The sequence below is a fragment of the Gilliamella sp. B2887 genome, assembly GCF_026537015.1.
GTDB lineage: Bacteria > Pseudomonadota > Gammaproteobacteria > Enterobacterales > Orbaceae > Gilliamella.
Genome location: NZ_JAFNMX010000009.1, coordinates 1 through 104,670 on the forward strand (window position 1 = coordinate 1; position 104,670 = coordinate 104,670).

At 35.0% G+C, this 104,670-nt stretch carries 104 protein-coding genes, 1 tRNA gene, 3 pseudogenes and 1 riboswitch; of the genes and pseudogenes, 50 read left to right on the forward strand and 58 right to left on the reverse strand.

Annotated features, from left to right (window positions below; all coding sequences use genetic code 11):
- The 20 genes from J3U13_RS07900 to J3U13_RS07985 all read left to right on the forward strand — a co-directional run.
- Nucleotides 1-460: pentapeptide repeat-containing protein (locus J3U13_RS07900; protein WP_267341285.1), on the forward strand; the 460-nt coding region annotated here is incomplete at its 5' end.
- A 195-nt stretch (nucleotides 461-655) separates the two neighbouring features.
- The gene (locus J3U13_RS07905) at nucleotides 656-1,270 is read left to right on the forward strand and encodes a DUF1071 domain-containing protein (RefSeq protein ID WP_267341286.1); all 615 of its coding nucleotides are present in this window, start codon (nucleotides 656-658) and stop codon (nucleotides 1,268-1,270) included.
- On the forward strand, nucleotides 1,251-1,862 hold the full coding sequence (locus J3U13_RS07910) for a lambda exonuclease family protein (RefSeq protein ID WP_267341288.1): 612 nt from the start codon (nucleotides 1,251-1,253) through the stop codon (nucleotides 1,860-1,862). The genes J3U13_RS07905 and J3U13_RS07910 overlap by 20 nt, the downstream gene beginning before the upstream one ends.
- 37 nt (nucleotides 1,863-1,899) lie before the next feature.
- A complete protein-coding gene (locus J3U13_RS07915; RefSeq protein ID WP_267341289.1) occupies nucleotides 1,900-2,463 on the forward strand; it encodes an Nmad5 family putative nucleotide modification protein in 564 nt (187 codons plus the stop codon).
- A 170-nt stretch (nucleotides 2,464-2,633) separates the two neighbouring features.
- Nucleotides 2,634-2,882, forward strand: coding sequence for a hypothetical protein (locus J3U13_RS07920; RefSeq protein ID WP_267341290.1), 249 nt, complete (start codon nucleotides 2,634-2,636; stop codon nucleotides 2,880-2,882).
- A 10-nt stretch (nucleotides 2,883-2,892) separates the two neighbouring features.
- On the forward strand, nucleotides 2,893-3,075 hold the full coding sequence (locus J3U13_RS07925; RefSeq protein ID WP_267341291.1) for a hypothetical protein: 183 nt from the start codon (nucleotides 2,893-2,895) through the stop codon (nucleotides 3,073-3,075).
- On the forward strand, nucleotides 3,068-3,457 hold the full coding sequence (locus J3U13_RS07930; RefSeq protein ID WP_267341292.1) for a hypothetical protein: 390 nt from the start codon (nucleotides 3,068-3,070) through the stop codon (nucleotides 3,455-3,457). The genes J3U13_RS07925 and J3U13_RS07930 overlap by 8 nt, the downstream gene beginning before the upstream one ends.
- A 3-nt stretch (nucleotides 3,458-3,460) precedes the next feature.
- On the forward strand, nucleotides 3,461-3,721 hold the full coding sequence (locus J3U13_RS07935) for a hypothetical protein (RefSeq protein WP_267341293.1): 261 nt from the start codon (nucleotides 3,461-3,463) through the stop codon (nucleotides 3,719-3,721).
- Between the two features lie 2 nt (nucleotides 3,722-3,723).
- Nucleotides 3,724-3,969, forward strand: coding sequence for a hypothetical protein (locus J3U13_RS07940; protein WP_267341294.1), 246 nt, complete (start codon nucleotides 3,724-3,726; stop codon nucleotides 3,967-3,969).
- Nucleotides 3,932-4,204, forward strand: coding sequence for a hypothetical protein (locus J3U13_RS07945; RefSeq protein WP_267341295.1), 273 nt, complete (start codon nucleotides 3,932-3,934; stop codon nucleotides 4,202-4,204). Before J3U13_RS07940 ends, J3U13_RS07945 begins: the two co-directional genes overlap by 38 nt.
- 286 nt (nucleotides 4,205-4,490) lie before the next feature.
- On the forward strand, nucleotides 4,491-4,715 hold the full coding sequence (locus J3U13_RS11530; protein ID WP_416380572.1) for an HNH endonuclease: 225 nt from the start codon (nucleotides 4,491-4,493) through the stop codon (nucleotides 4,713-4,715).
- On the forward strand, nucleotides 4,699-5,148 hold the full coding sequence (ssb, locus tag J3U13_RS07950) for a single-stranded DNA-binding protein (protein ID WP_267341296.1): 450 nt from the start codon (nucleotides 4,699-4,701) through the stop codon (nucleotides 5,146-5,148). The genes J3U13_RS11530 and ssb overlap by 17 nt, the downstream gene beginning before the upstream one ends.
- Nucleotides 5,149-5,633: 485 nt before the next feature.
- Nucleotides 5,634-6,407 (forward strand): BRO family protein, encoded by a 774-nt coding sequence (locus J3U13_RS07955; protein WP_267341297.1) that lies wholly within the window; start codon nucleotides 5,634-5,636, stop codon nucleotides 6,405-6,407.
- 140 nt (nucleotides 6,408-6,547) lie between these two features.
- Nucleotides 6,548-6,802, forward strand: a complete 255-nt coding sequence (locus tag J3U13_RS07960) for a Lar family restriction alleviation protein (RefSeq protein ID WP_267341298.1) — start codon at nucleotides 6,548-6,550, stop codon at nucleotides 6,800-6,802.
- Nucleotides 6,803-7,018, forward strand: coding sequence for a hypothetical protein (locus J3U13_RS07965; RefSeq protein WP_267341299.1), 216 nt, complete (start codon nucleotides 6,803-6,805; stop codon nucleotides 7,016-7,018).
- 273 nt (nucleotides 7,019-7,291) lie between these two features.
- The gene (locus J3U13_RS11535; RefSeq protein WP_416380656.1) at nucleotides 7,292-7,528 is read left to right on the forward strand and encodes a DUF3850 domain-containing protein; all 237 of its coding nucleotides are present in this window, start codon (nucleotides 7,292-7,294) and stop codon (nucleotides 7,526-7,528) included.
- A gap of 32 nt (nucleotides 7,529-7,560) precedes the next feature.
- Nucleotides 7,561-7,920: a hypothetical protein gene (locus J3U13_RS07970; RefSeq protein ID WP_267341300.1), complete on the forward strand. Its 360-nt coding sequence runs from the start codon at nucleotides 7,561-7,563 to the stop codon at nucleotides 7,918-7,920.
- Between the two features lie 9 nt (nucleotides 7,921-7,929).
- Nucleotides 7,930-8,166: a hypothetical protein gene (locus J3U13_RS07975; protein ID WP_267341301.1), complete on the forward strand. Its 237-nt coding sequence runs from the start codon at nucleotides 7,930-7,932 to the stop codon at nucleotides 8,164-8,166.
- A gap of 8 nt (nucleotides 8,167-8,174) precedes the next feature.
- The gene (locus J3U13_RS07980) at nucleotides 8,175-8,537 is read left to right on the forward strand and encodes a hypothetical protein (RefSeq protein ID WP_267341302.1); all 363 of its coding nucleotides are present in this window, start codon (nucleotides 8,175-8,177) and stop codon (nucleotides 8,535-8,537) included.
- 45 nt (nucleotides 8,538-8,582) lie between these two features.
- Nucleotides 8,583-9,200 (forward strand): MT-A70 family methyltransferase, encoded by a 618-nt coding sequence (locus J3U13_RS07985; protein WP_267341303.1) that lies wholly within the window; start codon nucleotides 8,583-8,585, stop codon nucleotides 9,198-9,200.
- Nucleotides 9,201-9,406: 206 nt separating this feature from the next.
- Here the strand turns inward: J3U13_RS07985 and J3U13_RS07990 are convergent, their stop codons facing one another.
- From J3U13_RS07990 to bamE, 5 genes are all read right to left on the reverse strand, one after another.
- Complete coding sequence (locus J3U13_RS07990) at nucleotides 9,407-10,582, reverse strand: tyrosine-type recombinase/integrase (RefSeq protein ID WP_416380238.1); 1,176 nt, start codon at nucleotides 10,580-10,582, stop codon at nucleotides 9,407-9,409.
- 153 nt (nucleotides 10,583-10,735) lie between these two features.
- Nucleotides 10,736-10,812, reverse strand: a tRNA-Arg gene (locus J3U13_RS07995).
- A 297-nt stretch (nucleotides 10,813-11,109) separates the two neighbouring features.
- Complete coding sequence (gene rep / locus J3U13_RS08000; RefSeq protein WP_267341305.1) at nucleotides 11,110-13,125, reverse strand: DNA helicase Rep; 2,016 nt, start codon at nucleotides 13,123-13,125, stop codon at nucleotides 11,110-11,112.
- Nucleotides 13,126-13,209: 84 nt separating this feature from the next.
- Nucleotides 13,210-14,136: a tRNA dihydrouridine(20/20a) synthase DusA gene (gene dusA / locus J3U13_RS08005; RefSeq protein ID WP_416380237.1), complete on the reverse strand. Its 927-nt coding sequence runs from the start codon at nucleotides 14,134-14,136 to the stop codon at nucleotides 13,210-13,212.
- 635 nt (nucleotides 14,137-14,771) lie between these two features.
- On the reverse strand, nucleotides 14,772-15,194 hold the full coding sequence (gene bamE, locus J3U13_RS08010; RefSeq protein WP_267341307.1) for an outer membrane protein assembly factor BamE: 423 nt from the start codon (nucleotides 15,192-15,194) through the stop codon (nucleotides 14,772-14,774).
- Nucleotides 15,195-15,406: 212 nt separating this feature from the next.
- On the opposite strand from bamE, the gene J3U13_RS08015 reads away from it, so the two are divergent.
- The 7 genes from J3U13_RS08015 to J3U13_RS08045 all read left to right on the forward strand — a co-directional run bounded on the left by J3U13_RS08015 (nucleotide 15,407) and on the right by J3U13_RS08045 (nucleotide 24,686).
- Nucleotides 15,407-16,018 (forward strand): FKBP-type peptidyl-prolyl cis-trans isomerase, encoded by a 612-nt coding sequence (locus J3U13_RS08015; protein ID WP_267341308.1) that lies wholly within the window; start codon nucleotides 15,407-15,409, stop codon nucleotides 16,016-16,018.
- Between the two features lie 507 nt (nucleotides 16,019-16,525).
- On the forward strand, nucleotides 16,526-17,347 hold the full coding sequence (gene dapB / locus J3U13_RS08020; protein ID WP_267341309.1) for a 4-hydroxy-tetrahydrodipicolinate reductase: 822 nt from the start codon (nucleotides 16,526-16,528) through the stop codon (nucleotides 17,345-17,347).
- Nucleotides 17,348-17,356: 9 nt separating this feature from the next.
- Nucleotides 17,357-17,845 (forward strand): tRNA adenosine(34) deaminase TadA, encoded by a 489-nt coding sequence (gene tadA / locus J3U13_RS08025; protein ID WP_267341311.1) that lies wholly within the window; start codon nucleotides 17,357-17,359, stop codon nucleotides 17,843-17,845.
- A 136-nt stretch (nucleotides 17,846-17,981) separates the two neighbouring features.
- Nucleotides 17,982-18,521, forward strand: coding sequence for a hypoxanthine phosphoribosyltransferase (gene hpt, locus J3U13_RS08030; protein ID WP_267341313.1), 540 nt, complete (start codon nucleotides 17,982-17,984; stop codon nucleotides 18,519-18,521).
- A gap of 51 nt (nucleotides 18,522-18,572) precedes the next feature.
- Nucleotides 18,573-19,025, forward strand: a complete 453-nt coding sequence (locus tag J3U13_RS08035) for a hypothetical protein (protein WP_267341314.1) — start codon at nucleotides 18,573-18,575, stop codon at nucleotides 19,023-19,025.
- A gap of 170 nt (nucleotides 19,026-19,195) precedes the next feature.
- The gene (locus tag J3U13_RS08040) at nucleotides 19,196-20,878 is read left to right on the forward strand and encodes an autotransporter assembly complex protein TamA (RefSeq protein WP_267341315.1); all 1,683 of its coding nucleotides are present in this window, start codon (nucleotides 19,196-19,198) and stop codon (nucleotides 20,876-20,878) included.
- A 1-nt stretch (nucleotide 20,879) separates the two neighbouring features.
- Nucleotides 20,880-24,686: a translocation/assembly module TamB domain-containing protein gene (locus J3U13_RS08045; protein ID WP_267341316.1), complete on the forward strand. Its 3,807-nt coding sequence runs from the start codon at nucleotides 20,880-20,882 to the stop codon at nucleotides 24,684-24,686.
- Between the two features lie 314 nt (nucleotides 24,687-25,000).
- On the opposite strand, the gene mnmD is transcribed toward J3U13_RS08045, so the two are convergent.
- Entirely contained in the window at nucleotides 25,001-25,720 is a 720-nt protein-coding gene (gene mnmD / locus J3U13_RS08050) for a tRNA (5-methylaminomethyl-2-thiouridine)(34)-methyltransferase MnmD (protein WP_267341317.1), read from the reverse strand.
- Nucleotides 25,721-25,809: 89 nt separating this feature from the next.
- Between mnmD and J3U13_RS08055 the strand changes: the two genes are divergently transcribed.
- The 6 genes from J3U13_RS08055 (at nucleotide 25,810) to J3U13_RS08080 (ending at nucleotide 30,729) form a co-directional block, all read left to right on the forward strand.
- The gene (locus J3U13_RS08055; RefSeq protein WP_267341318.1) at nucleotides 25,810-26,541 is read left to right on the forward strand and encodes a 1-acylglycerol-3-phosphate O-acyltransferase; all 732 of its coding nucleotides are present in this window, start codon (nucleotides 25,810-25,812) and stop codon (nucleotides 26,539-26,541) included.
- A gap of 3 nt (nucleotides 26,542-26,544) precedes the next feature.
- On the forward strand, nucleotides 26,545-27,318 hold the full coding sequence (locus J3U13_RS08060) for a methyltransferase domain-containing protein (protein ID WP_267341319.1): 774 nt from the start codon (nucleotides 26,545-26,547) through the stop codon (nucleotides 27,316-27,318).
- A gap of 216 nt (nucleotides 27,319-27,534) precedes the next feature.
- Nucleotides 27,535-28,461, forward strand: a complete 927-nt coding sequence (rfaD, locus tag J3U13_RS08065; protein ID WP_267341320.1) for an ADP-glyceromanno-heptose 6-epimerase — start codon at nucleotides 27,535-27,537, stop codon at nucleotides 28,459-28,461.
- A 15-nt stretch (nucleotides 28,462-28,476) separates the two neighbouring features.
- On the forward strand, nucleotides 28,477-29,526 hold the full coding sequence (rfaF, locus tag J3U13_RS08070) for an ADP-heptose--LPS heptosyltransferase RfaF (RefSeq protein ID WP_267341321.1): 1,050 nt from the start codon (nucleotides 28,477-28,479) through the stop codon (nucleotides 29,524-29,526).
- Nucleotides 29,526-30,488: a lipopolysaccharide heptosyltransferase RfaC gene (gene rfaC, locus J3U13_RS08075; protein ID WP_416380591.1), complete on the forward strand. Its 963-nt coding sequence runs from the start codon at nucleotides 29,526-29,528 to the stop codon at nucleotides 30,486-30,488. Before rfaF ends, rfaC begins: the two co-directional genes overlap by 1 nt.
- Nucleotides 30,489-30,528: 40 nt before the next feature.
- Nucleotides 30,529-30,729 carry a YaeP family protein gene (locus tag J3U13_RS08080; RefSeq protein ID WP_267341324.1) on the forward strand — a complete coding sequence of 67 codons (201 nt, stop codon included), beginning with the start codon at nucleotides 30,529-30,531 and terminating at the stop codon, nucleotides 30,727-30,729.
- Here J3U13_RS08080 and J3U13_RS08085 read toward each other — a convergent pair.
- The 3 genes from J3U13_RS08085 to trmA all read right to left on the reverse strand — a co-directional run bounded on the left by J3U13_RS08085 (nucleotide 30,722) and on the right by trmA (nucleotide 34,260).
- On the reverse strand, nucleotides 30,722-32,125 hold the full coding sequence (locus J3U13_RS08085) for a heavy metal sensor histidine kinase (protein WP_267341326.1): 1,404 nt from the start codon (nucleotides 32,123-32,125) through the stop codon (nucleotides 30,722-30,724). The genes J3U13_RS08080 and J3U13_RS08085 overlap by 8 nt on opposite strands.
- Nucleotides 32,112-32,798 carry a heavy metal response regulator transcription factor gene (locus J3U13_RS08090; protein ID WP_267341327.1) on the reverse strand — a complete coding sequence of 229 codons (687 nt, stop codon included), beginning with the start codon at nucleotides 32,796-32,798 and terminating at the stop codon, nucleotides 32,112-32,114. The genes J3U13_RS08085 and J3U13_RS08090 overlap by 14 nt, the downstream gene beginning before the upstream one ends.
- Nucleotides 32,799-33,162: 364 nt before the next feature.
- Nucleotides 33,163-34,260: a tRNA (uridine(54)-C5)-methyltransferase TrmA gene (gene trmA / locus J3U13_RS08095; RefSeq protein ID WP_267341328.1), complete on the reverse strand. Its 1,098-nt coding sequence runs from the start codon at nucleotides 34,258-34,260 to the stop codon at nucleotides 33,163-33,165.
- A gap of 425 nt (nucleotides 34,261-34,685) precedes the next feature.
- Here trmA and srmB point away from each other — a divergent pair, with 425 nt between their 5' ends.
- Both srmB and J3U13_RS08105 read left to right on the forward strand, forming a co-directional pair.
- The gene (gene srmB, locus J3U13_RS08100; protein ID WP_267341330.1) at nucleotides 34,686-35,993 is read left to right on the forward strand and encodes an ATP-dependent RNA helicase SrmB; all 1,308 of its coding nucleotides are present in this window, start codon (nucleotides 34,686-34,688) and stop codon (nucleotides 35,991-35,993) included.
- A 121-nt stretch (nucleotides 35,994-36,114) separates the two neighbouring features.
- Nucleotides 36,115-36,717, forward strand: coding sequence for a peroxiredoxin C (locus J3U13_RS08105; protein WP_267341331.1), 603 nt, complete (start codon nucleotides 36,115-36,117; stop codon nucleotides 36,715-36,717).
- A 114-nt stretch (nucleotides 36,718-36,831) separates the two neighbouring features.
- Here the strand turns inward: J3U13_RS08105 and J3U13_RS08110 are convergent, their stop codons facing one another.
- The 8 genes and pseudogenes from J3U13_RS08110 to eco all read right to left on the reverse strand — a co-directional run bounded on the left by J3U13_RS08110 (nucleotide 36,832) and on the right by eco (nucleotide 45,028).
- On the reverse strand, nucleotides 36,832-37,146 hold the full coding sequence (locus J3U13_RS08110) for a DMT family transporter (protein ID WP_267341332.1): 315 nt from the start codon (nucleotides 37,144-37,146) through the stop codon (nucleotides 36,832-36,834).
- A gap of 23 nt (nucleotides 37,147-37,169) precedes the next feature.
- Complete coding sequence (locus J3U13_RS08115; protein WP_267341334.1) at nucleotides 37,170-37,493, reverse strand: DMT family transporter; 324 nt, start codon at nucleotides 37,491-37,493, stop codon at nucleotides 37,170-37,172.
- Between the two features lie 1,068 nt (nucleotides 37,494-38,561).
- A complete protein-coding gene (ribB, locus tag J3U13_RS08120) occupies nucleotides 38,562-39,206 on the reverse strand; it encodes a 3,4-dihydroxy-2-butanone-4-phosphate synthase (RefSeq protein ID WP_267341336.1) in 645 nt (214 codons plus the stop codon).
- A gap of 214 nt (nucleotides 39,207-39,420) precedes the next feature.
- Nucleotides 39,421-39,561: riboswitch (FMN riboswitch) on the reverse strand.
- Nucleotides 39,562-39,674: 113 nt separating this feature from the next.
- Nucleotides 39,675-40,433, reverse strand: coding sequence for an ABC transporter permease subunit (locus tag J3U13_RS08125; protein WP_416380592.1), 759 nt, complete (start codon nucleotides 40,431-40,433; stop codon nucleotides 39,675-39,677).
- Between the two features lie 243 nt (nucleotides 40,434-40,676).
- Nucleotides 40,677-41,561: pseudogene (gene potH / locus J3U13_RS08130) on the reverse strand (putrescine ABC transporter permease PotH); the annotation flags it as partial.
- Nucleotides 41,562-41,873: 312 nt separating this feature from the next.
- On the reverse strand, nucleotides 41,874-43,010 hold the full coding sequence (potG, locus tag J3U13_RS08135; protein ID WP_267341339.1) for a putrescine ABC transporter ATP-binding subunit PotG: 1,137 nt from the start codon (nucleotides 43,008-43,010) through the stop codon (nucleotides 41,874-41,876).
- Nucleotides 43,011-43,112: 102 nt separating this feature from the next.
- Nucleotides 43,113-44,222, reverse strand: a complete 1,110-nt coding sequence (locus tag J3U13_RS08140; RefSeq protein WP_267341341.1) for an extracellular solute-binding protein — start codon at nucleotides 44,220-44,222, stop codon at nucleotides 43,113-43,115.
- Between the two features lie 311 nt (nucleotides 44,223-44,533).
- A complete protein-coding gene (gene eco / locus J3U13_RS08145; RefSeq protein ID WP_267341342.1) occupies nucleotides 44,534-45,028 on the reverse strand; it encodes a serine protease inhibitor ecotin in 495 nt (164 codons plus the stop codon).
- A gap of 101 nt (nucleotides 45,029-45,129) precedes the next feature.
- Between eco and ydiK the strand changes: the two genes are divergently transcribed.
- The gene (gene ydiK / locus J3U13_RS08150) at nucleotides 45,130-46,182 is read left to right on the forward strand and encodes an AI-2E family transporter YdiK (protein ID WP_267341344.1); all 1,053 of its coding nucleotides are present in this window, start codon (nucleotides 45,130-45,132) and stop codon (nucleotides 46,180-46,182) included.
- A 141-nt stretch (nucleotides 46,183-46,323) separates the two neighbouring features.
- The gene (gene pssA, locus J3U13_RS08155; protein ID WP_267341346.1) at nucleotides 46,324-47,679 is read left to right on the forward strand and encodes a CDP-diacylglycerol--serine O-phosphatidyltransferase; all 1,356 of its coding nucleotides are present in this window, start codon (nucleotides 46,324-46,326) and stop codon (nucleotides 47,677-47,679) included.
- 342 nt (nucleotides 47,680-48,021) lie between these two features.
- Here pssA and J3U13_RS08160 read toward each other — a convergent pair whose 3' ends face one another.
- The 14 genes from J3U13_RS08160 to ilvI form a co-directional block, all read right to left on the reverse strand.
- Nucleotides 48,022-48,996, reverse strand: a complete 975-nt coding sequence (locus J3U13_RS08160) for a sugar-binding transcriptional regulator (protein ID WP_267341348.1) — start codon at nucleotides 48,994-48,996, stop codon at nucleotides 48,022-48,024.
- 23 nt (nucleotides 48,997-49,019) lie between these two features.
- Nucleotides 49,020-49,799 (reverse strand): triose-phosphate isomerase, encoded by a 780-nt coding sequence (locus J3U13_RS08165; protein WP_267341350.1) that lies wholly within the window; start codon nucleotides 49,797-49,799, stop codon nucleotides 49,020-49,022.
- A gap of 210 nt (nucleotides 49,800-50,009) precedes the next feature.
- A complete protein-coding gene (locus tag J3U13_RS08170) occupies nucleotides 50,010-51,122 on the reverse strand; it encodes a glycerol dehydrogenase (RefSeq protein WP_267341351.1) in 1,113 nt (370 codons plus the stop codon).
- Nucleotides 51,123-51,190: 68 nt separating this feature from the next.
- Nucleotides 51,191-51,847, reverse strand: a complete 657-nt coding sequence (gene dhaL, locus J3U13_RS08175) for a dihydroxyacetone kinase subunit DhaL (protein ID WP_267341352.1) — start codon at nucleotides 51,845-51,847, stop codon at nucleotides 51,191-51,193.
- A 17-nt stretch (nucleotides 51,848-51,864) separates the two neighbouring features.
- Nucleotides 51,865-52,863: a dihydroxyacetone kinase subunit DhaK gene (locus J3U13_RS08180; protein ID WP_267341353.1), complete on the reverse strand. Its 999-nt coding sequence runs from the start codon at nucleotides 52,861-52,863 to the stop codon at nucleotides 51,865-51,867.
- Nucleotides 52,864-52,907: 44 nt separating this feature from the next.
- Complete coding sequence (locus tag J3U13_RS08185) at nucleotides 52,908-53,252, reverse strand: Lin0368 family putative glycerol transporter subunit (RefSeq protein WP_267341355.1); 345 nt, start codon at nucleotides 53,250-53,252, stop codon at nucleotides 52,908-52,910.
- 13 nt (nucleotides 53,253-53,265) lie between these two features.
- A complete protein-coding gene (locus tag J3U13_RS08190; RefSeq protein WP_267341356.1) occupies nucleotides 53,266-53,748 on the reverse strand; it encodes a Lin0368 family putative glycerol transporter subunit in 483 nt (160 codons plus the stop codon).
- Nucleotides 53,749-53,763: 15 nt separating this feature from the next.
- Nucleotides 53,764-54,147: a dihydroxyacetone kinase phosphoryl donor subunit DhaM gene (gene dhaM / locus J3U13_RS08195; protein WP_267341357.1), complete on the reverse strand. Its 384-nt coding sequence runs from the start codon at nucleotides 54,145-54,147 to the stop codon at nucleotides 53,764-53,766.
- 306 nt (nucleotides 54,148-54,453) lie between these two features.
- Entirely contained in the window at nucleotides 54,454-55,365 is a 912-nt protein-coding gene (locus J3U13_RS08200) for a lysine exporter LysO family protein (RefSeq protein ID WP_267341358.1), read from the reverse strand.
- A 199-nt stretch (nucleotides 55,366-55,564) separates the two neighbouring features.
- A complete protein-coding gene (locus J3U13_RS08205; protein WP_267341359.1) occupies nucleotides 55,565-56,509 on the reverse strand; it encodes a VirK/YbjX family protein in 945 nt (314 codons plus the stop codon).
- 231 nt (nucleotides 56,510-56,740) lie between these two features.
- Nucleotides 56,741-58,042, reverse strand: a complete 1,302-nt coding sequence (gene eno / locus J3U13_RS08210; RefSeq protein WP_267341360.1) for a phosphopyruvate hydratase — start codon at nucleotides 58,040-58,042, stop codon at nucleotides 56,741-56,743.
- Between the two features lie 48 nt (nucleotides 58,043-58,090).
- Nucleotides 58,091-59,728 (reverse strand): glutamine hydrolyzing CTP synthase, encoded by a 1,638-nt coding sequence (gene pyrG, locus J3U13_RS08215; protein WP_267341362.1) that lies wholly within the window; start codon nucleotides 59,726-59,728, stop codon nucleotides 58,091-58,093.
- A 417-nt stretch (nucleotides 59,729-60,145) separates the two neighbouring features.
- Entirely contained in the window at nucleotides 60,146-60,640 is a 495-nt protein-coding gene (ilvN, locus tag J3U13_RS08220) for an acetolactate synthase small subunit (RefSeq protein WP_267341364.1), read from the reverse strand.
- On the reverse strand, nucleotides 60,640-62,358 hold the full coding sequence (gene ilvI, locus J3U13_RS08225; RefSeq protein WP_267341366.1) for an acetolactate synthase 3 large subunit: 1,719 nt from the start codon (nucleotides 62,356-62,358) through the stop codon (nucleotides 60,640-60,642). Before ilvI ends, ilvN begins: the two co-directional genes overlap by 1 nt.
- 285 nt (nucleotides 62,359-62,643) lie before the next feature.
- Here ilvI and ygfZ point away from each other — a divergent pair, with 285 nt between their 5' ends.
- Nucleotides 62,644-63,522 carry a tRNA-modifying protein YgfZ gene (ygfZ, locus tag J3U13_RS08230; protein ID WP_267341368.1) on the forward strand — a complete coding sequence of 293 codons (879 nt, stop codon included), beginning with the start codon at nucleotides 62,644-62,646 and terminating at the stop codon, nucleotides 63,520-63,522.
- Between the two features lie 116 nt (nucleotides 63,523-63,638).
- Here the strand turns inward: ygfZ and J3U13_RS08235 are convergent, their stop codons facing one another.
- The 5 genes and pseudogenes from J3U13_RS08235 to ppdD form a co-directional block, all read right to left on the reverse strand.
- On the reverse strand, nucleotides 63,639-64,790 hold the full coding sequence (locus tag J3U13_RS08235) for a M20 aminoacylase family protein (RefSeq protein WP_267341370.1): 1,152 nt from the start codon (nucleotides 64,788-64,790) through the stop codon (nucleotides 63,639-63,641).
- A 150-nt stretch (nucleotides 64,791-64,940) separates the two neighbouring features.
- Nucleotides 64,941-65,723 (reverse strand): prepilin peptidase, encoded by a 783-nt coding sequence (locus J3U13_RS08240; RefSeq protein WP_267341371.1) that lies wholly within the window; start codon nucleotides 65,721-65,723, stop codon nucleotides 64,941-64,943.
- A gap of 5 nt (nucleotides 65,724-65,728) precedes the next feature.
- A complete protein-coding gene (locus tag J3U13_RS08245; protein WP_267341372.1) occupies nucleotides 65,729-66,904 on the reverse strand; it encodes a type II secretion system F family protein in 1,176 nt (391 codons plus the stop codon).
- Complete coding sequence (locus J3U13_RS08250) at nucleotides 66,888-68,009, reverse strand: GspE/PulE family protein (protein WP_267341373.1); 1,122 nt, start codon at nucleotides 68,007-68,009, stop codon at nucleotides 66,888-66,890. The genes J3U13_RS08245 and J3U13_RS08250 overlap by 17 nt, the downstream gene beginning before the upstream one ends.
- Nucleotides 68,010-68,042: 33 nt before the next feature.
- Nucleotides 68,043-68,473, reverse strand: a pseudogene (ppdD, locus tag J3U13_RS08255) (prepilin peptidase-dependent pilin).
- Between the two features lie 203 nt (nucleotides 68,474-68,676).
- Here ppdD and ampD point away from each other — a divergent pair.
- Together ampD and J3U13_RS11545 are read left to right on the forward strand one after the other, a co-directional pair.
- Nucleotides 68,677-69,225, forward strand: a pseudogene (ampD, locus tag J3U13_RS11540) (1,6-anhydro-N-acetylmuramyl-L-alanine amidase AmpD); the annotation flags it as partial.
- Entirely contained in the window at nucleotides 69,205-69,540 is a 336-nt protein-coding gene (locus tag J3U13_RS11545; RefSeq protein WP_416380232.1) for a YqcC family protein, read from the forward strand. The pseudogene ampD and the gene J3U13_RS11545, both read left to right, overlap by 21 nt.
- A gap of 119 nt (nucleotides 69,541-69,659) precedes the next feature.
- Here J3U13_RS11545 and mltG read toward each other — a convergent pair whose 3' ends face one another.
- Nucleotides 69,660-70,670 (reverse strand): endolytic transglycosylase MltG, encoded by a 1,011-nt coding sequence (gene mltG / locus J3U13_RS08270; protein ID WP_416380231.1) that lies wholly within the window; start codon nucleotides 70,668-70,670, stop codon nucleotides 69,660-69,662.
- A 6-nt stretch (nucleotides 70,671-70,676) separates the two neighbouring features.
- Nucleotides 70,677-71,765: an alanine racemase gene (gene alr / locus J3U13_RS08275; RefSeq protein WP_267341379.1), complete on the reverse strand. Its 1,089-nt coding sequence runs from the start codon at nucleotides 71,763-71,765 to the stop codon at nucleotides 70,677-70,679.
- A 208-nt stretch (nucleotides 71,766-71,973) separates the two neighbouring features.
- Here alr and J3U13_RS08280 point away from each other — a divergent pair, with 208 nt between their 5' ends.
- On the forward strand, nucleotides 71,974-74,121 hold the full coding sequence (locus tag J3U13_RS08280; RefSeq protein ID WP_267341380.1) for a TonB-dependent receptor plug domain-containing protein: 2,148 nt from the start codon (nucleotides 71,974-71,976) through the stop codon (nucleotides 74,119-74,121).
- Between the two features lie 71 nt (nucleotides 74,122-74,192).
- On the opposite strand, the gene J3U13_RS08285 is transcribed toward J3U13_RS08280, so the two are convergent.
- Entirely contained in the window at nucleotides 74,193-74,531 is a 339-nt protein-coding gene (locus J3U13_RS08285; protein WP_267341382.1) for a nitrous oxide-stimulated promoter family protein, read from the reverse strand.
- Between the two features lie 72 nt (nucleotides 74,532-74,603).
- Here J3U13_RS08285 and J3U13_RS08290 point away from each other — a divergent pair, with 72 nt between their 5' ends.
- Nucleotides 74,604-75,434 (forward strand): shikimate 5-dehydrogenase, encoded by an 831-nt coding sequence (locus tag J3U13_RS08290; RefSeq protein WP_267341383.1) that lies wholly within the window; start codon nucleotides 74,604-74,606, stop codon nucleotides 75,432-75,434.
- 75 nt (nucleotides 75,435-75,509) lie between these two features.
- Here the strand turns inward: J3U13_RS08290 and ycaO are convergent, their stop codons facing one another.
- Nucleotides 75,510-77,276 carry a 30S ribosomal protein S12 methylthiotransferase accessory factor YcaO gene (gene ycaO, locus J3U13_RS08295; protein WP_267341385.1) on the reverse strand — a complete coding sequence of 589 codons (1,767 nt, stop codon included), beginning with the start codon at nucleotides 77,274-77,276 and terminating at the stop codon, nucleotides 75,510-75,512.
- Nucleotides 77,277-77,403: 127 nt separating this feature from the next.
- On the opposite strand from ycaO, the gene J3U13_RS08300 reads away from it, so the two are divergent.
- On the forward strand, nucleotides 77,404-77,763 hold the full coding sequence (locus J3U13_RS08300; protein WP_267341386.1) for a DUF4282 domain-containing protein: 360 nt from the start codon (nucleotides 77,404-77,406) through the stop codon (nucleotides 77,761-77,763).
- Between the two features lie 109 nt (nucleotides 77,764-77,872).
- Here J3U13_RS08300 and tsaD read toward each other — a convergent pair whose 3' ends face one another.
- From tsaD to coaE, 4 genes are read right to left on the reverse strand one after another with little or no spacing between them, the layout of a single operon-like run.
- Complete coding sequence (tsaD, locus tag J3U13_RS08305; protein WP_267341387.1) at nucleotides 77,873-78,898, reverse strand: tRNA (adenosine(37)-N6)-threonylcarbamoyltransferase complex transferase subunit TsaD; 1,026 nt, start codon at nucleotides 78,896-78,898, stop codon at nucleotides 77,873-77,875.
- The gene (gene yacG / locus J3U13_RS08310) at nucleotides 78,898-79,116 is read right to left on the reverse strand and encodes a DNA gyrase inhibitor YacG (RefSeq protein WP_267341388.1); all 219 of its coding nucleotides are present in this window, start codon (nucleotides 79,114-79,116) and stop codon (nucleotides 78,898-78,900) included. Before yacG ends, tsaD begins: the two co-directional genes overlap by 1 nt.
- A gap of 28 nt (nucleotides 79,117-79,144) precedes the next feature.
- The gene (gene zapD, locus J3U13_RS08315) at nucleotides 79,145-79,882 is read right to left on the reverse strand and encodes a cell division protein ZapD (protein WP_267341390.1); all 738 of its coding nucleotides are present in this window, start codon (nucleotides 79,880-79,882) and stop codon (nucleotides 79,145-79,147) included.
- 2 nt (nucleotides 79,883-79,884) lie between these two features.
- Nucleotides 79,885-80,493 carry a dephospho-CoA kinase gene (coaE, locus tag J3U13_RS08320; protein ID WP_267341392.1) on the reverse strand — a complete coding sequence of 203 codons (609 nt, stop codon included), beginning with the start codon at nucleotides 80,491-80,493 and terminating at the stop codon, nucleotides 79,885-79,887.
- Nucleotides 80,494-80,899: 406 nt separating this feature from the next.
- Here coaE and lexA point away from each other — a divergent pair, with 406 nt between their 5' ends.
- The gene (gene lexA / locus J3U13_RS08325; protein WP_267341393.1) at nucleotides 80,900-81,526 is read left to right on the forward strand and encodes a transcriptional repressor LexA; all 627 of its coding nucleotides are present in this window, start codon (nucleotides 80,900-80,902) and stop codon (nucleotides 81,524-81,526) included.
- Nucleotides 81,527-81,577: 51 nt separating this feature from the next.
- On the forward strand, nucleotides 81,578-81,949 hold the full coding sequence (locus J3U13_RS08330; RefSeq protein WP_267341395.1) for a hypothetical protein: 372 nt from the start codon (nucleotides 81,578-81,580) through the stop codon (nucleotides 81,947-81,949).
- 128 nt (nucleotides 81,950-82,077) lie between these two features.
- Here the strand turns inward: J3U13_RS08330 and hisM are convergent, their stop codons facing one another.
- The 3 genes from hisM to J3U13_RS08345 are packed head-to-tail and all read right to left on the reverse strand — an operon-like array spanning nucleotide 82,078 to nucleotide 84,271.
- Nucleotides 82,078-82,782: a histidine ABC transporter permease HisM gene (gene hisM / locus J3U13_RS08335; RefSeq protein WP_267341396.1), complete on the reverse strand. Its 705-nt coding sequence runs from the start codon at nucleotides 82,780-82,782 to the stop codon at nucleotides 82,078-82,080.
- Nucleotides 82,783-82,801: 19 nt separating this feature from the next.
- Nucleotides 82,802-83,485, reverse strand: coding sequence for an ABC transporter permease (locus J3U13_RS08340; protein ID WP_416380226.1), 684 nt, complete (start codon nucleotides 83,483-83,485; stop codon nucleotides 82,802-82,804).
- Nucleotides 83,486-84,271 (reverse strand): lysine/arginine/ornithine ABC transporter substrate-binding protein, encoded by a 786-nt coding sequence (locus tag J3U13_RS08345; protein WP_267341399.1) that lies wholly within the window; start codon nucleotides 84,269-84,271, stop codon nucleotides 83,486-83,488. It abuts the gene before it with no gap.
- A gap of 442 nt (nucleotides 84,272-84,713) precedes the next feature.
- On the opposite strand from J3U13_RS08345, the gene argS reads away from it, so the two are divergent.
- Complete coding sequence (gene argS, locus J3U13_RS08350; RefSeq protein WP_267341401.1) at nucleotides 84,714-86,447, forward strand: arginine--tRNA ligase; 1,734 nt, start codon at nucleotides 84,714-84,716, stop codon at nucleotides 86,445-86,447.
- A gap of 123 nt (nucleotides 86,448-86,570) precedes the next feature.
- Here argS and J3U13_RS08355 read toward each other — a convergent pair whose 3' ends face one another.
- Complete coding sequence (locus J3U13_RS08355; RefSeq protein WP_267341403.1) at nucleotides 86,571-86,864, reverse strand: putative quinol monooxygenase; 294 nt, start codon at nucleotides 86,862-86,864, stop codon at nucleotides 86,571-86,573.
- Between the two features lie 474 nt (nucleotides 86,865-87,338).
- Here J3U13_RS08355 and J3U13_RS08360 point away from each other — a divergent pair, with 474 nt between their 5' ends.
- The gene (locus J3U13_RS08360) at nucleotides 87,339-88,355 is read left to right on the forward strand and encodes an amidohydrolase family protein (protein WP_267341404.1); all 1,017 of its coding nucleotides are present in this window, start codon (nucleotides 87,339-87,341) and stop codon (nucleotides 88,353-88,355) included.
- Between the two features lie 639 nt (nucleotides 88,356-88,994).
- On the opposite strand, the gene rluB is transcribed toward J3U13_RS08360, so the two are convergent.
- The 3 genes from rluB to rnm all read right to left on the reverse strand — a co-directional run bounded on the left by rluB (nucleotide 88,995) and on the right by rnm (nucleotide 92,071).
- Nucleotides 88,995-89,885, reverse strand: coding sequence for a 23S rRNA pseudouridine(2605) synthase RluB (rluB, locus tag J3U13_RS08365; RefSeq protein ID WP_267341405.1), 891 nt, complete (start codon nucleotides 89,883-89,885; stop codon nucleotides 88,995-88,997).
- Nucleotides 89,886-90,571: 686 nt separating this feature from the next.
- The gene (locus J3U13_RS08370) at nucleotides 90,572-91,192 is read right to left on the reverse strand and encodes an L-threonylcarbamoyladenylate synthase (RefSeq protein WP_267341406.1); all 621 of its coding nucleotides are present in this window, start codon (nucleotides 91,190-91,192) and stop codon (nucleotides 90,572-90,574) included.
- Nucleotides 91,193-91,219: 27 nt separating this feature from the next.
- A complete protein-coding gene (gene rnm, locus J3U13_RS08375) occupies nucleotides 91,220-92,071 on the reverse strand; it encodes an RNase RNM (protein WP_267341408.1) in 852 nt (283 codons plus the stop codon).
- Nucleotides 92,072-92,142: 71 nt separating this feature from the next.
- On the opposite strand from rnm, the gene rraB reads away from it, so the two are divergent.
- On the forward strand, nucleotides 92,143-92,535 hold the full coding sequence (rraB, locus tag J3U13_RS08380; RefSeq protein WP_267341409.1) for a ribonuclease E inhibitor RraB: 393 nt from the start codon (nucleotides 92,143-92,145) through the stop codon (nucleotides 92,533-92,535).
- Nucleotides 92,536-92,660: 125 nt separating this feature from the next.
- Here the strand turns inward: rraB and J3U13_RS08385 are convergent, their stop codons facing one another.
- The 5 genes from J3U13_RS08385 to prfA form a co-directional block, all read right to left on the reverse strand.
- Complete coding sequence (locus J3U13_RS08385; protein ID WP_267341410.1) at nucleotides 92,661-95,339, reverse strand: beta-N-acetylhexosaminidase; 2,679 nt, start codon at nucleotides 95,337-95,339, stop codon at nucleotides 92,661-92,663.
- Nucleotides 95,340-95,348: 9 nt separating this feature from the next.
- The gene (locus J3U13_RS08390; RefSeq protein ID WP_267341411.1) at nucleotides 95,349-96,764 is read right to left on the reverse strand and encodes an OprD family outer membrane porin; all 1,416 of its coding nucleotides are present in this window, start codon (nucleotides 96,762-96,764) and stop codon (nucleotides 95,349-95,351) included.
- A 453-nt stretch (nucleotides 96,765-97,217) separates the two neighbouring features.
- Entirely contained in the window at nucleotides 97,218-98,072 is an 855-nt protein-coding gene (gene kdsA, locus J3U13_RS08395) for a 3-deoxy-8-phosphooctulonate synthase (protein WP_324123793.1), read from the reverse strand.
- A gap of 16 nt (nucleotides 98,073-98,088) precedes the next feature.
- Nucleotides 98,089-98,925 carry a peptide chain release factor N(5)-glutamine methyltransferase gene (gene prmC, locus J3U13_RS08400; protein WP_267341413.1) on the reverse strand — a complete coding sequence of 279 codons (837 nt, stop codon included), beginning with the start codon at nucleotides 98,923-98,925 and terminating at the stop codon, nucleotides 98,089-98,091.
- A complete protein-coding gene (gene prfA / locus J3U13_RS08405) occupies nucleotides 98,922-100,007 on the reverse strand; it encodes a peptide chain release factor 1 (protein ID WP_267341414.1) in 1,086 nt (361 codons plus the stop codon). Before prfA ends, prmC begins: the two co-directional genes overlap by 4 nt.
- 349 nt (nucleotides 100,008-100,356) lie before the next feature.
- Between prfA and J3U13_RS08410 the strand changes: the two genes are divergently transcribed.
- The gene (locus tag J3U13_RS08410) at nucleotides 100,357-101,541 is read left to right on the forward strand and encodes a carbohydrate porin (protein ID WP_267341415.1); all 1,185 of its coding nucleotides are present in this window, start codon (nucleotides 100,357-100,359) and stop codon (nucleotides 101,539-101,541) included.
- A gap of 170 nt (nucleotides 101,542-101,711) precedes the next feature.
- Nucleotides 101,712-102,899 carry a mannose-6-phosphate isomerase, class I gene (manA, locus tag J3U13_RS08415; protein ID WP_267341416.1) on the forward strand — a complete coding sequence of 396 codons (1,188 nt, stop codon included), beginning with the start codon at nucleotides 101,712-101,714 and terminating at the stop codon, nucleotides 102,897-102,899.
- Between the two features lie 396 nt (nucleotides 102,900-103,295).
- Here the strand turns inward: manA and J3U13_RS08420 are convergent, their stop codons facing one another.
- Nucleotides 103,296-104,180, reverse strand: coding sequence for a putative type VI secretion system effector (locus tag J3U13_RS08420; RefSeq protein WP_267341417.1), 885 nt, complete (start codon nucleotides 104,178-104,180; stop codon nucleotides 103,296-103,298).
- Nucleotides 104,181-104,207: 27 nt separating this feature from the next.
- On the reverse strand, nucleotides 104,208-104,670 hold a 463-nt coding region (locus tag J3U13_RS08425), incomplete at its 5' end, for a hypothetical protein (RefSeq protein WP_267341419.1).

Below are 104,670 nucleotides of genomic sequence, written 5' to 3' on the forward strand. Positions count from 1 at the left end.
GGACAGTGCTGATTTGCGCGGTGCTAATTTGCGCGATGCTAATTTGCGCAGTGCTAATTTGGACAGTGCTGATTTGCGCGGTGCTAATTTGCGCGATGCTAATTTGCGCAGTGCTAATTTGGACAGTGCTGATTTGCGCGGTGCTAATTTGCGCGATGCTAATTTGCGCAGTGCTAATTTGGACAGTGCTGATTTGCGCGGTGCTGATTTGAGCGGTGCTAATTTGCCTAAATCAATATTCATTATTTTAGATGAAACCTATTTCATATCAATAACAAATGGTGATTGCGTCCGCGTTGAAGACGAATGTCACCCAGCAAATAATTGGCGCAAATTTTCAAAAAAAGAAATTGCCCAAATGGATGGTAAAAAAGCTCTGCAATTTTACCCGCGATTACTTGATATCATTGATATTTATTGCGGTAAGGGCGAGCGTCCAGATTGGTTAAAAGAGGAATGAAAACAATGAACACAATACCCATAGATCATGTCGGCTGTAATGTTTATCAAATGGACCGATTTAGAAATGATTATAAATTAAATGAGGGCGAAAGAATTTACGCCCTTTTTTGTACATGTGTACTAACAATCGGCATGTTGTTTATGTTGATTCATTGGATGCTACAGATCGCAACTAATTAGAGAGAATATGAAAATGGCAGAATCATTTGAAAAGAAAATCTGGGACACCCTGTCCTCAATTAATGTTAACGACAAAATAGAGAAGAAAAACGGTCTTACATATTTGTCGTGGGCTTGGGCTTGGGGTGTATTAATGAAACACTATCCACAATCTACGTACACAATTAACCCTCCAACAACAGAGTTGGATGGCTCTATGACGGTAAGTGTCACTTTGACAATAAAAGAAGACAAGAACGAAGCAACTCGATTTATGTGGTTACCTGTTATGGACTTCAAAAATCACGCCATTAAAAATCCTAATTCAGTAGACATAAATAAGGCGACAATGCGGTGTTTGACCAAAGCTATATCAATGTTTGGGCTAGGTTTTTATATTTACGCTGGCGAGGATTTACCAGAAGAAGAAAAACAGGCGCAAAAAATTAATGAGGATGAGTTGAACAAAAAACGTGAATCATTAATAAAAGCGGTTGAACAATCCGCACAAAAGGGAGTTGATGCTATGGGTGAGTTTTGGAAATCATTATTAATTGAAGACCAAAAACTTATCGGAGCAGACGAAAAACGTCGTATCTATGACAACATAGCAAAAATGGCAGACGCAAATGGAACAGCGAACGAATGAATGGTTTACCGCGCGTCTAGGTAAAGTCACTGCTAGTCGGATTAGTGACGTAATGGCAAAACCTAAAAAAAACGGGCATTCTGCATCTCGTCAAAATTACATGGCTCAACTGATTTGTGAGCGATTAACTGAAACACCAGCCGAATCATTTACTAACACAGCCATGCAACGAGGTACGGAATTAGAACCAGTTGCAAGGGAAATGTACATACTAAACCAATTTGATGCAACAGTAAAAGAAGTAGGATTTATCCCCCACCCCTCAATCGGAAATGCTGGAGCTAGTCCCGACGGATTAGTAAATCACGACGGGTTAATCGAAATAAAATGCCCTAATACGTGGACACATTTAGAATTCATTCAATCACTGAAACCCAAACGAGAATACATATTACAAATGCAATGGCAAATGATTTGTACAGGTCGGAAATGGTGTGATTTTGTGAGTTATGACGATAGATTACCCGACAATTTAAGTTACAAATGTGTTCGAATTTATTATGACGAAAATTTAGCCCAAGAAATCGAAGCGGAAGTTATTAAATTTCTACAAGAACTTGATGAACGGATTAAGCAAATAGAAGCAGTTTAGCCGTCCAAGTGACGACTTTTATATAAGGAATGAAAAAATGACCAGATTAACAAAAAGAATTAAAGAGAAAATTTGTAGAAAAGCAATTGAGCAATCGCCAGCAAATAAAGAGCTGGCAGAGGTAAATAAAAATTTATTAAAATTGGCACTTGATGTTTATAACGATAATGCAACAAACAAAGAAATTGAGGAATTTCTCGAAATAAGAGAACGTATAGAAAAACTACCATTTGAAGGCGGATATTTTTATAAAAGAGACTATGTTAGGTGTAATTTTGGTGGTATGTATTGTCCGCTACTTGCCCCCAAAGATATTATTTTTTTTGAACTTAAAGAAGACCCAACTTATTCAGCAGGGCATGAATTTACAAAAAGATTTTTGCAGTTAGAGAGTGAAAAAGATTCATTAAAAAAACAAATACAGTGCTTGCAAGCTGAAATTATGGCTATCCTCAATAGCTGTACAACCCTCGAAAAATTACAAAGGGTTTGGACTGAGTCAGTTAATTTCCTAGACGGCATCGAGATTGATGCAATCAAAACCAATTTACCCGCCATTAAAATTGCAGACCTAAACGAAAAATTAGGTATTTCACAGTAAATAAAATAGCGTCTGATATATGCGCTGATAATTAGCTGTTAGCCATGACCCCTATTTCCTTGGGGGAGAGCGCACTAATTTGAAATATGCAAGTCTTTCTGAATTTCATATGACGGTAGTCACGCCGTTGGCGACAGAGTGACATTTTAATAACTGAGGGGGTTAATTCAATGAGTAAAAAGGTAGAATACTGGGAAGACAAGATTTATGACGTTGATTTACCCATTCCAAAATTCAATCAATTTGACCCAGTTTTATATGACGGAATCAGAACAGAGATCGCTGATAGCGCCAATTATTATGCGTTCAATGATGATGGTGTGATGTGTCCATGGTACTACGTACCCACCCTAATAGATGATTTTATTTGTATTAACCTGGTACCAGAAACTGATTTAACTGAATTCACAAATGATTAAGGAGGTTTAAATGGCTAAATTTATTGAGGTAACGCTCGAAGGCAAAAAAGGGTTGGTTAATGTTAATGCGTTTCATTCTGTTGAGGGTTACGGCGATCGCTCTCTCATTCGTTTAATTGACGATGAGTCAGCGTATTATGTTGACGAAACCTACGAGGAAATGAAAGAAAAATTGGAGGTGGTTAATGGATGAATTTCCTTGGCGTAATGCTAAAACAGAGCCACCAGACTATAATGACATTGCCATAGCAAAAATCAAATGCGTTGAGGGCTATCACTATTGTATAGATAGCAAATGTGAGGGCGGTGACTGGATGTGTTGCTGGGAGGGTGATGAGGTTATTAAGTGGTTTAGTTTATATGAAATGCCATTTGATATGTTTTTAACGAGAAAAATCGAACTGTACGACAAAACAGTATACAAAAATATAGATGATGCCAGAGTTGACGGCGCAATATCTGAGATTAGTGTTGAGGGTGTCACTAACGAAACAATGAAACTAATTATCAATACTGTTTCTGAGGTTTTCGGTAAGGGCAAAAACAGCATTGGAATACATATAGAAAGTGAGTAAATTATGATGATTGAAAAATATAATTTTAAATATTTTAGCTATAGCCCTAATGCGGGGCTTGAATTTCACGAAACAGAGAAACAAGCCAGAGAGAGGGCGGAGGAATCCATATCATTTTATGATAGTAAAAGTTGGGATGATCTCGTAGAAATGGTTTGCTATGGTGAAGTTAAAGAGGTTGCCACAAAAACAAACGTTCGCCCCGACCCGTCTGGTGAATATGAATATCTGTGTGATTATAAATTAAAGCTGATTGAGGAATAATTATGAAATATTTTAGTTATGACCACCACGGCAACGGTATTGAATATCACAATACCGAAGAAGAGGCAAAGGCATATGCTCAAGAATGTTTGGATTCATACACGCAAAATGACAACCATGATTTTATTGATATTTGTTGGGGTGAGATAAAAGAGAGCGTGCACTCAAATAATGATGATCTGGAATTGAAACCGATTAGGAGGTGCACGTATGGGGGATATGGGCGAGGTATTCCGAGAATGGAATGAATACAAAAAACTGGAAAAAATAAAACGTTACGATAAAAACATGATTATCGTTAAACAATGTGAATTTGAATATCGATTGGACCTGAATGGAACAGTGTTATTTAAAACCGAAAACGGTACAGTCTGTTTTTACCCATCTACAAATAAATTCATGTTAAAAAGCAAGGTACGTTATGGTGATGCAAAAAGCGTTTTGGGGTTTATTAGAAATATGAATAAAGGTAAGCGATTATAATTACACCTAAAGAATGGAAAAAACTGAAAGTTGGGGATGAGGTTTATTATGTTTATCAGGACGAAAAATGTGTTTTTACAGGTGAAGTAAAAAGCTGTAATCAAGCTGATTTTGAAGATGGTTATTGTAGCTTAAATGACGAAAACGTCTTTATCAACAAAATTGATGCTCTTAATGAGCTTAAAGGAATTATAAATGATGAAATAGACGAGCTTGAAAGCAAAATTCGTTCTATTGATGACCAAATTAAACAACTGGAGCAAGAAAATGGCAAATAGAGGTTTACATGAAGACAAATATCAAGAATTGTTTGTTGTGCGGAAATGTGTTTTTTCGTAGTAAAAAACTATCCCAGTCACAATGGGATAATCGAAAATTAATTAAAGGCGAACACGTTCACCACATCGATGGCAATAAACTAAATAACAATCCTAACAATCTAATTATTTTATCAGCATCAGAACACGCAAAAATTCATACAGGAGATAGACAAAATGGCAAGAGGCGTTAATCAGGTGATTTTAGTTGGTTACACAACTCAAGACCCTGAAATCAGATACACAAGTGACGGAAAAGCAATAGCAAATATTACAATTGCCACAAATAAAGAATGGAAAGATAAAAATACTGGTGAAAAGAAATCAAAAGCCGAATATCACAGAGTGGTTATTTTTGGGAAATTAGCCGAAATAACAGGTGAGTATGTAAAAAAGGGATTTTTATTATATGTTTCTGGTCAATTACAAACTCGAAAATGGCAAGACCAATCAGGACAAGATCGTTACACGACGGAAGTAGTAATTAATCCTATCGGTGGAACTTTACAAATTCTAGGTTCACGCAGTGATGATGCAAATCAGCAACAATCACAACAACCAATTAATCGCCCCATTCAGCAAAATGAGCCATCAACAGATTTTGATGATGATTCCATTCCGTTTTAATTTGACAATGATTTTATCGGGTTGTATAGTTGTAAATATTACAACTTTACGCGGACTTCCGCACCCGATAGCCTAGCGGTTTTTTTATGCCTGTTATTTAGGTATTTGATCATATATATGATCGGGTCGAGAAGACGAAATACAATACTCGCAAGGAGAATACGTCTCGCCGTCGTAAAGCGGTAGTTGAAGCCCGATCACCTACTAAATCTTTTTCATAATTACTATCTTTTAAAATGTTGACTTCAAATATCATATTGCGATATATTGACTCTTGAGGCTTAAGAACCTTGACAAGACGGATATATCGCCCCGTTAGTGTGATTTTTTTGTACCTAATTTTGACTAGACTATTTTTGACTATGGTCGAGAGGGCGACGAATACAACACCAGAAATGGGAATAAGTCCGGCCGTTCTTGTCGGTTTCTTAACCTCTTGACCTCCACACTCGTGGGTAACTTAAGAAATTACAAGAGGTACAAAAATGTCAAATTTATCAGTATTCAATTTTCATCATTCAAATGTTCGTATCCAATTATTAAATAATGAACCCTTATTTTGTCTTACCGATGTTATCAAAATTTTGAATATAAAAAATGCTCATGCTAGCCGTTTCAACTTTTCAGAAAAGGGTATACATAAAATGTACACCCCTACAAAAGGCGGTAATCAAGAATTATTGTTTGTTAACGAACCCAATTTATATCGTGTAATTTTTAGGAGTAATAAAAAAGAAGCTGTAGAATTCCAAAATTGGGTATTTGATGAAGTGTTACCAACAATTCGCAAAACTGGCTCATATTCGCTAACTATCAATTCAGAGCAACAACAGGCAATCAAGCAAGCCGTAAATGAACGTTCTTACCGAACAGGTGAACATTATCAAGCAATTTACACCAAGCTTTATGAACAATTTAAAATCCCTCGCTACCAAGATTTGCCTGCCTCTAAATTTGATGAGGCGATTAAGTGGTTAGGCGGTGTGCATTCTCGAAGCGGGTTATCTGACGAAGATTGGTATGATTTAGCATGGTTATATAAAGCCGCTGAAAGGATGCGATATCAAATAGAATTAATAGAGCCTGCATTGCGCATGATTGACTCAGGTTTTAGAGGCAATTTTCATTCTATGGCTCGTGAATACAAGCGAGTTTTATATAGTGCTAAAGTAATAATTGAACGGGAAACAGCACATATTCAGCCAAAAAATATTATCGATAAATGGAACAATGTTTTGCCAATAATTAGACATTGCTAAATATTTTTAAAGGGCATTAAGCCCTTTATCCCCCGAATCTGTTCATAACTCGTTTGATATCCACCCTATCTTATTAATTTAAAATCAATTCTCACGCTGATTATTTAGTGTGCGATTACTATTATCTAAAGGAAATGATTATGACTGAACAATTAAAACCCTGCCCGTTTTGCGGTGGCGAAGCTCGTATAGCAGTGTGTGATAGCGAGGGAAATTTGCATGATGAATCTTATGAGATTGATCCATGGTCTGGGCTTAGTTATGCCATAACACATAGTTTCATTGAAAATGAAAATTGTCCTATTTCACATTTTAATGATGTAACTCTCGGAGCAATGATTTATAACTCAAGAGAGGAGTTAATTAAAGCATGGAACACGCGTATAGGTGATTAAATGATTGAAAAAATTGAAGATAAAATAGAAGTTATCATAAATGACTTTGTGCATGATATCTCATTAAACGATATTGCGCTTTTAAGGCGGGAGGATGTTTACGGTGAATATTTAAATGAATACTTTGCAGAAATAGACAGAATAAATGAACTTGAACAAAAAACCATGCCAACAATATTTAACGCAATCAAAAAACAATCAAATCTCAAACATTGAAGCGATTATAAATAATCTTGGTCATGACATTATTCAGCCGGATTTAAGATTAATCCAACATGAAACCCAAACACAATATGATGAAGATATTAGCGAAATAAACAAACTATCAAATAAAGCATTTAATGCAATTATAGATTCAATGAGGCTGTTCCAGATGAACAACAGGGCATTTACAATGCTGTCGTTTGTTATAACTGCAACGCAAGAGGCAGTGAAAAAGATTCTGAAAAGAAAGCTATTTGGGCTTGGAACACGCGAATAACACACGAATTGAAAATATTACCAAAACATTTTAAGGCTGTGGAGGGTGGCGACAAAAAATCCGAAATACGTTTCAACGACCGCAATTATAGGGTTGGAGATATATTATCTCTGAGAGAGTGGGACGGTGATTACAGTGGCAGACATATCGAGGTTTGTGTTACCCACATTTTAGATGATGAAAAATATTTACAAAACGGTTATGTAATGCTGAGCATTGCACGAGTTGACTTGGATCTAACCTGAGCAATGAGCGATAGCGGCAACGGAGAACGAACGTGAACAGTAACACATTAAAAAAATATCAAACTCAGCTAAAAAAATTAAAATCCAAACAGGACGTTATAAGGGCAGAATTGGCGGACTGCCAGCAACGTTACAACCAGCTTAAAACAGAAATTTTAGAAACTCAAACGAAAATCAATGAACTTTCTAGCAGTAACAAGCTGATAGTTAGTGAACACGCAATTATCAGAGTATTAGAACGAATGTTTGAAATTAATCTAAGCGAAATTGGTCAACAAATAATTGATGAAGTTTTACCACTTTATACGAAACTTGGCGACGGAACTATACCGGTTAAATGTATTGGTTTGCGCGCGGTAATAAAAAATGGCGTAGTAGTAACAGTTAAATAAGGTGATTAAGTGAATAAATTGGTGATGATTACTCACATGGAAGGTCAAATTGAAATAGACGAAAGTGAACGAGAATGGTGCTTATTAACCACCGTTAATGGTGACCCATGTTCTTTATGTGGGCTAGGTTTTTGTTCTGATGGTGCAGGAGACACAAGTTACATCTTTAAATCAGTTAAGCGTGGTGGAGTTACCTGCAAGGAATGCTTAAAAATAATCAATGAAATTAAAAGTTATAAATACTGAGGTGATCAATGAAACCTCGTCAAATTAAGAAAAATAGCAAACATGCCATGAAGTTATTGCTCAAACTGTTTCCTAAATTATATCAAGAGTATCATTTTGAATATGATGATTGCTGGACGAACGCATATTTTACATTTGCGCCCACTGGGAGGCTTTATTTAGATTATGGAGAATGTGAGGATGTCGTATCAGCATCATTAGCACTGTTTGATGCAATTAGGTATTTTCATAAAAATTGGAATAGGCGAACTACTATACAGGTATCAGGTTGTTATGGAGAAATAGTAGAAATTCCAAAATTAAATGCGACATGGCAACAATTATTGACCGAATGCAGAAAACTAGCAAAAGCAGGGGTACGGTTTAAATGACTAAATATAGCAAACTATCTAATTTTGAAATAGAGCATTTAATTTATGAAAAAATATAATCTAATTTACGCCGATCCACCGTGGCAATATTCGAATCAATCAACACGAGCCGCCACAAAAAACCACTATCCTACCCTTAAAACTCAATCAATAAAAAAACTACCGATACCAAAAATAGCCAACGATAACTCAGTATTGGCAATGTGGTATACATCGGCGTTTGCCTTAGATGCTATTGAAATAGCGGAAGCGTGGGTATTTCGAGTGAAAAACATGAAACTATTCACGTGGGTGAAATTAAATAAAAACTATCATCAAAACATAACCAAACAACTAAAAAAACACGGTTGTATGAATTCTGAGGACGTTTTTAATTTAATTAACGATCAGCTGAGATTTGGATTAGGTAATTATACTCGTGCAAATAGTGAGGATTGTTTGATTGCTGTTAGAGGTAAAGGCATTCAACGAATTAATAAATCAGTTAGCCAGATAATTTTAGCCCCGATAGGGGCGCATAGCGCAAAACCTCAGGAGGCACGAGACCGAATAGTTCAATTATACGGAAATGTACCGAGGGTTGAATTGTTTGCCCGTCAGAACGTAAACGGTTGGGATGCGTGGGGCAATGAATGCATAAATGATATTGAATTAGGAGAATAATAATGACAAAAGATTACACAATTGAAGATCCCAGATATAGCAGAACTCAAGTATGCGCGTATGTGGGAGGGATAGATCAAACTACGTTAGATAAATGGATAGCTGCGGGAAAGTTTCCAAACCCTGATTTATATCTCGGCAGGCATCCTCGCTGGAAGCTATCCACTATCAACGCATATCTATCTCAAAAAGAAGAACAATACCAATCATGCGGTTAAACCATCTATATAATCCGCATACCACTGCATCATCTCACGCCTACCCTCCAAATATTGTGCGTGGTTATAAATACCTCGCACACTTCCTTCCTCATGATTTAATTGTTTCTCTATCCAATCACGATTAAAGCCATGCTCATTTAAAATACTCGAAAACTGATGCCTAAAGCCGTGCCCACTTGCACGGTTAGCAAATCCTAATCGCCGAATAACATGAAGGATTGCGCCATTCGACATCGGTTTTGATGGATGGTTCCTATTCGGAAAAACAAATTCACCATGTCCAGTTATTGGCTGTAAAAATTTTAATATGTCTATCGCCTGAGTAGCTAAAGGTATCAAATGTACCCTATCTTTTTTAACAACTTCTTCATCAATCGTTGCCAATTTCTGCTCAAAGTTAATATTTGACCATTTTAATGTAAGAAGTTCTATTGTACGCGGGACGGTATATATCAAAAGCATAGTTGCATACCGTGTTAATATATTGCCAGAGTACCCTTTAAGCGACTTTAAAAATTCCGACATTTCAGCATCGGTAGCTAAAAAAGGGAAATTTTTTGACTGAGTTTTAGCCATTGCACTTGATAGTTCAGCGGTTGGATTAACCTCCGCCCTACCCGTAATAATTGCATATCGGAATACTTCACCGCATCGCATTCGCGCTTTTTTTGCTATTTCTAAAGCACCACGATTTTCAATAGCTTTTAATACCGTTAACATCTCAAGTGGTTTGATTTTATTTATCGGTTCGTTACCGATAAATGGGTAAATATCGCGCTCAAATATACTAATAATTTCATTTGCATATTTTTTTGACCATGTCAATTTTTTAGATGAATGCCATTCGCTTGCAATTGATTTAAAAGTATTGTCACTTTCAACATTAGCTAATAAAGCACTTTTTTTGCGTTCAAAGCTTGGGTCTTTACCGTGAGCCAATAGTTGTCTAGCAAGTTCTTTTTCATTGCGAGCCTCGGACAAGCTAATATAAGGATATTTGCCAATCGTTAAGGTTTTCCTTTTACCGTTGAACTGATAATCGTACCGCCATGACTTAGTCCCTGATGGTGTAATATACAAATATAAGCTTTCAAAATCTGGCAACTTATAGGGCTTATCTTTGGGTTTTGCTGAATCAATGGCTTTTATAGTTAGCATAATTACGGTATTTTTTGTTGCGGTATTAAAATATACCGTAAATATACCGTTAATAGATTGTCGTTGTCAATCGTATACAATCGTATCTGGTCGTATTAAAAAACATTAAAATATCAGGCTAAATAAGGTTCTAATCGTATTGAGTCGTAGATGGAATGGCGTCCCCTACAGGATTCGAACCTGTGACCTACGGCTTAGAAGGCCGTTGCTCTATCCAGCTGAGCTAAGGAGACGCGGATTGGATTTACTAAATTAGCGTAGAGTATTATATAAAGCTTTTTTGATCCGTCAACGTTTTTTAGAGGTTTACTAAGTTAGATAGACAAAATATCATCAATTTAACCAGATAACCTTGTTAATAAAAAATTTTTTGATGTTAAATTTAATATTAACAATTAACAAAAAAGGGGATTTTTTATTTTTAGTCTTCAACCTATATCCCATTTCCTCAACTTTTTCACTTTAAATTTCAGTTATAACTGAGTGAAATAACTTTATTGCTTACTTATTTTATCCGATATGGAAGTCGCTTATTTCGCATTGGCTATTTGAGCTTTTAGCATTGCTAGTCGACTTTGAGCTTGTTGCATTTTCTGTTCAGGCGATAACGCGTTTGTCTGATTGTGCCAAGCTAAATCATCCTGGGGTAATTCTAATAAGAATCGACTTGGCTCAACATATACCGTTTCACCAAACTGTTTACGTTGGCGACTAAATGAAAATGTCAACTCACGCTGTGCTCGGGTTATACCAACATATGCAAGACGACGTTCTTCTTCGATATTATCTTCGTCGATACTCGTTTGATGCGGTAAGAGTCCTTCGGACATGCCAATCAGATAAACATAGGGAAATTCCAAACCTTTCGAAGCGTGTAATGTCATAAGCTGTACTTGATCCAGACCTTCTTCGGTTTCATTACGCTCTAGCATATCACGCAAAGTAAATCTTGCTACAGCTTGTTCTAAGGTCATACTTTCGTCAATATCATCACCTTGTAACATTTCATTTAACCAAGTAACTAATTGTTCAACGTTACGCATTCGCATCTGACCTGCTGTGGGCGATGCTGAGGTTTCATAGATCCAACTTTCGTAATGAATGCCATGTAATAGTTCATGGATGGTATCCATTGGATCTGTATGTGATTTTTCAATTAATGAATCAAACCAATGAATAAAAGTAAGCAACGTTTCCATCCGTTTACTCGAAAGTAGTTCCTTCAAGCCCATATCATGACTTGCTTGATATAAACTCACACCTCGATGATTTGCCCATTCACCCAGTTTTTGAATCGTTACCGGACCGATTTCCCGTTTTGGAGTATTAATAATACGGATAAAAGCATTATCATCATCTGGATTGGTCAATAAACGCAAATATGCCATAAGATCTTTAATTTCAATACGCGCAAAAAATGAAGTACCCCCTGAGATTCGATATGGAATGCGATATTGCATTAGCATTTTCTCTATTAAGCGAGATTGATGATTACCTCGATATAATATGGCATATTGACCATAATGGCTGTTGTTAGCAAAACGATGTCCAATCAGATCATTTACTACTTTTTCAGCTTCAGACTCTTCATTATCCGCAGATAGGACACGTAATGTTTCACCATAATGCAGTTCAGAAAAGAGCTTTTTTTCAAAAATGTGAGGATTATTTTCGATTAAAATATTGGCCACTTTTAATATACGACCAGATGAACGATAATTTTGTTCCAGTTTGATGACTTCTAAATTAGGAAAATCTTGGTTAAGTAAAACTAAATTTTGTGGACGGGCACCACGCCAGGAATAAATAGATTGATCATCATCCCCGACTACTGTAAATTTCGCTCTGTCACCAACCAGTAACTTAATAAATTCATATTGACTTGTGTTAGTATCTTGGTATTCATCTACCAACAAATAACGTATTCGATTTTGCCATTTTTCGCGGACTTCTTCGTTATTTTTTAATAATATAGTTGGTAATAAAATTAGATCATCAAAATCCAATATGCTACACGCTTTTAATTGTTTTTCGTAGAGTTGGTAGCAATGAGCAAAAAGCTTTTCTTTATTGGTTTGAGCCCGTGCCATAGCAATGGTTGAATCAACGATATCATTTTTCCAGTTTGATATAGTAGCGCGTAGTTGATTAATGAGATCTTTATCGCCTTCCAACCATTTCTGAGTCAATTCTTTCAGTAACGCCGTTTGATCGTGATCATCAAATAATGAAAAATTGGATTTGATTCCTAGATGTTGATATTCTTTCCGAACAATATCAAGTCCTAAAGTATGGAAGGTGGAGATTTTTAGTCCTCTTGCCTCTTGTTTATTGATTGACTGAGCGATACGTTCTTTCATTTCACGTGCAGCTTTATTGGTAAAAGTAACTGCAACAATATGTCTTGGTAAATACTCTTTAACCCGAATTAAATAGGCAATTTTATTAATAATAACCCGAGTTTTTCCAGATCCAGCACCAGCAAGAACAAGGCATGGACCTGAAACATATTCAACCGCTTTTTGTTGACTTAAATTTAAACGCACAGAATATAAACCATTAAGAAAATTGGCGGCTAGTATATAACGATACAGTAGCTGCGTGCAATTGTAACAAATTAGACATAAATTTTATTGAATAAAGGATAACGCTGTTTCTACAACCTCAATACCTGCACCTTTTTTATGAGCATTTTCGCTAAGGTAACGACGCCATTGTCTTGCCCCTTTACAACCATTAAAAATACCCAGTGTATGGCGCATAATATGATTTAGCTGGACACCTTGTATTAGTTGTTGTTCAAGGTAAGGATAAAGTGCCCGAATCGCTGTTTTAGGTTCGATGATTGGCAAATCAGATCCAAAAATCTGTGAGTCAATATGGGTGAGCAATAATGGATTTTGATACGCTTCTCGCCCAACCATGACGCCATCGACATGACTTAGATGTTGTTTAATTTCATCCAGAGTTTTTATGCCACCATTAATAGCAATAGTTAAGTTTGGGTAATCTTGCTTAAGCTGATACACACGATCATAATCAAGTGGTGGCACTTCACGATTTTCTTTAGGACTTAAGCCAGATAACCATGCTTTTCGAGCATGAACAATAAAAGTATTGGTATAAGGCATAACTGTATCAATAAATCTACGCAAAAAATCATAACTGTCAAAATCATCAATTCCAATTCGTGTTTTAACTGTAATGGGTATATCGATCTGATCTTGCATCTGCTCAACACAATCCGCTACTAAATCAGCTTTCCTCATTAAACATGCACCAAACATACCATTTTGCACACGATCTGATGGGCAACCCACATTTAAATTGATTTCGTCATATCCACGTTGTTGTGCCAATTTTGCGCATTGTGCAAGTGCTTTAGGATCGCTACCTCCTAATTGTAAACTAATTGGATGCTCTTCATAGTTGAAAGCCAAATAATCACCTTTACCAAATAATATTGCGCCCGTTGTGACCATTTCGGTATACAAAAGCGTTTGTTTGGTTAAAATTCGATGAAAATAACGACAGTGTTTATCAGTTAGATCCAGCATGGGTGCAACAGAGAAATGATTTAAATTGATTTTTTTTTGCAAACTTACCTCGACATAAAAAAAAAGTATTAACTTATTCTTTAATTTAGATCGAGATCCATAATATAAGGAATTAATAGAGATATCAATGAAACAAGCATTATTTCAATTAACACTGGAGAAAATTTAATAATAACAGATAAGATTTATTGCATCTATGCAACTGAGTTTTCGAGTTATTGTTATAATAAGTAATGGGCTTTCTTGTTTAGGTAGCATTAAATCTATTATCGGTATTCCAACAGTTATCGCTGGTGTAAAACGGTTAAAGCACAAAGTTCATTTAGTTTAGCCGTAAATCTGCAAAGAGATGGGGGATTTTGTTGCAACCATTACAACAATTCATGATGATTAAAAATTCTACTCAACCACTTTTATTTGTAAACATTTATTTTTAAATATTTTAAATGATACTTGTATTTATTGCTTCTTTTTCTCATTACTCCTATTAAATGCAGATTGCCAGTCACGACAGTTTATCTTCATCATGTTTCACTGTTTTAAACATAGAGAGTAAAAACCTCGAGATTTCACGAGGTTTCTCCTTAAAAATGCAATAAGAATGCGATCAAGATGGTAGATTAAATGGTTATTGATTATTGATTATTGAGACTATCGCCATCATCAGATTGTATTTCAACATGATCCGAGATTTCTTGTTTATTCATTTCTTCTAAAGATTTTGAACCTTCCAATGCTGAAACTTTAATGTCTGTCACTTTACCCATTTCATCAAAATAAATGGAATACGTTCTTTGACTAATATTTTCATGCTGTGGCTGTTGACGGAAAACATAATACCAAACATTATCACCGAAAATGGAAGTTAACATTGGTGCGCCCAAAATAAAGACAACTTGATCTTTTGTTTGACCAACTTTTAATAAATCAATTGCTTCTGGTGTCACATAATTACCTTGATTGATGTCAGGTCGATACACCCAATGTTCAACAACTGAACAACCAGTTAATAAAATACTAGTTAAAATTACAAACGAGGTAAATTTACGAAACGGCATCTACACTTAACCTATTTTTGAGAATTTAATGTTGCATATTATCGCTGATATTTTAGCTGAGTGCTAGCCAAATTAATAAATTCTTTCCCAATTGTGTAATAAAACAGTAATCCTACTTTGTTAATTTAAATTACTGCTTGACATTTATTTCCTTATCTACAAACTAATTAATCTATTTATAAATTCTATCCATTAACCATTAAAGGTAAAAAATGAAATTAGAAACAATCGATCAAAAAGCAAGTTATGCTATTGGATTACAAATTGGTCAACAATTAAAAGATTCAGGCCTAAATAATTTAGATCTCAATGCATTAAAATTTGCAATGGAAGATGTCTTAACAGGTAATCAACCTGCACTTCCACTACAAGAATTGCATGATGCACTGCGCCATGTACATGAACAAGCAACGAAAGAAAAAGCCAAACAAGCCGAAAAAATTGCGCAAGAAGGCAAGGATTTTCTTACCGAAAATCTAAAAAAAGATGGCATCAAATCGACCGAATCTGGTTTACAGTATGAAATCATTACTGTTGGTGAAGGTGCACTACCTAAAGCAACTGATCGTGTACAAGTTCATTATACTGGTCAATTAATTGATGGTACCGTGTTTGACAGTTCTGTTGAACGTGGTCAACCTGCTGAATTCCCTGTTAATGGCGTGATACCTGGTTGGGTTGAAGCTTTACAACTTATGCCTGAAGGTTCGAAATGGCGTTTGTATATTCCTCAAGAACTTGCATATGGGCCACAAGGTGCTGGCGCATCAATTCCACCCTACAGTACATTAATCTTTGATGTTGAATTATTGAAAGTTCTATAAATAATTATGGACGCAAAAGCGTCCATTCTCTTTTTAGTTATGATGTGTTTTTGGTAAAAAATAAGAAGTAAATTCCTCTAAAAACAAGAAAAATAGATGTTGCCGATTTAATAATACAAAGTGGAAGCATTAAGACTGCAAGTAACAACACAAATTAAGTACCATTTTGCTAACCAAATAATTTGCAATTGGCATAGCAATACCTGCAAAGCATACCAATAGCAATAATACCTTAAAAGAGACTGCGGTTAAAACTAAGAATGTTAGCCGTAGATTAAAAACATACACATACTTATTTTAAATCAATCGAAGAGCATTGTTAAAATGGATGCTGTAGCGACGATATTCCAACCCAAATACCATGAAAAATGCATAACAATTCTAAATATTTTATTTGTTACTCTTTTAATGCCCTCTCATTTAAGTTAAATACTGTGTATAAGTTATTTATTTTCCGCTATAATGCCAGCAACTATCGACAATAGACAAAAGTGTAAGGAAAGTTATATGTCTACAAACTTTATTCGTATTGCTGTCGCAGGTGCCGGTGGCAAAATGGGACGACAACTTATTCGGTCTGTTGCGCAAATCAGTGGCGTAACATTAGGCGCAGCATTTGAACGTGAAGGTTCATCTCTTATTGGCTCTGACGCGGGTGAACTTGCTGGAATTGGTGTTTGTGGAATTAGCGTATCTGACAAACTCGACCAAGCAAAAGATCAGTTTGACGTACTCATTGATTTTACTCGTCCCGAAGGCACATTAAATCATTTAGCTTTTTGTGTCGAAAATAAAAAAATGATGATCATTGGTACAACTGGTTTTGATGATGCTGGAAAACAAGCCATCGCTGATGCGGCTAAGAAAATCGGCATTGTTTTTGCTGCTAATTTTAGCGTAGGAGTCAATTTAGTACTTAAGTTGCTTGAGAAGGCAACTAAAATTATGGGTGATTATAGTGATATCGAGATCATCGAAGCACATCATCGCCATAAAGTTGATGCTCCCTCAGGTACAGCTTTAGCTATGGGTGAAGCGATTGCCGAGGCACTAAATTGTGATTTAAAAGATCGAGCAGTTTATTGTCGTGAAGGTCATACTGGTGAACGTCCTGAAGGCGCCATCGGCTTTGCTACTATTCGCGCTGGAGATATTGTTGGTGAGCATACTGCCATCTTTGCTGATATTGGTGAACGAGTTGAAATTAGCCATAAAGCATCCAGCCGGATGACCTTCGCCAATGGTGCTGTACGCGCAGCATTGTGGCTAGCCAAACAACCTATTGGTTTGTATGACATGCGTGATGTCCTTAATTTAAACAGTTTATAAATTTAGCATATGCGTGATGAAGTTTGGATGCAACATGCAATCATGTTAGCTAAAAGAGCTGAAGTAATTGGGGAAATTCCTGTCGGCGCAGTTATTATAGATGAAAATAATAACATTATTGGCGAAGGTTTCAATCAATCCATTTTAACACATAACCCGACTGCTCATGCCGAAATGATTGCATTGGCCAACGCAGGGGAGTATATAAAAAACTATCGTTTAATTAATGCTACTCTTTATGTCACATTGGAACCTTGTATCATGTGTGCTGGCGCCATTATTCACAGTCGTGTTAAACGTGTTGTTTATGGTGCAAGTGATTATAAAACTGGCGCTGCGGGTTCATTAATTGATGTTCTTGCCTATAAGGGGATAAATCACTATGCCGAGGTCACTGGAGGAGTTCTAGCAAATGAATGTGGTCATATTTTAAGTGAATTTTTCAAGAAACGACGTTTACAAAAAAAGGCACTTAAGAAATGTTGCCAAGAAGTTTGAGGTTAACCATACGTTTCAGTAAAAAAACAAGCAGTCTCTTATTTATTCAATAAAAAATTGCCTACTTATTCTTTTTAGGAAGGAAAATTGCTAAAATCTAGTTCGATTTTTTTAAACGTTATTTTGAGCAGAATTAATGAAAAAACACACATTAAAAATGATGATATCAGAGGATGATATCAAAAAACGCGTAGTTGAATTAAGTCAACAAATCAGTCAAGATTATAAAGATAGTCAAAACGAATTTGTTTTAGTTGGACTTTTACGAGGTTCATTCATATTTATGGCGGATTTGAGCCGAGCAATCACTGTTGGTCATGAAGTCGATTTTATGACGGCATCAAGTTATGGCAACGCAGTAATGAGTAATCGTGATGTCAAAATTTTAAAAGATTTGGATGAAGATATCCGTGATAAAGATGTATTGATTGTTGAAGATATTATTGATACAGGCAATACACTAAGTAAAGTGATGGCAATTTTAAAATTACGTCATCCCCGTAGCATTGAAATTTGTACATTACTTGACAAACCGTCCCGTCGAGAAGTAAATGTACCCGTAAAATATATCGGTTTTTCTATTCCAGATGAATTCGTAGTTGGCTATGGTATTGACTATGCTCAGCATTATCGCCACTTACCTTATATTGGTCATATAACATTACTTGAGACCTGATTAACGTTTTGTTTTAAAGATTTAACCATTATGGCACGTAAGGACGAATAAATGATCGAGTTAATAGATATTACAAATACAGTAAATTTGCAATTTGATATCGCCGGTTGTGAGTTCCCTGACAGCAAAGATAATTGGTATTTACTTAAAGTTTTCGTTCAACAAGGTAGTAATCGGTTTGAAAAAACCGATTCAGTTATAGAAATCGCTGATTTACACAAACTATACAATTGGTTCAATGATTTATCAAAAAATCGGTTACCCAGTGAAGCTCAGTTATGTTTTACTGAGCCCTACATTTCACTTGCATTTATCTCTTACAAAAATCAAGTTGTAACAATTTCAATTACACTCAATTATGAATTTGAACCGGATTTTTGTTTTGAATTCTCCGATGAATTACAAAATAGTTGGACAATGGTTTTTGAATTATCAAAATATAACTTAGTAACGATACTTGAAAATCTTAAACAATGGATTGTAAAGTCACCTCATCGAAAATGATATTCGAGGAGAATTAACTCTAATTTACAAAGCTTTTCATAGACGATAAAAGTGCAAATATGTTAAATTTATAGGTCATAACAAACCCATAATAGCTCCCTAAACAATTTCTAAAATAAACCATCGAGGTGTTTGTGTCACGATTTTCCCATTTATTATGTTTCGTTTTAATGATGACTACAGCATATTGTTATGCTGATATGCAGTTATCAATTAAAGGATTATCTGGGGAACTTGCTGATAATGTGGATGCTCGTGTTTCATTAATCGAACCAAATAAAATTAATAATTCACCCAATTTCAAACGTTATTTTGAAAGCGAAGTACAAAAAGCGCTTCGAGCTTTGGGATATTACTCACCTAGTTTTGAATATTTTGAACAAGATCCTAAAGTATTAACAGTCAAAATTTCACCTGGCGTACCCATATTAATTGGACAACTCAATATAAATATTACTGGTGAAGGTGAGCAAGATAAAGATTTTAATGAGTTGCTAACACATGATTTGCCTAAAAAAGGGAATATTTTAAATCATGGTAGCTACGAATCTTTTAAAAAAGCATTACTTAATTTATCTTTAGAAAAAGGATATTTTGATGCTAATATGTCTAAGCATCAGCTAGCAGTATCTAATTATGAACACCAAGCTTTTTGGAATATTGATTTTAATACAGGTCAACGTTACAAATTTGGTAAAGTTCATTTTCCAAATGTGAAAATTCGTAAAGACTATTTGGCTAATCTCGTGCCATTTAAAGAAGGTGAAAAATATACGGCTGAACAACTATCAATATTAAACAAACGCCTTAATTCAACCAATTGGTTTAATTCTGTTTTAGTTACGCCAGACTTTCCTCATTTAGGAGCGGATAAAACACTTCCCGTCGAAGTGACAACTTTGCCACGTAAAAGAAATAGTATGGATTTAGGATTAGGATACTCAACGGATAATGGCGTACATAGCAAAATTGGTTGGAGTAAGCCTTGGATTAATAGTCGAGGGCAAAGTTTCCAAAGCAATTTGTCTTTATCATCACCTGAAAAAACGATAACCATGAGTTATAAAATACCTTTAAAACAATCCCCATTAGAGCAATATTACACTATCCAAAGTGGTTATAAAAAAATTGACAATAATGATACCAATTCGCGTTCTTATACTTTTGGTGCATTACGCAATTGGGATCGCTTTGAAGGATGGCAAACAGCTTTGGGATTAAATATGTTACGGGATGATTTTACCCAAGGGGATTCAAGTTATAAAACCTTCTTATACTATCCTTCACTTAGCCTTTCCCGTATTCGTAGTGATGGGAATTTATTAGCTATGTGGGGCGACTCCCAACGTTATTCCGTTGAAGCTGCAGCAGAATCATTAGGATCAGATATCAATTTAGTTCGTTTTCAAGCTCAACAGACTTGGATCCGTTCATTAAAAGAATCTCATCGATTTATTGTTAGGGGGAATTTTGGGATAATTCAAGCCAGTAATTTTGATAGGGTACCGCCCTCTTTCCGATTTTTTGCTGGTGGTGATCGAAGTATTCGTGGTTACCGTTACCAATCAATTTCGCCAGAGGATAAAAAAGGTAAACTTAAAGGTGCTTCTAAACTCATCACAGGTTCGGCAGAATATCAATACAATTTATCAGGTCCATGGTGGGGTGCCGTATTTGTTGATAGTGGTGAAGCCATAGATAAAGTTGATAAAGCTAAATTTTATACGGGTAGTGGATTTGGTATCAGATGGTCATCGCCTGTCGGTCCGATAAAATTAGATCTGGCAACCCCATTAAACAAAAAAGATAAAGGCTCTATTCACCTATATATTGGTTTAGGAAGCGAATTATAAAATGTCTGAAAATGCTAATAATGAAGCAGTTGCTGAAAACTCAAAATCAATAGGAAAATGGAAAAAACGCAGTATTATCATACTGTCTATTTTCATTTTTTTAATTACATTTATCATTGTGATGATTTACACCAGTTTAGGTGTAAAACTGACCATGTTTGCATTAAATAACTATCTGCCAGAGCTGAAAATTCAACAAGTTAAGGGATCGTTTCATAATTTACAGATAAAAGGACTGTCATTAGATTTAACTGGGGTCCATGTAAGCGTTGAAGACGCATCTCTTGAATTATCAGGCTCATGTTTAATACAGACTAAAATCTGCCTAAAAAACTTTGATGCAAAAGGAATAAATGTTCAGATTGATACCAAACAATTTGAACCTTCAGAAAACGTTATTGCAGACACAACGGTCGAAGAACAACGTTTTATTATTAAAACACCATTACCGATTGATTTAAAATCTACTCAGCTTAGCAATGTTAAAGTAAACGTTGATGATATGCAATTTGGCATGTCAAGTTTTACGGGTAAAGCAATATGGGTTAATGAAAAAATTTACGTTTATCCTGCGATTGCTATGAATTTGAGCGCAATTTTTTCCGATAACACGTCACCTCAAGAACACAAAGTAGAAAATAATTTACCCATCAATGAACAGATTAATCAATTATTTAATGAACCATTGATTCGTTCCTTACCTCAAGTCAGCATTCCCTTAGATATCAATGTTAGTAGACTCAGTGGAGATGATTGGTTATTACATATAGGAGGGCAAGATTTTCATTTCAATCAAGTTACCATTCAAACTGACCTAGTTAACAATCATATCATGGTAAAACAAGTTGACACCAATATACAGTCGCCTTATATAAATGGACATGCATCTGTTACTGGTAAAATCATACTCGGTGATGATTGGCCACTGGTTGCCTCTGTTAAAGTGGACACGAAAGAAAACCACCTGGATGGACAATTTTCTGGAAAATTATTAGGTGAATTAACCGCTCATACCTCACTTAACGGATTAAATCAACTTAATATCGATAGTCATATTAATTTTGTCGAAAAATATTTACCTGTTATGACCAAATTAAATGGTAACCATATTCAATGGCCTTTGGAAGGAGCGGCTCAGTATCAACTTAATGATTTTAATCTTACTGTTGATGGCAATGTACAACAATATAATTTATCAGCAAAAGGGTCAGTAACGGGTGAAAATCTACCTACAACAACATTTGATATTGCCGGTAATGGTACCAATCAAGGGGCAATCTTCAACCGTGCAATCATTAAGTTACCACAAGGAGGGATTGCAGCATCGGGAAATGTGGATTGGCAAAATTCCCTAAAATGGAATACCAAGGTGAAGCTCAATCAAGTTGATCTCACTAAAGAGCTACCTCAATATCCTATAAAATTAAATGGTCAACTCAATACAACGGGTAAATTAGCCGATGACACTTGGCAATTCAATGTTACTGACCTAGATCTCAAAGGTAAAATCAAACAAGCCGATTTTTTGGCTAATGGTAATTTACAAGTTGATTCAAAACATAATGTAGCCGCTAATAATCTGGTGGTAATCTGGGATAAAAATCAGATTAATGTAAATGGTTCAACGGAAAAAGCTAGTTTGAACGCAACAATGAATCTCGCATCTCTATCGTTACTGGTTGATGAAATGCAAGGCTCAATTTTTGGTAACATCAAAATGGGAGGAACTCAACCCAATCCCGTCATCGAAACAAATTTGACTATAGATGCTTTAAACATGCCGAATATCTCAATAGCGAAAGCAACTTTATCAGGTAAAATTCATTATCAAGATCAATTAAGCTTACAATTAAGACTTATTGGAAACAATATTGGCGTTTCCAACCAAATATTTAAAAAAGCAAACATTGATCTGGTAGGTAATGAAAATCAGCATACTTTAAGCATCGATCTTGATGGTAATCCTGCATCATTAAAAACGTTATTAACGGGGAAAATAGACAAAGGCCATACTAAGTGGAGCGGCAATGTCTCTAATGCCTTGTTAAATTTAGGCAATAATAACTCTTGGTCACTCACTCAACCTTTAACATTAACTTATGATTTAACCCAGCAAATACCCACTATTGGTGCCCATTGTTGGCGCAATAGTTCATCAAGCATCTGCTTAGATAAGCCATTATCCCCTTCACCTAACACTCAGACAACAATAACGTTGAAAGACATTGATTTGGCTAGATTACCTATTCCTAATGAAGGAGAAACAAAACTTTCAGGTAGTATCAATGGAAGAGCAGAGATTAAATTTGGAAATAGCAGCAAAATACCTACTATTAAAGCCAATATTTACAGTAATAAAATTTTTGTTCAGCAAATGATAACAAATCAAGCATTACCCATTCCATTTGATTTATTCAATATCAATGCAGAATTTAATGAACAACAGGCTAAATTGGATTGGCGTTTTAGTTTGAAGCAATTAGGAAAAATTAATGGTGATATGATCATTACTGATCCAAACAATCAGAAAAAATTGAGTGGTCAATTAATAATTGATAATCTGGCTTTAGCAATCCTTAATCCATTATTAGATAAAAATGAATATACCAAAGGTGCAATCAATGGGGCGATTAAATTTTCCGGTTCATTAATGGATCCTTATCTAACAGGTAATATCAATCTTCGACAAAGTGAAATAAAATCCAATCAATTACCTATTGACATTAAATCAGCAACATTAGATATAAAATTGAATGGTAAGTCTTCAAGCTTACAAGGAGTTATGACGACTCATTCCGGTAATGTTAATATTAACGGTAATGCAAGTTGGCAAAATTTAGATAAATGGCAAGCTAATTTAACGGTCAATGGCGCAGCAATGCAGGTAACAGTTCCACCAATGATTGTTATGAGCATTGTTCCTGATATCAAAATTAACGCCACTCAAGATGAGCTCACTCTTTTAGGGAAAGTAAACATACCTAAAGGCAAGATTACCGTTGACTCACTTCCTGCATCAAGCGTCGATGTTTCACCTGATGAAGTGATGCTAGACCAAAATGGTAATCAAATAGAACCACAAAAGTTTGGTATGAAAATCAATAGTCATCTTGAAATTAACATTGGGGATGATGTTTCTGTTGATGCATTCGGTTTGAAAGCTAAACTAAAAGGACATTTAGTTGCCACTCAAACTAATAAAGGTCTAGACTTACATGGTGAAGTATTAATTCCAAACGGAAGATTTCATGCTTATGGTCAAGATTTAATTATTCGTAAAGGAGTCATTACTTTTTCAGGACCAAGCGATCGCGCTCTACTTGATGTTGAAGCAATTCGTAATCCTGATTCAATGGAAAAAAGTAATATTACTGCGGGAATTCGAGTGACTGGCTCATCGGAAGATCCAAAAATTGATATCTTCTCAGACCCGGCAATGTCGCAACAAGAAGCCCTATCTTACCTAATTCGTGGACAAGGTCTTGATAACTCAGATCAGAGTGAAAACGACATGATGACCGCATTATTAGTTGGAATTGGTACATCCAAAACAGGGCAATACATAGGTGATATTGGTAATATGTTTGGGATTAAAAATCTTACATTAGATACTCAAGGCGCTGGTGATAGTTCTAAAGTGGTCGTGAGTGGCTATATTTTACCCCATCTACAACTTAAATATGGAGTTGGTATATTCGATTCTTTAGCGACGTTTACTTTACGTTATAGGCTTATGCCAAGTCTTTATTTAGAAGCGACCTCAGGTTTGGCTCAAGCATTAGACGTAATTTATCAATTTGAGTTTTAGATACATTTATCAAAGTTAAGATAAACAACAAAATTATTGATATAGACAAAATTAAGTAGGTTTTTATCAATAGCAAAATAGCACAGTAACGCGTATTTAAACATTCATAAATTGTTAAATCCTATCTTAAGATGGGGTTTAACTTTATAACTTTTAAAAATGTCTGTCCCATTTTTCTATAAATGTGAGCATTTATCTTGACTACAAAATACGATTCACACTTCATTAACGTTCACTTTGGTTTCCTATCTAAAAAAATCAGATTATAAACGAGTCATATTAAAGAGTTAAATCAAGTAAATAAAGAAACATGATTATACGGGTTTCTTACCAATTAACATTTCACGCTTTATACCGAATCCTTTACGTTTAAATACACTAAATCCAGCATTCAGTAAGTTACGTCGTACAAATCCTGCTGCGGTAAACGTTGCAAATGTACCATTTGGTGCAGTTAGTGTAAAACATTCATTAAATAAAGATTCTGACCACATATCAGGATTTTTAGCTGGCGAAAAACCATCAAAAAACCAAGCATGAATCAATACATTTTGTTTTCTTAAAAAATCGGGGAAATTACTTATATCATCACAAAAAATGGTTAATGTGATATTCTCGAACTGGCAAAGGCTTTCACCTTTATTTAAACTGGTTTCCAGCAGTGATGCTAACGTTTGCAAACCTTCATCATTCATTAACACCTTATGATGTATCTGCAAAAGTTCTTCAGATGATAATGGAAATTTTTCAACACTAAAAAATTTAAGCTTTTTAAGAATATGATCGGGATGTTGCTTTCTAAAATGAAAAAATGTTTGCCATAAAATCAGAAAACTGAGACCTGAACCAAAACCTGTTTCGCCCACTATGAATATTTCTTGATCATGCTTTGAAAAACGTTGATATAAATCATTACCTTCAATAAACACGTAACGCGTTTCATCAATTGCCCCTTCCGTATTAAAATACACGTCATCAAAATGGGTTGAGATCGGGGTTTGATTTTCGTCCCAAACAATCGTAGGTTTAAACATAAACATCCTATAGGCGTTGTTAATTTTACAAACTGTATATTAGCGTTGATTACGTATATAATACGCTAAGTCAACTTATGAGGTAAATTATGGTTTTTCTTTTTCGCTTAATTTTTGTAATTATAACAGGAATGATAATTTGTGTTTTAGGGGTAATTTTTTGTTTATTTAATCCAAGAAATCCTAAAAATGTAGCAAAATTTGCCCATTTATTCAGTTCATTATTTCAACCTATATTTGGTATCACTGTCATTACACGGTCCAATTCTAACATTAGTAAAATGGGAAGTTGTGTTTATATTGCTAACCATCAAAATAATTATGATATGGTTGTTGCTGGCGGGATAGTACAACCGAAAACCGTTACCGTTGGCAAAAAAAGTTTAGCTTGGATTCCATTTTTTGGGCAACTCTATTACCTAACAGGTAACATACTCATTGATCGCAATAAAAGATCAAAAGCACACGATACCATTGAACAAGTCGTTAGAGAAATTCAAAATCGTGGTATTTCTATCTGGATGTTCCCTGAAGGTACGCGTAGTCGTGGTCGAGGACTGTTACCATTTAAAACTGGTGCATTTAAAGCAGCAATTGCAGCGGGTGTACCTATTGTGCCAATTTGTGTATCAGAGACGAATAATATTAAGTTAAATCGTTTCAATAATGGGTATAGGATTGTCGAAATGCTCGATCCAATTGAAACTAAACATCTCCATAAAAAAGATGCTAAAGCATTAATGGAAGAGTGCTATGCCCAAATGTCTAACAAAATAGCGCATATTAATGCTGAAGTACAACAACTGAATAATCAAAAGTAATTTATGAGTAAACAAGATCGTAACTTTGATGATATAAGTAACAAATTTGCACAAAATATCTATGGCACAACCAAAGGTCGAATTCGTGAAGCGGTAGTTTGGCAAGAACTTGAAAACATCTTAGCTCACTGGCCTTCACATAAACCATTAACTATCCTGGATGCTGGTGGTGGACAAGGTCAAATCGCATGTAGACTAGCTAAACTGGGTCACCATGTTACAATCTGTGACATTTCGAAACAAATGCTTGAGCTAGCAAAACAAAAAGCTGACGCAGAAAATATTAAAATCAATTGCCTTTGTTGTTCAATACAGCAACTTCATACTTTACTTGATGAACAGTTTGATATTGTTATTTGTCACGCAGTTTTAGAATGGATTGCCGAACCAATTGAATTAATCCAATCATTAAAAAAACATTTAAAGGTAAACGGTTATTTATCATTAATGTTTTATAACTATCATGGACTGCTATTTAAAACAATTACATTGGGAAATTTTGGTTATACGCAAGCTGGTCTTGCGAAACGTAAAAGAAAGACTCTTTCCCCTGATTTTCCAAGAGATCCTAAAGATGTCTATCATTGGATTACCCAGTTGAATTTTACTATTTTACAGAAAACAGGAATCCGTCTTTTCCATGACTATCTAGCTAATAAATCCAAGGCCGAAACACACTTTGAACAACTATTAGAACTGGAAAAACAATATTGTCGATCTGAACCTTATCTTAATTTAGCAAGATATATTTTAGTCACAGCAAAAAAGAATCCATAGATAATTTGATTCAATCTATCAAAAAGGTTATTTCCTATTTAATGCGTCATATCTTGATTATTTTATCAACTATTTAGACGATGAGTGCTTAAGCAATTATGAGATTTAAATAGGCGTTTTCAATGCATGATGGCGGTGAAAATAAATCATCACTCGAAAAATTTGTCGTAAATCGGTATGATAAGAAGATTCAATTTATTGGTTAAGGAATTAGATATGATCGTTGTAACTGGTGGTGCTGGTTTTATTGGTAGTAATATCGTTAAAGGGTTAAATGACCGCGGACATAAAAATATATTAGTGGTAGATGATTTAACCGACGGCACGAAGTTTACAAATTTAGCTGATTTAGATATCGCTGACTATATGGATAAAGACGAATTTATCTCATTAGTTGTAGCGGGTGAAAATATGGATATAGATGTTATTTTTCATCAAGGTGCTTGCTCATCCACCACGGAATGGGATGGCAAATTTATGATGGAAAATAACTATCAATATTCGAAAGACTTATTACATTTCTGTTTAGATTTTAATATTCCATTTTTATATGCCTCTTCTGCAGCTACTTATGGTGGTCGCAGTGATAACTTCATTGAAGATCGTGCTTATGAAAAACCATTGAATGTTTATGGCTATTCTAAATTTCAGTTTGACCAATATGTTAGACAAATCTTACCTAAAGCTAACTCACAAGTTTGTGGATTTCGTTATTTTAATGTATATGGACCACGTGAATCACATAAAGGTAGCATGGCGAGTGTTGCATTTCATTTAAATGAACAGATTAACAAAGGTGAAAAACCGAAATTATTTGAAGGAAGTGATAACTTCAAACGCGATTTTATTTATGTAAACGACGTCGTTGATGTCAATTTATGGTTTTGGGAAAATGAATTTTCAGGTATTTTTAACTGTGGAACCGGTCGAGCAGAATCATTCCAAACCGTTGCTGACGCTGTAGTGAATTATCATAAAAAAGGGGAAATAAATTATATTCCGTTTCCTGATAACCTCAAAGGACGGTACCAAAGCTTTACTCAGGCTGATCTAACTAAACTTAGAGAGACTGGATGTCCAATTCAATTTAAAACAGTGACGGAAGGTACGACTGAATATATGAAATGGCTGAATCAACAATAGTAAGGTATTGATAAGATGAAAACTCTCATTATTGGTCCTTCGTGGGTTGGTGATATGATGATGTCACAAAGCCTATACCGTACTTTAAAGCAGCTTGATCCGAATAACAAAATTGATGTTATGGCACCCACTTGGAGTCAAGCTTTATTAAATAAAATGCCAGAAGTCAACCAAGTGCTTGAGATGCCAATAGGTCATGGTGAGTTTGCTTTCGCTGAACGTCGTCAAATAGGTAAATCACTCCGTTCTAGCCATTATGATCAAGCTATTGTTTTGCCAAATTCATTTAAGTCTGCACTCATTCCATTTTATGCCAATATTCCCAAACGTACGGGCTGGAAAGGTGAACTACGTTATGGATTATTAAATGATATTCGCAATCTTAACAAATCAGCATTTCCATTGATGGTTGAGCGCTATGTTGCTCTTGCTTATCCAAAAAATCAAATACATTCAGCAAAAGATCTACCACAGCCACTATTGTGGCCAAAACTGAATATAGAACAATCTGAAGTTGATGAGGCATTAGTAACTTTTGCACTTCCACAAGATGAACCATTAATTGGCTTTTGCCCTGGTGCAGAATTTGGACCGGCTAAACGTTGGCCAGATTATCATTATGCTACTCTTGCTGATATGTTGATTAAACAAAATGCGAGAATTATAATTTTGGGTTCAGCCAAAGATCGAGAAGTTGGTGATCAGATTATTGCAAAAATGGTGTATGGTGATAAATGTATCAACTTAGCGGGTAAAACTCAGCTAGAACAGGCCGTCAGTTTAATTGCTGCATGTAAAGCGATTGTGACCAATGATACTGGATTAATGCATGTCGCGGCTGCATTGGATAAACCCTTAGTAGCATTATATGGTCCAAGTAGTCCAGAGTTTACTCCTCCATTATCAAATAAAGCTGAGGTTATTCGTTTAATCACAGGTTATCATCGTATACGTAAAGGCGATGCTGAACAAGGCTATCATCAAAGTTTGATTGACATTAAACCCAGTAATGTATTTGAGACTTTGATGAATCTTATTATGCGTACCAAAAAGAGTAAAGGATGATGCGAGTCTTAGTCGTTAAAACCTCATCAATGGGTGATGTTCTGCATACCCTACCCGCATTAACAGATGCGGCAAATAACCTATCGAATATTACTTTCGATTGGGTAGTTGAAGAAAATTTTTCTCAAATACCCAGTTGGCACTATGCCGTGAACAATGTGATACCCGTTGCTATTAGACGTTGGCGAAAAAGTTGGTTTGCCAAAAAAACTCGTCAGGAACGCCAGGCATTTATCCAAACCCTTAGACAACAAAAATACGATTGTATTATTGATGCACAAGGGCTCATTAAAAGCGCTTTTCTTATTACTCATAAAGCACGCGGCACAAAGCATGGTTTGGATCGTCAAAGTATTAAAGAGCCTATTGCCAGTTGGTTTTATGATGTGGAGCATTATATTCCCAAACAAATGCATGCTATTGAACGAGTTAGAATGTTATTTGCACAAAGCTTACAATACCAACTACCTGATTCAATGGGCGATTATGCGATTGCCCGCCATTTTTTGTCGTCTTTACCGAACGATAATCAGCAATATCTTGTTTTTTTACATGCCACAACACGAGATGAAAAACATTGGACAGAAGAAGAATGGAGAAAGTTAATTAAACTGACCGAATCTACAGGACTAAAGATAAAATTACCTTGGGGAGCTACGCACGAACAGCAAAGAGCTGTTCGTCTTGCACAAGGTTTTAAACATGTCGATGTGTTACCAAAACTATCACTGTCTGATGTTGCAGCGATTATTGCTGGAGCAAAAGCAGTTGTTTCAGTTGATACAGGATTAAGCCATTTAACTGCCGCATTAGATCGCCCAAATATTACTCTATTTGGTAAAACTGATCCAAAATTAATCGGTGGCTATGGCAAAAATCAATTTAGCATAATTTCACCGGAAAAGAACATGCACACCATTCAAGCCGAGCAAGTATACCAACAGTTGACTCAGCTTTTATAACAAGACATAAAGATTACAAAAAATAACAGGAAGCATTTTAATGAATAAATATTGTGAACTCATTCGTGAAAAATATGCCCAAATTGGTAGTAATGAACTAGGTTACATTGATGATGCCTTAGGGGCAGTAATGTTAGTTTTAAATGAAGTAGTGGATTGCGAGAATGTTCCTCAAGACCTTAAAAATAAAGCTGCCTATGCAGCAGCTAATTTATTGATTAGTGATTATGAGGTTAGATAACAGTTGGTAAAGTAATAATAAAACGAGTAGATATATCATCAGACTTAACGGAAATCGATCCCTTATGTGTCTGAATAATGGATTTAACAATTGCCAATCCTATTCCAGCACCTGAATTATCATTACCATTACGATGACGTGATTCATCTACTCGATAAAAACGATCAAAAAGATGAGGCAAATGCCGGCTATCAATTTTTTTACCTGGATTAGCAATGATGATTTTTACTCTTTTTTCAGAAGGTTGACTTAAAGTAATGTTAATCACCTCATTTTGAGGAGTATAACGAATTGCATTGGACAAGATATTACTTATCGCTCGACCTAACATAAGTTTATCGCCTTGAATATGTGAACAGCTGCCCTCTAAATTAAATGTAATATTTTTCTCATCAGTAAGCGGTTCAAAATAGTCACACATCATAGTAAGCATACTAACCAAATCAATATCAATAAGATTTGGCACTAGCTGTTGATTATCGGCTTGAGCTAAAAAAAGCATATCTGAGATCATTTGTGACATTTTTTCATACTCTTCCAAATTGGAGTACAAAATTTCTCGATACTCTTCGGTTGATCTAGCATTATTCAACACAATTTGTGTTTGAGTGGTGAGATTAGTAATCGGTGTTCGCATTTCATGAGCGATATCAGCCGTAAAATTACGTTGACGCTGAAACACATCCTCCATACGAGTAAGCATTTTATTGAATGCTCTTACTAAGCTAATATATTTAGTTGGTACTGAGGAAGTTGGTATTCGATAATTCAAACTTTTAAGATTGATTTTTTCTATCTTCCTAATGAGTCGGTTAATCGGTTTCTGGGTAAAATAAATTGAGATAAACGATCCAATTAATGCTAAAACACAAGAAATGGCAATAAGTAAACCTAAACCACTTCTTAATCGGCTAATAAATTCAAGTTGTAAATCGCGACCAACAGCCACAATAGTGGTGTATTGCTTTTTATTATCAAGTATAACTCTTGACGCCGCAACTCGATATGAGGATTTACTCATATTCGATACAGTTGTTGAGTGATCTGTAATAATCTTTTCCAAGCTAGCAGGTTTCAAAGCAACTGCTAGATTAGGACCACGGGTACGATAAAGAACTTTACCTGAATCATCAATGATATAAACAAACAAGTGATGATGCCCGGTTAATATCAACAATAAGTTTTGGAAAAGCTCATCATGATTATCTTTAGGTGAATAATAAATGAGTTCACGTTCTATTGAGGAGATAACTGAATTCAACTCTGATACATTTTGCTGAATAGAAAATTTTTCAAAAGAACTTTCAATAAGATAACTAAAACAATAAAGAAGCCCACAAGTAAGTAAGCAAACAATTAGTGGTAAACGAAAAGAAATAATTTTAGTCCGCTTCATCCAATACATCCAATTTATACCCCATTCCACGTACAGTATGAATTAATTTAGGTTCAAATCCAGCATCAATTTTATTGCGTAATCGTCTAATTGCTACATCAATGACATTGGTATCACTATCAAAATTCATATCCCAAACTTGTGATGCAATCAGTGATCTTGGTAATACTTCACCTGGATAACGTAAAAAATACTCTAATAACAGAAATTCTTTATTGGTTAAATCAATTCTTTTATCTGCTCGCGTTACGGTTCTTTTAGGTAAATCCATTACCAAATCCGCAATGCTTAATTGATAATTGTTGACTTGTGGAACATTGCGCCTAAGTAAAGATTTTACTCTTGCCAGTAATTCAGCAAAAGAAAACGGTTTAACTAAATAATCATCCCCACCTAAGTTTAACCCTTTGACTTTATCTTCAACACTCCCCATTGCTGTGAGAAAAATAATTTGTGTGTCTTTTCCTGCTTCACGTAATGATTGGACGATTTTCCAGCCAACTATATCTGGCAACATGACATCGAGAATAATTAAATCATAATCTTCTGTCATGGCTCTATGATAGCCATCTAGACCGTTATCAGTTAAGTCAACAATAAAACCTGATTCAATTAACCCCTGACGAAGATACTCACCTGTTTTATGTTCATCTTCAACAACTAACAATTTCATTTTGAGTATTTCCTTTGTTAATTTATTTGATTATCGAAAATGTATACTGCTGTAGTAGGATATCTGAAAAAGCCAAATGGCATCATGACATTTTAATGACTATATTGTAATTTTATGGTCATTAATTCGTTTGTTTAGTTTTGTTATAGTATTCAAACAATGATTCATGAGGCTAGACATTATTGTTTCATTGTTTTATTTCCTTTCATCCATTCCTTGCAATTTAATGCAGCCCTAGTTTATCTAGGGTTTTTTTTTATCAAAAGCGAGATTATCAACTTCTATTAACCAATGAATTAATAATTATTTTGGTATGAAGCGCAGTTATTTTAGCAAACTTAACCATTCTTGGGTATGCCTATATCTATTTTTTATGTAACACAACACCACTTTCAATATGATCGGTATACGGGAACTGGTCAAACATAGCAAAATGCTTAATACTATGAGTTTCTATCAATTGCTGTAAATTATTCCGTAAAGTAAGAGGATTACAAGATATATAAATAATCGTATTGTAACTTTTAAGCATATTCATTGTGTCATTGTCTAATCCAGCACGAGGCGGATCAACCAATACCGTTTGGCATTGATAATCATCAAGATTAATATCTTTCAATCGATTAAATTCACGTTCTTTTTTAATGGCACTGGTGAACTCAGAGGCGGATAAACGTGCAATAATTAAATTATCAATTTGATTTATCGCAATATTATATTGCGCTGAATATACTGATGCCTTTGCTATTTCTGTCGCTAACACTTTACGAAAGTTCTGAGCCAAAGCAATAGAAAAATTACCATTGCCACAATAAAATTCAAGTAGATCACCTGACAAATCTTTTGTCACTGAAATTGCCCATTCAAGCATTTTGATATTCACTGCGGCATTAGGTTGAGTAAAACTATTTTCTACTTGTCGATAAATAAAGGTTCTATCCAATACAGGTAAAGATTCATCAACATAATCGACATCAATGGCAATTTTTTGATTACTTGCTCTTCCAACGATATTAGCATTGATCCCCTGCACCGCAAGTTGTTGCTTAAGCTTATTTGCTTCATTAATCCAATCATCACCTAACTTTTTATGATACAGAAGCGTAATAAGTAATTGTCCACTCATTGTTGAAAAATAATCTATCTGAAACAATAAATGACGTAATAATTGATTATGCTTAAGCAGGGGTAAAATGGCTTTCATTGCCTGATTAATCAATTTTGTCGCAATTGGGAAATCATCTATTCGTGTGCGCTTTTTTGTCTTTTTGTCATACATAATATGGTAAATGTCTATACCATCATGCCAAATTCTAAATTCAGCACGCATACGATAATGACTGATAGGTGAACGATAAACCTGTAATTCTGGAAGAGAGAAATCGCTAAAAATTGTTTTTAAATGAGTTGTTTTATTTTTAAGTTGAAGATTATATTTATCGGTCGAAAAAATTTCAGTCATATTCAGTAGTGGATGATTTTGCAAATTGTTAAAAGAATTATTGTCTATGATAAAATAACAACACAATTGTTTTAACTCATTAAGTAAACCATAGTATCCATAAAGTAGACATTAAGTCTATCTGTTATTTTTACCTAATAATAGCCAAATTGTGCTTGGTATTTTAACTTAAAGATAAAGTGTAATATAAATAAAGCCAATGTTACAAGCATTGATAAAATTAATGAGTAAATCATTCGTAATTATTATACTTAAATGTATGCTTAACCTTAAACTTTTTTATACAGCATTGGATTATTTTTAAATGAGATATCGTAAAATTATTGAAATGAGTATGAATGTGAGTTACTCACTACGTTTTATTGATTGTAGTTATAACGATTGCCGTTATAATGTGTCACAAAATTTAAGATAGAATGATCAATATGACTGCAAAAACTTTTTCAGATTTAGAATTAGAAGAGATTTTAATTCAAAATCTTCAAACACAAAACATCCACACGCCAACAGTGATCCAAGCTCAAACGATTCCCGTCGCATTAGAGGGAAAAGATATTTTAGGTTCAGCACCAACAGGTACAGGTAAGACACTTGCATTTTTAATTCCGGCTGTCCAACATTTATTGGATTTTCCACGTCGTAAACCAGGACCTCCTCGTATTTTGATTTTAACACCTACTCGAGAGCTAGCTATGCAAATAGCTGAGCAAGCGAAACTCTTAACTCAATCCACTCATTTAAGCATTGCTACAATCACTGGGGGCGTTGCTTATATGAATCACGCTGAAGTATTCAGTAAAAATCAAGATATCGTGATTGCAACAACTGGACGCTTATTACAATACATTAAAGAAGAAGATTTTGACTGTCGAGCTGTTGAAATGCTCATTTTAGATGAAGCAGACCGCATGTTAGATATGGGGTTTTCACAAGATGTTGAAACCATATCTGCTGAAACTCGCTGGCGCAAACAAACTCTACTTTTTTCAGCTACCCTTGAAGGTAAAGGATTACATAGTTTTGCTAATCGAATATTAAACGAACCTATTGAGATTAATGCCGATCCTTCACGCAAAGAACGTAAAAAGATTTTACAGTTCTATTATCGATCGGATAATTTAGAACATAAAGAGGCTCTGCTCATTCATTTATTAAAACAAGAAGATTTCAAAAAAACGATCATTTTTGTACGTAAGCGTGAACGAGTGCATGAACTAGTTAGTGTATTACATCAAGCCGGTATCCATAGCTGTTATTTAGAAGGTGAAATGGTGCAAGCTAAACGTAACGAAGCTATTAAACGAATGAACAACAATACTGTTAATGTTCTGGTTGCTACTGATGTTGCTGCTCGTGGCATTGATATTGATGATGTTACCCATGTTATTAATTTTGATGCACCTAAAACAGCCGATGTTTATTTACATCGTATTGGTCGTACTGCGCGCGCCGGAAAAAAAGGAACCGCTATTATGCTGATCGAAGCTCACGACTACGAATTGTTACAAAAAATTGAGCGTTACATCAAAGAACCAATAAAATTACGAACTATTGATGAGTTACGTCCAAAAACAAAAACCCCAAAACCGGCGACTAAGAAAAAACCATCACAAAAAGCCAAATTGAAAAGTACAGCCAAAAAAGAAGATAACAAAAAGAAAAAGATCAAACTGCGCCATCGTGACACCAAAAATAAAGGTAAACCGAAGAAATTAATAAATACCACCGAATAATAATTTATTAGTTAATAGTTTAAACTTATGGTATCAATTGTTTATAACAACTTGGAGTGTAAGTTTAAATTGCTATAATGTTCAGCATATTAGATTGCATTAAATAGTTAGGAGAAGCATTATGACATTAGTCACTCGTAAAGCCCCAGATTTTACATCAGCAGCAGTGTTAGGTACAGGTGAAATCGTTGAAAATTTCAATTTAGCTAAACATATTAATGGTAAATATGCTGTTGTATTTTTTTGGCCAATGGATTTTACTTTTGTATGTCCATCAGAAATCATCGCTTTCGATCATCGTTTAGAAGAATTTAAAAAACGTGGCGTTGAGATCATTGGGGTTTCGATGGATTCACAATATGTGCACAATGCATGGCGTAATACTCCACAAGATAAAGGCGGTATTGGTGAAGTGAAATTCCCAATTGTTGCTGATATAAAACATTCAATTATGCAAGCTTATGGTGTTGAACATCCTGAAGCGGGTGTTGCTCTTCGCGCATCATTCTTCATTGATAAATCAGGTATTGTTCGTCATGAAACCATCAATGATCTACCAATTGGTCGTAATATTGATGAAATGATTCGCATTGTGGATGCTTTCCAATTCCATGAAGAACACGGAGAAGTTTGTCCTGCTCAATGGACTAAAGGTAAACAAGGTATGCAGGCTAATCCAAACGGTGTTGCTAGCTACCTAAAACAACATGGTAACGAGATTTAGTACACTATTTTCTTTTTTATTCATACATCCTTTTAGCTTACACTTTGCTGAACCGGAGTTTATCTCCGGTATTTTTTCTTTAAATAATTGCAGTGCATAACGCTTTTTTTTTGACTATAGCGTAACGTGTAATCCCACAATTCCGACAATAATAAAAGCAAGCCCAGATAAACGTTGAAGATTTTTCGGTTCATTAAAAATGAACATATTAGCTAACACCGCACCTGAAGTACCAAGTCCTACCCATACTGGATAAACTATACTTAAATCTAAATAATGAAGTGAAAAATAAAATAAAGTGAATGAAACAAAAAAACCACCCCAATAGAGCATTAATCGAAACAGGCTTTTTCGTTGCGAATAAAGCTTAAGACCAATAGCGCCTATTACTTCAAAAATTGCAGCTGTTAAAATAAATAACCATCCCATATTGTAACCCAAATTTCAGTTGATCAGCTATCTGCTCGTTTAAGTTGCACAACGCCAATAATAATTAGTGCAACAAAAAATATTTCAATAAGTTTAATTTCTTTACCAAACACTACCATATCAATAATTAATGAGCCAACTGCTCCGACACCAGAAAATATTGCATACACAGTACCAGTAGGGATAGTTTTGCATGCGTTCGTTAAAAACGTAAAATCAATAAAAATTATCAGTATAATAATAACCCAGTGCCACCATTGACTAGCAGTAGCGAAACCAAACACCCAACACAATTCAAAAAAGCAGGTCATTATCACAAATACCCACTCTTTATTCGCGCTAAACATAGTTACCCCGTTTTTGTTACTATCTATTTTTTATGCAATTTATATTAGATAAATTGCTAATTCTGCTATTTTGCCAATGAGAATCAACAAAACTAAAGATGGTTCGCAAACAAAGCATTTGCCACCAAGAGAACTTAAATATTATTTGCAAAGAAACAATTTGATTGAATGCTAATTAGAATTTTCAAAATTAGTATGAAATTGAAACCTCTATCGTCCCTAAAAAATTTTATTCTTATTTATCATACTTATAATATATTCTATACTGAAAAAGCTCAAAAATCAAGAATAAAATTGTTATTATTCAATGTTTCATATATTTATGACTCAAATTAGAGTATAAAACGAAAACAAAAAATAACATAAAAAGCTAGATTATTTCCATCATAATAATAAATTATGATAGTAACTTTGATGACTATTAAAACAATAAAAACTAAAATGAAAGTTTAGTAATGACAAAAACTATCCACTCAAACTCGTTATAAATCGTAGTGTTAATCCTATTAATGGTTATTCTACCCTTTACTGAATTTTTTAAAATTACAAAATTCCCTTCGTCTAACAAGGGTTCATTGAACTGATGATCTATGCCGACTATAGAATAAAGATTTTATTAAATAATATTGCCCAGAAAAATTTAAACTAGCATAAGAACTAAGTTGGTGAGTGAAACGATCAGTAGTTTTATACCTAAGATAATCATATTATTGTATCCATACTAAGTAACTGCCGATAACTATGACAATAGATCGATTTTTGATCTCATTATTCAATAAAATCAGAATATATTTTGGCATTATAAATAAATCATCACCGTCTTTTATTTTTCAATGCGACATTAAAGTCAGTTTTTTTGAAAATTAATTATTGGAATGGATGTTGATTGGCAAGCTGTTATAATGCGTTATTATAAATAATAGACGCTAACGTGACATAATTTATCTGAAAGGCTAACCGCTTGATGAAACATAAATTAGTGAATATATTAATGTTCAATGATACGTTTAATCATAGGATGTCCCTGCCGAATAGTTAATCCGACAGTTTACATCCATATGTGAGATGTTAGATATGAAAAGTATTACGATAAGTTACAATATCTTCGATTGTAACAACAGGTAAATGATGCTGTTTTGCAAATTCGACAACTTGTGGTGCTCTCGCCATCGAACCATCATCATTAGTCAACTCACAAATTACTGCAGCAGGTTTAAAACCAGCTAAAGAAACCAGATCAACTGATGCTTCAGTATGTCCTCGTCGATTCAATACACCGCCTTCTTTAGCAACTAATGGAAATACATGACCAGGATGATTTAAATCACTGGCTTTTGCATTATCAGCAACGGCAGCTTTTACAGTGGTTACCCTATCTGCGGCTGATACACCAGTGGTAACACCATTTGCAGCTTCAATAGTAATGGTAAAAGCGGTATGATTTTTACTGGTGTTATTGGCTACCATCATAGGCAATTCTAATTTGTCACAATAAGATTGCGGCATGCATAAACAAACAATACCACTACCATATCGAATAGTTAGCGCCATTTGTTGTGTGGTAATTGTTTGCGCCGCCCAAATGATATCGCCTTCGTTTTCACGATCTTCGTCATCTAAAACTAACACGCCAGATCCAGCTTTGATTGAAGCAATCGCTTTTCCTACTCGCTCGATTGGTGTTCCAAATTCATTTAAATTGAACTGATTCATGGTAGATACCTATCCTGTTTTATTAAGTTATTTATATTTATTCCTAATCAATTGATATATAACTAATTCAAACAGATATTTGTTGTAAACACTTGATGAAAATCCTTACCAAAATCAAAATTGAATTAGTTAAATTATAAATATATTCAATACCAGAATCAGGGCAAGTGCTTGACCATAGTGATTTTGCAAAAAAGCAAATATAGAAAAGATAAGCCACTCTCTTTCATCCAGACTTTAACTGTCGGCTTTGGAATTTCACCAAATCTGCTTGTCCTTAATAAAATTGATTTTTACTAAGCGCTCGTGGGCTATAACCACCGGTGGGGAATTGCACCCCGCCCTGAGAATTTTATCAGCGAACTGACTGCACACACTATAATATAAAACAAAAGAAAAAACACGGTTATTTTATTAAGTAAAAAAAATTGCCGCATGAAGCGGCAATGAGTGAAATCGATAATGTCATCAACTCATTCGAATTTCACGTAAATGTTGTTTTTCAACTTCTCTCATCCAAATCCATGAAATGAAACCAATAATACCAACAATTAATAAAATAATAGTCGCTAACGCATTAACTTGTGGATCGACACCTAAACGTACTTTAGAAAAAATCAATTTTGGTAATGTCATTGCACCTGGCCCTGTCACAAAATTAGCGATAACCACATCATCAAGTGATAAGGTAAATGCCAACAACCAACCAGAAACAAGTGCTGGAGCAATCATAGGTAAAGTAATGATGACAAATACTTTCAACGGATTTGCACCTAAATCTAATGCAGCCTCTTCAATTGACCTATCCAACTCTCGTAATCTGGCACTAATAACAACTGTCACATATGCAGTACAGAAGGTTGCATGGGCCATCAAAATAGTCATTGCACCTCGCTCTTTAGGCCAACCAATCACTTGTCCCATCCCAACAAATAACAGTAATAATGCCAAACCAGTGATTACATCAGGCATAACGAGGGGTGCAGTTGTCATAAAGGAAAATAAATGAGAACCGCGAAATTTTTTAAATCGAATAATGGCTAATGCAGCCAAGGTACCAAGTACAATTGCTAATGAAGCAGCGCCGGCAGCAATACTTAAGCTTAATCCTACGGCTTTAAGTAAAGCTTCATTATGAATTAATTCAAAATACCATTTGAACGAAAATCCGGCCCAAACCGTTACAAGTCTTGAACTGTTAAATGAATAAACGATTAAAATAATCATAGGGATATATAAAAAGGATAAAGACAATATAAGAATTAATCCTTTTAAACATCGACCTAATAGCGATATTGTTACAACTGCGGTTAAAATAAGGCTAAATACTAAACACCCCACATATAAGCTAACACTACCCAATAAAGCAAACCCTGACGCTGAAATTATCATCGACAGCACCAATGAACCTAAGAATGAGGAGATAAAAACAATCAATGCAGATCGCATAATTAATGGTAAATTGTTCATTTATTTATCTCCCATTTGTCGATTCTGAAATTTATTAAAGTAGTAAATAGGAATAATTAATATTAATAACATAACTGTTGCAACAGCAGAAGCTGCTGGCCAATCATGATTATTAAAGAATTCAGTCCATAATTGAGTACCTATCATTAAACTGTCCGAAGGACCGAGCAGTTCAGGTATTACATATTCCCCTACCGCAGGAATAAAGACCAACATTCCTCCAGCAATAACTCCATTTTTAGTTAATGGGACAATAATCCTAAAGAAGGTATTAATTGGCTTACTACCTAAATCTAAAGCCGCTTCAACAAGCGTAGTATCGACTTTGCTTAACGATGTATATATAGGTAATACAACAAATGGTAGATATGAATACACAATACCAATATAAACCGCCAAATAGGTTTTCATAATGATTAATGGCTGATCAATCACTCCCAACCACATTAAGAAATTATTTAAAAGCCCATTAGGGTTTAAAATACCAATCCACGCATAAACACGAATCAAGAATGAAGTCCAAGAAGGCAAAATAATCAATAATAATAAAATATTTCGATTTGATGGTTTACATTGTGATATAGCCCAAGCTAATGGGTAACCTATCAAAATACATAACAGTGTTGAAATTGCTGCTACTTTTAATGATTGTAAATAAGAATTTATGTAGATAGTATCTTCAAATAAATTAAAATAATTGTCAAAATTTAAAACAATATTAAGTAGACCATCTTCATAACTCAACAGATCTGTATAAGGAGGCACAGCGATAGCGGCTTCCGAAAAACTGATGCGAAAAACAATCAAAAATGGCAATAAAAATAGTAATAGCATCCATAAATAAGGAATCGCTATAATCAATAAACGCCCATATAATGTCATCAAGTCAGAATCATCTCGTTGTAGGCGCATCTTTCTAAATGCAAAATAAATCGCCACTAAACCTACCCCAGCAGGTATATATAAAATACTGCCTGCTATAACTAAACGGTAAGCAAATTTAGAAGGTTTATAATGCACTAAATATGCACCTAAACAAGATAATAATAGACTTAATACCATAGAGGCAAATAAAGCATCTAAAAATAAATTATCAAATGCATTTGTAGCTACAAAACGTAAATAAACATTGAGTAACACCAATGCATTAAGAAACAAACCACAATAAATGGATCGCATCAATATATCCTCTTGTGTTTATTCAGTAAGTACAACGCAACTATCAATTTCCCAACTGAGATTAACCGTATCGCCCCAAGTAGGCATTCCTTTACGATATCGATGTTCGTTTTGCAGTTGAGCAATAATAATTTGTCCACTTTGCAATTTAACGTGGTAAATAGAAAGATCCCCTAAATAGGCAATTTCAACCACTTCACCGGTTGCAAAGTTATAGCCTTCTTTTGGTATTTCATCGCAAAGTTTAATTTTTTCTGGCCGTAAAGCAACCTGAATAGGAACACCTTCAACAGCGGGGGAATCATAATCTACTTTTAAAGGATGTTTAATCATAGGACAATTGATGATTAATCCATCTTCTAAAGTTTCTTGCAAAATTCCGTCAAACACATTGACTGAACCAATAAATTCGGCGCTATAACGGCTATTTGGATGTTCATAAATCTCTTCAGGCTCACCAATTTGAACAAATTGTCCTTTGTTCATAATCGCAATCCGTCCTGCCATTGTCATGGCTTCTTCTTGATCATGAGTAACCATTACACAAGTAGCACCCACCTGCTCCAAGATGCTAACAACTTCAAGCTGCATTCGATCACGCAGTTGTTTATCTAATGCTCCCATCGGTTCATCTAAAAGGAGTAATTTAGGTCTTTTTGCCAAACTTCTTGCTAAAGCGACACGTTGTCTTTGTCCACCAGATAATTGGTGCGGTTTGCGCCTACCAAACTCTTCCATATGCACAAGTGCTAACATTTCTTCAACACGATACTTAATTTCACTCATTTCTAATTTGTCTTGAATTAGGCCGAAGGCTATATTTTGCGCAACCGTCATGTGAGGAAAAAGAGCATACGATTGAAACATCATATTGATAGGACGGTTATAAGGTGGGACTTGGGATAAATCCTTACCATCAAGAATAATCTGTCCAGATGTTGGTTGTTCAAAACCAGCAAGCATCCGTAATAATGTCGATTTTCCGCTACCAGAAGCACCTAGTAAAGCAAAAATTTCTCCGGTGTAAATGGTTAAATTGATATCATCAACAGCATAATAATCATCATTGAAAACTTTCGTTAAATTTTTGATCTCCAATAGTGGAGTTATCATCTTTTTTTTAGGCTGTACCTGAATTGTTGTTTTATCGTTCACGCTTTTTTCCTCATAACAACAAGCCATAAAAAACGAGACGGAAAGATCATTAAATCTCTCCGTCTAGAATAAATAAGTCAATTAATTGACACTTTCAAACGGTTATTTACCTGTTTTAAGTTTTGTCCATGTGCGAGTAATCACACGTTCAAGTTTAGGCTCTTTCACCGTTAAAGTGAATAACTTTTCCATCACTTCCGAGCTTGGATAAACCGCAGGATCGTTTTTCACCTCAGGATTTACAAACTGTTCGTTAGCAACTTTATTTGCACTTGCAAACTTAACATCATTAGTCACTTGTGCAGCAATTTCTGGTTTCAAAATGAAGTTTAAAAACTCATGCGCCTCATCAGGATTTGCAGAATCTTTTGGAATAGCAAATGTATCAAAGAACACTAATGCGCCTTCTTTCGGAATTTGATAACCGATGTGCACACCATTTTTTGCTTCATTGGCTCTATCACGAGATTGTAAAATATCTCCAGACCATCCTAAAATCACACAAATATCGCCATTTGCTAAATCAGTAATATATTGAGATGAATGAAAATAACGGATATAGGGTCTGACTTTTGACAATAATTCATAAGCTGCGCCAGTATAATCTTTGGCATCAGTACTATTTGGATCTTTGCCTAAGTATTTTAGAGCACTTGAAAAGATTTCAGTTGGTGCATCTAAAAATGCCACACCACAATCTTTAAGTTTTTCCATATTTTTAGGGTTGAAAACTAAATCCCAACTATCAACAGGAGCATCATCTCCAAGCCGTTCTTTTACTTTATCAATGTTATAACCGATACCTGTAGTCATCCATACATAAGGGATCGCATACTTGTTATCCGGATCATGGGTAGCCATTAATTTCATTAAATTTGGATCAAGATTTTTCCAATTTGGCAATTTATTTTTATCTAATGGCAGATAAATATCAGCTTTAATCTGTCTTTCTAAAAAACTGTCTGATGGTGAAACCACATCGAAACCAGAATGGCCAGCCATTAACTTACCTTCAAGAGCTTCATTAGAGTCATACACATCATAAACGAGTTTGATTCCGGTCGATTTTTCGAAATCGCTGATAGTGCTATTACCAATTTGACCTGCCCAATTATAAAAATGCACAACACGATCTTTGGCTATAGCAGATTGAGATAATGCTAGTGAAACACCAGCTATGATTGAAAGAATTGTTTTACGTTGAGTAAACATGCTCACCACTTCTCCTCTAGTTAGGGATATTACATGTTAGACACAAGCCCATTGTGAAACACAACAGACCCCCAAATTTTGCCATTATCCTTGTTAAATTATATGGCGAAACCGAGATAATCAGGTCATTACAAGTCATTAATAAAGCTAATGAACATGTAGAACATACCTTGCATTACGAGGGATAAAATACCTTTTTTTTTTGAGATGTCTACTTAAAAAATCAAATATCTTGAGTTTCAGGATTGAGTGATTATATTTTAATCAAACAATCCTTGTTTCACCGAAAATTAACGGTTAATTAACTTCTTTTATTCGGCACTCGCTTGAAGTAATTTAGAGCCTGGTTGCCAAACACGATATTTAACTGTTAAATCACTTGGTACATAAAATACAATTGGTAAACGACTATTGTAATCCAATAATCCCAAATTATGATTCATAGTAACAAATTGATTTTTATTCGTGCCTTCAGGACAAGCCATAAGCGTTGAAATCCCATCATTAACCTTATCAACAACGTAGTAGTTGTATCCCCATCCTTTTAATTCTTCCTGCTTAATCATTCCACCTAATCTGTGTGCATTACAATCGGTATTCATCTCTTTACCAATTAAAACTTCCACTCTTGCTTTATTTTCATTAGCCAACGAAGGAAGGTGAATTGCATAGCGAGTATAACCAGCCATAGCAACCGGATAAGGTGCGGTGTCATTGGCATTTTGAACTGGATTATTTAGTTTTGGTGTTGTTGAACATGCAGGTAATACTATACTCATTAACATCAATAACAATAATTTTTTCATTTTTATATCTCCATCAAAGATTTATCATTTACACTATCATATGATTTTTTAATGATAGTGGGTATAATAACACCATTTAGATTAATAAAAATGGTGCACAAATGCCAGCAGAAAAAAATACATATGATTTATTAAAGTTAATTTTAAACTTATTACTGATTGGTTTACTAATCATTATAACCTATCGTGTTATTGAAGCTTTCTTATTCGGTTTCTTTTGGGCCGTAATGGTGGTTATTGCTACCTGGCCATTAATGATAAAAATACAGAATAAAATGTTTAATAAACGCTGGTTATCGCTAACAATAATGGCATTAATTTTAGCTCTTGTCTGCATTATTCCATTTATTTTAATTATTAGTAGCGTCGCCCAAAATGGTCATCATTTAATTGAATGGGCCAAATCTTTATCACATCATGAATTACCAACATTTGACTGGATAGAAAGCATTCCAGCTTTCGGACCAGAATTGCATCAAAGTTGGCTAAATGTAATCAAAACAGATGGTTCAGATCTGGTTTCAAGTATTCAACCTTATATTGGAACATTAATAGGATGGTTGTTATCACAAGCAACCAACATCAGTATATTCATCTTCCATGCGGGTGTCATGATCATTTTCAGTTTATTACTTTATCTCAAAGGTGAAAGTATTACCAAATACGTTTATTTATTTGCTAATCGTTTATCTAAACAATATGGCGCAATTACCGTCACGTTAGCAGGACAATCAATTCGTGCAGTCGCCCTTGGTGTGGTAGTAACGGCAATTACTCTAGCCTTAATTGGTGGGATCAGTTTTATTATTACTAATATGCCATTAGCTGGAGTTTTAACCCTGATTTTATTTATCTGTTGTGTTGCGCAGATCGGACCTGTCATTGTGATGCTCGGTTGTATTATTTGGCAATTTTGGAATGGTCATACTCTCTCAGGTATTATATTGATTGTTATAGCAATCATTTTAACCACTCTTGATAGTGTAATGCGTGCATATTTAATAAAAAAAGGCGCTGATTTACCTTTTTTATTGATTTTATTTGGGGTAATTGGTGGACTACTCAGTTTTGGTATGATGGGATTATTTATTGGTCCTGTAGTATTGGCATTGACGTATAAGATCATTCAAACATGGATTAATGAACAATCATAAGAAAATGATACTGACTAGCTAACTTGAACAAGAAAAATCAGATAAACAATATTGACTCAGGCCTATGACATAAGGAGTGTTATTTTCTGGCTTAAAGTGTGTTATTCTACAATTTGAACCAGTTACAATAATATATGAATCATGAGAATACCTTTTATTAAATATAACCATCAAAAGCATCTTAATGAATTAGCTAAAATCCGGCAACATGCTGATCAATATCGTATTTTGTATGATCCTAAAGCATACAGACAAGCTATACTTAAAAAAATCAAAAATGCCAAATTTCGAATTTATATCGTTGCACTCTATTTAGAACAAGATGAAGCGGGGCAAGAAATACTTAATGCGCTTTACCAAGCAAAAATAATGAATCCTAACTTAGATATTAAAATCTTTGTAGATTGGCATCGCGCACAGCGCGGTCGAATTGGAGAAGATAAAACGCACACCAATGCGGTTTTTTATCATAAAATGAAATTACAGCATCCTGATGTTGATGTTCCTGTATATGGAGTGCCAATTAATCGCCGTGAAGTGCTTGGAGTCTTACATCTCAAAGGATTTATTATCGATGATACGGTCATATATAGTGGCGCTAGTCTGAATAACGTTTATCTGCATAAACTCAATAATTATCGTTATGACAGATATCATTTTATTACCAATAAATTACTTGCACTAAGTATGATTGATTATATTGATAATAACTTTTTACATTTTGATGCGTTACAACGTTTAGATGATGCAGAACATAAATCACGTAAGCAAATTAAATCTGAAATCAAAGTGTTACGTCAACATCTTTCGGAAACAAATTATCAATATACCAATAATGCAAATAATCATGAGTTATCCGTATCACCCATTGCTGGTCTTGGTCGCAATAATGCATTAAATAAAATTATTCATCATTTAATTAATTCTGCACAACATAAGATTATTTTGTGCACGCCATATTTTAATCTGCCGAATATTTTAGTTCGTGACATTATTCGTTTGCTTAGAAAGGGTAAACAAGTTGAAATTATTATTGGTGATAAAGAAGCGAATGACTTTTACATCCCTGAAGATAAGCCATTTAATATTTCCGGCGGCTTACCTTATTTGTATGAAATCAATTTAAGAAACTTTATCGAACGTTTGCAGTCTTATGTTGATAAAGAACAGTTAATTATTAGATTATGGAAAGATAATGATCAAACTTATCATTTAAAAGGTGTTTGGGTTGACAATGAATGGATGTTAATTACTGGAAACAATCTTAACCCAAGAGCTTGGCGTTTAGACCTTGAAAATGGAATATTGGTGCACGATCCTAAACAAGAATTACAAGAACAAATCACCAATGAACTTGATACAATACGCCAAAAAACGACATTAATTACACACTTTCAACAGATCCAAGCTAGCCAATTTTATCCAAAGCAAGTCCATAAATTAATAAAAAGATTGAGCCGTATCCGCGTGGATAGAGTGATCAAACGTCTATTATAATTATCTGATATGAATTAAGTTAGACATAATAAATTTAAATAAGTTAGATTTAAAATTATCAGTTTGGCGTTAAAACAACATGCTCTAGTGCATTTATCCGTGTACTAGAGCCATAATTTATTTAACCACCTATAAAAATAAGCACCCAAATCAAATTTAAAAAATGGAGAGTTGCTCATTACATATTGTAATGGAAACACGAAACGCTATTAACGGATCGCTTTGGATTAATAGAGCTAATATTAATCGCTTATGTAACCGGTATCATTATTACATGATTTGGATAATTACGTTATTTTTATACTCAAACATAGAGTTAACCTCAAACTTTTTTACAATCGATTATTTAATCTGATTTTGTTGTAAATTGAGTACCGTTCGAGCATTTGATGCACTCGTTGCAATAATGTCAATTACCCCTGAACGAAGCGCGCCTAAAATCGCTGTTGCTTTTGTATTTTCTGAAGCTATGGCAATAACACACGGAATATTACGCAATTCATCAATACTAAGACCAATGACGCGATCATTCATGACCGTATCTACGGGCTCACCATTAATATCAAAAAAGCCATAACCTGCAATATCACCCACCACCCCCTGTTTTAAAGTTGCATGAGTTATCTCTTTTGGAGTAAACCAACCTAATTGCACCATGTAACTATTTTCGTTCATATCACCAATACCAACTAAAGCAATATCAGCCTTAGCTGCTCGCTCTAAAGTATCTTTGATAACTCTATTTTGAATAAAAGCTTCTTTAAGTTCACGATTTTCAACATAAGCAGGGGCATAAAGCGTTTCGCTCGTTGCATTAAATTTTCTGGCTAAGCTTCGGCTAATATGATCAGCATCAATAAGTTCTCCAACCCTTTGGGTGCCGCCAATACCGCAAATAAATTTACACCTTTTTTCAGGGTAAACGCCTACATGACTTGCAATGGCTGCAACATTACGACCTTGTCCAACAGCCACCGTTACGCCTTTTTTTAAAACACTTGATAAATAGTTAGTCACAAGTGCTGCTACTTGTCTACGTTGTTCATCCTCATCTTGATGATCCAATGCGATGAGCGCACGTTTTATACCAAAACTATTAATAAATTGTTGTTCGATTCTTGAACTAAATATTGGATGATATTTAACATTAATTTCTACAATTCCTTCAGATCTGGCTTTTTTCAGTAACCGACCGACTTTAATGCGAGAAATACCAAATCGCTTAGCAATTTCTTCTTGCGTCTGTTCATACTCATAGTAAGCAACAGCAATTTCGGTAAGTAACTCTGTTTCTTGCTTATCTTCAAATATATCCATTATTTTAGCCTTTTGTCATAACATTAATGTTGCTGATTAATAGCTGATAATATATTACAAAAATCTTTCGCTTGCCATGCACCTCGGCCAATAAATAAACCATCAATGTCTGGTTGAGCAATTAACGGTATTGAATTTTCTAGATTCACACTGCCTCCATATAACAGTAGCATTTGTTGGGCTATCTGTTGACCATAAAGTTGGATTAAAGCCGATCTCAGTTGCTGATGTATATATTGAGCCGCTTCTGGAGTCGCTGCAATACCCTTTTCACCAATAGCCCATATTGGCTCATAAGCTATAATCACTTGGGTTGCGTGCTGTTTATCAATTTCAAATAAGGAAATTTTCAGCTGTTTCACAACAGCTTCAGTTGACACACCTAAAGACCTTTCTTCATCACTGTCACCAATACAAACTAAAGGCGTTAATCCATGTTTTAAAGCAGCCTTCACTTTTTTATTAATCGCTATATCATTTTCACCAAAATTAGATCGACGTTCACTATGCCCTATTTCGACAATTTTTGCTCCGGTATCTTTGACCATGATAGGTGATATTTCACCAGTAAAAGCACCTGAATCTTGAAAATGCATATTTTGGGTACCGGTTAAACAATTAATATTATAATTTAGCAGATAATCAGAAACTTCACGAACACAAGTGAATGGCGGAATCACAAATGGTTGGATTTGAGATTTTAAGTTTTCCGGATAAAAAGTCTTAAATTGCTCACAAAATAATAACGCTTCAGCAAGAGTTTTATTCATTTTCCAACTGGTGCCTATGTATATTTTTTTCATAACTCATCCTTTAAATCACCAAATAATTTTCAGGCAAAAGTGTTAGTCTCTTTAAATATGAATAAATGATTAGTATGACATTAGGATAAAAATAGCTCAACTTATCATAGATTTAAAAAACTTATTTGCCTTGAACCATTTGAAAAGGTCATATAAAAAACACTTTATTCTCGAATTTTATCCTTTCAAGAACAAAGTGTTATTGCAATTTTATTTAATGCCTAAACGTTTTTTATAACTTTTAACATGGTAATCGGTCGCTTTGATAGCTTGAATAACATCATCAGCAGTAACTTCAAAAGGTAGGCTATGAATAGTTTCAACCGGATCAATGGCTTTTTTCCCAATGAGTTGAAACTCTTCTTCGGTAATTTTATCTAAATGCACTTCTTCTAACGTAATGGGTAAACCAAGCTTGATATATAAATCCATATATCGCTCAAGTTCATCAATTGGACGACCTTCTAAAACAAGTTGAGCAATGGTTCCATAAGCTACTTTTTCACCATGGGTTAAATGATGTACATCACCTGGTACAGCAGTAAAGCCATTATGAATAGCATGAGCAGCACCTAATCCCCCATTTTCAAATCCCAAACCACTTAGTAAAGTGTTGGCCTCTATTACAGCTTCTAATGCTGGTGTTACTAATTTTTGTTCATTGGCTTCAACAGCTAACAATGCGTATTCAAAAATTGTTTTTTCACATTCTCTTGCAATTGCTTCTCCTGCTATGGTAGCAATCCCTCCGGCATCTGTCTTATGGCAACTGCGTATAGAGGTTCTCGCTTCAACCCAAGTTGCCAATCCATCAGCAATACCCGATTTTAATGATCTTACTGGAGCATGAGCAATAACTCTTGTATCAACTAGTACTAAGTCTGGATTTTTATAATGGTGCCATAAGAAATCAAAAACCCCCTCTTCAGTATACACAACAGAAACTTTCGCAGTAGGCGCATCGGTTGATGCAGTTGTCGGTACACACACTTTGGGTATGTTATATTTTGCTGCCAGCGCTTTAGCCGTATCTAAGGTTTTACCCCCACCGACACCAATAATTGCATCAAACTTTTTAGATTTATACTCTTCAAGTAATCGATTAATTTCTACCATTGAACATTCGCCATTAAAAACAGCTTTGGTAATGTTTAGTCCGGTTTTTTGTAATGAATCGGCGAGTAAATTAGCAGCAATATTCCAAATGTTTTTATCTGCTAGTATTAAAAAATTAGTGCCAAAAGGTTTGATATATGCATCAGCACGTGTAAGTAGATCTTTACCTTGTACATATCTGTTAGGGCTTACAAAAACCTTATCCATATTGATTTCCTCGTATAAACACATCACTAACCAATTAATTATTAATAAATAATAACTAATTTACTTCTCTAGAATGACTTCTCTAGTTTTAATTGCTGTAAAAATTCATTCATTATCATCCATGCTGATTCAGATCCTGCGTCCCTATGACCAATTGCCCTTTCACCTAATCGCATTGACCGACCTTTTTTAGCAATTAGATCAATAGTATTGTCCGAGCCTTTTTTCATTTCACTAATGCAAGTCTCTAATGTTTTAATCGGATCATCCTCTTCCTGATATCTTTTTAATACATTAAGCCCTGGAATGAGTGCATCGATCATAGTTTTATCATTGAGTTCGGCTTTCCCACGCATTTGTACGGCTTCAACGCCATCTTGATACATTTGGCAAAATTCTTTAAATGTTACTGCTTGTTTTCCAACAGTATGGTTAGCCATTTTCATAAAAAAACTTCCATATAATGGTCCTGATGCTCCGCCAACCTTACTTAATAAAATCATGCCAATTTTTTTCATCAATTCTGCGATATCCGCCGTTGTATCCGATAACATGTCAAGTTGCTTTGAAACTTCACGAAAGCCAATGGTAAGATTGATACCGTGATCACCATCACCAATATCTGAGTCTAATTGACTTAAATGATCACGATTTTGTTCTGCCATATCAGCAATTTTTTTAAAGGTCTCAATAAAGTAGGATTTAGTCAGTTCCAAAGCACTCATTTTTTTCTCCTAGATAATTAATAGGCAATCTTGAAATAAGGTGTATCGCAAGGATGGCTTAATAGTTCTTTCAACTCATCATCAAGTTTAATAATTGAAATTGACATCCCGACCATATCCATAGAAGTGACATAATTACCTACAAGAGGTTTATAAATCTTTATCCCTATTTGTTCGAGTAATTTATGAGCTTTTCGATAACAGATATATTGATCCATTAACGCCAAACCGCCTAATCCATTGATCAGCAATTGAACTTCATCACCAGTTTGTAGTTTTGATTCTTGTAAAAGATGTTCGATTAATTGACTTACTACAATATCGGCACTTTTAAGCTTAGTTCTTTCAATGCCAGGTTCACCATGAATACCCATTCCGACTTCCATATCACCGTCACGCATATCAAAAATTACTTCACCTGTAACGGGCAATGTACAAGAAGATAATGCAACACCCATAGAATAAGTATTCGCGTTGGCTTTTTCAGCAAGCTTCTTAACTTTATCTAATTCATACCCTTTAGCCGCAGCACTGGCTGCAATTTTGAAAACGAACACATCACCAGCTACCCCTCGCCGTTCGTCAACATTTTGTGAGGAATAAATATCGTCCGTCACGATAACAGTTTCAACGCGAATTCCCTCTTCAGCCGCTAATTCTGCGCCCATATCAAAATTCATTACATCACCGGCGTAATTACCATACACGAAAAGGCATCCCTTTCCACAATCAACGGCTTTGACAGCTTCATAACAATATTCAGGAGAAGGGGACGTATTTACATTACCAACCGCAGCTGCATCTGCAAAATCTTTACCAACGTATCCTAAAAACGCTGGTTCATGTCCTGAACCACCACCAATAATTACTCTTACTCGGGGTTCAGAACTCATATGTTTACTTACCACTACTCGATCGCAATTTTGTTTAAGTTCAACATAGTTGCTGTGTGCCAGACAATAGCCTTCTAACATCTCTTCAACAACATCATAACCATCATTAATTAACCTTTTCATAGTGTTACCTCTAACCATCCTTCCAATATTTACTGCATCACTAATCAAACAAGGAAAAGTGACAATATATATCCGCCAACAATACCAGCGCTCACAGCTGCCACTACATTTTTAGCTGATTTAAGTTTGCTGCCGCCCGTTAAAGCTGAAGCCACCCATACACCGATTCCAGCAGCTAACCCTTGATCAACCCATACCGAACCACTTTGAGTAATCATTGGTGTTGTAATGCCATGATTAATACACCAAACTGTACCAACAATGAAGGCTGCTGCCATCCATCCACCAATAGGTCCCCAATTATCTACCATCCTTCCCCATGCCATGCGTATCACGAATGGAAAAATAAAAGCACCAATCACAGTAGCTATCGCAAGTTTTATAGGCATAATCATTGACTCCTTAATCCAGTTTTTTCTTTTTTTGAAAAACTTTAATTTGTTTGCTACGCAAAATCTTTTCTTTTGTTTCCTTTAATTTTTCAAAATCAGAACGCCTCAAACCAGGCTCTCTTGGATTTTCATTGGTAAATTCCTTTTTCTTTGCCATATCCTTTTCAATATAAGCGGCTGTAATGCCACCTAAAGTTGCACCAAAAATAACGAATACTATCGTGGGTAAAGAAGTGGCAAAAGCAGCTCCTCCTTGGATAAAGGTGTCTCGCATGATGCCACAAATTGAAATGGCTAATCCCATATCAACAAAAGCCGCATCATCTTCATTACCGGTTAAATTGATGTAATGATTCATATACCACATTGGTCCAATAATAATAATTGCAGCCAAATATCCGCCAAAAATACCGTAAGTTCCGAGTTGAGACCAAACCGCCATGACGATCATTCCTGCAATACAATAACCAACAAAACTTCGAAAAAATTTCATCTCAATTTTCACTTATTAAATATTTTGTAATTCAGCTAAAATCCCTTCAACATCGTTATCAACCATAGCTTGAATTGATGCGACAAAAGCACCTTCGACTAAAGGAGCATCAACCAATATCACTCTATTTTTTAGTGATTCGTTTTCTATAAGGTCAATGGCCGTTTCAGCACTTAATATGGCACTACCAATATCGGCAAAGATTAAAATATTACGATGATTTGAGCATTGTTTAATGATGTTATAAATTGCAATTGAATCGGTTCCCATTCGACCATCTTCCGTTCCGCCTGCTGAAAAAATTCTCACATCACCCGTAGAATCCACCATGTCTTCAATCATTTCTTTAAGACCATCAGTGATTTTTTTACTGTGTGACACTAATATGATACTTACCATAACCACTCCGAACAAATGATTGATTGTTAATCTTTTGTTCAATTATATAGAGTAAAAAATTAGAGAAAATTATTTTTTATGAAATTTGTGACTGAGATCTAAATATAAAAATGATGAGGATTTACGGTTAAATGAAAGACGACGATCAAAAAATATTAAATTAGAGACGGGATAAATGGCTTAAATATTTTAATAAAGAAGAATAAAAGCAGAGTAATACGTTATTAAATCGCGTGATCATAAGTTTTATAACCAAACAAAAGTAAAGCATTCAATCAAACTTTGATCACAACTTATTACTCGTTACTAAAAAAAGTAGCCATAATTAAATAATGTCATAAATATTGGCATAATTATGGTTAATAAAAATCCTTGCACAATTGCAGAAGGAACAATCATTATACCAGCACCTTTTTGTAGCATCGGTAAGGTAAAATCCATAGAGGTGGCTCCACATAAACCAAGTGCAGTAAGTTTATAACGTTTTATTAAGCTGGGAATTAAGATGATGGCGCACAATTCGCGCAAGATGTCGTTCAAAAAAGTAGCGCTACCAATGATTGCACCATGCGCTTGCGTCATTAATAGTCCAGAAAGTGAATACCAACCAAACCCTGATGACATGGCTAATCCAACGCGACTGGGTTGACCAAATATTAATGCAGCGATAATACCACCTAAAAATGTACTTATTATTACCACTATTGTTGTAGCTAACCCGACTTTACTGAGCAAGATTTGCTTTAAAGAAATATTATTACTTCGTAATTGAATCCCGACTAATAAAAGTAAAAAACACAATACTATTTTAGTGATATCTTCGTTGAATTGCCAGATAAATAGAGGAATTAAACCAGCAATAAAACCTAGAATTAAAGCGATACACACCTGTAAAGATTCGAAAATCATTTTGAAGCGTGAACCAATATTTTGTTTAGTGTGACTGGTTTGCCAAGGTAGGAGGATGTCAAATAACATTAAAAAAATAAAATTACTACCAAAAGTACAAACAAATAAGACGCCAGCATAAAATAAGATGGTTTGTAAATTATCTTTGAGATTATCAAGATGAGCTAATTCCGATCCCATTAGAAACAGAATAAAATAAACCATCCAGCTAAGGACTTTGTTAATTTTGATTATCCATTGTTGATCTTTAAAGGTAATTAAATAACCCAAGCACAATGGTATAAATGCGATCAAAAGACCAAAATACATTGTTTATTCCCTGACTATGTGATTTAGTTATTATCTTAATTATATTGAGCTTTCGATAAAATCGACAATTGGTTTAATTTAATTAGCCTAGCTATATAAGAAAAGTCGATTTTGCGTGTCGCTTGCAAACACCGTTTACAAACGACAGTTTTATATACTTTAATACAGCAATATTGTTAATAACAAATAAAGCTCACTTTTATTTTAATAAAGCCAAATTCTCTGTGATACTGTTTTCCAGTTGATCCAATAGAGCATAACGATTGCGATATTCTGATCGTTTTTTACTGGCGATTTCATCTAATGATTTTCGATAGATTTGATTTGGTAATATAAATAAACCATGACTATCTTGCTTACCATCAATAGTTAACCAAAAATTATCGTAATCCGATAAAATGCGTTCTTGTCGGCTATTATAGCGCCAATTGTTGTAAATATGCGTTTTGTTACCCACAGCCACTATTTGCTCAAGATTAAAATAACGCGCAATCACTAAGGCTGCTTCTAATACAACACGTTTAGGAAACAGTCCATAACACTGTTTTGTTGCTTGTTGTACTCTAATGCGAGCATCATGATGGCCTGTACCTTGTAGCCCAGCAATAAAAAGTGTTGTTTTTTGTTGATATTGCATTACCGTAAAAGTTATCGTAGCCAAATCAATGCCATCATTATCATAAAAATACAGACTAATTTCACCTTCGCGAGCAAACTTATTGCGTGCTTGAATAGCAATTTTGATGTTAGCATCGTTTTTTACCTTAACATCAGCCAATACAAAAGCGAGATTCGGATTATAAAAGGCTTTCGTCATGCTATCAGGATACTTAGCTAAAAAGTCATAATGATAGGCTAATGCCTCAAAACGCTCTTGTTGACTTAAACAAGAAGCTAAATAAGGACGTTGTAATTTACAGGGTAAATTGGTTTGGCATGAAAAATAATAACCCAGTAATGGATACTGTCTTAATTTATCCAATAATTTGAATGTGATCGGACTTAAAAATAAAGTTCTAAAAAAAAATTTGAAACGATAAGTCGATTTTAGCCACAGTTCATTAAGCGGAAGTTTACCTGTACAAAGCCAGAAAAACAGTTGCCACTTACTTTTAGGCTGGGACATATTCGTAATATTATTCATAAGCAGAAAAATTAAATCAATAAGTTATTTTATTAAATATTTATAGGATGAATAAATTAATAAACAATAATGAAATATTAATAAAAATTCATAAGAATCGGACAACAAGGTTACAACACAACCTAAGTTGGTGCAACTGATCCGAATAAAACACTTAATTAAAGAAAAATAAAAAACGGTGAACTGGTCACCGTTTTTCTATAAAGTAAATAATTAATTTATTAAAAATAATTATTGTCCTTTCACTTCTTTTAAACCGTTAAATGGTGCTTTAGAACCTAGTGCTTCCTCAATACGAATTAATTGGTTATATTTAGCAACACGGTCAGAACGGCTCATAGAACCAGTTTTGATTTGACCTGCAGCTAAACCAACAGCTAAATCAGCAATAGTTGAATCTTCAGTTTCACCAGAACGATGAGAAATAACAGCTGTATAACCAGCATCTTTCGCCATTTTAACCGCAGCGATAGATTCAGTTAATGTACCGATTTGGTTTACTTTAACTAATATTGAGTTTGCAATGCCTTTTTCAATACCTTGTTTAAAGATTTTAGTATTTGTAACAAATAGATCATCACCAACTAATTGGATTTTGTTACCAAGCGCTTTAGTTTGGTATGCCCAACCTTCCCAATCGCTTTCATCCAAACCATCTTCGATAGATACGATTGGATACTCATTAGTTAAACCTTCTAAATAGTGAGTAAATTCTTCCGCAGTAAATTCTTTATTGCCTTCACCTTTTAATACATATTTACCCGTTTCTTTGTTATAGAATTCAGAAGCAGCACAGTCCATCGCCAAAGTAATGTCTTTACCTAATACATAACCTGCTTTTTCTACAGCTTCTTTAATACATGCTAAAGCTTCTGCATTTGAACCTAAGTTAGGCGCAAAACCACCTTCATCACCAACCGCGGTATTCATACCTTTAGCATGTAATACTTTTGCTAAGTTATGGAATACTTCAGAACCCATACGGATTGCTTCACGAACTGTTTTAGCACCAACAGGTTGAATCATAAATTCTTGTAAGTCGATGTTGTTATCAGCGTGTTCACCACCATTGATAATATTCATCATTGGTAATGGCATAGAGTATTGACCTGGTGTACCGTTAAGATCTGCAATATGTTGAAAAAGTGGAACACCTTTAGCAGCAGCAGCAGCTTTAGCAGTCGCTAAAGATACAGCTAGAATTGAGTTAGCACCTAAGTTAGATTTGAAGTCAGTTCCATCTAAATCAAGCATAATTTGGTCGACAGCTGCTTGATCTAACGCATCCTTACCAACAACAGCTTTAGCGATTGGACCGTTTACATTTTCAACAGCTTTTAATACTCCTTTACCTAAAAAGCGAGATTTATCACCATCACGAAGTTCTAATGCCTCACGTGAACCTGTTGATGCACCTGATGGAACGATTGCTAGACCAACAAATCCACCTTCTAAATGAACTTCTGCTTCAACAGTTGGGTTTCCACGAGAGTCGATTACTTCACGACCATGTACTTTAACGATTTTTGCCATGTTATTTTCCTCTATATGACAGATATATTACTAATGTTAATCCAAAAACTATTTTTGTTGCTGCTCCTGATAAGTTTTAGCAGCTTTCACAAAACTCCCAAATAGTGGGTGTCCATCTCGTGGTGTCGAGGTAAATTCCGGATGGAATTGACAAGCAACAAACCATGGATGATCTGGGATTTCAATGATCTCAACAAGTTTTCTGTCCGTTGAAAGACCTGTTACTTTTAACCCAGCGTCAACCACTTTTGGTAATAAATTATTATTGACTTCGTAACGATGACGATGACGTTCCGTAATCGACTCATTTTTATACATACTATATACTAATGAATTCGGTTCTAAATGGCAAATCTGAGAACCTAAACGCATAGTTCCACCTAAATCACTGTTTTCATTACGTTGTACTACATTACCCGACTCATCACTCCATTCAGTAATTAAAGCAATAATAGGATTAGTACAATCTTTAACGAACTCAGTAGAATTGGCATCTTTAATCCCAGCGACATTACGGGCATATTCAATCATTGCAACTTGTAAGCCAAGACAAATACCCAAATATGGAATTTTATTTTCACGGGCATAGCGAGCTGCCATGATTTTACCTTCAACGCCACGATAACCAAATCCACCAGGAATGAGAATTGCATCTAATCCTTTTAACATATCCGTACCTCGTGATTCAAGATCTTCTGAATCAATATAACGGATATGTACAGTTAAACGGTTTTTTAATCCACCATGTTTTAATGCTTCATTCACTGATTTATAAGCATCGGGTAGCTCAATATATTTACCCACCATACCAATTGTAACTTCACCAACTGGATTGGCTTCTTCATAAATTACTTGCTCCCACTCAGAAAGGTCGGCATCTTTGCATTCAAGATGGAAGCGATTGCAAACAAAGGTATCCAAATTTTGTGATTTTAATAATGCTGGAATTTTATATATTGAATCGACGTCTTTCAGTGAAATAACCGCACGTTCAGGAACATTACAAAATAGAGCAATCTTGGATCTTTCATTGGCAGGAATGATGCGATCTGAACGACAGATAAGAACATCTGGTTGAATACCAATTGAAAGAAGTTCTTTTACTGAATGCTGAGTTGGTTTAGTTTTAACTTCACCAGATGATGCTAAATAAGGCACTAATGTTAGATGCATAAATAGCGTATGCTCACGACCTACATCTACGGCTAATTGACGGATCGCTTCTAAAAATGGTAGTGATTCAATATCCCCAACAGTGCCACCAATTTCAACAATCGCGACATCAAAACCTTTTGCACCTTCAATAACACGTGATTTAATCTCATTAGTAATATGAGGAATAACTTGAATTGTTGCTCCTAAATAGTCTCCACGACGCTCTTTACGCAATACATCAGAATAAATACGTCCTGTCGTGAAGTTATTTTTACGTGTCATTTTGGTACGTATAAAACGCTCATAATGACCTAAGTCCAGATCTGTTTCAGCGCCGTCCTCAGTCACAAAAACTTCACCATGTTGAATAGGACTCATTGTACCTGGATCAACATTAATGTAGGGATCAAGTTTTAGCATGGTGACTTTTAAATTGCGGGCTTCTAAAATTGCAGCAAGAGACGCTGCGGCAATGCCTTTACCTAAAGAAGAAACGACACCGCCTGTAACAAAAATATAATTCGTGACCATTAATACCAGACCATTATTAATTTAATTGAATAACATTGCATCGATTTTAAACTATAAAATGACTGCAATATATGTGGAATCAGACGGGAAGTTAGTATAACAGAATCTGTCTTAGCTCACAATTGAATAATTAAGCTCAATAAATAAGTTCATCATTTTGCTCGTAAAGAATTTGCGGACATGATAACGGGTTATGAAAATTGTTTAGATTAGTAAAGATAAGCTCCGTTATAATATTTATTGAATAATTAGTTATTTATCATATTATTGAATAAGGATCTATTTTATTCAACAGTGACAGAAGCCCGAAACCACAGTTCTAAGCCACCATTTTGGAATTTTTATTAATTTTAATAGTTAACTTATCATTCATAGGTAAAAAAGGCGCTTGATGCGCCTGTAAATTAAATCACACATTTACTTAACCGTTTTTTCACTGCGTGATAGACCAATAATACCCGAACGGACAATTTCGACAATATTGCATGTTTCACGAACTGAGGCTAAAAACGAGTCTAATTTTTCGCTCGTGCCAGATAATTGCACAATATAATGTGTAGCAGTTACATCAACAATCGAACCTCGAAAAATCTCTACGCAGCGTTTAACTTCTTCACGTACATCAGAATTTTTAGCGGCCACTTTTACTAACATGATTTCGCGTTCAACATGTGGACCTACGGTTAAATCATTCACCCGATACACATTGACTAATTTATGCAATTGTTTTTGAATCTGTTCAAGCACATGTTCATCGCCAGTGGTTTGTATAGTCATGCGATGCATTGTTGGATCTTCAGTTGGTGCGGTAGTAATCGTTTCAATATTGAAGCCACGTTGTGAAAACAAACCAATAATACGTGACAATGCGCCTGGCTCATTTTCTGTTAAAATTGATAAAATATAACGCATTAGGTTCTCTCCGTTTTACTAAGCCACATTTCGTTCATTGCACCACCACGTATTTGCATTGGATACACATGTTCTGTAGCATCTGTCATGACATCCAAAAAGACCAAACGATTTTTAATTGCTAACGCTTGTTTAAGTTTTGGTTCGAGTTCTTCACGCTTAGATATTACTATACCAACATGACCGTAAGCTTCGGCAATTTTGGCAAAATCAGGTAAAGATTCCATATAAGAACATGAGTGACGACCAGCATAAATCATATCTTGCCACTGTTTAACCATACCTAAAAAGCGATTATTAAGATTCAATACCAACACAGGCAAGCCATATTGAAGTGCGGTTGAAAGTTCTTGGATGTTCATTTGAATACTACCATCACCAGTCACGCAAACAACAGTTTTATTCGGAAAAGCCAATTTAACGCCCAGAGCTGCTGGTAAGCCAAAGCCCATGGTACCCAACCCACCAGATGTAATAAAGTGACGCGGTTTATCAAATGGGTAATAAAGTGCAGTGAACATTTGGTGTTGACCCACATCGGTTGTCACATAGGCATTACCTTTAGTCAATTTATACAATACTTCGATGGCTTCTTGAGGTTTGATATTTTGACCTTCGTGATTATAGGCTAAGCAGTGACGTGCACGCCAATGTTCAATTTGTTTCCACCAATCAATTAAAGCATCAAGATCACGATCAATATTTGATTCATCTAACATAGATAATAGGATTTCAAGAACAACTTTGGCATCACCAACAACCGGAATCGTTGCCTGTATTGTTTTGGATATTGAGGTAGGATCGATATCAATATGGATGATTTTGGCTTTTGGACAATATTTTTCAACATTATTGGTCGTGCGATCATCAAAACGTGCACCGATAGCAACAATCACATCTGCATTATGCATCGCCATATTGGCTTCATATACTCCATGCATACCGATCATCCCTAAAAAATGCTTATCTGTTCCAGGAAAAGCACTAATACCCATTAGTGTTGAAGCTACAGGTAAATTTAATTTTTCTGTTAGCGTTTTAATTTCATAGCTCGCATCAGCACTAATTACACCACCACCTACAAATAACACGGGCTTTTTAGCGGACAATAAAGTTGTTAACGCTTTTTTGATCTGTTGTTTATGACCCTGAATAGTTGGATTATACGAACGCATTAATACTTTTTCAGGATAATGATAATGATATTTATTAGCAGGGTTAACAATATCTTTCGGTAAATCAACCACTACCGGTCCAGGTCTACCTGTCGATGCGATATAAAACGCTTTTTTTATAGTTTCAGGAATATCTTTGCTATTTTTGATTAGAAAACTATGTTTAACAATTGGACGTGAAATACCAACCATATCGCATTCTTGAAAAGCATCATTACCGATAAGATTACTGGCTACTTGACCGGACAAAATTACCAATGGCACTGAATCCATATATGCGGTGGCAATCCCAGTTATTGTATTAGTTGCGCCAGGACCTGATGTAACCAAAACTACACCAACATCACCCGTTGATCTAGCATAACCATCCGCCATATGCACAGCAGCTTGTTCATGACGAACTAAAATATGTTCAATTCCACCCAGTGTGTGAATTGCATCATAGATATCAAGAACACTTCCTCCAGGATAACCAAATATTTGTTTTACTCCTTGATCAATCAAAGATTGAATGACCATCTCCGCACCTGACAATTTTGCCATGCTTATTGCCTCCAATATAACTAATTTGTCATCTAATGGTTCATTTTGCATTAACTTATACATAAAATCAATAAACTCAATAATATAAGTGAGACAAATTTTAATAATCATCTGATATTTTAAATTGTGATAAATAACATTAATTAAAACAATGTATAATAATTTTTCGTTAAAATATTATTTATTGATTTTATTGTTATTTTTCTCGTATTTATATAAACTCTTAATAAGTTAATTTCTGGCAATACTGATTCTAGATTCCATTACTATAAAATAGGCCTTATTATGAGCATTCTCTCAATTAAACCCATCTCACTTGCTGATTGGCAATTAGTCAAAGTTTCTGGTACTGATAATCATAAATATTTGCAAGGACAAGTTACAATAAATATTGATAATCTTACAGAACAAACAGCATTATTTGCAGCACACTGTGACTCTCAGGGAAAAATGTGGAGCAATTTACTAATATTCCAACGAGGTCAAGATATTTACTACATCGTTCGAAAAAGTGTAGTAGAAAAACAAATGGCTGCCTTAAAAAAATATGCAGTCTTTTCTAAAGTAAGCATTGAACCTGTCACGGACTTAAATATTGTTGGATTAGATTCTCCAGCAATACCTAGTGAAATACTTTCTAAATTCACAAATAATAATTGCTTTACTGAAAATAATGTAACCTATATAAAATTAACCTCTCCTCATGTTAGGGTCATAAAGATAACACCTGAGGCAATCAATAATGATTTAGAACCTTGTAGCCGTTGGTTACAACTTGATTTAGAAGCTGGTTATGCCATTATTGATGCAGAAAATATTGCAAGCTTATTACCTCAAGCCTGTAATTTACAGTATCTCAATGCTATTAGTTTTGATAAAGGATGTTATTGTGGGCAAGAAATGGTCGCTCGAGCACAATATCGAGGAGCCAACAAACGTGGGCTTTATTTATTAACCGGTAAAAGCGCTGTCTTACCTACTATCGGTGGTACGATTGAATACCAAATTGATGGTAATTGGCGAGAAAGCGGTCAAGTTTTGGCGGCTTTAAAACTTAATCAAAATAATGATATTTATGTACAAGTTGTTCTGGTTAATGGTATCGATTTAAATACCCCGTTTAGAGTAAAAGGGGAAACTGATAGTGTACTTAGTTTCCATTAATAAAACATCTGATTCATAGATACTCATCAAACAGTTAACCATAAAATAGAGTTAATTGGTTAACTGTTTAATCATTTTAATATTTATATTAATTAAACATTAATTAATAAGGGTGTTTATTTGCCTAATTCTTGATGAACTATTTCAATAAAATATTCAACGCCAGTGGTTAAAACCTCATCATTAAAGTTATAAGCGGGATTATGTAAGTTAGCGCCTTCACCAGCACCTAACCACACATAAGCACCGGGTATTTTTTTTAACATAAAAGCGAAGTCCTCCGCACCCATTGATGGATTTGGATCAATAATAACATGGGATTCTCCCACTGCCTTTTTAGCCGCTTTAATAGCAATTTCTGCTTGTTTTACATAATTGATAGTGGCAGGATAACGTCTTTGATAGTCTACTTCAGCTTTAGCTTCAAAGGTTGATGCGATACCTGTTGCAATTTGTTTAATACGATTTTCAGCCATATCTTGAACTTGTGCATCAAAAGTCCTAACCGTTCCTCGAATCACTGCTTGTTGCGGTATGACATTCCAAGTATCACCACTATGGATTTGAGTTACGCTGACCACTAATGCACTAAGTGGGTCAGCATTACGACTCACAATACTTTGTAAACCATTAACAATTTGAGTCGCGGTCAAAATTGTATCTTTACTCAAATGAGGCGCTGCTGCATGAGCACCGACACCTGTAATTTTTATCTCGAAAACATCATAGGATGCCATCATTGGACCATGAGTTACATAGAAATGGTTGAGTTTCATATTAGGCTGATTATGAATTCCGTATACCGCTTGTATTGGAAAACGTTCGAATAATCCATTTTCAACCATAACACGTGCCCCTCCTTCGTTTTCTTCGGCAGGTTGAAAAATGACAACAACTGTCCCAGCAAAATCCCGATGTTCACTTAAATATTTAGCTGTCCCTAATAACGTTGCTGTATGACCATCATGACCACAAGCATGCATTTTACCGGTTATTGTTGAACAATAAGCCATATCATTTTCTTCAATAATATCTAAGGCATCAATATCAGCCCGCAAGGCAATCCATCGTCCATCTTTATTACCTTTAATAATACCAACTACGCCAGTTGGTGCAAACTCTGTATACAATTCGGTAATACCAAAAGATTTCAATTTTTCGATTATAAATTTTGTCGTATTGATCTCTTCAAAAGCGGTTTCAGGATGAGCGTGAATATGATGGCGCCAATTGATCATTTCTAATTTCAATTCATTGATGGTACTCATTATAAATTCCTTATTGATTTTCTTTTTTTAACTGAAAAGGGTATAAATGCGCTTTACTATACTGCTATTTTACCTTTTATGAAAATAACAATTTTTACTGAGATTAGAGTTTTTGAGTTATTTCGTGTAACAGCAACAGTTTGGTACCAGTTAATTATTGATTAAAACGGATAGTTGATCTGAAACTTCTTGACAAAAATAACAAAGATAATAACCAGAAATTAATAAAAATGGACCAAATGGAATCATGGTTAAAGATTGTTTTTTCAAGATATTCTTCTGAAATAAATAATAGAGCATACCTAATAGTGAGGAAATTATTAATAATAATGCTAGCAATGGATAAGGAATCCAAGTACCAAGAGCAGCAAGCAGTTTTATATCCCCTCCACCTAATCCCTGTTTTTTAAAAATTAGATAAAACATAATAGCTGGTAATTTCAATAAAAGATAACCACATAAAATACCAATTAAAGCATCATCTAACCTAATGAGGGTTAGATTGAAATAGGCGGCAATTAACCCAGACCACATCAATGGTTGAGTAAAAAAATCAGGCAGTAAAAAGTACTTAAAATCAATGGATGCCAACAGTAAAAAATAGCAACTGAGAAACATCAAAATGACACTTTGATAACTGAAACCTTTATTTAAATAAATAACCACAAATAAAACAGCGACCACTATTTCCCATATAACATATCTGAATAAAATGATGTTTTGACAATAATAACAACGCCTTTTTAAAATTAACCAAGAAACAATGGGAATTAAATGCCAATAGTTTAATTTAGTTTGACAAGTAGGGCAGATTGAATGCTTGAAACTTATTTCTTTTAGGTAAACAGATAATGTTTGTGAAGGAACAAAACGACTGTATGCGACATTAACAAAGCTACCCACACAAAGTCCAAGACATAGAATTATGAACATTATCATTAATGAATCACTTCACCAAGTTGGAATATCGGTAAATACATAGCAATAATCAAACCACCAATGATCACTGCCAATACTAACATCAATAAAGGTTCAAAAAATTGAGATAGATTTTCAATTAATGTTTGATTTTGTGCTTCATAATATTGAGCCAAACGACTTAACATCAGATCTAAGGTGCCGGATTGCTCGCCGACATGAATTAACTGACGGCACAAGTTTGGAAAACAAGGTTGTTGATGTAAAACATGACTGAAGGAGTGTCCTTGCTCAATTCCTGAAATGATTTGCAAAATACTATTGCGATAAATACAATGGTAAGAAGCATTAGCCGCAGCGGTTAAACCCATCAATAACGGAATTCCAGCTTGTTGAGTTATTGCAATTGTTTGGAAAATTTGAGTTAAACAACTTGTTTGAATGATCTTATTAACGAAAGGCATTTTGGCTAAGGCGATTTCAATTTTAGTATGATATCGCTTTTTAATATAATACTGAAAAACAACCATCCCCCCAAAAAAACCGATAGTGTATATTGGCCAATTTTGTTGCAGATAATGACTAATATCAATAATGCATTGTGTAAAAAAAGGGAGTTGAGCATCAAAATCATGATAGATATCTGAAAATTTTGGCAAAACAAATAATAACATAACTAAGCTGACTATTATTGCTACAGAAAATAAAAATATAGGATAACGCATAGCCTTTTTAAGATTTTTTTGTAATTTAATGGATTTTTCGAGTAATGAGGCCAATTGTTCAAAACTTTCATCAAGTTTACCCGTAAGTTCCCCTGTAGCAATAATTTCACAATACAGTGAAGAAGACACATAATTATGTCTGGATAATGCACTGGATAAGGATTCACCCTTTATGATTTTCTCCCCAATTTCATTCATTAAATATTGCCAATGGGGTTTAGATTGTTCTTCGACCAATAAATTTAGACTGTCAATTATCGATAATCCAGCCTTTAACATAGTTGCCAATTGTATCGTTATATTCAGTAATTCCGAGCGGTTAAAACTATGGGCTGTTATAAAATTGCCCGCTTTGACTTTTATGGCTATTTTACCTTGCACTAATAGTTGTTTTTTTGCATCACTTTGTGAAGTTGCAATTACTTGATATTGATGAAAATCTAAGTCATACCAACTATAAAGCCTTTTCATACAAATCACCTAAAACTCGATGTAATTCAGCAACTGAGGTAATGCCATCTTTGATCATCTTATAACCTGCTTGTTTTAAAGTGATCATACTTGCTGGAACAGAAAGCTGATGAGTCAATATTTGATGTTGGATTTCTGGCGTTAGCACAAGAAATTCGTATAAACCCATTCGTCCTTTATAACCACCAATGCAATGTGAACATCCCGTTGCAATATGATGAGGTATAGCTTCATCACCTAAAAAAATTAACTGATTGGACACAACTTTACAATAGTTGCAAAGCTTACGTACTAATCGCTGTGCAATAATTAACTTCAAACTCGATGAAAGTAGATAATTTTCAATTCCCATTTGATTTAAACGTGTCAGCGCTTCAATACTTGAATTGGTATGTAATGTCGATAAAACCAAATGCCCTGTTTGCGCTGCTTGAATTGCAATTTCTGCCGTTTCTTGATCGCGAATTTCACCTATCATCATTACATCAGGATCTTGTCTTAATAATGCACGAAGTATTACGGAAAAAGTCAAACCAGCTTTAATATTAACTGAGGTTTGATTAATTCCTTCAATTGGAACTTCAATCGGATCTTCAACACTACAAATATTTCGATCACTGCGGTTTAATCTTTTTAGTCCACTGTATAGTGTCACTGTTTTACCGCTACCAGTTGGACCGGTCACCAAAATTAAACCTTGCGGGTAATCAAGTAGCTTTTGAAAACTCAGTAAATTATCAGCACTGAGACCTAAATCATTGATCGTCAACTTAGATTCTTGATTATCCATCACTCGTAAAACAATTTTTTCACCGTTTATGACCGGTAACGTAGAGATTCGCATGGCATAGCGGTCAATCATCAATTGTCCATCTTGTGGTAATCTCTGCTCGGCAATATTAAGATTGGCCATAATTTTCAATCTAGCGGCTATTTGTTTAGCTAAGGAAAACGGTGGCGTTAGCATATCTTGTAACACACCATCAATACGCATTCGAATACGATAGTAATTATGATAAGGTTCAAAATGAATGTCCGAAGCTCGTTTATCTAACGCTGATAGCAGCAATTTATCAAGACTTGCGACCAACTGTTCTTCTTGCATTATAAACTTTCCTTACTCTAAATATTTATTAAACTAGAATTTAAAAATATCTTCACAGGCAGCTGTTAGACTGTCATCTACTGGTGAAGTTAAGCAAGCTCGAGTCCAATCTAATCCTCCATGACCAGAATTGACAGTGGGTGTTAAAGTCGTAGTTAACCCCGTCAAAGCACTTGTACCAACTAAAGTGATTGTACCGTTTGCAACGGTAACTGAGGTAACATAATTGGTACTTTTGGTTAGTGGCACACCATTACTACCGCTTTTGCAATGAGTTAAATTACCTTGTTCAATTGCACAAATTTCAACAGCAGTTTTATAAGCCGTCATGGTTTGCAGCATATCAGTTAAAGCTGCTTTTTTACATATCCTTGATAAGCAGGTAAACCAATAGCAGTTAAAATAGCGATTACAACAATGGCAATCATTAGCTCAAATAATGTAAATCCTGATTGATTGGACATAATTTCCTCGTAATATAAAGTAAAAGATTCAAGTAACGACTTTATAGCAAAACAAAAAAATGAAATAATAAGAAAATCGATATTTTGGAAAATAAAATGCACTATTTTTGCAAGATTTTGAATGCAGTAAGCTTTGTTTGTGAAATACATCACAATTGTAAATGGTATAAACAAGCTTCTTTTAAAGTCAGTTGGAGTTTAATATGTCACTAAAAATTGTTAATGGTTGGTTACAAGGTGTTAAACAGATCATTTCGCCTTTTTATGATGAGCGCCCAGTCAACCAATCTATTTCATTACTGGTGATCCATAATATCAGCTTACCACCTAATCAATATGGTGGTCCTTATGTAGAGCAGTTATTTACAGGTAAGCTTGATCCGAATGAACACCCTTACTTTGCAACAATCCATCAACTAAAAGTATCAAGCCACCTATTCATTCGTCGTGATGGTGAAATGATGCAATTTGTACCATTTGATAAACGTGCTTGGCATGCAGGTAAATCAATCTTTGAAGGTCAAGAAAACTGTAATAACTTTTCAATTGGTATTGAAATGGAGGGATGTGATATGGATAATTTTACGGATATACAATATCAACAACTTATCGCGGTAACCTTATTACTGCAACAAAATTATCCTATTGAAAATATTACAGGTCATAGTGATATTGCCCCTGATCGTAAGACCGATCCCGGTCCATGTTTTGATTGGCAATATTATCAAGGGTTGCTTGCTCAACAATCGCAATTAAAACAATTTGAAAATCAACTTGAGTTAATCGTCGAAGAATTGCAAAACATTTCATTATGGCAAACGTCGCCGCCTAATCCTGATGCCTTTTTAAGTGAACAACCTTTTGCGCTTGATACTATGCAAGCACATGAATGGTTACAATGGATTTTTATTCCTCGAATGCGAGCACTCATTGAGTCTAATGCCAATTTACCGCAATTTGCCCTACATCCGTATTTTGAAGAAGCCTTAAAAGATGAAGAAACAAGCACCCATAATTTGTTAATTTTAATCAAGCAGCTTGATGAATTATCCTCATCACAAAAGTAATGTTAAAAAAATTACCGCAAATTTACTTGCGGTAAATTCCAATTTTAACAGGTATGAAGTCAATTAAACTGGTTGAAAAAACCGTTAATTTTATTTAAGTGATTTTAAACTTAATTCCCCTATTTTGTCATTTTACGATACTCATTGACCGCCTGCTGGTGATTTCCATAATTGCTAGAAAACGTATGCCCACCTGTACCATTAGCGACAAAGAACAGATAATTTGTTTTAGCTGGGTGTGCTGCCGCTTCTAATGAGGCTAAACTTGGCATAGCAATAGGTGTTGGCGGTAATCCGTCAATGACATAGGTATTATAAGGATTTTTGGTATCTGTTAAGTCTATACGCCTAATAACTCCGGTATAGTTATCGCCTAAACCATAAATAATAGTGGGATCGGTTTGCAACTTCATTTTTGATTTCAAGCGATTTACAAATACGGAAGCGACATTCGCGCGTTCAGAGCTAAGGGCCGTTTCTTTTTCAATGATTGAAGCAATAATCAGCATTTCATAAGGTGATCGATACGGTAAATCACTATCACGGTTATCCCAAATTTTTTGTAAATTGCTTTTCATAGTCATATGCGCACGTTTTAATATATTAATATCTAACGTATCAGCCGTATAAAGATAGGTGTCAGGAGTCAACCAACCTTCAATTGAACCTTCGATACCTAACAATTTTGCAATCTCTTCATCCGTTTTTTCAGCTAAGGTTTGCTGAATATATGGGGTATTGTGAATCAATTTTAGCCAATCTTTAGCACGTTTACCTTCAACAAACTGAATGGAGAAATTACTTTCTTTACCCGATACCATTAATAGTAAAAATTCTTCAACTGTCATATGAGGATGTAATTGGTACGTTCCAGCTTTGATGGAACTTAAGGATGGATCTAACTTATATAAATAAGGCAACAGAAAAGCTCTATCCATCAATTTCGACTCTTTAAGTTGATCGATTAATTGATGCATTGATGTACCTTTTTTCAAAACAAACATTTGATTTTCAGGTGTCACATTAATTTGCTGCTTAGAAAACTGCTGTAAACAGTAGTAACAGATACTAAAAGAACCAACGACAATTATAATAAGGGTAAATAACGTATATAAAAATATTTTTTTAATCATAACTTATCTATCTACATAATGGATTTTTGCTCGTGCAGTCAAGCGTGTAATTAATTCATAAGGACTGATACCTGTATATTTAGCGATCTCTTCAACTGGCAACATTTGTCCCCAAAATATCACTTCATCACCTGGTTTATCCTGACTATCGATACCTAAATCGACCACAATCATGTCCATTGATACATGACCTACGATCGGTACTCTGCGACCATTAACTAAAACTGGCGTATTTTCAGGGATATTTCTAGGATAACCATCACCATATCCCATTGCTACGACACCCAATTTTGTATCTTGCTCACTACACCAGATCTGACCATAACCAACTGATTCACCCTTTTTATGACTCCGTACTGCGATAAGTTCGGATTTAAGTGTCATAGCAGGTTTTAATTCGCCAATGGGTTCATTAAAGGGCGATATGCCGTATAACGCAATGCCAGGGCGAATGATTTCACGTTGCGATTGCGGCCAAGCAAGTGTACCGCCTGATGCTGCGATCGAACATTTACCTATCAGAGATTTATTTTCAATTGAGGTAATGAACTGATCGAATAATGCAATCTGTTTTAAAGTTTGTTCGGAGTTTAATTCATCGGCAGAACTAAAATGACTGATAATATTAATGGGTTTACGTACTACCGAACAACTGGCTAAGCGATAAAATTCCCTCTTGGCTTCATCAAGATTAAAACCCAAACGATGCATCCCTGTATCAAGTTTGAACCATGCAGTAATTTCGTTTTCAAGGGAGGAGGATTGTAATGCATCAATTTGCCATTTACTGTGAACAGCAGATTGAATATTGAAATCAACTAAATCAACGATATCATCATGAGGAAAAAAACCTTCTAAACAAATAATAGGGGTATTGATCCCTTTTTGACGCAACAGCATTGCTTCACAAATACGCGATACACCAAAGCTGTCCACCTTGTTTTGCAACAGTTCAGCAACACCTATAATACCATGAGAATACGCATTTGCTTTAATGATGGCTACCAATTGACTATTTGGTGCAATCTTTCGAATATACTCGACATTATGAACAATTGCTTGACGATTAACTTCTATTACTGCGATAGACATTTTTATCAACCTAAATCTTTATTAAGTAATCATTGTAAATATTGTTATCAATAATGACAAATTTTTCTTTTCATAAGAAAACCAAGTCCGAACAATCAAACTTTCACAATTTCAATAAATTTAATTATTTACATACAGAATAATAATGATTATCATTTACATTATGTTTACATAGTTAAGTAAAAAACTGTCCAGGATAAGTAAGATAATGAGAACAATTTGTACCAAAAATTTCATTAAACCAAGCTGTTATGTAGCGATGTTCAACCTCTTCTTTTGTACGGATGCTTTTGCAAATGAACAAAAAAGCAATCCTCAAGATACCATTATTGTTAGCGCAGATCGTAACGAAAAAACCATTTGGGATAGCACAGTATCTGTAAATGCCATTAATCATGATGAAATCGAAAAACAAAATGGTGACTCAATTGTTGAAGCACTACGAGACATTCCTGGGGTTGAAATTACTGATAATGCTCTTGCAGGACGCAAACAAATCATGATTCGAGGTGAAGCGCCTTCCCGTATTTTAATGTTAATTGATGGTCAAGAAGTTACTTATCATCGTTCCGGGCATGGTTCGAGTGCGGGTGTGTTAATCGATATGGAATCTGTTGAACGCATAGAGGTGATCAAAGGGCCTCATTCCGTATTGTATGGTTCACAAGCGATTGGTGGCGTGGTTAATTTTATTACGCGTAAAGGTAGCAAAAATGGCACACCCTTCAATGGCGATATGAAATTTATTTATAATCAATCAACTAATGGTTTTACTGAGATGGGCACTGTAAACGGTTCAATTGATGGTATTTTTGATTACCGTGTTAGTGGAACTTATGCTGAAAATAATGATCGTAAAGCTTATCAAGGCAAACTTCACGATACCGATTTTAGTAATAACAGTTTAAGTTCATGGTTAGGGCTGAATCTTGATAAACACAAATTGGGCATATCATTAGATCGTTATAAGCTTGATACTAAAACCTATACGGACAAAGATGATAACTTACCAGAAGTTAAAGAATTCTGGGTGAAACTCCCGAAATTACAACGAGAAAAAGTCGGATTCTTTTATGACTATGAAGTTAATGGTAATTTCTTAAAAAGACTTCACTATGATGCTTATGCACAAAAATTAAATCGCCAATTTAGAAATCATGTTGTGGTGTCACCCGCACCTATTATGAACGTGAAAACCAACACAGCCACTGATGATGAACAAAAAACATATGGTATGACATTGCAATCAGATTTTGAGCCACGTAAAGATATGAAACTTATTAGTGGTATGCAGTATCAACTAGATAATGTTGATCAAGATTCCCATAATGTCGTTGTAGCAAAAATGCCATCATCAAAAACAAGTTACACACAGCATAAATATTTAACCAATAAATGGCAGCAATCAAGCTTGTCACTATTTGGACAAAATGAATGGGCAATTACCGATGATATTTCCTGGAATATTGGTGCTCGCCAATCCTGGGTAAAATCAGAACAAATAAAAGGTTATACGACAGTCAATAAAGTTCCTGTTACAGGCGCAACTTCATCAGACATTAAAAATGATGGGAAGAAGAAAGACCATGATAATAACTTTGTTGTGTCATCAGGTTTAACTTATTCTGGAATTGAAAATGCTCAATTAAGAGCCTCTTTTGCACAAGGATATGTTTATCCAACACTTTCACATCTTTATGCAGTCACTTCAGCGGCCTCGCAAACGATTTATGGTAACTCTGATTTAAAAGCTGAAAAATCCAATAACTATGAAATTGGTTTACGTTATAACAATCACAAATGGTTAATTGATAGTGCAGTTTATTTTTCGAACGCAAAAAATTACATTACACAAATGAACTGTAATGGTTCAGCTATTTGTGAAGGAACATCGGGGCGTAATTATACTTACTACATTAATGCCAATAAAGCCAAAACTCATGGATTAGAATTGAGTATTGAGTATTTAGATCTACCTGCCACCCCTTATTTAAGGGCCAATTATTTACGCCGTAAAATTGAAACAGAAAGCGACAGCACTTATAATACAGGCAATCCACGCTTTACAGGAAATGCAGGAATAAAACATACCGCCTACTTTGATACATTTGATATTGATTCCGATCTGTTTATGCGATTTGCAAGCAAAGCCAAACAGCGTAGTGATTCAGCCGTTTATCATTATCGAGGATGGTCTACACTGAATTTATCAACAACAACATCGTTCGGTACCGAACGCCAATACCATATTGGTATAGATCTCAATAATATTTTAAATAAGAATTATACGACAGCTTATGAATCGATTCCAGCAGCTAAATTCCACGCTGTCTTAAGTGCAAGTATGAAATTCTAAAGTGAATGATTAACCTTGCTTACTCATTAGCGATCAGAAAATACCGCATCATTGCTAGTGAGTAAAACAAATTAGCAATGCTTTTTATTCATCAAATTTTTGTACAAATGCTTAAAAGCCATGATTGGATGATGAATAATCATTCTTGGTCCTGCAAAACGCATAACTTGTTTAATTTTGTGTTTATAATTTTTTGGATAACAATGTTTAGGGCATCGCTCACAGGTCGTTTTTTTCTCACCAAAACGGCACATAGTTAAGCGTTTCATGGCAAATTGCAACAAGTCATCGCACTCTTCACATAATTGGTTAAATTTGGAATGATGATGTTTGTTGCAATATAGATAAATCATTGCTCTAACGGTTTTTTTTTCTTCTTGTATTTTTGGTCCGGTATTGTGGGCAACCATAATCTTATCAGTCGATTAAATAAAGTGTTAAAATAAATCTGAGTTTAACTATGATCACAAGGATTCGATACAATGGCAAGAATTATTAATAAAGATACAATCGTTTGCATGTCCCTTTCTGCAAGACCAAGCAATTTCGGTACCCGTTTTCATAATTATTTATATGAAAAACTCGATTTAAACTATCTTTATAAAGCTTTTACCACTAATAACTTGAAAGATGCAATTTATGGTATCAAAGCATTAGCCATTCGTGGTTGTGCCATTTCAATGCCTTATAAAGAAGCCTGTATCGAGTTTATTGATGAATTAGATGATTCAGTAAAGTCGATTCAATCGGTCAATACGATAGTCAATACTGACCACTATTTAAAAGCCTATAACACAGATTATATTGCGGTTGCTAAGCTCGTTCAAGAAAACAATATTGATAACAATACGACCTTTGTATTAAAAGGAAGTGGTGGAATGGCTAATGCAGTAATTGGAGCCTTTTATGATGCAGGTTTTAAAAATGGCTTCATTGCTGCGCGTAACCAAACAAAAGGTGAAGCTTTAGCCAAACGCTATGGTTATGCATGGGTGAAAAACGAACAAGACATCGCTCCTGAACAGGCAAAACTCATTATTAATGTAACACCAATTGGCATGCTTGGCGGCAATGAAGCTCATGATTTGGCTTTTCCAAAAGTAATGATTGAAAATGCCGATATTGTGTTCGATGTGGTTGCTCTACCCGTTGAAACGCCAATGATCAAATACGCCAAATCACTCAATAAAACGATTATTTCTGGTGCAGATGTAGCTGTAATACAAGCATTAGAGCAATTTGTGTTGTATACCGGCGTTACGCCAAGTAAAAAGTTAGTGGAGCAAGCAGGAAATTTTGCAAGACAAGGTTAGATCACAAACTCTTCCACCCGTTTTTTAGGTGGAAGAGTATGAAAAATGAGTAATCTACTTTTAACAACTAAAAATTTATTTCATAGCTTGATGTAATGTTTGATAGACTGACAATAACTTTTGATGCATTGCAAATTGTTGCAAATGGTTATTGGATGATTTAACCGTCGTGGTTAAATCATCCAAGCCGAAAAACGTTTTCTCACCATTAGCATATTGCCACATTTCATCGACACAGTTTTTACCATACATTTTATAAAATGCATCTTGATAATGGATAAACTGTTTTTTATCTCGCTCAAGCATAAAATTAACCAATGTTTGTAAGCAACGATAAGCGTGATTGCGTTCAGGGGTAAAAACCGACTCATTCATTTCAAGAGTCCAGTCAATCCATGCTTGAGCTTGCTCTAAATCTTTTGCCGCCAATGCCAGCATCGCTTTGAGTTCACCGATGCGTAATGTAAACCAAGCATTATCTTTTCCGGTTGCAATACCAAGCAATTCACGAACTCGGGCAAAATCATCTAAGCCCTCATCATCCAACTGTTCAATGATGGCTAGATACTGTTTCGCGACGAGCTTTTCATAAGGCAACGACAAAATTCTATCTCGAAGATGAATCGCCATATTATTATTAGCGAGCAATAAATCCTCTGGTGGATAAATTTCTGACATTCCGACCGCCAAAATTCGACAAGCATAAACACCTAAATGCTCATAATCCATAATTAAAACTTCGGTTTTATGGCGTTTAAAAATCGCCATTAAGTTTTCAAATTCTTGTTCGGTGGTACCGGAAAAATCCCAATCAACAAAGTCATAATCGGATTGCTTATTAAACAGATCCCAAGAAATTAATCCGCTTGAATCAATAAAATGTGTTTCTAAATTACTCAAATCAGCAACATCATCGTTATCAAAACTTGGTGGTGAAAACACATCAAGATCTTTCAAGCTTCGACCTTGTAACAGCTCAGTAACGGTTCTTTCAAGCGCAACACCAAAATTAGGATGCGCACCAAAGGATGCATAACTCGTGCCATTTTTGGGATTAAATAACACGACACAAATCACTGGAAACGCTCCACCGAGTGAAGCATCAAAGCAGTAAAGCGGGAAACCTTCATTTTCAAGCGCTTCAATCGCCGCTAATACCTCAGGATAGCGACCAATAACATCAGTTGGAATTATCGGTAAACTAATGGCTTGAGCAATAATTTTATTTTTAACGAAACGCTCAAAAATTTCTGATAATCCTTGCACGCGCGCTTCATTACGCGTATTGCCAGCAGACATACCATTAGAAGCATATAAGTTAGCTATCAAATTGACTGGCACATACACGGTTTTTTGATCTGACTGTTGAACAAAAGGTAAAGCACATATTCCTCGTTCAGGATGACTTGATTGCAAATCAATTAAATCCATAGCGGTTAATTCACCATTGGGATTGTAAAACTTAAGCAGTTTTTCAGTTAATAATCCTTTTGGTAAAAGTCCATCTTCAGGGATTGAAAACCATTTTTCTGTTGGATAATGTACAAAATCGGCATTTGCAACATTTTCACCGAGATAAAAATCTGAAAAAAAATAATTTGTCGATAAACGCTCAAAATATTCACCTAATGCTGACGCTAATGCCGCTTTTTTACTTGCTCCTTTACCATTTGCAAAGCAAAGTGGACATTGGGTATTTTGAATATGAACAGACCATACATTTGGCACTGGATTAAGCCAAGAAGCTTCTTTCACTTCTAAATCATAGTAAGCGAGTTGTTGATGGAAATAGTTAATGGAATCTTCAAGAGCAGCGTCTTTGCCGGGAATAAAAGTTTTCATGTAGTTTCTCAAAAGTTTTTTATATGATAAAAATATTGCTTTATTGGTAGATTTATTCTTAAATGTATACGCTATTGTTCTAAATTAAAAGTATTAATCATCAATAATTTTTAATTAAGGAAATAAAATGAAAAAAGTAACAAATTCTGAGAATTTTTCGCTAACTGATTTTTTCACTCTCAACAAAATGATCACTCCAGCATTTATCACTATTATTTATTGGATAACGTTAGTGTTTATCGCTATAGGTGGATTGAGTATGATTTTTGCTAGTTTTGCTAGTTTTCAATACAGCTTTTTTGGTGGAATGTTCACGCTTATCAGCGGTATTATTACTCTTGTGGTAGGCATTATTTCAGCCCGAATCGGTTTTGAATTAATCTGTGTTTTATTTAATATTAACCGAAACATCGAAAAATTAGCGTTAAACAAAAACGATAGTATTACTGATGGTTCAGACGATCACACTATTATGAATCAAAACTAATTTTCGTTTCCTAGTCACAATAAAAAGTGGGAAAGATTCCCACTTTAAAAATCATTTTCTAAATTAATCGTTGAATCGAATCATAGTCCAACATTAAATAAATTACATTTTACGATACATTTAACTCGCTTAATGGCCATCTTGGTCTAACATTAATCGCTAAATCGCAAAACTGTTGTTGTTTTAAATGAATCATACCAGCATACGCAATCATAGCGCCATTATCTGTACAAAATTCAATACGCGGATAGTAAACTTGACCTTTACGTTGAGCCATCAGCTCAGCTAATTTATTACGTAACGTTTTGTTGGCACTTACTCCACCCGCAATCACCAAACGATTAAAACCTGTTTGCTCAAGTGCTCGGCGCGATTTTATTAATAATGTATCAACTAACGCATCTTCAAACGCACGCGCAATATCGGCTTTGGTTTGATTATCAAGCTCAACACCTTGATGATATTGATGGATAGTGTTGGCCGCAGCCGTTTTTAATCCCGAAAAACTAAAATCCAGTCCAGGACGATCAGTCATAGGTCTTGGAAAGTGAAAACGTGAAGGATCACCTTGCTCAGCTAATTTCGAAAGTTTAGCACCGCCTGGATAGTCTAAACCAAGTAATTTAGCTGTTTTATCAAATGCTTCACCAGCAGCATCATCAATTGATTCGCCCATTAAGCGATATTGACCAACGTCCATTACACTAATAAGCTGTGTATGCCCACCTGACACCAATAAAGCTACAAATGGATACAACGGTGGGTTATCTTCCAACATTGGCGCAAGTAAATGCCCTTCCATATGATGCACTGCAATTGCAGGAACATTCCAAGCATAAGCGAGAGAACGACCTATTGACGCACCAACCATTAAAGCTCCTACTAAACCAGGGCCTGCAGTGTAAGCTACAGCGTCAATATCCGCTGAAGTCAAGTTAGCTTCTTTTAGTGCTGCTTGAATTAATGGTACGGTTTTACGAATATGATCACGAGAAGCCAATTCAGGTACAACGCCACCATAATCAGCATGCAATTTAATTTGTGAATAAAGTTGGTTAGCGATCAAGCCTTGCTTTTCATCATAAATAGCAATACCTGTTTCATCACATGACGTTTCAATTCCAAGCACTTTCATTAATGTTTACCTGCATAATTGGAAAGGTCATCTTCACTCCAAAGATCTTGTTCAGACATCTCTTTATCTGCGATACGGTGTTCTTCATTAGCCCACTCACCTAGATCGATAAGTTGACAGCGTTTACTGCAAAATGGTCGAAATGTACTTTTGTCTGACCACTCAACCTCCTTTTGACAAGTGGGACATTTGACAAATTGGATAGTTTCTTTATTCATTGCATCTCTTCTAAAATATTTAATAATGTTAACAACAAGCTAATTCAAATTCGATTGCTTCGGTATTGGTGTTTTCACTCGCTTCAAGCGGTATAAATCGAATACTATAACGTGACATATGCCCAGAAACTTGAGGATAAACATTTTTATCCAATGAAACTCGAATTCGAATTAAATTAAACTCGCCATTGGTTTCTTGAAAAAAATTATTGTTATAAACAAATGATTTAAATTCACCCATTTGCCGAATCATTTGCATACAACATGCCAAAGCCTCATCAAGAATTGTCAAATGTTGTAACCAATTTTGTACTTGCCTATCGCGTTTTTCTTGTAACTGTTCTAACCATAAATAAAACGAAGGAAGATCAAAACTACAGCAACCCCCTGGGATCATTAAACGTTGACGAATGGCATTAATAAAACGGTCATCTTTTAAAGTCTGCCCTAAACGCACGATTGAGTTAAATTTAACTAAGTAATCGTCCAATTGAGAAATTAAATTATTTAATAACTCTTGATCGACCCCCTCAATATTGACCCAAGATTGAAGTTTATTTTTTAGCGACTCAATTTCCTTAATTAATTCACTTTTTACATCATTACGTTCAATGATTTCTAATAATTCAGATAGAGCATGAAAAAACAATAGTGCATTATTTTGATCAAAATGACGATGTAAATTTAATTGCTTTAATAAAAATTCAATACGTAGCCATGTTCGCATCTTTTCATTTAGTGGATGTTCAAAAATAATCTTATCCATACTTAACCATTCTTAATATTAAAGTTTTTTAAATATTGTTGATGCAATTTATTTACTTGTGCGGTTAATAAAGTCAAATCACCATTATTGACAATAATATCATCAGCATAAGTTAATCGTTTTTGAGAAGAAATTTGTGATGATATCATTTTCTGTGCTAGCAATTTATCGATATTATCTCTCTGAATAAGTCGCTCTAATTGTAATTGTTCAGGTGTATCAACCATTAAGACTTTATCTGCATAATGATGTAAATTATTCTCAACTAATAGGGGAACAACCCAAATGACATAAGCAGTAGTTTGCTGGGCAATTTGGATTTGTGTTTGTTCTTGAATGATTGGATGTAACAAATTATTCAGCCAGAGTCTTTCATGATCATTATTGAAAATAATTTCTCTTAATTGACTACGATCTAGCTCATTATTGGGTAATAAAATTTCTTGGCTAAAATGTTTAACAATCTGCTTATATGCATCTGTTCCTATTTGAACAACTTGCTTAGCAATTACATCAGCATCAATAATAGGCACACCTAACTGAGCAAAAAGATTCGCAATGGTGCTTTTACCGCTAGCGATTCCACCACTCAAAGCAACAATATAAGGCATGAAATAGATTCCAAATCCAATCAAGTAACATTCTTGAAATAGTATATCATATAACTCATTCCCATTACACACGCCAAATTATCTAAAAAGTAAAGAAAAATAGAAAATTTGTTTAGATAGGATAATTGATGTGTTTTCAATTCAGAATCTTAATTGATCAAAACAAACAATTTTAAAAAAATATTAAAAATGTGTTATTTTTTATTGAGAAATTGATTTAAATAAATAAAAGCATTTAGCACTGAATCTTTTCAATAGTCGATAAAAAACAGTCTCTATTTTGCTAAAAAAGTCCGCTATTGCTTTTATTAATTATTAAACCAAAATAAATTTAATAAAATTGTTGGTTTTATATTTTTAGCTGTATATAATCACATACATCTGTATAAAAACACAGGAATTGATAATGAGACCATTAACGGAACGCCAAAGACAGATTTATGATTTAATCAAAGATAATATTCAAACAACCGGTATGCCACCTACTCGAGCTGAAATTGCGCAAAAATTAGGATTTCGCTCTGCAAATGCAGCTGAAGAGCACCTCAAAGCTCTTGCCAAAAAAGGGGCAATTGAAATGATTGCTGGCTCATCTCGAGGAATACGCTTATTACTGGAAAGTCAGGAAGATCAAAACGATTTTCAAGGAATTCCTCTCATTGGAGAAGTTGCGGCTGGCTCGCCGATTTTAGCTCAAGAACATATTGAAAGTCACTACCAAGTCGACCCCTCTCTCTTTAAACCAAATGCCGATTTTTTGCTCAGAGTTCATGGCATGTCAATGAAGGATATAGGAATCATTGATGGTGACCTACTTGCCGTACATAAAACTCAAGACGTTAAAAATGGGCAAGTTGTGGTCGCACGTATTGATGATGAAGTAACGGTTAAAAGACTATCACGCAAAGGCAAACATGTTCAATTAATTGCTGAAAACCAAGACTTTTCACCTATCGAAGTGGATCTTGAACAGCAAAGTTTCGCCATTGAAGGAATTGCAGTTGGTATAATTCGTAATGGATCATGGATGTAACAACAAAGTTAGTATAAAATGGCGAATAATTGTTAATTAGGAGATAACAATATGTGGCTATTTTGGTTATATGAATTTTTAGGATTTTTTGCGGTCATTTCGCTTATTTTTGTTTACTGCCATTTTCGTGATAAAAAGTTTTGGTCTTTTACATGGAAACATTTAAAGTGGGTATTATTATCAATTGTTGGAGTGTGGTTAATCATAGCCATCCTTTGCCGACATGATCTTTACAATGCCACTCATTGTTATTTTCGCGGAGTAAGTATGCATGCCCAAACAAAATATTCGATCTATTTGGGCGAATGTCAGATAGAAACCCCAAATGGCAGTTATGTGCCGATCGATCGCACTCGAGCATTACCTTTCTCAAATGACCATAGTAGAGATGATGAGACTGATGATTTTTATCCAACAAATTAAATAATTCTTTACTAAATTTCAAAAAATCAGGCTATCATAATTATGAGCGCCTGATTTTTTGTTTCAATAAATGTTTCATCCATTGAAAAAAGTGACAGCTTTAAATATTTCTGTTTAGAATGATGGTGTTATTGATGCTGATAGGCTAAACAATGCTTTTCTAATTTTTTAAAACCAAAAATTAATACAAAACTGACACAAAGATAAATAATTGCTGCAATACCAAACGCATGAAAAGGTTGATACGTTTCAACATAAATATCCCGAGCAATTTTCATCACATCTTGAACCGTTACTGTAAAGGCGAGTGCCGTCGAATGTAACATAAAAATTACTTCGTTACTGTAAGCGGGTAAAGCAATATGAAAGGCTCTTGGAAAGATAATATATTGATATAATTGCCAATGATTAAAACCTAAAGCTGTTGCAGCTTCAATTTCACCCTCCGGCACATTGCGTATGGCACCAGCAAAAACTTCAGTTGTATAGGCACAAGTATTAAGTGTGAAAGCCAAAATAGTACAATTTAAACCACTTTGAAAAAAATCGCTCAGCCAAAGGTGATTTTTAACGATGCTTAAGGTATAAATTCCAGTATAAATTACGAGCAATTGTACATACAGTGGCGTGCCTCTAAAAACATAGGTGAATAACCAAATTGGCAGTTTAATAAATTTATTTGGACTATTACGCCCTATCGCTAAAAATACTGACAAAATGCCGCCAATCAAAATAGATAATATTAATATCCAAAGCGTCATAGCCAGACCAGTGATATTATGGCCATCAGTCCATAACAAAGCTTGCCAATAATTTTGAAGAATTTCTATCATTCACTCATGCTCTTTTTTATTATTTTGCTTTTGTTAGTCCTACGGAGTAGTGCTTATCGAGCCAACATAATGCAACCATTGAAATCGTGGTAAAAAGTAGATAAAAAGCTGCGGCAATTAATGCCAAAAATAAAGGTTGATAAGTTGCTTCCCCTACTGTCTTAGTCGCTTTAACTAAATCAAACAACCCTAACAGTGAAACCAATGCTGTCGCCTTCAGTATAATAAGCCAGTTATTAGCCATACCAGGAAGTGCAAAACGCATCATTAAAGGAAACATCACATAACGAAATACCTGCATCTTACTCAATCCAAGTGCTACAGCTGCATCAAGTGTATTTTTTGCTACTGATTGATAAGCTCCACGAAAGGTCTCGGTAAAGTATGCACCATAGATAAAACCAAGCGTTAACGTACCCGCAATAAAAGGATTAACTTCAATGATATCCGCATTAAAAAAATCAGTAATATTATTGACCGCAAATTGCAAACCAAAAAAGATTAACATCATTAACACCAAATCAGGCACGCCTCGAATTACCGAAGTATAAGCCTGACAGATTAATCGTAAAAATTTCAATGGTGACAATTTACCAAGTGCGCAAATCGCACCAAGTAAAATAGCAACGACTAGTGAAGCAATTGACAGTCCCAGTGTGAGGAATGCCCCTTGAAAAATGAGTATACTATAGCCTTGCATCACTTATTTCTTATTATAAACATCAAAATCAAAGTATTTATCATTGATTTTTTGATAAGTTCCATCGGCTAAAATTTTAACCAGTGCGTGATTAAACGCTTCCCGAAGTTCATTGTCTTTTTTACGAAACCCTAAACCAACGCCGACATCAAAATATTTTTTATCCGTTAGCGCGTCACCAGCAAAAATAAAGCCCTTTCCTTGTGGTTGTTTTAAAAATGCATAACTTCCAGTCACTTCATCTTGCAACGCCGCATCTAATCGCCCTGCGGCCAAATCTGAAAAAACTTGTAACTGATTTTGATAAGGAACAATGGTCACACCATTTGGACGCCAAACTTCATTAGCAAAATGTTCTTGCGAAGTGCCTTGTTCAATGCCGACTCGTTTGCCTTTTAAGGATTCAATTGTTGGCATTATATTCGTGCCTTTTTTTGTTATCAGGCGTGATTGAGTCGCAAAAATTTCATCTGAAAATGCAATCTGCTTTTTACGTTTTTCTGTCATCATCAATGATGATGAAATCACATCAATCTTTCTTGATAACAGTGAAGGAATTAATGCATCAAAGTCTGTGGTTTGAAAAATACATTTTAGATTGGCTTTTTCACACAATGCTTTGGTTATTTCAATATTAAAACCCGTAATTTCCCCATTCTCATCAATGTAATCAAAGGGAGGATAAGAAGTATCAGAACCTATTTTAACTGATTTTGATAATGCCGCCTGACTGGATAGAGATAAGTTTAAAAAGACAATACAACATACTATTTTTATAAATTTGTTCATCCTCAGTACTCTTATAATTTTATTAAATAAGTAATATAACGGGTTATCCGAATTTTTAATAATAAAAAAATATTATTAACCTACAGCAAAATATAAGGATTTTCTTATAAAACTCTGTTCAATAAAGTGTCATTCTCTAGTTTTAACTCAAAACCTAATCTAATAAAAATATTAAAGCGAATTATCCTAAAAACAACCACAGCAATTTTGTAAAAAATATTTAGGTGTCTATACCGTTTCATTTTCCTTTTGTCTAATAGATAACGTTATTGACTGGTTGACATGATCAATGATGCTGTTAACTGATGGGGCATTTTGATAAGTTTTTAAAAAAGACACATAAGATTTCTAAAAAAAAGCCCCTAAAACTAATCCTACAGTGACAATTTATCACTTTGTCGGTATCATATTGGGCATTTTATTATACTCAATTAGGTTTAGTGTGAATATTCAACAATTATTAACGCAACGCGTTTCGCAAGCAATGATACTGGCTGGAGCCGACAACAACTGTGATGCTTTAATTAAGCAATCGGCTAAAGTGCAATTTGGTGATTATCAAGCTAATGGTATTATGGCAACCGCCAAAAAACTAGGTATGCCACCAAGAGCATTGGCAGAGAAAGTTTTACAGCATTTAGATATTGATGATATTGCCGATAAAGTTGAAATTGCTGGTCCGGGTTTTATTAATATTTTTCTAAAAAACAGTTGGATTGCCGAGCAGAACGAAATCGCATTAAACAGTGATAAACTCAATATTACTTTGCCTGCTAAAGCACAAACGATTGTGGTTGACTATTCAGCACCAAACGTAGCTAAAGAGATGCATGTGGGTCATTTGCGTTCTACAATTATTGGTGATGCCAGTGTGCGAGTATTATCCTTTTTAGGACATAATGTCATTCGAGCTAATCATGTCGGGGACTGGGGTACGCAGTTTGGTATGTTGATCGCTTATCTGGAAAAGATGCAAAATGAACATGCCAATGATATGGAACTGTCGGATTTAGAGTCTTTTTATCGCGCAGCGAAAAAACATTATGATGAAGATGAAGTCTTTGCTGAAAAAGCGCGTAACTATGTGGTTAAATTACAAGGTGGGGATGAGTACTGTCGTGATATGTGGCGTAAGCTTGTTGATATTACCATGACACAAAACATTGCTACGTATAAACGATTAAACGTAACATTGACCGTTGAAGATACCATGGGTGAAAGTATTTATAACAGTATGTTACCGGGTATTGTTAAGGATCTAAAACAGAAAGGATTAGCGGTTGAAAGTGAAGGCGCGATCGTCGTATTTTTAGATGAATATAAAAATAAAGAAGGCGAACCGATGGGCGTTATCATCCAAAAACGTGATGGTGGCTATCTGTATGCAACAACCGATATCGCTTGTGCTAAATACCGTTATGAAACGTTACACGCCGATCGCATTCTTTATTATACTGATTCTCGACAACATCAACATTTAGAACAAGTTTGGGCGATTGTACATAAGGCTAAATATGTTCCTGAATCGTTAAAATTAGAGCACCATATGTTTGGTATGATGCTTGGTAAAGATGGTAAACCATTTAAAACACGTTCTGGCGATACCGTAAAATTAAATGACTTGCTTGATGAAGCTTGTGAGCGTGCCAGTTCACTGATTCGTAGCAAAAATCCTGAACTGTCACAAGCCGAACTTGCCCAAATCATTGATGCTGTTGCCATTGGTGCAGTTAAATATGCGGATCTTTCTAAAAACCGTACTACTGATTATGTATTTGATTGGGATAATATGTTGTCATTTGAAGGGAATACTGCGCCTTATTTACAGTATGCTTATACTCGGGTGCTATCAGTTTTTAGAAAATCTGATATTTCTGAAGACAGTTTAACCGGCAACATACGTTTGGACACGGATAAAGAACGTGCTTTAGCTACTCGTTTGATCCAATTTGATGAAACGATCACCACTGTAGCAAACGAAGGCACTCCGCATGTGCTTTGTGCTTATCTTTATGAAATTGCCACGCTATTTTCAAGTTTCTATGAAAACTGCCCTATTTTAACGGCCGAAAACGAAGACTTGAAACAAAGCCGCTTAAAGTTGGCTTCATTAACCGCTAAAACACTTAAAGTGGGTCTTGATATGTTAGGTATTAAAACCGTCGATAAGATGTAATTAAAATAGGCAATTAGCTGTAAACAGTTAAGATTATCTTGCAAAAAAACTTTATAAAAGCCGCCAGTAAAATTATATTGGTGGCTTTTTTATATTTAAACGTATAGTTAACCTCAAAGTTTTTTATAAATTAACAGGTTTTACCACACAAATTTCTAAACCCTCTACATGACGTTTAGCAAATGTAGCAAATTCAACAAAATGAGGCGTGGCATTATGTCTATCTATCGCTGCTTGAGAAGCCCATGTTTCAATGACTACATACACATTGGGATCAGTAATACTTTGATTAAGTTCATAGTGGATGCAATCCGCTTCTTTTCGGCTTTCTTCGACAAGTTTTTTAAAAATAGGTTGAAAAGCTTCATGATACTCAGCTTTTACCGTTATTGTGGCGACAATATTTAATTGGCTCATATTAACCTCATGATCGTTAAAAAATGAAATCGGTACACAATGTATTTTTAGAGAGATAAAAACAAAAATACCCTATTTATTTGATTATTTTTTTGAGAAAGATATTTTACGACAAATCTATTTTTTTGTACGAGTAAATTTAATATTAAACAAAAAGTTAAATATTTATAATAGGATAACCTATAAAAACCCCACCTGATATTATTTTAATACTGATGATAATATCTAAAAAATAATACTTTAACCATTTCATTTATTTATATATTTTCTAAAATTTTAGGCTTGCTATTCACTTCGATTCGGTTAGAATCCTAACTGTTTTAAAAAACAAACTAGGTTAGCTTGATATGTTAAATTTAAATCAACAATATTTTCATCCACAGTTGTTGATGTTTTTAATCCTCCTTCATGGAGGATTTTTTTATCCACCATTTTCCTTACATCCCCAAAAAAATTGAATTATAGAGGCACATTATGACCGATAATAAAAAAATGTTATCAACCAATCGAGATCAAAGTTTAAAAGCATATTTGATGAACAAAATTAAGCAAAATGGCGGTTGGGTAAATTCACATATGCATGCTGATCGTGCTTTTACCATAACGGTAGATAGCTTTGATGTGTATCAAAAACAGAGCTTAATTGAAAAGTGGGATACCTTAGATAAAGTCAAAGCATCAATGAGCGAAGAGGATTACTATCGTCATTTTAGTATGGCCGTTGAGCGTATGATTGAACAAGGTGTGACAGCTATGGGGTCATTTGTGGATATTGACCCAATTGCTGAAGAGCGTGCTATTAGAGGAGCAATTCGAGCTCGTGAAACATACAAAGACGACATTATCATTAAATTGGTCAATCAAACTCTTAAAGGCGTCATTGATAAAGAAGCTCGCTATTGGTTTGATAAAGGTGCCGATTTGGTTGATATTATAGGAGGCTTGCCTCGCCGAGATGAACGTGATCATGGTAAAGCAATGGGATTAAAGCATCTTGATGTGCTCATGCAAACAGGCAAATCAATGGGAAAAATGGTGCATGTCCACGTAGATCAATTTAATTCATCGGACGAAATCGAAACCGAACAGCTTACGGATAAAACCTTAGAACATGGCATGCATGGTCGTGTTGTTGCCATTCACAGTATTTCAATCACAGCGCACAGCTTAGAATATCGTCAAAAACTGTATCAAAAAATGAAAGAAGCAAAAATGATGGTTATTGCTTGTCCATTTGCATGGATTGATAGTCCTCGCCGTGAAGAACAAGGTCCAACCCGTAACTCTCTCACACCTGTTGACGAACTTGCCGAAGCAGGAATTCCTGTTGCCATTGGTACCGACAATATTAGCGATTATATGTTGCCATTTTCAACAGGTAATATGTGGGAAGAACTAAAACTGCTTGTTACTGGCTGCCGTTATACCGATCTGGATAATGTTGTAAATGTTGCCACCAGAAATGGACGAATGGTGTTAGGACTGGAATAATAAACCAGCTGATATAAATAAGAATCTCACCTACAATAATTAAACCATGGTGAGATTTTTCTCATGATCATCTTATTTTAAAAAGCCTTTTTCTAAACATTGGATTCCTGCATTAAGCAGGTTATCACTTATACACTAGATGCAATAATAAGATAAAAACAACTTCACTCTACTCAACATCATGATTCGATAAATAATTATGCAATAACGGATGAAGCGGCTTACAAACTGATACAAGAAAATAGAATAAGTGCTTACTATCCCACCATAACTTGTCTACACGATTTATTACTTTTATTCTGCATTCTCCGCAGCTTTAATCCAATTTATACAGTTATGAACAAATCAAAGCAAAGTACATTTTTCATTATTGAATGAGCCATATTTTAAGATAATGATCGGTAGAATTAAGATTTTAAGATATTTGCGTAATGATGCAATTCACTCAGGAAACAAAGACTAAATTGTCCATTACGAACCTCAAGATGCTTCTTATCAGGTTCAATTGCTTGTTTATTGTTATCACTTTATTTTCCAACTCATTGATAGAAAATTGAAAAATAACATTTTTAACATTAATCGCTATTTTCATTGGGTGTCTACCTCAATACCAATTATGTATTGAGGAGATAGATAACACTATTTTCGAGTAGGTTTTTTAGCCGTAGCACGGCGTGGTGGTTTGGAAAAATTATTCAATTTAACACGCTTTGGTCTAACAATTTTTTTGTCCGATGAGGTAGCAGTTTTAGTGAAACTTTTCACTTCTGCCGGTAAGCCGACAAGCTCACGTAAATAATTAACAGAATCAATGCCGAGCTCCATCCATGTACCACGCGATAATCCTTTTGGTAAATTAATATTGCCATAACGAATACGTAGTAAACGGCTGACTTGTACCTCGATCGCTTCCCACATTCTGCGTACTTCTCGATTACGACCTTCGGTTATAACAACATTAAACCATTGGTTGAGTCCGTCACCACCCTGAGCTTTAATTGACTTAAATGAGGCGGGACCGTCTTCAAGCTGAACACCTTTACGTAATTGATGAATTTGCTGATCGGTAATATGACCAAATACTCGCACCGCATATTCACGTTCGATTTCATGTCTTGGGTGCATTAATCGGTTAGCAAGCTCACCATCTGTGGTAAATAATAACAGGCCAGAAGTATTGATATCCAAACGACCAATATTGATCCAACGAGCATTTTTTAAACGAGGTAATCGTTCAAATACCGTCGCACGACCTTGAGGATCGTTACGCGAACAAATTTCCCCCTCAGGTTTATAATAAGCCAGGACTCGGCAGACTTCTTTTTCTTTACTTCTAAGTTGAACTAAATGCCCATTGATACGAATTTTAGGGTTAGCGCTAACATCAACACGATCGCCTAAATTAGCGATTTTACCATCAACGCTGATCTTCCCTGCTGCTATCATGGCTTCAATCTCACGACGTGAACCATTGCCTAAATTTGCTAATACTTTCTGTAATTTTTCAGTATTGTCTTTAATATTTTTCATAACCAGTTCTCGCTACCTTCACAGGTATCATATTTGTTTAACTTTTAGTGAAAACTTATATCAAAATCGATATGATTCTTTGATATAGTCAGTAAATATTGTAGGTTAAATAGTAAGTTTCTCAATTTTTAACAAACAATAAAAATAAATTCTTCATATTATTACTTGGATCTTTTAGTGACGTCTATTTTTCTGAAGTTTTTTATTTTTGAAATTAAACTGTTTGCGGTTTAATCACGTAGTATTATTTTCTTCAAATTTTTTAGAATAATAAGTCCACAAAATCCAATCAGACTCAATAAAGTCCCCAAAAGCGCCTAAAACGGTAGGAGCTCAAAGCGCATTAAAGTCAGACATTGTAGCATACTTAAAATGATAAAGAACGTTTACTTGTTCACTCAATAAAAAGCATTACCATTTGATTCTGGCAATGAAGTAAACAACGCGCTTTTTATGCTTTTTGTTCCCCCAAAAAAAACAATAGGATAATAAAAATTATGCCGATTAATTGTTTATAGTCATAGAAATATTTAAAAAATAAAATCGGCAATATCACTGTTTACATAATCAAATTAGGAAATAACACGAAATTGTTCATAAACGATATAAAATTGGATAAATACTATACCTATCCGTTAAACCTATTAACATAATCGGTTGATTGGTCAGGATATTGCTCTCTCATTTTAAATAAATGGGCTGATATCACCACTGCCTTGACGAATAATATCGGGATAGTCATGGGTTAAATCGATAACGGTTGTCGGTTGCGCACCAATGTATCCACCATGCACAATGGCATCAAGCTGATGACCAATTTTATCTTCGATCTCTTCAGGATCAGACTGTGCTTCATCCTCATTAGGTAAAATTAATGTGGTTGTCATTAATGGTTGTCCCAATAATTCCAGCAATGCTAAATCAATTTTATTATCAGGAATACGCAAACCAATGGTTTTACGTTTTTCATTCATTAATCGGCGCGGAACTTCTTTGCTGGCTGGTAAAATAAAAACATATTTACCGGGAGTATTATTTTTTAATAGTCGAAAAGTTGTGTTATCAACAAATGCATAAGATGAAAGTTCAGAAAGATCACGACACATTAAGGTGAAGTTATGATATTTATCAAGCTGGCGAATTTGGCAAATCCGATCCACACCATACTTGTTATCCAGCAAGCAGCCTAGTGAATAACCTGAATCTGTCGGAAAGGCAATGACGCCTCCATCATTTAAAATTTTGACAACTTGATCTAATAATCTTGTTTGTGGATTATCTGGATGAATATAAAAAGTTTGGCTCATAGTTTTCTTCTATTATTCGTGTTATCGTTAAATGTTATGTTTAATATCGTCATTCCAATCATGCCAGATAGGTGTCACACTGGCAGGTAAAGGGGTGGTTTTACCTAAATCAAGATAATTAACCAGATCGTGAAAATCGGAACCTTGTGATGCCAATAATCCAAATTCATTAGCTAATTTCGCCAATCGTTGTAAATCATCTTGCGTTTGTCTGCTTTGTGATACTTCCATGGCATTACCGCCATATTCTTTAAATTCAGCAATCAATGTTTTTAATTTTGTTAACGTTAAATCATAACGGCTAGGATGAGCAAGTACTGCTTGCCCACCTGCTGCATGAATGGCATGCACCGCTTGAACAATACTACAACATTTTGCAGGCACATAGGCATAACCACTTTTGCCTAAATATTTTTTAAAGGCGTGTTTAATATCTTTAGCATGACCATGAGCAACTAAAAAACGTGCGAAGTGAGCTCGTGATACAATATCACCTTTCGAAAATTGTTGTGCTTGTTGATACGCATTATTAATACTGACTTTCGCTAATTTTTGGTCAATGCAAATTGCTCTATCAATTCGCTTTTGTTCTTGGGTGGATAGCAAGTCAAGTAACAATGAGTTTTCAATATCGACATTCAATCCAACAATATGAATTTCATTATTCTTCCATATTGTTGATACTTCAACACCATAAATTAATTTAACGGGTAAACTTTCACGTTCTATCGTATTTTTGGCTTCTAATAGACCTTTGATAGTATCGTGATCGGTAATGGCTAACATACTGATATGATTATCAGCCGCTCTTTTGACCAGTTCACTGGGTGTCAATGTGCCGTCTGACGCAGTTGTATGCGAATGTAAATCAACGATCACTTTTTTTCTCGAAAATTATTTTTAAACGTGTAATATACCACACAAATTGCATGACCACTAAAAGGTAAATTATGAAAGATCAAATTATGCTTGCCCAACAAGATACCAACGCGATTATTGAAGAACTGTTAGAAGATGGTAGCGATCCTCATGCGCTTTATATTATTGAACATCATATTTCATCCCAAAATTTTGATCAGCTTGAAAAAGTCGCTGTAGAAGCCTATAAATTAGGTTATGAAGCTACCGATCCTGACGAAGACGTAGACGAGGTGGGCAACGTTGTTATCGGTTTTGATATTGTTGCTGAAAGTCCACTTAATGCAGAATCAATTAATGCCCAAATAGCAGAAATAATCACATTAACATATCAATTCGGTGTCAACTATGATGGTTGGGGAACTTATTTTGAAGATGGCAGCGATGATTTTCATGAAGATGATAATCTCGAAACGCTTCATTAATACGATTAATGATATTATTTAACCTATTTATTGTTTCGAAGCTATTTACCTCTTTTGGACTTTTCTTCTTTTCACTTTTATTCTTATCCGCTAAATGACGGATAAGAATAGTGAGTGATAGGAATTTATTTCACAATTTCAATGCGACTTGTCCTTTGTTGATTTGGCGATACACTACGAATAAAGACACTTTCCCCTTTCTTAATGGAAGTGGGACCTCGATAACGTAACCATTGATCGCCTTTATCAATTGAATATTCAATACTTAAACCAGGGAAAACAATATTTGCCATCAATTTACCATTTTCAATTTTTGCTCCAGGGATAGGTAGACGATAATCAACCAAAGCCGCATCTAATTTAGCTAATTCTCGTTGTCCTAATAAATTGGCAAATTGGTTCCAATCATCAAAAAGTTTCTGCTGATCAACATAATGGGTTTCACCTAGTTGGAATTGGCGATCTTTTTGATAATTTGTTTCCCAATCGGCTTTATGCCATGCGCGTTCTGCAACACTGAGTAATCGAGGATAGGTCATATACGCCATTTTCTCATCTGTACGAATATTTTCAGTCCATATTTGAGCTGATAATCCATATGCACCTGGCCAATCCATTGTACCTTTCGCTGCAAAAGCATCCCCGTTACGATCAAAAGAAGTTTCAGCATTCTGTGGCAAGTTATCTGGCGCAAAACTGAAGATTTTGCGTTCGTCATTAAATCGAGCAGCCCAATAATAACCGCTTTCTTTTGGATTAACTTCGTAAGGCATATCTAAATAGACATAATCAGGATTAGACACAATAACTTTATAGCCCTTATTGGCAAATTCATTCACTGAATCATACCCGCCCCAATATAAGTTATCCCAGAAATTGACAATCACTTCATCAGTGGCAAAAGCGTTGGCATCGGTAGCAAATTTTACACCATCTTGCCAAACTTGCATGCGATTAATCCCATTTTTTTTAATGATTTTACTTACTTCGACGGCAAAATAGCTTGGTAAATGTTCAAAATTCTCAACTACGCCAGTTTTGACAAAGGTTTGGCAAGCTTGTGATTTTGCCCATGGGTGATCTTCAACACTTTGATCGATTAACCCTTTACCATCCTCTTTTTGAGCGGCGTTGATATCTTGGTAGCCATTACCGAAATGAATGTTTTTTGCTTCATCACCACCAAAATGCCAGGTTGTAATAGGTTGTTCAGCTTCAACATGCATTTTAGCGATTTCACTAATGACTTTATTAACAAATTTTTTTGAAGACTCCAAACATGGGTTGAGATAACTTTGTCGATTATAAAATTGTACCGTTGTTGTATTGGATGTATCGGTTGGATCAATTAATCGATATTCGTTAGCTTGTTGTTCTTGTCCTTTATCCATTAGGTGTTGATATCTCACTTCCATCGATTTAATAGCGGCTCTAGCATGAGCGGGCATATCGATTTCTGGGATGACTTCAATAAATCGAGCTTTTGCGTATTTTACTATCTCAATATAATCAGCTCGAGTAAAGTATCCACTGCCGCTATTATTGCTATTTGGACCCGATCCAAGTTGTGGCAATAAGCACTTTTTCTCACTCAAATCATGACAGCGTTTACTACCAAAATTGGTGAGTTCAGGTAAACCTGGAATTTCAATTCGCCAACCTTCATCATCACTCAAATGGAAATGAAATTTATTCATTTTATATTTTGACATCGTATCAAGTAGCTGTAATACCGCTTCTTTACTTTTGAAATTTCGACCGGTATCTAACATCATTCCTCGATATTCAAAACGCGGGGCATCTTCAGCTGAAAGTACAGGAATAACATGAGGATTATCGGCATGTAATACAGATAATATCGATTCTACGCCATAAAAAATGCCACTTTGGTCAAAAGCTAAAATGGTGGCCCCTTCAGGAGTGATATCTAACTTATAACTCCCTTTTACGCCTTTTTCAAATGCATTTTTATCAATTGAAGCCTTAATGTTAAAGCCTTTAGGACTAACAGGGATGTTTAATATTTTAAAATGTTCATTTAATACCGCTTCGCTCTCTTTTGCTAAGCCATTAAGAACTAAATTAACGCCATTTTCATTGAGTGTAACCATTTCCTTACCAACAGTAAGTTTGGATGGGGTCGGCAAAATCTGCCCTTTTAACAAGTCGGCATTAATAAGTTGCATCTCTTTGTTATGTTGATAACGATTTTCAGGCGTCATTAAAATATTATGATCATTGGGGGATATTTTCCATTGTTTGCCTAAAGGTTCAACAAATGCCGATAGATTATCGGAATCGGTATCCGTATTAACAATCATTTTGGGTTCAGCATTTGATGAGGTGACATACCATCTAGGCATCACATCACTTTCACTGATTTGCCAATATTCCCCAATGATGGGTATTTTCACAATAGCTTTCTCGGGAATTCCTTTGAATTTTTTAGTAGGTTCAAGCTTATGCAAATCACCTGTTATATGGGTAATTTTAAATTGATCATGATTGACGGCTAATATCATGCGAATATTGTGAAAATAGATTGCCCAATCTTTGTCAGTTATCGCAGAACCCGTATTTTTAAGCGTTAAAGTTACTTTGTTACAAGATGCCCAATCTGCCCCCAATGCAGCACAATCTACACCATGATTGACAGCATTATTATCAACTATATGATAATTTAGTCGCAATTGTGAACTCATGGTATCCACAATTTTTTGTGAAGCGCTAACTGATTGTGCAGCTCCCATACTGAATAATGATGCTATCGATGTAGCAATAATAGCTGATTTAAATTTTATCATGACAATTACCTATTTTTGTTTAGCATTGAAAATGGTGAAAGGGACAGTAACAATAAATTTGATATCGTGTTCGTCTTGGAAGATATTGCCATATCCGCCCCCCCAGCTTGGGATATTGGTATGATTGTTATATTTGGTATAATGAAGTTGTAAAGACGTATCTTTTATCCAACCATTTTGTACGGTATAACCTAAATCAAAATTGTAAGCTGATTCAATTAAACGTTTCTTCTGATTAAATTGTTTGTCTGTGCTCGGTTTCGCATCCCAACCATAAGCATAAGAAACGCCTGTTTTCCAACCAGTTAAAGAATTGGATAGATCGCCTAAATCATAAGTGACTTCAGCAAATATCGCCTTCTCACCATTGGCATTAAAGTCAGAACGTGAATTCCACCACACATCTAATCGACCATTTGAAGAAGCATAATCCGGTGTCATTCGCTGTAGAAAGAACCCTTGTTCACCTTCAGCTTTAACAACCACACCTTCAAGTCGTAGACCAACCGGCCCCATTTGATAACCTAAAGTAGCTGCTTGTAACCACGCCAAGCCATCATAAACATTTTTTCCTTTATGTGACTGATCTTTAGCGCCATAAAATTGATAACTCATCGTAAGTGGATTATTGAATATATCGGTTTTATATGAGGCTTTACCAAAAAATTGGTTCATATAATTTTGTGCTTGACCAAAAGCACTTTCTACCACTAAATGGTTTTTAAAGTCATACTTCAAACCAGCAGAATGGAGGTAATCAATTTTTTTCCCTTTTCCCCATTGTTTAAATTCATAAAGTCGCTTATACCAAGGCGCTTTGTATTTATCAGTCCACATATACGACATGGATAAAACACCGGCTTCATCGAAATCAAGCAAAGTACCAAATTCCACACCTCGATAAGTACCGGGTAATAAACTCCAGTGTGGCGCCAGTAATGTTTGACCTGAAGGTTGAATATACCCTGCTCTAAGCCAAAATTTGTCGTCGATTTTAAAATTCACTAACGCTTTATAAAAACTCAGCCCACTGACATCTTTCTTCCAATCCTCATCCCATCGGGTATTGGCGCCACTAAAACCGATTTCATTAGGATGTCCATTGCCACCGTTACTGACTTCCCAAGCACCGTAACCACCTAACTCAATTGCAAATCGATCAGCCATATACCCCGATTTAAAATCCAAATTTGTGTTAAAAGAGGAATGTCTAAGATTTTTTTCATATTTATGTTCATCGACATTTTTTCTTTCACGATCACGATTCCAGAAAAATACATTACCTGTAAGTGACGAATCATCAACAAAATTATTTGCATAAGTAGCATAAAGCGGTGTAATGCTGGTTAACACGGTTAAAGAAAGTATGAGTTTTGTCAAATAACTCAGCGAACGAGGAATGTTTAATGCATTATAGTTATTCATAATTTATTTCCTTAAATCAATACTGTGTAATTTAAACAGCCGTTCTTCATTAGACCACCTCGTTATTAAGCACAAAATAAAATCCGTTTTCATTTTAAAAACTTTTATTAACACCTTGAAAAACTCAGTAAAACCAAAAAAGAGGCTAAACAGCTATTTTTTATAATGCATAAACATATTTTAGTTAGCAAATTAAATAATTTAAATTCGTGATCCTAGTCACTAAAAAGATTTCACTTTGAATGATTTCATTTGGGGAAATGTTTACTTTTTTTATTTAAAAAAATAATAAAATAGAAAAGATAAAAGAGGTTATGTAAATCATTGCTTTTATTATGCTGAGCTAAATTAGCAGTATCATTTTGGTTATGACAAGTCAGTATAGAGGCTAAAAAAAGAGAAATGCCCAGCATTTCTCTTATCATTAATATTGAATTTCAATACAGCGTTAAACTAATTTTCAGTATCAATTTCTTCAAAACTTTTTACTAACTCATCAATCGCTTTCATCTGTTTTAAGAAAGGTTCCAATTTCGCTAATGGTAATGCTGACGGACCGTCACATTTTGCGTGACTTGGATCTGGGTGGGATTCTAAAAATAATCCCGCTATACCGACTGCCATGCCTGAACGAGCAAGTTCAGTGACTTGACCTCGGCGTCCACCGGATGCAGCCCCCATAGGGTCACGACATTGAAGAGCGTGAGTAACATCAAAAATTACTGGGGATCCTTTGCTGGCTTTTTTCATAATATTAAAACCTAACATATCAACGACCAAATTATCATAGCCAAAACAACTACCTCGGTCACAAAGAATCACTTTATTGTTACCCGCTTCTTCAAATTTTTCAACAATATTACCCATTTGACCAGGGCTAACAAATTGCGGTTTTTTAACATTAATTACCGCACCTGTTTTTGCCATTGCAACAACCAAATCAGTTTGTCTGGCTAAAAAGGCTGGTAACTGAATCACATCGACCACATCAGCGACTGGTTGACACTGCTCTTGAGTATGGACATCGGTAATGATTTTGATGCCAAACTGCTGTTTAAGCTCCTGGAAGATTTTTAGGCCTTCTTCTAAACCAGGTCCACGATAAGAATGGATTGATGAGCGATTGGCTTTATCAAAAGATGCTTTGAAAATATAAGGAATATTGAGTTTATCAGTTACAGTGACATAATGTTCACAAATCTTCATAGCCAAATCACGTGATTCAAGTACGTTCATACCACCAAATAATACAAACGGTAGATCATTGGCTACGGTAATATCACCGACATTTACTTTTTTTTGATTCATCATAAAATTATCCTTGTTAAGGTTTAAACCAGCGACCGATCGTGACCCTATCATTGCCACTATAGTCGGTAAAGGTTTCAACTAATTGAAATCCGTGTTGTTTGAAAATGGTCTGTACCGCTTCACCTTGTTTCCAACCATGTTCGATAAGTAGCCAGCCGTATTGAATTAAATGTTTTGTGGCACCTTGAACAATCAATCTAATGTCAGCTAAACCGTCATCTTCAGAAACCAAAGCACTTTTGGGTTCGAATCGAACATCCCCTTGCGATAAATGAATATCTGTGGGTTCAATATAAGGTGGATTACTGGTTATCATTGAAAATTTACGGCTTTTTATCGGTTTATACCAATCACCTTTTAAAAAATAGACATTGTTAACCCCAATTTGGTCAGCATTTTTTTGAGCCAAAATTAAAGCGTCATTATTTTTTTCAACGCCTGTAAATAAGCAATCAGGGCGTTCGGTTGCCATAGCAATCGCTATCGCCCCCGTACCGGTACCGAGATCTAAAACTTCACACGGTACTTTAGGTAAATAGTCTAAACTGAGTTCAACTAATTTTTCAGTATCCGGTCGCGGAATTAATGTTGCGTTAGACACATTAAACTTCAAAGACCAAAATTCTTTTTCACCCGTGATATAAGCGATTGGCTCGCCCGTTTGACGACGTTTTAAATTTCTCTCTAAAGCAATGAGCTCATCTTCAGTTAATTCGGTTTCGCTAAATGCCATCAAAAATGTGCGTGTTTTATGTGTGACAAAACTTAATAAAATTTCGGCATCACGCTTAGGGCTTTCACTATCAGTCAGCGTTTGGGAAGCGCCCTTAAGCCATTCTAAATAGGTCATTCATCTTGTTCCGATAAAGCTGCAAGTTGGTCTGCTTGATATTCTTGTACAATTGGATCGATTAACATTTCTAGTTTACCTTCCATGACTTCATCTAAGCGATAAATGGTCAGGTTGATTCGGTGATCGGTCACTCGACCTTGTGGATAGTTATAGGTTCGGATTCTATCTGAGCGATCGCCTGAACCTAAAAGATTACGTCGAGTTGACGCTTCTTCTTGCTGACGTTTACGTATTTCAGCATCCTGAATGCGCGCCGCCAATACTGACATGGCTTTAGCTTTGTTTTTATGTTGTGAACGTTCGTCTTGACACTCAACAACAATGCCGGTTGGAATGTGAGTAATACGGATAGCAGAATCGGTAGTATTAACGTGTTGCCCGCCCGCACCCGATGAACGATACGTATCGATTTTTAAATCCGCTGGATTGATTTCAGGCATTTCTGCCTCAGGGATTTCAGGTAAAACAGCAACAGTACAAGCGGAAGTATGAATACGACCTTGAGACTCTGTTTCCGGAACCCGTTGAACGCGATGACCACCTGATTCAAATTTTAAGTTACCGTATACACCATCGCCACTTATGAGCATGATCACTTCTTTATAACCACCATGTTCGCCTTCATTAGAACTCATGATTTCAACTCGCCAACGGCGTGATTCAGCATAGCGGGTATACATTCTGGCTAAGTCACCGGCAAAAATTGCCGCCTCATCCCCACCGGTTCCGGCACGTACTTCAACAAAACAGTTATAATCATCATTAGGATCTTTAGGTAATAATAACACCTGCAACTGCCTTTCTTGTTCTTCGACTTGTCCTAATGCTTCATTCAATTCTTCTTGAGCCATTTCACTCATTTCCGGATCGGAAAGCATCATTTTAGCCGTTTCGATATTTTCTTGAGTTTGCTTCCAGCTCGTAAAACACTTCACGACATCATTTAATTGTGCATATTCTTTAGAAAGTGTGCGAAAGCGATTTTGATCGGCGATTACCGAAGGGTCAGATAATAATGCTTGAACTTCTTCATAACGTTCTTGCAATGTTTCTAACTTATTGATAATTGAAGATTTCATAAATATGTAACTTAAACTTAAATTAATTGAATATGGTCATCATTATATACTTAATCACTAGTAAAATATAGCTTCGACTCATCTTCATCTTACTTGAACATTTTCGATCGCCTCAAAAAAATGAAATTGACGATAAATTCATCCTAAAAATGTTACCCCTGTCACATAAATACATCCTGGAAGTTTAAAAAACGACAATCAACATATAACATCATGAATGTAAACGATATCATTTATGATCTTTTCAATATTTATTCCAATAATTATTGCCATTATTACCAAACATAGCGGTATCGCATACACCATACAACACAATGAAATAATACAAAATAGGTGAGAGGAGAGTTTTATGAAAAAAATCGTGATATTCATTTTAATAGGGTTGAGTTCAATGGCTAACGCTGCAATTGAGTGGGATACACCACAAGGAAAACTTAAACTCTATGGTGATGTTGAAATTAATGTTGATGCCGCAAGCAGCAAACAACAACTTAGCTCCTTAAAAGAAAGCGCCGAGAAAAAAAATAAACCTGCTGATAAAGATCGCTGGGATATTAATGGTCGAATTTTGATAGGGTTAGAAGGTTATCACGAAATAAAGGATCACAATTTTGCTGGTTTTGTAGTACAGCCACTGGCTGATTTAGGTGGTGATATGAATTTGGACGATGCGGCTTTTTATTTTGGACAAAAACAAGAATGGAGCATTAAAGTCGGACGTTATGAGGCCTATGATATGTTTCCTCTTGGTCAAGATACTTTTATTGAATATTCAGGTAATACAGCTAATGATATCTATGAAGATGGTTTTGGCTACATCTATATGATGAAAGAAGGTCGAGGTCGCAGTAAAAATGGCGGAAGTATTCAATTAAATAAGCCATTTTTCAATAATTTCAATTTAGAAGTTAATGCCTTAGTCAGTAACGGCGAAAAAATGTTTAATAAATCGACCTATCACGGTTATGATATTGAGAAAAAGAAAAACGTCGTTTATGTCCGTCCAGTTTTATCATGGAAAAATGATCATTTCTCAACCGGCATTGCAGCTGAAACCAATGTTGTAAAAAATGCTTATGGTTATTACGATAATAATGGTAAATTTCGCGATCAATCTCAACGAACTGGTTACGGCGTAACCTTTTCTTGGAACAGTGAAGGGGACTGGGGAGCAGAAAACAAAGGACTTAAAATCAATACCAGCTTCGCTTACCTGAACGCCAAAGATGAAAATGATATGACCATCGGTTCAGATATCATCTGGGAGAAAGTCGGGCTGGGCTACTATTATGCTCACAATAATATTAAGAAATTTAATTCAGACAATAAAATTAAAGATGGGCATATCAATAACAAGGGTAAATATAAAATTCACACAGTTAATGCTTCTTATTTAATTGATAATGTATTGGATATGGATAATTTTAATATCTATTTAGGTGCATATTGGTCATTATTAGATCGAAATAAATCTCATGGTGACAATAGCGATGATCGATATGGTGCGCGCGTAAGATTTAAATATTTCTATTAATTCATCGTAAGTGTGACATAGCGAACCTATTTCGTCTTTTAAAACAAACCAGTTTATTGCAATATATTGGTTTGTTTTTACGAAATGTATTTGCAATTATCAAGAGTATTATAACCTACGCCAAGTATAAACACTCTGGGCAGTGCTGAACAAACTGGAGGATTAAATATATGCGCCAAACTATATGGAAACTTGAAAATAGTGTTAAAAACTACGATTGGGGAAGTATTGATAATATTCCTAAAATGTTTGCTATCGACAATCCAACAAAAAAACTCATTGCTGAAATCTGGATGGGCGATCATCCAAAGGGTTGTTCATTAGCGATTGATAAAATGCATAAAAAAATCAGACTTGATAACCTTATCAAAAATCATCCGTTAGCAACGTTAGGTGCCAAAACTTTTCAAAAATATTCCGATCTTCCCTATTTATTTAAAGTGCTATCAGCGAATAAAGCATTATCAATACAAGTACACCCAACCAAGTTTAATGCCGAGCAAGGTTTTGCAAAAGAGAATCAATTAGGCATTGCTTTAAATGATCCGAAACGCAATTATAAAGATCCCAACCACAAACCAGAGCTGATCTATGCTCTCACGCCATTTAAAGCCATGTGCTCTTTTCGCGCTATTACAGAAATTTTGGCATTGTTTAGCCAAGTTAACGTTCCAACATTAAGCAATGAACTTGAGCAATTGCATATTCATGCCAATGAACAACAATTAAAATGCTTTTTCCAAGCATTGCTGACATTATCACCCGAAAGAAAACATCAAGCGATAAACCAATTGTTAAATTGTATAAAACCGTTTACAAACGAGCCCTATTTAACAATAAAAACCCTTGCCAACGATTACCCAAATGATATTGGGATATTCATGCCATTAATCTTAAATGTAATTCAATTGCAACCATCACAAGCCATGTTTTTATCTGCCCAAACACCCCATGCTTATTTGTGTGGTACTGGACTTGAAGTGATGGCAAGCTCGGATAATGTATTGCGGGCAGGTTTAACCAATAAACATTTGGATATCGATGAATTGTTAAAAAATACCAGTTTTAATAGCCTTAGTTTGGATGCGTTAATCATTGCACCTATTATTCGACAAAATAAAATTGATTTTCCGGTTCCGGTTGATGATTTTAAATTTGAAATAATTGACAGTGATAATCAAGCAAGAAATGAAAAGGTCACTAGTGCGCAAATACTATTTTGTCTTGAAGGCAATATTACCTTAACTTCTAAATTTGAAATTATAACACTGACTAAAGGTGAATCCGCCTTCATCGCCTATAACACCAAGAATTATTGTTATCAAGGTGAAGGTAGCTTAGCCAAAGTTTCAAATTAAGGGATAGATTTTCTATTTTCATACTCAAACGTAGTGTTAACCTGAAACTTTTTGACAAAAAGAACGACTCAATTGTGATTAATGAGTGTCACCGATCATATTGAGCAAAAAGTTTCAGATTTTATTGCGTGACCATTTATGCGGTAGCTATCAAAGTATGCGTGTGTTTCACAAAATTTCTCATCAAAAAATGCATTTTCTGTTTTTAAACTCGAACGCTTGTTGTTGCTCGATATCAATGCGTTCTATCGTTCCACAAATCTTGGTAAATTCATTCCCCAAACACGGTAAAACCGGTGGTTTGGGGGGATGTCGCCAGGAGCGATCAATGATTTGCTTCTGAATTTTATAAAAATTTTTTAGACTCATATCTTAGCAATCTTGGTTTTGTTCTTGTTAATAATAAAAAAGATTATTATCACAAACTTTAATTCTATAGTTAATTTTAGGTTTATTATTATTTGCAGTATATTTACCTTGAAATTTTAATTTCCAACATTTTCTATTGGTGTACTTTCTTAAATCTATTCTGGATATTTTTGGCAGGTTTAAGGCGTTAAAAATTTGTTCAGCAATTTTCACTTTGGTTTTAAAACTGTCTTTTATGGCAATAATTAATCCGACAAATGCAAAACTACCAAAAGCCATTGCAACGGCACTTATGTCATCTAAATAGCTTTTACTTAATGATAATACTTCATTGAGCCCAAAAGAATAGACATCAAGACATGTAAAAAACAATAATACAAACAATACTATTATTATGGTACGCGACAAAACATAAAAAAAATAAGCCCAGCGCCCTCTAAAGCAATTGGGGCAAACACTTATTATCCTTTCATCCGGTTTGGCTATCGCATACAGTTCGTAATGATCCTTTTGCCACTCCACCACCACTTCAACGTTATCCCCTTCCCGAAATGGGCAATCACCTAACCAACCACAATAAATCTTATTTTCAATTTGCACATTAACAAAATTGGCATCTCGTAAAATAGGTTGATTATCTGCCATTCCGGTCAAACCAACTTGCCCTCGTAAGGCACCAATGATGGCCCCTATCTTGGCAGCTCTCTCGGTTCTTTCCATTATTTCTTTCATGTTTTCATACGATTCCACTTCAAACGCTTGTTGTTGTTGCTCGATATCAATGCGTTCTATCGTTCCACAAATCTTGGTAAATTCATCCCCCAAACACGGTAGAACCGGTGGTTTGGGGGGATGTCGCCAGGAGCGATCGATGATTTGCTTCTGAATTTTATAAAAATTTTTTAGACTCATATCTTGATAATCTTGGTTTTGTTCTTGTTAATAATAAAAAAGATTATTATCATCAGCTTTCATGTTATAACTGAGCCTTGGTTTTTGATTATTTGCTGTACATTTACCTTGAAATTTTAATTTCCAACATTTTCTATTGGTGTACTTTCTTAAATCTATTCTGGATATTTTTGGCAGATTTAAGGCGTTAAAAATTTGTTCAGCAATTTTCACTTTGGTTTTAAAACTGTCTTTTATGGCAATAATCAAACCGGCAAGTGCAAAAAGACCATAAGTTAATGCAGACATAGATATATTATCTATATAATCCTTACTTAAGGATAATACTTCATCAAGACTATAATAATATACATGTAGACCTGTCATCACTAATAGTGAAAGTAACCACATAATAATAGTACGCGGCAAAACATAAAAAAAATAAGCCCAGCGCCCTCTAAAACAATTGGGGCAAACACTTATTATCCTTTCATCCGGTTTGGCTATCGCA

Bases quoted from the DNA above. Each gene is read 5' to 3' on its own strand.
- J3U13_RS07905 (WP_267341286.1), top strand. From the start codon at position 656: ATGGCAGAATCATTTGAAAAGAAAATCTGGGACACCCTGTCCTCAATT.
- J3U13_RS07910 (WP_267341288.1), top strand. From the start codon at position 1,251: ATGGAACAGCGAACGAATGAATGGTTTACCGCGCGTCTAGGTAAAGTC.
- J3U13_RS07915 (WP_267341289.1), top strand. From the start codon at position 1,900: ATGACCAGATTAACAAAAAGAATTAAAGAGAAAATTTGTAGAAAAGCA.
- J3U13_RS07920 (WP_267341290.1), top strand. From the start codon at position 2,634: ATGAGTAAAAAGGTAGAATACTGGGAAGACAAGATTTATGACGTTGAT.
- J3U13_RS07925 (WP_267341291.1), top strand. From the start codon at position 2,893: ATGGCTAAATTTATTGAGGTAACGCTCGAAGGCAAAAAAGGGTTGGTT.
- J3U13_RS07930 (WP_267341292.1), top strand. From the start codon at position 3,068: ATGGATGAATTTCCTTGGCGTAATGCTAAAACAGAGCCACCAGACTAT.
- J3U13_RS07935 (WP_267341293.1), top strand. From the start codon at position 3,461: ATGATGATTGAAAAATATAATTTTAAATATTTTAGCTATAGCCCTAAT.
- J3U13_RS07940 (WP_267341294.1), top strand. From the start codon at position 3,724: ATGAAATATTTTAGTTATGACCACCACGGCAACGGTATTGAATATCAC.
- J3U13_RS07945 (WP_267341295.1), top strand. From the start codon at position 3,932: ATGGGGGATATGGGCGAGGTATTCCGAGAATGGAATGAATACAAAAAA.
- J3U13_RS11530 (WP_416380572.1), top strand. From the start codon at position 4,491: ATGAAGACAAATATCAAGAATTGTTTGTTGTGCGGAAATGTGTTTTTT.
- ssb (WP_267341296.1), top strand. From the start codon at position 4,699: ATGGCAAGAGGCGTTAATCAGGTGATTTTAGTTGGTTACACAACTCAA.
- J3U13_RS07955 (WP_267341297.1), top strand. From the start codon at position 5,634: ATGTCAAATTTATCAGTATTCAATTTTCATCATTCAAATGTTCGTATC.
- J3U13_RS07960 (WP_267341298.1), top strand. From the start codon at position 6,548: ATGACTGAACAATTAAAACCCTGCCCGTTTTGCGGTGGCGAAGCTCGT.
- J3U13_RS07965 (WP_267341299.1), top strand. From the start codon at position 6,803: ATGATTGAAAAAATTGAAGATAAAATAGAAGTTATCATAAATGACTTT.
- J3U13_RS07980 (WP_267341302.1), top strand. From the start codon at position 8,175: ATGAAACCTCGTCAAATTAAGAAAAATAGCAAACATGCCATGAAGTTA.
- J3U13_RS07985 (WP_267341303.1), top strand. From the start codon at position 8,583: ATGAAAAAATATAATCTAATTTACGCCGATCCACCGTGGCAATATTCG.
- dusA (WP_416380237.1), bottom strand. From the start codon at position 14,136: ATGCTGGATCTAACTGATAAACACTGTCGTTATTTTCATCGAATTTTA.
- bamE (WP_267341307.1), bottom strand. From the start codon at position 15,194: ATGCCGTTTCGTAAATTTACCTCGTTTGTAATTTTAACTAGTATTTTA.
- J3U13_RS08015 (WP_267341308.1), top strand. From the start codon at position 15,407: ATGAAATTAGAAACAATCGATCAAAAAGCAAGTTATGCTATTGGATTA.
- dapB (WP_267341309.1), top strand. From the start codon at position 16,526: ATGTCTACAAACTTTATTCGTATTGCTGTCGCAGGTGCCGGTGGCAAA.
- tadA (WP_267341311.1), top strand. From the start codon at position 17,357: ATGCGTGATGAAGTTTGGATGCAACATGCAATCATGTTAGCTAAAAGA.
- hpt (WP_267341313.1), top strand. From the start codon at position 17,982: ATGAAAAAACACACATTAAAAATGATGATATCAGAGGATGATATCAAA.
- J3U13_RS08035 (WP_267341314.1), top strand. From the start codon at position 18,573: ATGATCGAGTTAATAGATATTACAAATACAGTAAATTTGCAATTTGAT.
- J3U13_RS08040 (WP_267341315.1), top strand. From the start codon at position 19,196: ATGATGACTACAGCATATTGTTATGCTGATATGCAGTTATCAATTAAA.
- J3U13_RS08045 (WP_267341316.1), top strand. From the start codon at position 20,880: ATGTCTGAAAATGCTAATAATGAAGCAGTTGCTGAAAACTCAAAATCA.
- mnmD (WP_267341317.1), bottom strand. From the start codon at position 25,720: ATGTTTAAACCTACGATTGTTTGGGACGAAAATCAAACCCCGATCTCA.
- J3U13_RS08055 (WP_267341318.1), top strand. From the start codon at position 25,810: ATGGTTTTTCTTTTTCGCTTAATTTTTGTAATTATAACAGGAATGATA.
- J3U13_RS08060 (WP_267341319.1), top strand. From the start codon at position 26,545: ATGAGTAAACAAGATCGTAACTTTGATGATATAAGTAACAAATTTGCA.
- rfaD (WP_267341320.1), top strand. From the start codon at position 27,535: ATGATCGTTGTAACTGGTGGTGCTGGTTTTATTGGTAGTAATATCGTT.
- rfaF (WP_267341321.1), top strand. From the start codon at position 28,477: ATGAAAACTCTCATTATTGGTCCTTCGTGGGTTGGTGATATGATGATG.
- rfaC (WP_416380591.1), top strand. From the start codon at position 29,526: ATGCGAGTCTTAGTCGTTAAAACCTCATCAATGGGTGATGTTCTGCAT.
- J3U13_RS08080 (WP_267341324.1), top strand. From the start codon at position 30,529: ATGAATAAATATTGTGAACTCATTCGTGAAAAATATGCCCAAATTGGT.
- J3U13_RS08085 (WP_267341326.1), bottom strand. From the start codon at position 32,125: ATGAAGCGGACTAAAATTATTTCTTTTCGTTTACCACTAATTGTTTGC.
- J3U13_RS08090 (WP_267341327.1), bottom strand. From the start codon at position 32,798: ATGAAATTGTTAGTTGTTGAAGATGAACATAAAACAGGTGAGTATCTT.
- trmA (WP_267341328.1), bottom strand. From the start codon at position 34,260: ATGACTGAAATTTTTTCGACCGATAAATATAATCTTCAACTTAAAAAT.
- srmB (WP_267341330.1), top strand. From the start codon at position 34,686: ATGACTGCAAAAACTTTTTCAGATTTAGAATTAGAAGAGATTTTAATT.
- J3U13_RS08105 (WP_267341331.1), top strand. From the start codon at position 36,115: ATGACATTAGTCACTCGTAAAGCCCCAGATTTTACATCAGCAGCAGTG.
- J3U13_RS08110 (WP_267341332.1), bottom strand. From the start codon at position 37,146: ATGGGATGGTTATTTATTTTAACAGCTGCAATTTTTGAAGTAATAGGC.
- J3U13_RS08115 (WP_267341334.1), bottom strand. From the start codon at position 37,493: ATGTTTAGCGCGAATAAAGAGTGGGTATTTGTGATAATGACCTGCTTT.
- ribB (WP_267341336.1), bottom strand. From the start codon at position 39,206: ATGAATCAGTTCAATTTAAATGAATTTGGAACACCAATCGAGCGAGTA.
- J3U13_RS08125 (WP_416380592.1), bottom strand. From the start codon at position 40,433: ATGATTATTTTAATCGTTTATTCATTTAACAGTTCAAGACTTGTAACG.
- J3U13_RS08140 (WP_267341341.1), bottom strand. From the start codon at position 44,222: ATGTTTACTCAACGTAAAACAATTCTTTCAATCATAGCTGGTGTTTCA.
- eco (WP_267341342.1), bottom strand. From the start codon at position 45,028: ATGAAAAAATTATTGTTATTGATGTTAATGAGTATAGTATTACCTGCA.
- ydiK (WP_267341344.1), top strand. From the start codon at position 45,130: ATGCCAGCAGAAAAAAATACATATGATTTATTAAAGTTAATTTTAAAC.
- pssA (WP_267341346.1), top strand. From the start codon at position 46,324: ATGAGAATACCTTTTATTAAATATAACCATCAAAAGCATCTTAATGAA.
- J3U13_RS08160 (WP_267341348.1), bottom strand. From the start codon at position 48,996: ATGGATATATTTGAAGATAAGCAAGAAACAGAGTTACTTACCGAAATT.
- J3U13_RS08165 (WP_267341350.1), bottom strand. From the start codon at position 49,799: ATGAAAAAAATATACATAGGCACCAGTTGGAAAATGAATAAAACTCTT.
- J3U13_RS08170 (WP_267341351.1), bottom strand. From the start codon at position 51,122: ATGGATAAGGTTTTTGTAAGCCCTAACAGATATGTACAAGGTAAAGAT.
- dhaL (WP_267341352.1), bottom strand. From the start codon at position 51,847: ATGAGTGCTTTGGAACTGACTAAATCCTACTTTATTGAGACCTTTAAA.
- J3U13_RS08180 (WP_267341353.1), bottom strand. From the start codon at position 52,863: ATGAAAAGGTTAATTAATGATGGTTATGATGTTGTTGAAGAGATGTTA.
- J3U13_RS08185 (WP_267341355.1), bottom strand. From the start codon at position 53,252: ATGCCTATAAAACTTGCGATAGCTACTGTGATTGGTGCTTTTATTTTT.
- J3U13_RS08190 (WP_267341356.1), bottom strand. From the start codon at position 53,748: ATGAAATTTTTTCGAAGTTTTGTTGGTTATTGTATTGCAGGAATGATC.
- dhaM (WP_267341357.1), bottom strand. From the start codon at position 54,147: ATGGTAAGTATCATATTAGTGTCACACAGTAAAAAAATCACTGATGGT.
- J3U13_RS08200 (WP_267341358.1), bottom strand. From the start codon at position 55,365: ATGTATTTTGGTCTTTTGATCGCATTTATACCATTGTGCTTGGGTTAT.
- J3U13_RS08205 (WP_267341359.1), bottom strand. From the start codon at position 56,509: ATGAATAATATTACGAATATGTCCCAGCCTAAAAGTAAGTGGCAACTG.
- eno (WP_267341360.1), bottom strand. From the start codon at position 58,042: ATGGCAAAAATCGTTAAAGTACATGGTCGTGAAGTAATCGACTCTCGT.
- pyrG (WP_267341362.1), bottom strand. From the start codon at position 59,728: ATGGTCACGAATTATATTTTTGTTACAGGCGGTGTCGTTTCTTCTTTA.
- ilvN (WP_267341364.1), bottom strand. From the start codon at position 60,640: ATGCGTTATATTTTATCAATTTTAACAGAAAATGAGCCAGGCGCATTG.
- ilvI (WP_267341366.1), bottom strand. From the start codon at position 62,358: ATGGCAAAATTGTCAGGTGCGGAGATGGTCATTCAATCTTTGATTGAT.
- ygfZ (WP_267341368.1), top strand. From the start codon at position 62,644: ATGAGCATTCTCTCAATTAAACCCATCTCACTTGCTGATTGGCAATTA.
- J3U13_RS08235 (WP_267341370.1), bottom strand. From the start codon at position 64,790: ATGAGTACCATCAATGAATTGAAATTAGAAATGATCAATTGGCGCCAT.
- J3U13_RS08240 (WP_267341371.1), bottom strand. From the start codon at position 65,723: ATGTTCATAATTCTATGTCTTGGACTTTGTGTGGGTAGCTTTGTTAAT.
- J3U13_RS08245 (WP_267341372.1), bottom strand. From the start codon at position 66,904: ATGAAAAGGCTTTATAGTTGGTATGACTTAGATTTTCATCAATATCAA.
- J3U13_RS08250 (WP_267341373.1), bottom strand. From the start codon at position 68,009: ATGCAAGAAGAACAGTTGGTCGCAAGTCTTGATAAATTGCTGCTATCA.
- alr (WP_267341379.1), bottom strand. From the start codon at position 71,765: ATGTCTATCGCAGTAATAGAAGTTAATCGTCAAGCAATTGTTCATAAT.
- J3U13_RS08280 (WP_267341380.1), top strand. From the start codon at position 71,974: ATGAGAACAATTTGTACCAAAAATTTCATTAAACCAAGCTGTTATGTA.
- J3U13_RS08285 (WP_267341382.1), bottom strand. From the start codon at position 74,531: ATGGTTGCCCACAATACCGGACCAAAAATACAAGAAGAAAAAAAAACC.
- J3U13_RS08290 (WP_267341383.1), top strand. From the start codon at position 74,604: ATGGCAAGAATTATTAATAAAGATACAATCGTTTGCATGTCCCTTTCT.
- ycaO (WP_267341385.1), bottom strand. From the start codon at position 77,276: ATGAAAACTTTTATTCCCGGCAAAGACGCTGCTCTTGAAGATTCCATT.
- J3U13_RS08300 (WP_267341386.1), top strand. From the start codon at position 77,404: ATGAAAAAAGTAACAAATTCTGAGAATTTTTCGCTAACTGATTTTTTC.
- tsaD (WP_267341387.1), bottom strand. From the start codon at position 78,898: ATGAAAGTGCTTGGAATTGAAACGTCATGTGATGAAACAGGTATTGCT.
- yacG (WP_267341388.1), bottom strand. From the start codon at position 79,116: ATGAATAAAGAAACTATCCAATTTGTCAAATGTCCCACTTGTCAAAAG.
- zapD (WP_267341390.1), bottom strand. From the start codon at position 79,882: ATGGATAAGATTATTTTTGAACATCCACTAAATGAAAAGATGCGAACA.
- coaE (WP_267341392.1), bottom strand. From the start codon at position 80,493: ATGCCTTATATTGTTGCTTTGAGTGGTGGAATCGCTAGCGGTAAAAGC.
- lexA (WP_267341393.1), top strand. From the start codon at position 80,900: ATGAGACCATTAACGGAACGCCAAAGACAGATTTATGATTTAATCAAA.
- J3U13_RS08330 (WP_267341395.1), top strand. From the start codon at position 81,578: ATGTGGCTATTTTGGTTATATGAATTTTTAGGATTTTTTGCGGTCATT.
- hisM (WP_267341396.1), bottom strand. From the start codon at position 82,782: ATGATAGAAATTCTTCAAAATTATTGGCAAGCTTTGTTATGGACTGAT.
- J3U13_RS08345 (WP_267341399.1), bottom strand. From the start codon at position 84,271: ATGAACAAATTTATAAAAATAGTATGTTGTATTGTCTTTTTAAACTTA.
- J3U13_RS08355 (WP_267341403.1), bottom strand. From the start codon at position 86,864: ATGAGCCAATTAAATATTGTCGCCACAATAACGGTAAAAGCTGAGTAT.
- J3U13_RS08360 (WP_267341404.1), top strand. From the start codon at position 87,339: ATGACCGATAATAAAAAAATGTTATCAACCAATCGAGATCAAAGTTTA.
- rluB (WP_267341405.1), bottom strand. From the start codon at position 89,885: ATGAAAAATATTAAAGACAATACTGAAAAATTACAGAAAGTATTAGCA.
- J3U13_RS08370 (WP_267341406.1), bottom strand. From the start codon at position 91,192: ATGAGCCAAACTTTTTATATTCATCCAGATAATCCACAAACAAGATTA.
- rraB (WP_267341409.1), top strand. From the start codon at position 92,143: ATGAAAGATCAAATTATGCTTGCCCAACAAGATACCAACGCGATTATT.
- J3U13_RS08385 (WP_267341410.1), bottom strand. From the start codon at position 95,339: ATGATAAAATTTAAATCAGCTATTATTGCTACATCGATAGCATCATTA.
- J3U13_RS08390 (WP_267341411.1), bottom strand. From the start codon at position 96,764: ATGAATAACTATAATGCATTAAACATTCCTCGTTCGCTGAGTTATTTG.
- kdsA (WP_324123793.1), bottom strand. From the start codon at position 98,072: ATGAATCAAAAAAAAGTAAATGTCGGTGATATTACCGTAGCCAATGAT.
- prmC (WP_267341413.1), bottom strand. From the start codon at position 98,925: ATGACCTATTTAGAATGGCTTAAGGGCGCTTCCCAAACGCTGACTGAT.
- prfA (WP_267341414.1), bottom strand. From the start codon at position 100,007: ATGAAATCTTCAATTATCAATAAGTTAGAAACATTGCAAGAACGTTAT.
- J3U13_RS08410 (WP_267341415.1), top strand. From the start codon at position 100,357: ATGAAAAAAATCGTGATATTCATTTTAATAGGGTTGAGTTCAATGGCT.
- manA (WP_267341416.1), top strand. From the start codon at position 101,712: ATGCGCCAAACTATATGGAAACTTGAAAATAGTGTTAAAAACTACGAT.
- J3U13_RS08420 (WP_267341417.1), bottom strand. From the start codon at position 104,180: ATGAGTCTAAAAAATTTTTATAAAATTCAGAAGCAAATCATCGATCGC.